The sequence below is a fragment of the Mesorhizobium salmacidum (SeqCode) genome, assembly GCF_037179605.1.
Taxonomy (GTDB): domain Bacteria; phylum Pseudomonadota; class Alphaproteobacteria; order Rhizobiales; family Rhizobiaceae; genus Mesorhizobium; species Mesorhizobium salmacidum.
The window spans coordinates 1-114,218 of record NZ_JAPYKS010000007.1; the positions used below are offsets into that span (position 1 = coordinate 1).

Genomic DNA, 114,218 nt, shown 5'->3' on the forward strand with positions numbered 1-114,218 from the left:
TGATCTGTTCGAACACCCGCCCCAGCAATGCCAGTTCCTCAGGCTCCAAAATTCCCGCTTCAGTTGCCTTTAGTCGAATTGGCATGATTCTCCTCGCGAAAATCCTGCAAGGAAGCGTGCCGCAAATCCTCTTCGCCGCGTAGGTGCTTCACCCTGCCAATCAGCCCCGGCTTGACCCATTGCGTCGTCGGCCGCTTCATGCCCTTTGGCGCCGGCCCCGCATGCTCTTGGACGCGCTTCCACAGTCGTTCTCGAATCGCTCGGCTGGAGTTGATGAAAGCCGACCCGACATATTGTCCTGTCTTGCGATCGGCCATCAAAGCGAAAGCTGGCTTTCCGGGCTCCCGTTCGACGCCAAGAAGCTCGTATTCCTCGACCGTATAGCATTTCGCCTTCAGCCAGTTCGTTGACGCACCAGACCGATATTTGCTGTCCCTGCGCTTCGACACCATGCCGGCTTGGTCGATCAGGTGGAAGATGGCGCTCGCCTCGCCCGGTAGCGCCTGGCTGAATTGGATGCGCTGCCCCTCGGGGATCATCTCGGAAAGGATCTCGCGCCGGTCCTCCAGCGGCATGTCGCGCAGATCGTGGCCGTTGACGTGCAGGAGATCAAAGGCAACTAAATAGAGGTCATGCTGCCGACTGGTGATGGCTTTGCGCAGCGCGCCGAAGTCCGACAGGCCGGCCTCGTTCAACACTATGATCTCGCCGTCGATGATGGCGCTTTCGACATCGAGTCCAGCGGCGGCTTTGGCGAGGTCTCGATATCTGTCCGTCCAGTCGAGCCCGCGACGCGTGAAGATCCGCACACCACCTTCGTCCTTGATGATCTGGGATCGGTAGCCGTCGAACTTCACCTCGTGAATCCAGCCTTCGCCCTCGGGAGGCTTCTCAACCAGGGTCGGCATCAGCGGCTCGATGAAGTTCAAACGCATACGCAGGACTCGCGAACCAATTAGTTTTAGCTAAAATAGTTCTAAAAATGCAAACTGGGTGTGCCATGTGCAAAAAGCTAGGTGCGCCACGTTGGCACCCATCGGATTGAGTTCGGCGATGACGAAGTATCAGGTCGAAGAGATCTACAGCGACACGGTCGTGTCATCTGGCACTGTCGTGGAGAACGATCCTATGAAAGCCGCCGAAGTCGCTGCCGGTCAAAAAGTGTTGCCAAGGGCATTGCAGGATCATTGGTTCCGCGTGGTCGATGAAGAGCAAGCCGCTGTGTATGAGTACAGCTTGCTCGGACCTGACGAGCGTACAGACCTCTTGGAATGGAATGAGCAATCCGACCTCGGTCCGCCGATCATGGGCAAGGTTTATGGACCTGAACTCGCCAACGAGGACAATCACTTCTACAACTGTCCCGCATGCGACCAGCCGGTCGATCAACGCGATTTCCGTCAAGTGTTCTGGCACGAAGTGCCCGGCCATGAACCGCTGGAGCCGAAGCCCGAGGCGAAGGTGATCGAGTTTCCTAAACGGAAATGAGACGCCGCCGGCCGGACCAGCCGGGAGCGCCAATCACCCGGCCGCCAATGAACCTTCGCGTACCCGCATCTTGCCCCAAAGCAATTGGCCCGCGCCCTGGCAGAAAGACGCGGGCCGGCCAAGCTACCCGCGTGGCCAGCAGCAAAGGGACTCGGCTGCGTTCGCCCGAACTTGTCGCGCGTCCGGCTGTTCCCATCCGGGAAAGATAAAAGCTTTCTGCAGCAGCCACGCGCATCATGCACGGCACGGGCGGGACCGAATTCTCTTCCTGTCGCGATTCGGCTCTAACTCCTATATGCTTCGCGGAAAGCATAGGAGATTTCATGCCTAAGCCGACAAATGCCGCCGACATGGCTCGGTCCGTTGGCGTCGATCCGAAAGCGTTTCGGCAAGCGCTGCGGGATCGGAACTTCTCTTGGCACAAGCACAACGATGACTGGATCGTTGAACTGGATAGCGACGAGCATTCGGCCATGCGGACTGTGCTGGTAACGCTCCTGAGACGAAAGAAAGCCTAATGCCCACCGGACCAAAGGCCAGAAGCGCCCCGCCGACGTGATCGGCAACGCCGTTCGCGTCATGCGCATTGCGACAGGCGAGGAAGACGACACAATCGTTGATGACGGCAAAGACCCTGCCGCCAGGGCTCTAGGAGCCAAGGGCGGTAAGAAGCGCGCCGAGAACATGACTCCAGAGCGGCGCGCCGAGATCGCCAAAAAAGGCGGCAGAAAAAAGTTGGAAATCAAGCAAGCATAATTGAAGCGGCCCTCCACTGGTCTGGCCGGTAAGGCTCGGCGTCCTTCAGGCAACTCTTGTTCCAGGGCGCCTAGCCGACGAGACTCTGCTTCGGTTGCCGGCAACTATCGTCTTCACGTGAATATTGGGAAGAGACGCGACTTCCACCCATAGGCCGTGAACGAGGTCGCCATTAACTACTTTGCAAGCTCTCCCTTGAAGCCCCGGCTTTGGCCGTCATATCCCGTATATGCCAGGCAAGCACAGCCAGCCCGTTTCCGTCTTCGATCTCGACGCGCTACGCGAGGCTTTCATGAAGTCCGTTCGCGACAACAACGTCTCGCCTGCAGAATGGGGCGAACATGCCCAATGGTTCATTCATCAGCTGGCGGACCACAAACTTTCCGAAGTGGCGGTTGGCCAGATCACCGGAGACCCAGACGCCAGCCAGCCATAGGCCAGCAAGGAAAAGCCCCGGAGCGTGGTCTCCTTGGTATCGAACCGTACGTTGAATCCCTTTGATGCTCGCTCCCCAAAGGCGTAATTACAACCTTAGCTATTGGGAGGTAGCGATGGTTGAGGGCCATACAGAGATGGCGCAGGCAGCTATTGAAGCTAGCTTTCTGCGACGGCAGGGCTCCTATGCTGGACGAGCCGCCTTCCGCCGCGACATGGACCAGTCCCGGCGTGCCATCGCAGCTTCACGCGAAATTCTAAAACGGCTTCGCCAGCGCAAGATAGACGAGGCGCTCACAGACGTTGAACAGCACCGCGTGTCCGCCTTCGAAGCCGACATTCTGCGCAAGGTCTTTCAGGACTTGGCCTTGGAAATGAAGGCACCAGAGGGTCAATGGCGCGATCTCGCTCAGAGCCTGGTCTACGAGTTTACCGGATGCGAGCGCGTTGATGCTGCCTTGGTGGACTGGATCATAAAGAAGTAAGGCGGCATTCGCCTTCTCCTGGACCGTGGTGTCAACGATCACCGCGCGAAAGTCGGCCGGTTTGACCGCGCCCAACCGCGTCGCTGCCGAAAGGCTCTCCTGGAGCAGCGCCATCAGCCGCTCCTCACCCATGCGCAGACGCCAGCGCGTCAGCGAGCTGCGGTCGAAGGGCAGGCCACGCTGGAAGAACGCATAACAGCTGGTAATAGGGGTTCTCGAGCCAGCGCTCGCACAGCGCCTCGTCGGACAGGTTGTGCATCGACTTGAGGATGGCCAGGCCCGCCATCAGCCGGGTCGGCAGCGGCGGCCGGCCGGGATCGTCGTCATAGACCCGCCAAGCCGTTGTTCGAGGAAACGCCAGTCGATCGACCGGGCTAGCTTCACCAGCGCATGGTCCATGTTGAGGATCTGGTCGAGCCGGGATCGCAACAGGTCGGCCTTTCCGCTTTCGCGCCGTTCCTTCGGCCGCATCGCTCGCTCCATCGCTGCTTCACAAGAACAGTCGAATCACGCGTATAGACACGCTTTCAATTTGCGGGAAATCGCCGCTCAAAGCCACGATTTTCGGCAAAATCAAACGCAAAGCTGGAGCAGAATCCTAAATCGAATCAAAGCCTTTCGAGTTCTTCACCGAGGACGAGCTAGCAAAGATAAGTCTGCGTCCGCCGAGCGCGCCAAGAGCCAGTTGCACCACCGGAACCAGCTGCCAAGCAGACACTACATAAGGGTCAATGTTCACTGCTGTGTCGCCGTCGGATGGCAGTGGTTGCTGGATTAAAATATGCCTATGTCTGAGGAGAGGAAAGAAGGAAGACCCGTGAACTGGGCAATTGCTATCGCGTCCTCTCCTGTCCCACCAGTCGCATCGAAGTAAAGCGTTCCAGCGCTGGCTCCATCATCATCGAAAATGAAATACCCATCTGTTTCGCCATTCGATGCAGAAGCCGCATCTGCTGCGGTGACGAGAGTGACTGCGCCACCCGCTACCAATCCGCCGTCAAACCCCGCCGCAGATACTCTCAACAAATCTATTCCGGGTGAGAAATCGGTGATTGTATGCGGACCATCTGTGAGGGCCGAAAAATTGAAGGTGTCGGCGCCGGCCCTAATCGGGCCGGTGTAGGTCGTAGCCTTGCCGGCGGTGCTGGTCTGGCTCACCGTGGTCGGACTCCAGGTCGAACCGCCATTGGTCGAGACTTCATGGCTTACCGTGCCGGCGTCATTGCCAGTCAGGCTCAGATCAAAGCTTTCATCGCTGGTGATCTCGTTACTATTGGAGGAACCGATGTCCGCTAAGTTGGCAAAGGCCAAGGTGCCCGACGAAGACGATGTGCTGCCGTGGATGGTGATGGTCAAAGCGGTGGTGGACGTTGCGCCCTGAGCGTCCGCCATCGTGTAGGTGAATATGTCGGTTGCGGCCTGGCCCTGGCCGAGCTGTTGTGTATCGGGATCACCATCGTCGCGCGCGTAGGTCCAGGTACCCTCCGCACCGAGGGTCAGCGAGCCATAGATACCGATAACAGCCGACCCGACGTTGCCCGAAACGTCTTCTGCCGACGTGCCTGCCGCAACCCCGATCACGGACATGCTGTCGCCGCTGTCAACGTCGGTATCATTGCTGAGCACATTGCCGATGGGCAAGGTTGATAAATCAGTATTGTAGATAGATTGAATTTCTTCAGCAGTCAGTGCGCGATCGTAGACCTGAACGCCGTCCACCTCGCCCTGCAATAAGCCGGGGATACTGCCCCCCGATGGACGGGCGCCAATCAGAAACTCGGTATCCGCAGGCGTATTGATAGGCAGCGAGCCCGTTTCGACGGCGACACCGTCCAAATACAAGGTCACCGAGTTGCCGACGTTGGTGACAGCAACATTATACCATTGTTCGGTTTGCAAAGACGGGCCGAACACCGCGCCGCCCCATTGCGAGAAGAAGAGCGTGTCGCCGGATGTGCCTAGCTGGTACGTTTGGCCAGATGATCCAAAGGTTCCATAGCCAGCCAGAAGCGATTCACCGGTCGTAAATGCGTCCGCCTTCACCCAAAGGGAAATCGTTCTGTCACTGTTTCCAGTCGGCAATCCCGTGCTGGGTGCCGCGAAGAGATCATCAACGCCGTCAAAGCTAAATGCTTGTCCGAACATGCCGGTCGCAAACGACGCACCGTTTTGGAGTACGCCATCATTGCTCCCCACAGCATCCTCGGTCGTCCCATCCGCCGACCAATAGGCAATAAGGCCGGAAGGCAACGATGCGGGATCGCCCACGCCGATATCGCTCTGAGCAACCGGCCCGTCATTGCTGCCGTGGATGGTGATATCAATCTGGGCAAGATCGGTCGCTCCGTGGGAGTCGGTCAGTTCATAAGTAAATTGATCGGCAGCGATTTGCCCGGCCGAAAGCGCCTCGGTGGCGCTTGAATTGTTGTCTAGATTATACGTGTAGGTTCCGTCAGGATCGATATGCAGCGTGCCATAGGTTCCAGCTATCGCCGTTGCGCCATTCACTGCTGTCAAGCTGCCGCCACTGGTTTCCGTGCCGGCTCGTGCGGCAACGACAGTCAGCATGTCGCCCATCGGATTGTCGGGATCGCTATCATTCGCGAGCACGTTGCCGGAGGCTACATCGTCTCCTGGCGTGCCGTTGGCGATTCCCCCGCCTTCGGTTACCGCATCCGAACTATTGGCATCGTTCGAGGCTACGGGTGGATCGTTGAGGATAGTGGAAGCCGCGAAGGTGCCATTCGCGAACTCGAACAACTCGACATTGCGCACAGTGTCGGCGCCATCTGGCGAACCCGGGCGAGTGTCGACTATGGTGTAGGAGCCGTCTCCATTGTCCGTGATCTCGTAGTTTTTCCAGGCGCCGCCATAAATCGCTGTGTCGCTGGTACCTGCCCCACCATCAATCGCATCACTTCCGCTGCCGCCTGTGATCGTGTCATTGCCTATGCCTGCATTGATCGTGTCGGCACCCGATCCACCAGTGATGGTGTCGGCCTGGCTGCTGCCAGTGACGGTGAAGCCTTCGCTCTGCCCACTAAGCATGATCGTGACGCCCGCTGCTGCGGTGGCCGCCGAGATCGCCTCCACCCCCTGGATCGAAGTATCCAGCGTTCCTCCCAGCGTGTTTAGATCGCTTGAGGTCGAGGTCAGGTTAATTGTGTCGCCAGCACCGGCACCAAGATTGATGGTACCTGCACCGATGATGATCGCATCGAGCTGTGCGCCACTGAGCGTGGTTGTATCGGAGCCAGCAGTACCGGTGAGATTGCCAGTTTCGACACCGCTGACCGTGGTGACCCCGCCCGCCGAGATACCCATCGTTCCGGCGGCTACCACATTCAGGGTGTCACTGCCATCATTCATGTTGATGGTTGTGAAGCTGTCCCATTGGGTCGCAGTGATGGTGAAAGTCTGATCGAAGCCGTTGCCGCTTCCTTGATTGACGGCCGTCAGGGTCTCGACCGAGCTGACCGAGCCTAGGGAGAAATCAACGCTCGTACCATCTCCCGTGGAGATGAAATTCAGGCTGTCGGTTCCAGCGCCACCGTCGATGGATTCACCTGCGACGAACTGGCCAGTGGCGACATTGATCGTGTCATTGCCTATGCCTGCATTGATCGTGTCGGCACCCGATCCACCAGTGATGGTGTCGTTGCCATTGAGATTAGTCCCATCGACGACGATGTGGTTCACGCCACTCAGACCGGACGCGTTGATAATCACACCATTGGACGAGCTCATAACGGTGCTTCTGATCATCAGGTCGCCACCCACTCCGTCACGATTGAAATCGGCGGTTGAAACCTGGCTATTAGCAACGATCAGGTTGAAGCCTGGCGCATCTTGGCCCAACACAATCTGATCGATGTTGCTGATGGTGGTGAAGCCTGACAAGTCATAGATGCCCGCCTCCGAAAGAAGCAAACGGTCCGTCGTCCCTGTTTCCCAGGTCCCATCAATCGTTTCACCCGCTGCAAGTTCGTATGCATGATCGATTTCAAACAGATCCGAACCGGTTCCGCCAATCAGATAATCTCTACCCACACTGCCAATGATCGTGTCGTTGCCATCGCCACCGAAGATATTATCGTCCCCAGCCGCCCCGTCGATCCAGTCATCTCCACCAAGAGCATTAACCCGGTCCGACAAATTCGTTGTGCCAGAATAACTCGTCAACACCCATTTGTTGCCGGTCCAAACGTAGATCCCGTTGACACTAATTGATTCGCGCCAGCCCGTGCCTATAATATCCGCCATTGGTTTGCTCCGTCATTGGGTAAAAAGCATGGGAATGAACACGATTTTGCTTAGGCGAGCGTGTACTGGTTGGAACTGCTCGACTGGACCGTCATCCAGGTTCCGTTCGTCAGCACCTGCCACGAATTGACTATCCCGGTCACCGGCACGCCGTCGGCGTCCGTGACCGCGGTCGTCAGGGTCTGTCCAGTAGCCGCGGTGCCGGTGATGGCGGCCGAGCCGGCCCGGTTCAGATCCTGAACGGAAAAGATTGCACTGCTTGTGCTGTCTGTAACGACGTTCTTGCCGCTGCCTTCCGGATAGCTCCCAACGGCCTTGTACTCGGCCGTTGTTGACGAGGTCGAGGCGGAATAGGGAATAGTGTAGCTGGTGCCGGTCGCCCCCGAGCACCTGCCAGGTCGCGCCACCATTATTGGAGACGTACCACTGGTAGCTTATCTTCTTTGGCGCGCCGTCAGGATCGGTGATGCCGGTCACCGTCAGCGTCTGCCCCTCGGATATCTGGCCTGTCTGGCCTGTCGTGTAGCTGGACCCGCCACTCTGAATCGTGAGTATGCCATTCCCGAGCATAGCCGCCTCCCAGCGTTGCGCGCCAATCTGCGCGCGGCGTCTCTACCGGTCTCCCGCAGACCAGTTTGCGCCTACCAAGGCCGCATCCTGCAATGACGATATGCCTGCTCGGACCGGCCCGCAGGACCCAAATGGGCTAAGCCGCGCTATTTGGATCAGTTCGAGCGCGTCAGATGCTTGAGCCAAAGTGACCCGCTTGAGGTCAGGGCGAAGGCTCCCAGCCAATTCTGTAGCATTTGCCAAACCGCAATCGACAAAAGATATTTCAGTTATAGGGCCGCCCATCTTGGTACTCCACGATACTTGGTTCGTGAGAAGCAGACCAAAATCTAAGGCCATTCAGAAGAGGGCGGACCTCCCATATGGGGGCTATTGGGAACTAAACCCTGGAGTTTTAGCATAGGGTGAGGTAAGTTCGTCGGCAAAAGTGGGGCTATTGTCTTCTGACCCCATGGTGCCGCAATTTGCCGTCAACCGCTCTGGCCTCGATTGCCTGGCTAGTGGGACACGCTTGGAGACTCTAGTGCATCGCGACCCTGCTCGACGGGGTCAAATCGTGCCCAGGCGGCGGCGCAGCGCGCAGTTATATTTGGGAGCTCCATGAGACCATTGTTTCCCCCTGGCATAAGTTTACCGAATTGTATTCTGGTCAGACGATCACGCTATGTCCGATAGACCTTACGAGGCTTTGTTGGATACGATTTACGAAGCGGTCGTATCGCCTCAGAAATGGATCGAAGTATGCGATGGCTTGGCCCGGCTGGAAAACGGGACCGGTGCATTGTTGATGCCAGATGTAACGGAGTTGCGAAGGCTCGGGCTGCCTCACTCGGATGCGCTAAACGAGTCTGTTGAGATCTATCAACGAGACGGTTGGTATTTCCAAGATGAACGTTACCGCGGAAGAGCCACCCACGGGCTTGCCCGCGTAGTGTTCGACCAGGACATTATGACCGCGGAGCAAATGGCAAGTTCGCCGTTCTATAATGACTTCCTTCGTCCCTGCGGCCTCAGGTGGTTTGCTGGCATCAGCATCACTGTCGGCGGCAAGCCGTGGACGGTATCAATCCAGCGCAGCAATAAGCAAGGGCCGTTCGAGGAGTCAGATCGTAGGCGGCTCGAACTCTTGGCAAGCCATCTGTCTCGCGCCGCAACCACTGCCGCTGCCCTCAACTACGCCCACGCTGAGGGCGCGGTGGATGCTTTCGAGCGCATGTCGATCGGCGCCATCGTTGTCGATGACGGTGGGCGAGCCATTCTCATCAACAAGATCGCGTACGCGCTAATGGGTGATGGTCTGCAAATTCGCCAAAATAGGCTGGAGGCCACGAACACCGTTGATGCAGCTGCACTAGATGCCATGTTGCACTCATGCACATTGCGCTCGAATGTTGCTCATGTATCGGCTACGAAAATAGTTGTGGTTCGGCGACCGTCGGGTAAACACGCTTATCAGATATCAGCCTGCCCCCTGAGCGCGAGGTCGGTCGATAATTTTGGCGACGCACGGGCCCTTATTCTAATTGCAGACCCCGCACAACAACGCAAACCGACCACGGAGGTTCTGCGTAGGCAGTTTGGCTTGTCATTATCTGAGGCTAAACTTGCCAAGATTCTTGCAGGGGGTCATTCGCTTCATGATGCGGCGAATCTGGTTCGTATCACTGAAGAAACCGCTCGATCCTATCTAAAGTCTATTCTTTCCAAAACGGAGACGCACAGACAAGGTCAACTGGTGGCGTTACTCGCCACCACGGCATTCCTCACAAACGACGAGAGTGTCGATGCCTTGTTGAAATGATTTAGGTGACCTGCCACCGATTTTTTATCCAGCGGCAACTAGAGCTTCGGCGTGATGGATGTCTCCTAGGCTCGGCGACTGAAGGCGCTGGAGGACGAGAACACGCGGCTGAAGCGGCGTCTGGCCGACGCCATGCTCGACAATGCCGCGCTGAAGGATCTCGTGTGGAAAGAAACGGTGACGCCCGTGGCCAAGCGGAAAGCTGTCGCTCGCCTGAAGGATGCCTTCGGGATGAGCGAACGGCGAGCGTGTAAAGCGTAACGCGCCGCCCGAAATACGCTTTCCAACGCTGCTCGGGCGCCGTCGTGCAGGCGCATGCGCCCGAGCATATCGTGCCTGGTGGCCTGCCGACAGAGGCGCTGATCGCCCAGGTCATCGTCGCCAAGTTCGGTGATCATTTGCCGTTCTACCAGCAGGCCGAGATCTACGCCCGCCAGGGCATCCAGCTGGATCGGGCGACACTGGGCAACTGGGCTGGCCGGGCCTGCTTCCATCTCAAGCCCGTCGCCGACCACATGCGCGGGCATCTGGCGGCGGCGGATCGCCTGTTCATGGACGAGACCACCGCGCCGGTGCTCGATCCCGAACGCGGGAAGGTCAAGAAGGCTTCTTCTGGGCGATCGCTTGCGATGACCGCGGCCATGGCGGCCAAGGCCCGCCCATCGTGCTGTTCCATTATGCGCCCGGGCGCGGCGGCGCGTATGCCGAACGCTTTCTTCAAGGCTTCGGCGGACAGTTCCTGCAGGTTGACGCCTATGACGGCCATGACCGGCTGACGCGCTTGGAGCGGCCGCAGGGACCATGGCTGCTCGTCCATTGCTGGAGCCACCTGCGCCGACGTTTTGTGAAGCTGGCGCGCAATACCAAGTCCCCGATCGCCGAAGCCGCCGTGCGCCAGTTCGCCACGCTCTACGCCGTCGAGGCGACGGTGCGCGGCATGACGCCACAAGCTCGGCTCGCCGCCCGACGGGAGCATTCCGCGCCCATCATCACTGCCCTGAAACCATGGTTCGAAAAGCAGCTATCGATAATCTCCTCCGGCTCTGGCCTGGCTGAAGACATCCGTTATGGGCTCGGCCACTGGCAAGGCCTGACCCGCCTCCTGGATGATGGCCGCCTGGAACTCGACACCAACCCGGTCGAAAACGCGATCAGGCCAGTATGCCTGACCAGAAAAAATGCCCTGTTTGCAGGTCACGAAGTCGGGGCGAAAATTGGGCGCTGCTCGCCTCCATCGTGGCCACCTGCAGGCTCAACGACGTCAACCACGTCGCCTACCTCGCCGAAACGCTCGACGCCATCATCAACTGCCATCCGCAGACCCAGATCGAGGAACTCATGCCTGGCTCGGAAAACGTTAAGCCCAAATCCATAGGCGATCCGCGAGGCGCTTACGCTGTGCCGCTCGCTACGGCGCTGTGGAGGGCGCGCTCGCGAGCGGCTTCATCATCGCCGAGCTACACCACCTGATAGGACACGATCCTTCAGTCGACAAACCCAAATTTTCTCAACCTCTGATCAGAACAGATCGGGATTGAAGCGCCATCAACTCCAAAGGAGTCCGACCCTGGATAGTTGCGTGCTGACGCTCCGTCGCAGAGATATCCTTTTTGGTCGGGCAGTGCGCAAACGGCGGGGCTGGCACGCAGCATTGACAATGTGCCGTCTAGGTATCGGAGACAGCCTCGGAACCGCTTGGCCAAATCCGCCGGTCCGTTGGCCTTGGTTGTCCAGAGCACTTCCGCATCGCAGATGACCATACTGTCGGCACCACGTTCGAGACTTGGCTTCGGATTCAGCCGCTGTTGAATATCCACCAAGATCCCGTTCGGGCATCTTCTTACGGCCTGAAAATCCAACTTAAGCGGGCTCGGCGGCCGCTCGATCATCAAGTAAAGTCCCCCAACAATGGCGACCAGTGCCACCCAAATCAAGTTTCCAACTATGCTCTCCCAAGCGATTTCGGGCAACCTTTTCAACCACTCTGTCATGGGGAGGCTTCGCGTGGCTGCGGGGCCAGCATGTACGCCAGCCAAAGGTCACGCACTCGGAACTCAATCCTAAGCCAACCGCTGGAAGCTCCGACGCCGCATCGGAAATCGCTTCCGCCTTCAAGAGGAACTCCTCCCTTGCCAAAAGTGGCGTCTCGAAACGCTGAAACGCATTCTTCGATGCGGCTTGCATTGTCGCGCAGCAAGGCCGGCACAACAGTTCTGGCCTCCTCCACATCGAATTTGAGCTGCCCTTGTTGTTCGGCAGTCTTGATAAAAGTCTGAAACTGTTGGCCGAAAATCGTGGCCAAGTTCGACCCGTTTTCACCGTTATTCATAAGGGTCGCCACCACGGCGGACTGTGCCGTATCTCCCTCTAGACTCTGAACTGTCATGTCACACCACTGGTCTTCCGGAGCTTCCGTTGACCAGCAAGCCGTGGCGTTCTTAATCCATGCGCCGTCTACGCCTTGCGGCGGTTGCGTGTCGCAGGTGCATTTTTCCTGCGACGGGTTTTCTGCTTTAGATACCGAGCACGCACCAAGAAAAACCAGAGCCGATATTAATGCTACCGACATTCTCATGACCCTACCGTCCTAGCCCAAAACAATAGATGAAAGTGGATTGTTTGCTAGTCTACACCTTTTGACAACGATCGCGCAGCATTTACCACCTACAACTCGCCGCCTCGCTCGCGTAGCCATCTGCGATGCTGCGGGTAGGTCGGCAAGATCCTGGCAACCTCTGCCCAAAACGCCGGTGAATGGTCCGGAACTTTCAGGTGAGTCAATTCATGCACGGCAACATAGTCGATCACTTGCGGCGGTAGCTGCATAATTCGCCAATGGAAATTCAGCGTGCCTTTGGAACTGCAAGAGGCCCATCTGAAACCCAAATCCATGACCTGCACGTATTTCGTGGGGCTTACTCCTACGATCCTCTTCCACCTGTTAACAGTGTCATTCAGGTAAGGGTGGGCCGCACGCGTATAATGCTCGGCTATACGCTTCTCGCCGACCGCCACCTGCTCTCGACGGAACAACAGCCGATCGCCGTCGAATCGAACCGTGGGAGTGGGCGGCCCGGCAGGATCGACATCTATCAGCTTCAGTCGATAATGCTTGCCGAGGAAGTAGAACCCCTCGCCATCGACGAACTCGGGGCGACGGAATACCGTCTCGCGACCGGTGTCCTTTTGGGTTGCGAGCTTCTGGTGAACCCAAACCAACTTTGTCCTGATCAGTGCGCTGACTTGGCCAATGTCGGCATCTTTCGGGAGGTGAGCCACAAGCGATGCATCGCGCTCCACTGTTAGACCGATGGTCTTCCTGCGCTCGCTGCGCTTTATGTGAAAGGTGAGGTCGTCGACACGGATGGTCTCATTCATGAGGCGAACGCCGCGCGATTTGCCCGCGCAACCCCCATACAATCAGCTGCAATTGCATCCAGCTCCGAGAATGGGAACAAGTTACTGCTATCGAGCTGACGGAAAACCCATCGCCTCGCTTCCTCTTGCCCGACTGAATTGTCCCAGAAGCCTGCTACAGCCGTCTCCTGCCGCAGATGCCGAACGATTTCCGAAGCCAATTCCACAAGATCGGTATCCCTGTCATTGCTCCCGTATCGCATTTGGAGGATCCCGAAGATCGGCCCCTCTGTGTGCGGGTCGAGCCCGTGATACACTGTCGAGGCGGATGACGCCGCCAAGGCTTCATCAATGAGCTTCTGAAGCTGCTTTGCGATCTCATTCCAGTCTTGTTGATGACTGGTCAGTATACCTTCGAGCCGCTCGCTCAGGCTCTTGAACTTGGCCGGGTCCTGCTCGAACGAAATCGAAATGTGGTGGCGAAGAGCGTTCTCCATCTCAGCCGCCTTCGCGCGGTTAGTCCTCTTGCGCGAGACCTCCGCAGCGAAGTTGGGATCCAGGATTTCGATAGGCGGAATCTTGGGATCAATGCCGTGCGCCTGTATGAAGGCATCGAGCATGGCTTGAACTTTGTGCGCCACCCCGCGAACATCGAGAGTGCCGTCGCGATAGAGGTTCGCGGCAGCCTTTGCGACGAAGGCGTAAATCTTTGCGTCTTTGGTGAATGGTCTTGCCTCGGGGCGGGGCATGAGCGTGTCGAACAGGCCGATGAGGCTCCTCACAAGAACGAGGAACTGGGCTCGAAACTTCTGGTCCTTGAGCTTCCCAACGCAAGCGTCGACGTATGCTTGCAGATCAGATCCAAGGATTATGCCCACATCGGCGAAATGCTTGACCACCGCGTCACGGGCTTGCCGGAGCTCAGGCAGGAGCTCGTCGGGCATGCCAATACCACCGGTTAGGTCGCTCTGATCCTCGGCGTCATAGAGCGCGAGCGCATCTGCCAGGTTCTTTCCGACGCCGTAGTAGTCCACAACAATGCCGAAGCGCTTGGCCTCGCCAGCCGTGCGGTTGGTGCGGGCAATGGCCTGGAGCAGCTCGGCACCAGACATGGCGCGGTCGAGATACATTGCCTGTTCTACCTTGGCGTCGAAGCCGGTGAGCAGCTTGCTCTTCACCACAAGAATCGCGAGGGCATCCCGGGAAAGTGGCTTCTTGAACCGTCCGATCCGCTGCTTCGTCTCCGCCACGCCGCCCCAGGCTTTCAGGTAAGGTAGGTCATTGTGGTCCACAGAGATGACGGCCGCGAACTCGAGGGTCTTGATCGTATCGAGGTATGGCAGCGCGGAGGCAAGGAACGCCACGTCGCCACCGGCGTCCTGAGCGTCTTCAGGGGTGATGTCCTTCAAGATGTCCGCAGCGCCTTCGATGGCGGCAACGATTTCGTCGCGGGCGTCGTTCAACGCATCGACATACTGGACCGCCAGTTCCCTGCTGGAGCCGACGAGCTGCGCCTTCAGGTCGTTCGGAAGGATGTTGACGATGTAGTGCCGAAGCACGTCGATGGCCTTGGCCTTCAGCGGATCGGCGGCATTGAGAACGCGGGCACGGGTCGCATAGCGGTTCTTGATCGCCTCCCGTTCTTCGGATGATTTCCCGGCGAAGGTGGCATCGAACAGCCCGTCCAGCGTGCCCGTGTCGGTGACATCGGCCTTGAGCTCCCGCCCTTCGTAAAGAATCTTCACAATGGCGCCGTCCGCCTCAGCATCACGGAGCAGGTAGCGGTCGATGTATGTGCCGAAAATCTCTCTCGTCTTCTTCTTGCTCTTCTCCTCGATGGGCGTTCCGGTAAACCCAATCCGCGCGGCATTTGGCAGTGCGTCCAGAAGGTTCTGGTGAAGCCCGCTGGTGTGCGAGCGGTGCGCCTCGTCGATCAGGACGAGGACGTCCTCGCTTTCGTTCAGGACAGGAAAGGCTTGTCGCTCGCCGATCTTTGCGACCAGCTTGCCCGAACGCAGCTCGTCGGTCTTCGCCGCAGGAAGGTCCTCGTTCTCGGCTGCGAATACGATTTCTTGCTCGTCACCGCCGCCGTTCCGTTCCTGCAGCTTCTGGATCATCACGAAAACAAGGTCGGGCTCCTGGCGACCCAGATGGGCTTTCGCGCCATCGGCATTTCGCGCGACCCGCATGACTTGCCCGGCCAGCTTGGCCGTCTTCGACAGTTGGTCCTCGAGGTCTGTGCGGTCTGTGACCACGACCACCTTGAACCGGCGAAGCTCGGGGATTGTGCGCAGCTTTTTGACCAGGAACACCATGGTCAGGCTCTTCCCCGAGCCCTGAGTGTGCCAGATGATGCCGCCCCGGCGATCCGTCATGCCATCCTGGCGGCGAGTCTTGCCCTCGCGTAGGCGCTGCAGAGCAACATGCACCGAACGGAACTGCTGATAGCGCGGCACGACCTTGATCCGCACTCCGTCGTCCGTCGTCATGTACACGATGAAGGAACGCAGCGCGTCGAGGAGGTACGCCGGCCGCAAGAGACCCGCGGCGAGAACTTCCTGCTGCACGAGTTCGTTGCCGGGAACCTTGCCGATCTCGCGGCAAACCTCATCGCTGGCGGCGCGGGCGTGCTCGATGCCGACCGGCTTAACCGAGCGCCACGGCAGGAAGTCGTCGGGCCGTGCGGTGACCGATCCGACGCGGGCGTCGTAGTAGTCGGTCGCGACGAGGAGGTGGTTCGTCCAGAACAGCCGCTCGGCACCCTCGTCCTTCTCTGGCACGCGGCGGTTGGCGTAGCGGCGCATCTGGTCGATCGCGGTGGCGATGGGATCGGTGACGGCGGGGCTCTTCGCCTCGACCACCACCAGCGGCAGGCCGTTCACAAACAGCACGACGTCCGGCACGATAAATCCGCGGTCGCCAACGGCGCCGGGCGGGTCCACGCGGAACTGGTTGACCGCGATGAACTCGTTCGGGTCGCCCGACTCGAAGCCGATGAAACGCACGCGACGCTCATGCTCACCGTCGGGGCCCGAGACGTTCACGCCGCGGACGATCTTGTCATGGAGCTCCTCGTTGATCGCGATGAAGTCCTTCGCGGCCGGCCGTTCAAGTTGCGAGATCGCCTGGTCGATGCGACGGTCGTCCAGCCATTCGGAGCCGTCTTCATTGCGGTTGAGGCGGCGCAGCGCGGCCTCGAGCCGGTCACGCAGCAGCGTCTGCTGAAAGTCGGCGCGGCCGAGCAGGTGATAGTCCTTGCGGCCGGTGCTCGGGTCCTCGTCGGCACCTTCGACATGGCTCCAGCCCATGGCACGCAACTGGCGCAGAAGGGGGCGCTCGACGACGTTCAGCTCGTCCAGTCGGTCCTGCTGGCTCATTCGGCAGCCTCCAGAATGGCCATTACGGGCTTACGCCCGGTCAGAAGGTCGTCACGCAACCCTTCGCGGAGCAACGCCAGCTTGGCGCGCTGGTGACGGTGGTCCTCGATGGCCGCTGCAACTCCATTCACGCGTTCGATGATGGCGCGCTGTTCGTCCAGAGTGTCTGGCACGGCGATCAGCGCGCGCCGAAGGTTCGTCGGATTGATGTTGACCTGCTGGACGCCCGGGGTGGCGAATTGCCGAATGGCGCGCTGGACCGGTGCCCAGTTCAGCCAGAGGTGAAGGAACTCTGCCAGGAGTGCATCACCGCAGTGAAGCCGTACAAGGTAAGATGCGAAGGCCGGACCGGGTTCGTCCGGTCGCCAGATGGCGGCCTTACCAACATGCTCCCAGCTGTTCGTGCGATTGAATAGGACATCGTTGCGCTGGACCCGGAAACGCTCGACGGCATGGGCGGGCGCATACTTCAGATCGGACAGATCGAACTCTCCGTCCTGAATGTTGTTCATCCGTAGGACCGGAATTCCCGTGCCGCTGTCGCCCAATGAATGGTTGGTGCCGTATTCGGCCCCGACGACGAAGTGCCCGAGGTTGGCGACCGTCCATTTCATGGGGCGCGGTCCGACCGCCGTCTCGGTAAGCGAAAATAGGTCTCGCGGCGAACCGTCGTCTGCCAAGCCGCGCGTGAGCAGATCGTCGATGATGCCACCGTGGATGGTGCGCAGTTTCTCTATCAGCGCGTCGGTTTCGAGTATCGCATCGTCGATTGCATCGACAATATCTGCGATCCGTTTCTGCTCACCCGAAGGAACGTCTGGAACCAGCCAGCTAAGCGTTTCGTTCGGCGTGACGCGTGTGTGGCTGTTGGTCGATCCAACTGCGACTCTCTCGAGGCGTCTCGAGAAAATTCCACTGCCGAAGTACGCAGCCCAGTAGCGGAGATCGTCGCTATCCCGCAGGCGGACGTAGCAGATGAATTCGGTCGAACAGCAGGTCTTGTCCTGCGGATCGAGAACGACAACGACACGTGGCTTCCGTGGATTGAGCTTCGACACCAAGACGGATGGTTCAGAGATACGTGTCTTGTTGCTCTCGATGGTCACGCCGAGTTCGTCGGCGGGTCCACCCAATTGATCGAACGCTGGAATGCTGTAGTGCGTGAAGCTCTCATTCGGCGACTGCACAGGAAATGCGGAAGCCGTGTTGATGCGAAAAACGGACGCAAGAGGTAGCTGGTCCCAACTCACGTAAGAAGTTTTTTCAGGCATACCTCAGCTCCTTCAGGTAGCCTTCGAGCAGCGTCGTCGCGTCGGCCCTCCGCCCTTCGATGTTTGTGAGACTGATCCGGTACTTGTCCCAGAGGCGCTCCAGGTCGGCCAGAAGCGCGCTAACACGGCGCACGCGGGCGCGCTCCAGTCGGTCGAGCAGTCGCTCGCGGTCGATATCGAGCACAAGCTCGCCGCAATCGTCGTCATCCAATTCAGCCTGTGCCGCGGTCAGCCGCTCGACGAATGCCGCCTTCAGGCGCCGCAACGTGGCGCGCGCGGCCTTCAGCTCCTCCTTCATCGCCTCAAAGGGGGCGAGCATGGCGTCGATGGTCTCCGCCTCCTCGACCAGCGGCGCGAGGCGGCGCTCGAGGTCGACCAGTTCGGCCACAAACTCCCGCACGTCGATGCCCTGTGCGCGCATCCAGTCGATGGAGCCCTTGGAAGGCTTGCCGGTGCCCGTAGTCTTGACCAGCTCCTTCCGGCGCTTGTCATCCTCGCCCATATCGGCACGCAATTCCTTGCGGCGCTTCTCCAGCACCTTGGAAAGGGTGGCGCCTTCTTCGGCCCCATCCAGCCAGTCCTCGGCGCCCTCGACACCGTCGCCGGACTCCCAGGCTTCCTTTTCCGCCTTAATCCGCTCCCCCTCGGCCTGCGCGGCGGACAGTTCGGTGACGTAGTCCGCCATGCAATGGCGCACAAATGGATGGGCGAGCAGCTCCTCCAGCGTCACCTTCACGGTCTTCTTGGCGTCGCTGTCCTCGTCGTCGTCAGCGTCTTCGTCCTCGAGCGCCGAGCGCAGCGTCTCCACCCAGCCGTCGACCAGTTCGGCGAAACCGTTCTCGATGATGACGCGCAACTCATAGCGGATTTCGTCCCACCAGCCCGCGATGGAGCCCATGAGCGCATAGCGGTCGAGGCAGCCGACCGGCAACATCGCGGGCTCGAAACTGTCGAGCAGATCGCGCCGCAGCGGCATGAGGCGCTTGCTCTCGGGCAAGTCCGCCAGCCCGGATCGCGCCGACGACCACCAGACATCGAAAGCAGCGACCATCTCGTCCCGCCGGGTCGCGACACCCGGATCGTCTTCGACGAGCTTGCGGATATCGGCCCGCTTCGCAATGACCTCAGCGAACTCGTCGTAGTCGGCATCGTGGCCGGCGAAAGGCTTGTCCACATCGAAGCCCTGCGCCAGCGCCTGCAAGCGGATAGTCTCGATCTCGCGCTTGGGCACGCCACCGTGAAGGTGGGCGCGCACATCGTGGGGCTCGGGCGGCGGGCTGCTGTCGGCATAGCGACGGATGTTCAGGTTGCCGGCCTCGTCCTCGATGATCGCCTTGTTGTCGACCACGGCGGCGAAGCCGGGCACGTCGGCGAACGCGTCATAGGCGCTGACGATCTTCTCGATGTGCTCGGGGTCGATGAAGTTCTGCGCGCGACCTTCGCGATACTCACGGTCCGCATTGATGAAGAGCACCTTGCCCTTGCGTTCGTCACGCTTGCCGCCTGGATGGCGCATCACGAGCACGCAAGCGGGGATGCCCGTTCCATAAAAGAGGTTCTGAGGCAGTCCGATGACCGCCTCGATGCAGTCCTCTTTGAGCAGCGCGAGCCTAATCTTCTTTTCTTCTCCACCGCGGAACAGGACGCCGTGCGGCATCACCACCGCCATCTTTCCGTTCTGCTTGAGGCTTGCCAGCATATGCTGGGCGAACATGAGATCGGCCTTCTTGCCCGTCGTCGGGCACCAGCCGAAGCGGAAGCGGTCGCCAAACTGAATGCCGCGCTTGGTGTAGTTCTGGCTGAACGGCGGATTGGCGATTACTCGGTCGAAGCGCATCAGGCGCCCGTCCTCGATGTGCTTCGGTTCGAGCAGCGTGTCGCCGTTCCCGATGTCGGCGTCGGGGATGCCATGCAGCAGCAGGTTCATCCGGCAGATCGCCCAAACGGCGCCATTGTCTTCCTGACCGTAGAGACGAAGGCGCGGCCCGCCGTGCTGCAGGGCATGCTCATTCCCCTGGTTCAGCATGCCACCACTGCCGCAAGTTGGGTCGTAAAGCGAAGTGCCGCCCTGCGGGTCGAGGATCCGCACCATAAGCTGCACGACACCTCTCGGGGTGTAGAACTCGCCGGCCTTCTTTCCGGCCGAATCGGCGAACTCGCTGATTAGATACTCGTAGGCAGCGCCCAGGAGGTCGGGAAACTCGAAGTCCTCATCCAAAAGGCGGTACTTGTTGAAGTGGCTGATGAGCCGCCGCAGCTTTTCGTCCGGGATTTCCGACTCGCCGACTTTACGGGCGAAATTGATGTGGCCCAGGACACCGGACAGCGCCTGATGGTTCGAGTTCTCTAGCCCCGCCAGGGCCTTGTTCAGCTCGTTGGCGACGTTTGAATGCACATCGTTTAGCAGCCGCTCCCATCGGGCGATGTGCGGGACAAAGAACGTCTTTTCGTATGAGGAAGGATGGTCGGCCCGCTGGAGTGCTTCTTGATCAGTCCGGCCCAGCGCTCCTTGGTCTTTGAGAATCTTGTCACGCTGCTGCTCGAAAACGTCCGAGCAGCGCTTCAGGAACAAGATACCGAAAATGTACTCCTTGAACTCCGAAGCGTCCATTTTGCCGCGCAGGATATCGGCTGCCGCGAATAGATGGCGCTCAAGTTTCTCCAATGTAAGTTTGGACACTGGGCCCCCCTCCCACAACTCAAGGAATCACGGTGGCACTCTCGGGCGGGACCGTTCCCAATGCAACTCAGCACTATATGAAATCAAAAACCTGCAGGCGCCAGTCAGTTCGCCGTCCACGCAACGCCCGCATTCACAATTTCCAGGGGATCTGTTTGTCACGCCTGTCGCTTTGGTCGAACCAGGCTGACGCGGAAGGCCATCTAATGCCCGGCTAGGCAAGGGCCGCTGTCTGCATCGCACGGTCAATCAGCCCCGCCTCATCGAGCGCAAGATGGCCTGCATATGCTCCTCCAGATCGAGTTCGCCACGCGCTTCGACGGCGAGCAGGTATTCCGCCTTGGCGCGACGCTCGTGTCGGCCAATTGCCGGATAGGAGCAAATGGCCAGCAGCGCCTCCTGCTCGGCCGTGTCGGCTCGCTCCCGATCCTCCCTGCCATTCGCTGCTCGACGAAAAACGTGATGGAGCGCCTCATAAGCCGCTTGATGCGTCGCAATTAGCACCTGCAGCTTCGGCGAAGTCTTTCCGGCAGCGGATACTGGGTTGAAGGCAACCCCAGCGCCAGTCAGCGCGAGAAGAGTACGGCGGGTGATGGCGGGCACGGATATGTCCTCCTTACTATCGATCATTCCGGGTTATCACAGGAGGTGTCCGGATGCTGTCAGTTGACAACGCTGTAAGTAGACGTTCGAGCGCCTGCATCTGGGGCCCCACATCGACCCCCCACCCCCGTCATCGATAGATGCCGGCGGATGGTTCTGGTGGTTGCCAGCCGGTGCCGGCGAACGGTCGGATTGGCTTAACTCAAGCGCTGCACAGCTCCTCCCTCGGGTAGAGCCGCGCGATTTCATCGGGGCGCAAGTCGTCGAGCGGCACGAGCACCGCGATATCGCGAAAGACCATCACCACCAGCTTGCCGTCGACGGTGCCCTTGAAGTCGGCATGCGTGCGCCGCCACACCGCCTTGAGCGCATCGTCGCGCTCAACGAAGCACGGCTTGAGGCCTGCGGCGCGCAGCGCTGCAATGCTGTCATCGGCCGAGTGAACCGGGATGCCCGTCATCTGCACGCCGTCGCGCGTGACAAGCACGGTGCCGAGCGCCATGGTGATGGCCTCGGCGTCCTTGCCGTAGGCTTCTAGAAAATCACCGTTGAGTTGCAGGATCACCTTCATCTCTTTGTGCTGTCCTACCAGCGCGAGCCGAGCGGGGTCCTCGATCCGGCGTCGCCATCGGTTGCCGTTTGCGGCTCATCTGCGCCAGGCGAGCGCGTATCGGCCTTCAAACGATCTTCTCGATTTTTGATGTCTTTCACCTGAACCGCAGTCCACGTCCCGCCGCGCGCCGAAGCGATACCGCGCGCATTGAGCGCAACCGCGATCTGCCGCAGTGATTGGACCCCACTCGCTTGGATGTCGCGGATGATCGGCAGGATGTTGGCGGCGAAAGCGTCAGCTTGCGCCATACGAACCTCCATCGATCTTCGCTGCGCTTCGACAAGCTTCGGGCCGCCAAGTTTGACACCACGCTCTTTGGCAGCGGTGAGCGCGGCGCGCGTGCGTTTAGAGATCACAGCTCTTTCGTGCTCGGCGACGGCTGCGAAGAGATGCAGCACAAAAGGATCGACGTTCGGCCCAAGCTCGGCGACTATGAACGGCACGCGCCTTGCCATCAAACCGGAAATGAAGGCGACATCACGCGAAAGCCGGTCAAGCTTGGCAACGACAATTGAGCAGCCGGTCTTCTTCGCGGAGGCAAGCGCTTTGGCGAGTTGCGGACGCCGTGAGAGGGCGTCCGCACCCTTGCCGGTCTCGACTTCGACGAACTCGGCGTTGATGTCGAACCCTTCGGCCTCGGAAAAGTGGGCGATGGCCTGACGTTGCGCCTCAAGGCCCAGACCACTTTTGCCCTGGCCGCTGGTCGACACGCGAAGATAGGAGATGATCGGCTGCATGAACCTTCCCCGGACTGTGTAAGGATTATATACGTTCGTTTGCTGATCTTACAATCTCGGTGTCCTGCAACGGTGAAGCCAATCAAACGCTCTACGATCACATAGCGGCACAACCACAGCCGAAACGCTCTTTTAGGCCAGATTTGCATTTGACGAGCCGGTACATTCGGAAGAGAAGGCGGTTGCACAAAAAAGTGGGGGGTGCAGTGTTCAAAAGAGTGACCGCAGCAGCATTGCTGGCCCTGGGGTTTTCTTGGAACACCTCGGCGGCAGATATGCCAGCAAACGCCCATTTAGACTTCACGGGAAAGTCGTGGGAATGCGACAGGGGGTTTCGGCAGAGCGGGAATAGGTGCGTTGAGGTGGACGTTCCGGCAAACGCCTCTCTCGACTACACCGGGCACTCTTGGACGTGCAATCGTGGCTATCGGCAACTCGGACAGCAATGCGCCGGCGTTGATATCCCACTGCATGCAGAGCTTGATTACACCGGGCATTACTGGAGCTGCAATCGAGGTTACCAGCAGAAGGGGCAGTCCTGCGTAGCTGTCCAAATTCCCCCAAATGCGACCCTCGACTATACCGGGCACTACTGGGCATGTGAGCGCGGCTATCGGCAGCAAAGTCAAACTTGCATTCCCGTAAAACTGCCAGAAAATGCAGAGCTGGATTACACTGGGCATTACTGGAAGTGCATGCAGGGCTTCCGCCTAAATGGAGATAGGTGCGAGCCTTTTTCGATCCCCGAGAACGGGCAGCTTGATGTCACGGGCAACAACTTCGCGTGCCGGCAAAATTTCAAGCGTCTCGGTGAAAAATGCATGCCGATGACACAGGCGGAAATTCAGTACCAAAACTACCTCATCATGCTCGCGATGCAGTGCGGAGGAAGCAAATCGGTGGAGGTTGAGGGAACGTGCGGTGGACAGAGTGTCAAGGGTGAAATTGATGTCTGCCAAAAGTCGAAGGAAGCCTCCGGAGAGTTGGAATACGACAATAGTCTGACCACGAAGTTCGACGGGACATGGACGTCGGCCAACGCATTCGAGGGCTCTGACGGCTTTGGAAATAGCTGCGATCTTGAGGTCGACTGAGCACCGGCATTTCGAAGGCTGGGTGCGCGGGCCAGCACGTAGCTCCTGTCGGGCCGTCCAGGCTACGAGGCAAATGCCTTGGGCCTGAACCTCTTTTCCCACTCCTCCAGGGACATACGCCTGTCGTTGGTCGGCTCGCGCGACGGTTTCCGAACCGTCGCCTCTATCTCGGTCCTGTCAACGACTAAGCCAAGTAGCTTCGCTTTGCCCATGACTGCCGCCACCCCTGCGGCTGGGTTCTTGCATGCCATGGCGAGCTTGCGCATGCTATCCAGTTCGGCGACCAAGTCGTCGACCGTGATCTCCGAGCGTCTCACTGCAGCAGCCTGTAGTTCGGCAATCCGGGATTGCACCTGAACGTTTCTGAACAGGCGCGCGGCTGCGACCTCGGCCGCGTTGCCGCGCGAAGTATAGCCAGCCGCGATGTATGCCCGGGACTGGGGGAGGCCCTCGGATAAGGCAAGGCAGAAACGCTCCTGCCTCATGTTCAGTTTGGCCTTTGACATAGCGGTATTATTATACCGTACGCGCGTGCGATTGCACCAGACGATTTCTATAGCCGCCAATGAAGGGGCTCGACCCGTTCAAAATCGGCAGCGCTCACGAATTTACCGTCCGGTGTCATTATCAGCCTGCCGCGCGCAAAAGCCTTCCGCATCTACTCGGCCAATCGACTCCAGATTCAGCAACACGTGCAACGCCATCATGGTGCATCTCCAGTCATCGCCATAGCGATTGTTGAGCGCCTGGGACAGGAAGAGGGAGCATAGCTCGTCCAGTTCTTCTTGGCCGAGCACCTGTATTGTGGCACGATATTTCTTAATTGCGCGGAGCAATGGCTCAATCTCCTGCGGCAGGTTTGGCAGAACATCTGGGGCCCTGCCATGCGCTGACTCGCTCCATACTGGCGGCATGGCTCGCATTTGGCGCATAAAGCTCCGCATTTCAGAAGTCCTGTTATCTAACGTCATTGCTGCCTCCGTGCTTGCCCGGATCCGCCGGGCGTCGGTTGTGATTGGCGGCCCGACCGCAAGGCGGGACAAGGGGACATCGCGGGACATTGCGGGACATGTCCCCGGGCGTCCCGATCGGCAGGGAGACGGGACAAAACGGGACATATACCTATAGGTATGTCCCGATGTCCCGGCCCGCGCCTAGCCGTGGCAGAGCCAGGCGTGATCATCGAAGAACTGAACATAGCCAGCCTCCCTCAGTGCATCGCGAGCGCGTTGGAATGCCTTCTTCTTGGCGGCATGGGTATCGTCGGCGGAATGCCGGTAGAAATGTTGGCGCCAATGGTCGATCAGCACGACGTCGCATGACGGCCAGTCAGAGCCGACCTTGCGAACGCCATTCGCCTGAAGAGCATCAGCGAGTGCGTTCAGCGCAGCGCGGTTCTTGGCCGAGAGCATGGGCTTCCTGGGGCCAGTCTTCACAGTAGCGTCCAGTTCGGGAACCAGGCTGTCGCCGGCCTTCACCAGCTTCAATCCCCAGGTTCCGCTGCTGTCCGCGTCCTTGTGCCTCTCGACCGTCAATGTTGCCGTCATTGCTTCCTTGTCGCCCCCGGCCTTCAGCCGCGTGTCGAAGCTGCCCCAGAAATGCGTGTGCATGCGGGCGCGGCTATCGTCTTGCCAGCCGGTATGCGCGACGGTCAGCACGGCGGCGCTGGTTTCACGCATGATCCGCTGAACGCCATGCACCCAGGCGCGCGCCGTCTTGTCCTCGATCTCCGAGCCGGCCATCGAGCCACCGAATATGTCGATGACGATCAAGGCGAACTTCAAGGACGGCCGGGCCTGTAATTCGATGTTGGTGATGGCGGCGATCAACGCGGAAACCTCCTCGGGTTGATCCAGCCTGATTTCTTGCGGATAGAGAAATGCTGTGCGTTCATTTTCGGGAATGCCGTGGTGGCCATACCAGGCTGGAATACGCAGGCGGCCGACGCTATTTCCGCCCTCGGTTGCAACAAACAGCACAGCTGGCAAAATATCTGGACTGGAGGAGCCGGGCATGACCGCGTGGCCGTGCCATGGACGTCGAGAAGCTATCGAAAGGCCGATGTCGATTGCGAGGAATGACTTGAACGAGTTCGATTTGCCGAACATCAGGCTGGCTGTGTTTTTCTGAATAACCCCCTCGATTAGCCACTCAGGTTCAGGCAACCCCTGCATTTCGGCATAGCAAAGAATGCGAAGCGCCTGTGGTTTGACCATCAGTAGCTTCTCCCGGCCGCACGCCGGAATATTTTGGCGGCCTCGACAATGTGCTCCGGCACATCGATGACGGGCTGGTCCCTGCCTACGCGGTCGGCCAGCAAAGTGTCGGCAAAACCCAGCACCTCACCGAGGAGGCTGCAATGGTAACCTTGGTTGTAGAGGGTCGCTTGTGCATCGATGAGGCATTTGCATGCCATCCGGGCCGATGCCTTCACCACGCCAGGCACTGACTCTTGCACCGGCCGCTCCCTTGTTGCACGGTACCGTTGCTGGCCACGGTATTTATTGGCCGTCACGGCAGGCTCCATGTAGGACGCCGCACCTCGATGCGAGGGAGGATCTTTGGTCCTCCGCGGTGACCGGTCGGGAAGAAATGCCATGCGCAATCGTCCTTCGCGCAGTCTTTCGTGTTTGGAATCCAGCGCAGCCGGCGAGTCGGCTGCACAAGCGCGCAGCGATCAACCAGTGCAGACGAGCGCCGGTTGAACAGCCATGGGGTGTCGCGCAAAATCCAGATTGGAAGCCCAAGCGTCAGTAGGTGCTCCAAAAGCGGTTGGAACAGCGACCACGACCACGGCAAGTTGCCGATGATTAGGTCTATGCCCAGGGTGTCGGCCGACGTCAGGGACAGCGCATCGCGACGGACGATTTGCGGGTCTGCGGGCTCTAAGTCGATTGCCAGTCGGCAGATATGACCGTGCTCGGCTAAGCCGCGGACTAAAGCACCGTTGCCCGCTGTTGGTTCAAGGTAGCGAACAGGACCAGGCAGATGAACCAACAATGGCGGAAGCGCCGTCGCTGGCGTGCTGTAGAGATCTTTGGCGATGCGCGGGAAGTCGGAGCGGCGTCCCATAGACAGAGTCCTTCCGGCGATCGGCTTTGCAGCTCGTCGGTTGTGCGAATTATTGGTTCGATCAGGTATGGATCAGGGGCCGCTTGGTGGCTTTGATCTATTGTCAGATATGCGAACGGCTACCCGGTGCCGTACTCGCGCTCCGCCGCCGCCTTCTCGAGGCAGGCGACCAGTTCCACGCGGCGCCAGCGATTTGTGTTCGGGCCGACCTTGAGCGGCTTCGGATATCGGCCTGCGCTGATGCCCCTCCATAGGGTCGACCGGTGGATCGGCGAGTTCTTGCCGCCGATGATGGAGCAGGCGCATGCCTCATCGGCCAGATCGTCATCGCCAGCCCCATGGGCTTCATTTTCCATAGCGTCGCTCCATGTTTCAGCAGACCGCACCGAAACCCATCTGCGCGCAGCTGTCCAAATGGACGCTTCAGATTTTTTTGGAAGGCAATTGTCCACTCGCGAAATAGTGCAACGTCACGAGCTGACTTGGGAGGAAGCGCCTGGCGAACTTGTCGACGTCGCCTCGATGTCTCTCAATGAATTTTCGAATGGCGCCTGGCGTTATAGCTGGTCCCTCCATTCTTTCCGACATGATCGTGACAAAGGCGACGAGGGGGCCACTGGCCCTGCCCAATCCGTTGTCAGATGCCTTGACGTCGCGCGAGAGCACGAATTGCCAAAACGCGATAAGGGACATCCAATAGAAATATCGGACTTTACCCGATTGCGGTCGAAGGCTGATGTACCTCATGTCACCAATTTGAACCAATTGCTGGCTGGTGCTTTGAGCTAAAACTTCCAACTCGTCGACGAGTTGCTCAATCTCCACACTGGATTCGATGGCTTCATAGTCGGAGTTCCAAACGTGGCGCCATCCATTGTCATGTTCGGCCCGCCTGAGGAGCGCGATCAGCTCTTTGGCGCGCACGACTATCTGGTTTTCGGCATCCAACATTTGCTTGCTGTCGCGAAAGTCCCACGATTGACCAACGCTCCCCAGGCAATCGAATAAAACCTGAAATTGGTCGACTTTAATGCGGCGATCAATCAGCAGCTGTAAAGCGTTTGGGGCAGCGAAGCCTTCGCACCACCCGGCCACCCGCATTTTTTCATCGAACTGGCGTTGCGTGCCTGGTTTCATGACGCTGTGCTCGGCAGCGGCTGGACATTCGGCTTATCGGAGATGATGGCGTTGAGCCGATCGGCCCAAATCGCAAGGGCCTCTCGTTTCTCCCGCATGTAGTCGTACCTGGCATAGACACGGCTTGTGATGGTCGCTTTCGTGGCACTGACGTGATTGAGAACGTGGCCGATTATGAAGGGAGAAATCCCCGCTTCCTCTATATGTGTGGCAGCGGTTCGCCGAAGATCGTGCGGCGTCCAAGGCGCAACGCCCAAGATGGTTGCGATACCGCGTTTGATCACTTCTTCGCGTTTAATCGCCTTCGGGATCGATCCAGCGGTGACCGATGCGCGATTTCCGGGGCCGGGGAAAATAAAAGAAGTCGGTGCCCTATCCTTGCGATCATCCAAAGCTGCTACCGCCGCGATCTGTTCGTGGATAATTGCGATCGCCGACTTAGAGAGCGGTATCGAATGCTCTCGCTTGTTCTTTGATCGTGCCGCAGGGATGGTCCAGAGACGTTGTTCAAGATCCAGTTCGTCTCGCCGCATGCCGACGATCTCTCCGACGCGCTGCGCGGTGATCAAACATAGACGGATGATCCTCCGAGTGCTTTCACGCATGTCGGCATCCGGCAGAGCGACCCACATGATCTTGATTTCCTCGGCCGAAAGGACGCGGTCTCGCTCGATTGTTTCGGTCGGCTTTGCCATGCCTTCAACCAGATTGTCGTCGAGGTCCCCTCGCCCCTTCGCCCAACGCACCATAGCCCGGACGTCCTCAAAAACGCGGTTCGCCTCAATGTGGGCGCCCCTGTCCTTCACCGCATCGATGCACCGCGTAATGTCTCGGCGATGAAGGGCTGCGAGTTTAACGTCGCCAATCACGTCGGTGACGTTCTTCCGAAGGCGGCGTGCGATTTCGTCGCTCGATCGTTTGTTCGAGGTACGGCGGCCGATGTAGTTCTCAACCAGGTCGGCAACCGTTTGCGATGCCGCCAACGCCTTCTTGTCGGCCACGGGATCGCCGCCATCACCAACCCGGGCTCGGGTATCTCTTGCTCGCTGGCGGGCTCCCTTGTCTGATCCGAGAGGGATTTCTGGATAAGTTCCAAGCTTAAGCCACTGCCGCTTTGAGGGAGGCCCGTACACGGCATACCAAGTCTTCTGGCCGCCCGATGACGAGCGGAGTACCAATCCCTTCACGGCAGTGTCGAAATAGTCAGTTTTCCGGCCAGACAGGCACTTGGCCGACTGTACGAATTTGTCAGTAAGCTCGACGGTCGGCATTATGTCCCCTGAGAAACCGGTTTGGTTGATCTACAAGATGATCTACACATATCGATGCGCTTTGTCGATATGTGATGCGACAACAGGGGACGTCATGCGTCAATCAATGCCTTGCAATGCAACGGTTTTCACACTTCAGCCCGTTGCGGGTCGACGCATGGAGACGCGAAAGCAAGCCTCTGTTAACCGGTTGGTCGCTGGTTCGAATCCGGCCCGGGGAGCCACTTAAGCCAGAAAAGCCTTGAAGCCTAAGCATTGCAAGGGTTTCCGCTTCCCCAAAGATACACCGCGCGATACACTGCGGGGTACACTCAGCATGAAGATTGACGTGAAGCACATACAGAAACGGGGCGTTGCCGGCTGGCGCTATCGGCGCAAAATTCCGAAAGAACTGCGGGCCGCAGCAGGCAAACTGGAGATACTGATCCCCCTCGGGAGCACCGAACAGGAAGCCCTCAAGGTGTATCCGAAGGTGCATGCCCAAGCGGAACAGCAGTTGCGCCTATGGTCACGCCCCCAGAGCCCAACCAGTACCAATGGCACCCCCTTGGCACAAGGGCAACGATGATTGGACCGTCGAGATTGATGGCGACGAACACTCGTCGATGCGGACTGTTTTGGTGACGCTACTGAAGCGGAAGAAGGCTTGATGCCCAGAGGCGCTTATTTCTAAACAGGCGCGGACCATCCAAGATGCGCTGTCTCGACAAAAAGGGGAACCGATGCGTGCCTTGGGCCTTTCGTTCTTGAACGGACAGAAAGGAGCCTCATCATGTATCGTGCTCAAAAATAGCGTATTGGAAGCCGGTTGGCTTCTGGCGGTCCCGCTCTCACTTGCGATTGCTGTGCTGTTTGCAGGCCTCTTGTTGAGTTAAATGATGGGACACAAAACTCGACCCAACACCCCAAATCTGACAATGCTCGCTGGCCGTCAAAGAAGCCAAAGCCGGGCGTGTGTGGCGGCACAGGATCAAGGTGGACGTTATCGGCGTGCTTTCCGGCATTCCGCTGACAGGGCGTCAGGTTCGCTCCAGAATCAGCGCTCGCCGCTGCCGGTCGAAATCGCTCTCCGGTCGTGAGGGTAGACTGCCTTCGGGGTAGACGATCCGGCGCGGTGCCGGCGAGATGCCGTCGCTGGACCGTCGCCGCAACCGTTGCCCGCGAATAGATCGTCTATCGGCCAGGTGCGGGGCTTGACCAAAAGATACACCGCTGCTACCTCTGGAGATACACCAAGGCGGCGAACGCTTTGGGGAAGCGACCCCTTCAAGCACTTGAAGTTAAATAGTTTTCTGGCGATTTTTTCCCCGGTTCGATTCATCAAACTTGTCCGGCCCGGGGAGCCACCGCCTCTTCTACGCCATGGCGCGATGCTGCGCGCCAGCGTGCAATTTCTCCCATACTCTTCGATCTCGATAGTCCTGCTTCCAGAGTGTCAGAACATCGAGGATCCTCGTCTAGGCTATCCGCCCGCGTAGTCGTTGCCACCATGGGCGGCGATGAACATGGCGACGGCCGATCGGCAATAGGATTCGATTTCGTTGTCGTCCTCTGCTCTCGCCTGATCGAAGCGTGCGATCATCAGGAGATCGGAGCCTTTGAAAAGCGCGGCAAACAAGCGGGCGGACCGGAGAGGATCGGGCACGTTCAGAACCGCCTTCGCGTGCAACTGACGCAGCAAGGCCTCGATTTTAGCGATGATGTGGGCGGGGCCGGCTTCGTAATGGAGCTTGCTCAACGCCTGTTGATTCGTCGTGTCGGTCATGACCATGGCTTCGACACTGCGGACGCCCGGGCGCAACAGCGTGCGAAGCAGGGATGATCCCACTGCCATGAGTTGATCTTCGGCCGAACCGTCGACGCTTTCAAAAAGGGCCTGTGTTATTAGCTGATGGCAGCGGGCCGCAAAGGCCGCGCTGAACAGGGCCTCCTTGTTCTCGAAGTGCCGGTAGATGCTGAGCTTGGATATCTTCGCCCGCTGAGCGACCATGTCCAATGTTGTCCCATGAAAACCCAGTTCGTCAAAAAGCTCGCACGCGGCGTCGACGATGGTTTGGCCAAGCGCCTCGTTGGCGGGCCGGCCGCGCCGGCCCTGGCTGGTTTCAGTCACAACAATTCCAGTCCTTGACAGTATCGTAATTCAGCATTACGATACCATGTAGTATCTGAAATGCAAGTCGTTGTGCCCTGGGCCCAGCGCTTCATCCACAACACGGAGCCCATTTCCATGGATGACGTCGTCATCATCGGCGGCAGCTTTGCCGGTCTCGCTGGCGCACTGCAACTCGGCCGTGCCCGCCGCAAGGTCACCGTTCTCGATACCGGCCTGCCGCGCAACCGCTTCGCCGGCCACTCGCATGGTCTGCTCGGCCACGATCACAAGCCACCGCTGGACATCCTGGCCGAGGCGCGGCAGCAGCTGGCCCGCTATCCCACCGTCAAGCTGGTCAATGCCCGGGCCGAAAGCGTCTCCGGCGCCATCGACGATTTCTCCGTCATCACTTCCGATGGCGAAACCCTTAGGGCGCGCCGCCTGATCCTGAGTTATGGCGTCATCGACCAGATGCCTGATGTTCCGGGCTTTGCCGAAGGCTGGGGCAAGTCCATCGTGCCCTGTCCCTATTGCGACGGCTTTGAAGTCGCCGGCCAGCATTGGGGCCTCGTCTGGTCCGGCCGGCAGTCGCACAATCAGGTCAGGCTGTTCCACGATTGGACCGACAGGTTGACGGTCTTCGCCGATGGTCATGACATTCCGCCCGATATCCGGGCCGATCTGACGCGCCGCAACACACCTGTCGTCGATGGCCGGATCATCGAGATCGCTCATCACGGGGGCCATAACGCCACCGTCAAGCTCGACACCGGCCCAAATGTCGCGGTCGACATCCTGTTCGCGCATCCGCGCAACAAGCCGGCGGCAAGCCTGCATGAATCACTGGGCCTCGCCACGGTCGATACGCCCCTCGGCATCATCCTCAAGGTCGACGAGCGCCGCGAAACCAGCATGCCCGGCATCTACGCCGCCGGCGACCTCGCCAACCCCCTTACGCCGCCATCGGTCACCCTGGCATCATCGCACGGCGCGATGGCAGGTATCTTCGCCCAGCAGTCGATGCTGGTTTGAGAGCAGAATTTGCGTTCTCCGGTCCCAATTAGCCAACCCGAGCGGCGGCGCTCCAATCTAAAGCAAGAAGGGAAGTGATCCTCATGAATACGACCAGTCCTGGCGTAATGAGCGTCAAACTTTATGGCACGGCAGGTAGTCCCAACGTGCGGGGGGCGATGCTTGGCCTCGCCGAGAAAGGTGTGGAATACGAGTTCGTCAGCTTGATGCCGCCGGCATGGAAAACGCCGGAGCATCTTGCGCGGAATCCGTTCGGCAAGGTTCCGGTGCTTGAGCATGATGGCTTCGAAGTCTTCGAAACCCAGGCCATCTTGCGCTATCTGGACCAGACGTTTCCTGGTCCGGCGCTCCAGCCGACGAACGCGCGCGAAGGGGCCTGGGCCCATCCTGGGGCGGCATTGGGTTCGAGCGAGTGGTCGCGCCAACCTTCCTCGGCCAGCCGACCAACATGGAACGGGTCAACGCGGCCGTGCCCATGGCACGTAGCTGCGCTGAGGCGCTTGAGCCTCTGATTGCGGCACCCTACCTCACCGGCGAAACCTTTAGTCTGGCCGACATCCGCCTCATGCCGCATTTCGACCGGCTGCGTATAACGCCAGAGGGCGAAGCGATCCTCGATGGCAAGAACAAGCTCGTCCAGTGGTTCGCCCATGTGAGCGGACGCCCGAGCGCCAAACAAGTCCTGCAGTAGTAATTCGAGGCGTTGATTCTGGGGCCGCCGTTTTGAAAGCACAGATTGGAGGATGATCATGGCCGTCGAACCGGACAGCGCGGGTGTGCGCTTCCCTCCGCCCTTCGTCTATCTGGGAGCGCTGCTGTTGGGGCTGGCGGCGGAGCGGTTCGTTACCCTGCGCTCTTTCGGCATCGACTGGCGATTGCTGGGCGCGTTGGGCGGGCTGCTGTTCGTTGCCGGCGCGGCGTTGATGCTTGCGGCGGCGGGCCTGTTCCGGCGCCTGGGCACCAACATTCCGCCGTCGCAGCAACGACCCTCATCGCAACGACCGGTCCCTATCGGTGGACCCGCAATCCCATGTATCTCGGCATGGCGCTTATATATGCCGGCCTTGCGATCGGCTTCGACGGGCCGATCGCCTTCGCCTTGCTCCCGTTGGTGCTGATCGCGATCCAGACGCAGGTGATCGCCCGCGAGGAGCGCTATCTCGAAGCGAAGTTCGGCGACGACTACCGCCGCTACAAGGCCGAGGTTCGCCGCTGGCTCTGACCGTCGCGAGATCACCGCACAAGACGGCGACGGGATACGCATCAAGCAGCATCACGTTTGGCGGCGCGATATACTCCATAACCGACTTTGATGAGCAAACCCTCATCGCACATCCGGGCTAGGTAGCAGCGGGGAATGCCGATTGCTGTCAGTTCAGCCGTTCGCACCTCGCCACGCTCGCGAGCGAGGGCCGCAGCTCGGTCTCTCAGCGTCGGCTTTGGCCCGCCAGCAAGGCGTAGGGCTTCTGCGGGGTCACGATCACGTTTGCGCATCTTCGTCACGGAGGGCGCATTCTGGCGTAGGGGGAATCGCGAATTCAAATTTCTCAGCTTCGTCGATCCCGGGGAGCCAAATTTCCAAAGACTCTACGCGGGCACCACACAGGGCGGCGTAGTGGGCTTGACTGGTCGGCTAACCCGTACGGAGCTGCGGCAGCGACACCTCTGGGAGTGCCGCTGCCGTGTCGCAGCTAGGCGGCTATCCCACCGCGGCCTGATTTGGTACCACTCATCCAGGGCAGTGGAGCAAGCGGCTCCTGCAGGATCTTGACGGATCTCGCGAAGCCAGCGACGGCATCGCGCGCGACCGACAGTGGTATCTGGCCATCATAAGCACGCTGGCAAGCCCGGAAAGCCGTTTCGAAAATTGGGCCCCGCCGCTCCCGCGGCCACTCATCCAGGAAATCGAAGGCATCCTCAAGACTTCCTATTTCTTGAATGAACTGGCCATCCTTGACCAACACCGGTCGATCGAACGTCCTGTCGTCCATGTAGTCCTCCATTCGGTTGAACGAATTGGTTTGCCGATTCAGCTTTTCACGCGACGGCATGCTCAGGCTCCGCGAACATGCCGCCATCCCCATATCTGGGCGGAACGCCGGCATACGCGGGAACCGGCGGCGGATCATCGTCATCGTCATCTCGCCAGGGGTACCGTATCCAACCGCGCCTGGCTTTGTTGCGACGCCGGTCTGAAGGCGGACCGCGGTCAACCGGTGGCCTGACCGGCGGCTTGCGCCCGATCTCGTCCAGGGTGTGGAGCGCACGAAGAATCTCGCTGAACTGCGCAATGGCACCGCTGTCCAATTGGCGTAGGCTGGGATTGTCCGGAACCGCATTGGCGTCCGAAGCCCAGAAGGCGAGCAAAGCCCTCTTTTCGTCGATCGTCATTTCTTCTTTCAGGACGTCCTCCGGCGTACGCACGGCAGCGAATCCCGCAACGTGGTCTGCCAGTTTGGATTCATGAAAACAGTAAGCTTGCCATCTCATCTCCGTTCTCCGCGATCTGTGCCTCCCGGCCGAGCCGGGAGGCGGACCACAGACTGAGGTTTCCGGTATCAGGCCACTTTGCGTTGCGGCTCTGAATCTATGGACTGCTTGTTGCCGCTGTCCTGAAGCGGAACCGCTCTGGCTTCGGAGCCGATCTCGATGCACCGAGGCTTGAGTTCATCGGGCACTTCGCGGACCAGGTCCACCGACAGCAGGCCATTATGGATATTGGCCGCCTTGACCTTGACGTGGTCCGCAAGTTTGAACACCTGCTTGAAGTTTCCTGTCGCAAGGCCGCGATGGAGGATTTCCCGATTTTGCTGATCGGGCTTCCTCTGTCCGGTCACGGACAATTCAGGGCCGTTCTGCACAAGCTCGACTTCGTCAAGACCGAAGCCGGCGACGGCCATCGTGATACGATAATCGTTCTCGCCATTCTTCTCGATATTGTAGGGAGGCCAGTCGGAGCGCACGCTGTTTTCGAGCATGTCGAACAGCCGGTCGAAGCCGACCGTGGTGCGGTAAAGAGGGGAATAATCAAAGCTTCTCATAGCCATATCCTCCGTGAACCAACATGGGTCGCGGCGCGCCGCCGCGACGAACTATGTCGAGCCGAAGCCTCGACGGAAAACGATCTGGGAATCGCGTTTTTTTGTTCAAGAGGTCGCCCGAATTTTTTTCGGAGCGGCACCACGGTCGTTCATGATCGGCATACGTCCGACTTTCGCGGCGAATTTTGCGGCGAAAGCGTTCGGTTCGAAGCGGGAATATGGTTTCTGTGATGGATCGCCTGCCCGTGCAAGTGCGCGCCAGGTTCGGCCTCTGGTCAGGAGCGGTCTTGCACACGCCCCGCCACCTCTCTCGTGATGAGAGGGTTCTCAGCAGCCGCGCGGCGTGCGGAGCGGATTTGCTCGGTGAAGACTGGCGCAACCTCACGGGCAACTCAACGTGCAATCCGGACGCCTTTCCGTCCACGCTCGCAAAGCGCCTGAGCTCGCTCTGCAGCCGCACGCCGGTGTGTACCAGTGAAAGACATTTCTTTGCGTCGAAACGAAACTATCGGGAACGCAGCGAGAAGCGCGGCGTTGGGATCGTGAAGGGACGGCCGTCCCTGCCACCGTAAGGCCGGCATCGGACAGGCAGTTATCGGAGTATCCGTCATGCGAACTCTCATCGTCATTGCGGCGTTTTCGCTGCTTGCCGGCCCCGCGTCGGCAGCCGATCACCTCTTCACCGCCACGTCGGCCGGGGGCCTGACGACCTCGAGCCAGCCGTTCATGAACGGCATAAACAACAGTGCGCCGACAGCCGATGCCGTGCCGGGCCAGGGCAGTCCGCTGTCGGGCGACGAGCATACCGTACCGGCCACTGATACACAGACCGGTGCCTCACTCAGGACCCCGCCGTCGGTGACTCAGGGTAAGACGGCACCATCGGCCAAAGCCCGGTAACAGCCCTGTCGCCTGACGGACGCGCAAGGCGGCACCCATCATCAGCGAGTGCCGCCTCGGGTCCTAAGCGGACTGCACCGCCCGGAGGTTGATCGTCACTCGCGACCGCTGACCGGAACCGGCCAGGCGCGCGGCACGTTTTTTCTGCCCGATGGACTGGCACCACTGGTATTGCTCTGCGGCGCGGGCTCTATGGCCTGGACCTCAATACGCTGTCGGCAGGTGGTGGCGGCGCCCGCAATGTAGAGCGCCGGAACAATCACCACTGCCTAGCTGAACGCGGCCATGAGCTCCCAACTGTGATCGATGTTGCGCCACCGTGCGGCTGCGTTTGAGATGGATACGGGCTCGGGCTGCTTCGCTCAGAGGGGTTGGCGCGCTCCCCTCGCCGCTCGGCCGCTGCGACCGGCTCCTGATAAGTGGTTCCGTAAGCAATTCCGGACGGAAAACCGCTCACACTTTTCCTGGAACTGCTCTTCCTGGAATTGCTCTGGTCCTTGCCACAAGGGCCAGTATCAGCACGGCCGGCATGGTCAGCATCGTCGTCTTGGCGCTTATGCCGACGCTGGTGGAGTTGATCAGCAATGCGAAAAAGAGCGGCAGGATCGCGCCACGGCCGCCGACCCGCAGCATCTCGATGAACCAGCTCAAGATGCCCAGCCACAGAACCGACGAGAAGACGAGACCATAGCGCAACAGGTGGCCAGCCCACGCGTTCTCGATACCCTCGCTGAGGCCGTTTATACGTACACTGGTCTCCAGCTCGTCCTGATTAAATCCGATGAGCAGTTCGCGCAGCCCGAAATTGTCGAACAGGCGAAACAACTGAATGCGAGTCGCCGCACTGCCGCTGTCATTGGTAAAACGCGCGAGGAAATTGTCGAAATAGCCGAATTGGTACATTGCCGCGACAGCGACTACGCCAAGCGGTGCAAGAACGAGAATGGCGAGCAATGCGCGCACTGAAATCGCGCCGCCGCGCATCAGCTTCAAAATGAAGATCAGGCCCATCACCGCCGCCACGCCATAGACAACAGCAAACGAGGTTCGGGCGCCGAGAAGCGGCATCGTCGCCATGCACAGGAGTATGATGGGCAGGCGCCAGCGCGGGCTCAGCCCGCGAACATCTTTCACAGTCATCAGGATCACCGCGTAGACGCCAGTGACCAGCGCCCCGCCAAGCGGGTGGCCAAGCAAAGCCGTGGCCCGATGATCCCAGGTCTGGACCCGATCCTCAATGAGGAAGGGAAACAGTCGCCACGATGTCAAGCCTTCGGTGATCGCAATCAGGCAATTGAGGACCATCAGCATGTGAAGGCAACGGGCAGCATAAAGCCGCAGCTTTTCGCCCGAGTCGCAAAACAGCATGGTAATAACGGCCGCGACCATCAGCGCGTCGATCAGGAAGGAGGCGGATTGATCGGGCTTGTAACGGGAGATGAAGTACCAGAGCAGCAGGCAAGCGGCGAGCAGGCCGGTCGATCCGGCGCAACGAACGAGAAGGGAGACCGCGTAGCCGACCGGGTTTCGATTGGCGAGCACCGCCAGGACCAGCGCCAAGCCAAATGTGTAGGTTGCCGGATGGATCTTGGTGACGATCGATCCGCTCGATGAATCATACGGGATGCCGAGAAAGTCGAGCGCATAGTTTGATAGGGAGAATAAAAGTACCGTGGCCAGCAGAATGAGCGGATCGACCAACTGCCGCCAGGACGCAGCGTCGCCTTGCACCTTTAGAGGGAAATCGACCACGTTCAGCCGATATTCTATTGATCCCATTGTCATTGACTTTCAGTGGCCGCGTCGGGCCGATGAATGCCTTTCGCCGCGACGCAATTTCTTGGCCAGGGGAACTTCATGCGGCCTGATCGATAGCCACGTCCTTCTCAACCGACACCACCGAAACATCCATGTCGCCATCGCCGGCCAACGCATTTAAAGCCTGGCGTTCGCGTGGACCAAACACACCGTCCCGCACCGCCAGCACCGACCGGCTGGAATATCCGGCAATCACATCGGCCATCGGACCGGGGCTGGCCTCGAGTGTCCCTCCATTGACAACGATGTGGTCATATTCCTGAATAATCGCGCCAAGGACGGCTTCCACTTTTCCGGGCGACAGGCGCGCGACAGTATCCTTGCGCCCGGCGTTGAGCATCTGAAGTCCCGATTTACGGCCGATCCGGATCGCTTTCGCGACCGGGGATTCACCAATTGCTAGTTCTGCAAGTCCGGCTATGTCGGAAGGTGCATCAGACGCGAGATCGATGAAAATGACTTTCTGGTCGGCCGCCATTGCGTCTCGCGCCAACTCGAACGCGGCTTGACGGGCAAGGGTGGGATCATGGATGGAGACGACTGTTACGAGCCCGCCGGTGGTGTCCGCCTTGGCAGGTTCCAACGGCTGAGCCTGAGGACGCGCGGCGAGCGCGCCGGCAGCCAGATCCCGCAATATCGCGGCAAAGACGCCTATGAACAATCCCAACAGTCCGGCGGCGATAAGCAGCGGCAACTTAGGTGGATACGAGGACGAACTTGGAACCGCCGCTTCAGCGATGATACGGGCATTGGGCGGCGAAATATTTTCCTGCTCGGCGGTTTCCTTGGCGCGGACCATAAACGCCTCGTAGACGACCTTACTGGACTGCGCCTTGCGCTCAAGTTCACGCAGCTTGATCAGATCCTGGTTGGTATCGAAGGAAGCTGTCTTGGCGGCATTAAGGTCTCCGGTGACCTTGTTCAGGGTGTCAACAGCTGCGCGATAGTCGTCTTGCGCGGCTTGCACCAGCCGCTCACTTTCCGCACGGATTGTCGCGCGAGCTTGCATAACCTGCCCTTCGGCAGCGGTGACGCGAGGATGACGCGGTCCGAGGATCTGCTGGAGCTCGGCCAGGTTTCGTTGCGCCTCGCCAAGCTGGGTGCGCAGGTCGACCATGGCGCTGTCGGTACCGGTGATGACCGTGCTGACATCTCCGCGTGTCTTCAGCGCGGCCTGCATAACCTCGAACCGGGCCCTTGTTTCGTTGACTCGCGCAGCACTAGCCGACTGGCGAGCCGAAAGGTCCGTCAGTTCGCGATCGCCGAGCAATCGTCCGTCCGATTCCGAAACATTGTGGTCGCGCTTGAAGGCTTCGACCTCTTCCTCCGAGCTATTCAACTCGCTTTGCAATTGTGCGAGGCGGTCACGGATCGACGTGCTGGCGTCGCGTGCGGTGCCGGAAGTTGTTTCGGCCTGATAGCCCAAATAAGCGGCAGCCACGGCGTTCGCGAGACGAGCCGACTTGATGGCTTCTTTGCTGGTGACGCTGATCTGAAGCACATAAGTGTTTTCGGGCCGCACGACCTTGGTCGCTTGCGCCAGCGCTTCAAGCGCAATGACAGAGGGATCTTGCCCGCTTTTGATGGCGGATATGAATTCGGGATCCGTGGCAAGGCCGCTGCTCTGGACAACCCGCTTGAGCACCGCTTCCGAGGTGATCACCTCGATCTGGCTTTCCACCAGCGCCATGTCGGAGCCGAAGCCTTGCTGCACCACCTCGTTCTGCATGACCCGCTGCTCACGCGGATCGATAAGGATGCGCGACGTCGCTGTATACCGCGGCGAAATCAGGAACAACGCCAACAGTCCCAATGCGACGAAGGTCAGCGTGAACGAAAGAACGATCCAGCCTCGGCGGATTAGCGTATCGGCAAGGCCGAGCAAATCCACCGAGGTATCGACCTGCGCTCGCCTGGCGGCAGATCGATCGCGTGAAATGCCGCCCATGGAGGTCGCCATAGTCTCGTCTCCACCGCACTAAAATCATCGTGCGCATATCGCCAATAATCCATGCGCGGATATGCTTAATATCGGGTTACAGGATATCCCTCAGCCGCGATGCCGGAGTCACCCTCATCGGGAAGACGCCGGTCAGGGCGAGGTCTCAGTCCGGGATCTGACTTACATCTGGTCAGCGACGGATATGCTCCCAAGGGGAGGCCGCATGCGGTTCCTCAATCGTGCCGTAGTCCGTGGAAGCACCCTTCGAAAATCCCCGTCCGGCATAGGCTGGGCTTGCAATTTTAGCTTGTCCGTTGCTTGAAGATTTCATCAGTTCGGCCACGCTGGCGTGCAGTTCGGCGAGCTCTGCATGAATGCTGTGGATTGTTTCAGCGGTATTCTCATCCTGGTCTTGGAATATCTCGTTGTCATGAGGAAAGTAGTCCAGTTCCAGTGGATCGAGGAGCCGTAGTCTAGCAGGCGAGCCGGCAAAATCGTCATCCCCGTAGATCACGCCGGTCTGTGAAGCCGCTAGATTGCCGCTCCTCTTGCGCAGCAAATTGGTGATCAAGGACAGCAATCTCAATTTTTTCTCGCTCGACGGTGGCAAATCTGAGTTTTCACCCGGCCTGGCGGCTGTGTTTCGCGCGTTGGACATTCCGCGATATCCATGAAGATAAAAAGCCTCTCCCAATTGGTATGCCAGTTTGGGAAATAAAGAATTAAGGTGCCGGCTGTCGATTGGTCGTCGAGCAGGCCCCAGGTCCCTACCGCCCATCGGCGGCGGGGCTTAACAACTCTGTGACATGCTCGACAAGCCGAGAGCGTGCATGGGCCGGCGTCAATGTATGATCGGCGGCATCCAGACGCACGAGAGTGATACCTTGCATGCGCCTCAAACGCTCGCCGTCCGGCCCGAAGTGACGGGCAATTTCATCCAGGCTTCGATCGTTTTCGGCACTTACCACTAAGACGCGCGTTCCGTGCGCGGTCAGATTTCTCATCCAGGTTTCCACCGACTGGCTTCCCGAACCGCGCCTGCGCCAAAAGTTGGACGTCGTGGATTTCGACAATTCCAGGCCGAAGCGCAGGGCGCGCCCGCCAAGTCTGGACAGGAGCGCTTTCAAGCGAGGTGATCTCAAGGCCGTTCCGTGTGAATGCGGCTCAGCCACATCCGCCTCGCCGGCGCCGTCCTCTGGTTTGAGTGAGCCACGCGCATTGTCCCTGACTTTCGACAGTTCCATGTCCAGGGCATATGAACTGTTCCATGCGAAGCACAAAGGATTGACCATGGTCAGCGAGGCAATACGGCGATCGAAACGCGCGGCATGGAACGCCTGATAGGCCCCGGCGCATGTGCCGATCGCGCTGACCTGATCAAATCCATACTGCTCGAGCCAGTTTACAATACGCAGCATGTCATCGCGGCCGCGCTCATCGTAGAGAAACAGCCGCTTCTCGTCCGGCGTCCCGCTCTGGCCGAGGCCCGGCAGATCGACCCTCAGCGAGGCTATGCCATCTCGGGCGAGTGAACGCGCCATGTCGACCGCGCCACGTGCCCAACCGATATGGGGTATCGCGCCGGCATTGAGGATGAGGGCGACCTGTCCCTGGGGCTTGGCCTGGGCAGGCATGCACAGCACGCCGCAAATCTCCGGCGCGGGCGCGAGCACCAGTGGCCATTCGTTATATCCACCCTCCGCCAGAAACACGGGCGCGGTAGCCACCGGCTCGTGGGAAGCCGCGCCGACGGGCTTTCGGCGCTCGACTGCCCACCTCACGACCATCTCAAGGGTGGATTGCGGGATGTCGTTGGCGGTCGGGTTGCTCATCAGCCGGGCAAAACCGGCAAATGTCTCGATCCGCGCGCTGCCACCGGCCGCGGCGACGCCTTCGGCGAGCGCCGAATGCGACGTGGCGGGTTGTGTCGTCACAAGCAGAATATCCTGACACAAGGAACCGACGAGTTCACGCCACTCAAGCGTCCGCAGATCCGCGATTGTCTCGGCGCTTATCCTGAAGCCGGCGGTTTCGATGCCGTCGAATGGCTCGACCTCAGTGCCGTATGGCGGCAGGGCTGCGTCGATCATTCTTGCCAGGCCTGCCATCTCGCGCACATAGGCCTTGCCCGATAATGGCGGCGCAAGCAGTGCCAGACCGGCAACGTCATCCCGTCCGACTATGGCCGATGGAGCAAGGAGAGCACCGAGACGGAAGCCGATCACCAGCACATCGGTCACGCCGGTTTCGGCTTTCAGCCGCCCTATCGCCGTCTCGATGCTCGACACCCAGGCAGCCACGCGATGGGGCTCGGTGTGATCGCCGGTGGCATCTCCACAGCCTGGATAGTCGAATTGCAGAACGGGTAGACCAGCTTGGGCCAACCGCCTTGCCATCAATGTGAGAAAACGCCGGCTGCAAAGGTCTTCGAAACCGTGCGCGCCCGCTATAACCACGCCCCGGCTGCCCCCTGCGGGATGAACCCAGCCGACAGTCCCTTCGAAGACGATCGGCCTCACGAAATGCCCCTGGCTGCACCCATTTTAGGGAACGGCTCGGTCAGGTCGAAAACAACAGGTCGCTGCGCATTGAGGGCTGTAACGGTCCCGGTAGACATCGGTGCGCCTGTCAACGCGACCAGCCGCACTGTTTTTTCGCGACCAGGCAACAGATGAAAATAATCCTCTTCGGCCCGATAATGGGGACCGCCGACATGGACATAATACACGGCCCTGTCGCAGGCGAGCCGAAGTCGCCAGCAATCGCTGCCAGGTTCGATCCTGGCGCGAAGGCCGACATCGCACCGTTTCGTCATGACATTGGGCAGAACATGGAAGGCTTCCGCCAACTGGGTTCCCTGCGAATCCGTAAACTGCCCCACGCTCAACTCATGCGCAACCGGACCGAAGCGGTAGGCGTAAGAGATATCGAAGAACGCACCGAACAGCTCGAAGGCCGAAACCGTCACGGCATCATGCGCCGCAACCGCGATCTCGCGTTTGCCTGTGACGACCGGTGTCAAACCATCGCGCAGGCAGGTCAGGGTGAGCCTGCCTTCAACCAAGTCCGGTCCATCGTTGATCACATGCACATGGAGGCCGTTCAAGCCTTCATCGCTAAGGATCAGGCGCAGCGGACGGAAGGCCCGCTTCATCGCATGCCAAACCGATTTTGGCCGGCCGGTCGCATCGATCGCACCCCAGCCGGCGCCGACGGCCAGATCTTTCCAGAACAAGGTCAGTGCACCCGCCGTCGGCGAGGCCGGTCGGCGCCATTCGTCAATCGTGCGCTCCACGATCTCGGCCGTCACGGCACGCGAGAGGTCGAGGTAGCGTGCACCGTCCTGCAGCCTCAACGCACGGGCGTCGACGCCGAAGACTTTTTCCAGATAGTGGTCGCGTACATCCTCGAAATCCCAAGACGCCCCAACGTCCCTCGGCGTCGCGGCTTTCCAGCGTGGGTCATGCACGGGCGCAACGGGCAGGAAGGCGTCCAGCGTCTCCTGATCCGGCACGTTGGCGAAGGCAAGGCACTCGCTGGCGAAGCGGACCTCGGCACGGCGCGCATCCTCCAGCGGCCGGCAATAAGCGCCCACGCCGTAATAATGCACCGGTCCGGCTTCAGCGGTGAAAGGCAGGCTGCCGCCATGCGGCGAGGAAGCAACCTGCACGAGATCAGGTCTAATGGCGCCCGCAAGCGGCCTCACCACCGTGTCGAACCATGGCGTCGGGTCCATGGACGCTGGAATTCCCATCATCGACGCCTGCTGGGCGATTTCGCTGCCGCCGCAAATCACAGCAAGCGAAGGCGAGTGCCGCAATCGTCGCAGCAATGCTTCTACCTCCGCCGCCAGCGCAGCGCACCATTCGTCATCCCGGGCGGGATAGTCGAAATTCGCCAGCATCAAATCCTGCCAGACGAGTATGCCGAGTTCGTCACACAGGGCATGAAAGGCGTTGGATTCATAGACGAAGGGGCCGGCGACACGCAGCATGTTGACACCGGCATCACTTGCCAGGCGCAAGGCGGCGTCCAACGGCGCCGCGCTCCCGTCCAAGGACACTATGTCCGACGGTGTCCAAACCGCGCCGCGACAAAAGACCGGGATGCCGTTGACGATCAGCCGAAAGTCGCGCCCGTCACGGCCGCGATCCAGCTCCAGGCGTCGAAAGCCGACACGTCCGAGGTTTACCTCGTTACTCCCGATGGTAGCGCTGACACCATGAAGATCCGGCGTTCCATGGCTGTGCGGCCACCAAGCCGCAACGTTGGCGATGTCAAGGCGCGCATTCAGCTTCTCGCCATCGCTGGTGAGCGTCGCGGTTTTTCCGGCACAGCTGATAAAGGCGGTTTCGCCGTCGACAAGCGGCGTGAAGAGCGTCAGCTCGACATCGAGCCTGCCTGTAGTCCCTTCGAGATCGGAACGCATGTCGACGCTAGCGACGCGCGAAGCCAAATTCTCGCGCACCAGCAGAACCGGCCGCCATGCGCCGACCACGTCGAAGGCCGGGCACCAGCCCGGCATGTGGCCAAGCAGGGTCGTGCGAACGAGCCGCAAGCGCTGATCGTCAATCATGCGCGCCTTCCAGCGGGCCCGCGGACCCTTGAGGCCGTCCATATAGGCGTCAAGACTGCGAAACGCGATGGCAAGCATTTCGCCGCCTTTCAGCGTCAGCGACGTCTGACACGGCGCGAACATGGAGGTGGAGACAAGGACCAATCGATCGTCGATGTAGATTTCGGCAATCGTCGCAAGGCCTTCGAAGACAAGCCGCACCGGCCCGCTGGCTTCAAGGCGACAGCGATACCAGATGTCCTTGTCGTGCAATGGCATCGGTGCTTGCCGATCCCAAAGGCCGCCCGCCTCGAGCGCCGCCGCCGCGGTACCAGGACATGTGGTGCGCAGCCATGTTGCCGAAGGGTCAGCATCGCTCGGCCCGCGCCATGCGCCAGCCGGCGTCAGGGCAAGCTGCCATCCTGCTTCCAGCAACTCAGCTGAATCGGCGACGGAGATCACTGTCGTCATGGATCTGATCCAGGCTACGGCAGGCGAATTCCGCTCGCCGTTCAGGCCGCCTCCGCCAGGGTTGCCATGCGCGCGTCAAGCACGTTGATGATAACATCATAAGCGCTGGCCATCGGTTCCAGCGTCGCCTCCATGCCATCGAAACGCCCGCGCGCCATGGCCCTGGCGAGTTTGAACTGCATGACCTTGGCGCCTTCGGCGATATCGCCGGCGGCCTTGGCCGCTTGCTCGAAATCCTCGCGGCGATTTTTCCCGAGCCATTCCAGATGGCTGCCGAGAAGCTCGAAATTCGCGCCTAGCTGCCGCAACGTGTTGAAGGAGTAGATATGAAAATACTCCGGCGGGCGGTGGACCAGCATCTCGACATGGCGGCCGAACGCAGCAGCATAGGATCGCAACGGATTGTGCTTCGGGCGGCGTGACAGGTGATGTGAGAGCAGTGTCGCGGCTGCTCGTGCCATATCTTCGGGCGGCTGCGTGACGCCGAATTTCACGAACTCAGCGTAAGGAAACAGTGGCAACGAGCCCGCGCTCGCAAGGTCCGCGCCGCCGAAGATGCCTTCATAATCCTCACCACCAAGCGCGAAGACACCATCATTGTGAAAATAGACCATCCGCTGCGTCCGCGGATCGACCTCATTGATACCGATGGTCGTCTTGGAATGGGCCGCGCGATAGGTGATTCCCCTTGTGTCGGGCAGGTAGAAAGCATCGACTTCCACCAGCGGCAGGCGTCCGAGATCGATCTGTGTCGCAACATGCGTTTCCAGCCGGTCGAAGATCGCCAGTTCCTGGATATCGAGACCCGCAAGCCGCTGCAGATCGGCGATCGGAAACTTGAAGAAGGTGAACTGATCGCCTTCGAAATCCTGGGCAAGGGTAAAGCCGAGCGCGGCCACCGGGTCATGGCCGGTTGCATGCATGACTTCAATCAGCAGGTCGACGTAGCAATTTGTCTGCGGCCAGCGTCGTTCGGCGCTGTGCAATTCATGCGGCCTGTAGCCCGCCGGGTCGAGACCGGGGATCACGGCGTTCATGTCAGGCATCCCAGAGAACCGCGCGGACAGCCGGCGGCCAGGCATTAACGTCGGGGCCATGATGACGAAACAGCGCCAGCGCCACACGTTCCAGGCCGAAGCCGACGCAGGCCGAATGGCAAAGGCTGCCATCGGCGAACTTCAATCCCCAGGTCTGGCCGAAATGATCCTGGTGATAGTTGAAACTCAGGCAGGCTGTCGGCTTTTCCTGGCTGCTCACCGGTATCAGCAGCTCGAATTTCAGCCCCTGGTCGCGCTGGTTGTTGGCCAGCATCTTGCCGCCGCGGCCGAAGAACGGGTCGTTGGCGAGATCCAGCTCACAAGGCAACTCCAGCGACTCGACCATCGCCTTGCCACGCTCAAGCCAGCTCTGGCGAAACGCATGCACATGATCGGCCGTACCGATGCAGACGAATTCCCGCATCCGGAAAAGCTGCATGCGGGCCGGGTCCTGCGATGGTTCATGCCGGAAACAATAGGATGAGAGTTCAAACAGAAGGCCGTCCATCGGAACCGGTCCGCGCGCGGCGACCGTCGGATAAAGCGGATAGCAGGCGGCAGGCGTCAGCGCCAACTCCGTTGGCTGCTGCAGTTCGGTCCAGTCCTGGCCGGCGTCCATCATGCCAAGCAGCTTGGCATGGTCGCGCTCGCCGCCCATGAAGGAGTGCACGCACCCGGCAAGCTGCGGAAAGCTTTTCATGTAGCCGCTTTTTTCCAGCGTCGCGCGGTTCATGCCTGGCGGAAAGTGGATACGGGTAGGCTTGTCGACCGCGCCGAGGCGCGTGACCAGGCGCTCGAAACGTTCGATGACTTCCTCGAACATGCCGGAGCGGCCATAGAGGCCGTCGACGCCGGTCTCAAACAGGATGCCGTTATCGAACAGCTTGTCGAGCAGGTCCTTTGAGGTGAATGTCCCGGTATCCATCTCAACCTTCCAGTCTGGCATCGAAGCGGCTCATCAGAAGCAGCGTCGATGTGTTCGCATGAATGCGGTCGTTCGAAATCATCACTGTAGCGGAGGTGATGTCGCGCAGATGCCGGCCGACGCTGAACGGCGTGCCGTTCTTATAGCCAAGGATGCCGCAGATCAGCATTGCGAGCCGCACGATTTCGCCCGCCTTTTCGCTCGCGGCCACCTTCAGCGCGTTGATTTCAGCGGCAAAGCCTATCGAGGAGAGATCGTCCTCATTGCGTTCGGCGATCTCGAAACGGCGGATGGCGGCAACGAGATGTCCCTTCATCTCCTGCAGCTTGGCGGCTGCCTCCGACAGGCGTAGCGCGCCTGGCGGCGTCAGGTTTGGCTGCTTGCGGGCGGCTTGCTTGACGAAGGCCTGGGCACGCGCGAAGGCATCGGCCGCGATGCCAAACCATGTCGCTGCCCAATAGATGTGCGAACTCGCCAGCATTGATTGGGCAGCGATCTCCGAAAACGGCTTGGTGAATATCTGCGCGGCATCGCCGGTTGCGGTCAGCAGAAAGCCGTCGGAACAGGTGCCGCGCATGCCGAGCGTGTCCCAAACGGACTTGCGCTCCAGCGTGCGGTTGGCGTCGGCGGGTATGACGATCATGGACTGGTCGGTGCCGGCTGCGTCCGGTGCCCGGCGCGCTGTGGCCAGGATGGCGTCGGCAAAGGCGCCGTAGGAAATCACGGTCGCGTCCTTGATCAACGAGAAGCGGCCATCGATGACGTTGAGCGCGCAGATAGAATTGCGAAGATCGCCACCAATGCCCGCCTCGGAGGTAGCGGATGCCATCAGCAGCTGCTCGCTGGCAATGCGACGCATGTAGGCACGATGCCATTCGCTGCCAGTCCCATGGCTGGCCAAGCTCGCAATCTGAATCTGGTGCATGCCATAGATCATCGCGCTGGAACCGCAGGCCTGCGCCAGCTGGACGATCAGGTCGGCAATAGCGGCATGGCCCATTCCCTGGCCGCCGAATTCAATCGGCACAGCCACGCCAAGAAGGCTTTCCTGCTTCAATGCATCGAAGACTTCGTGGGGGAAACGGGCGTCGCGATCTACGGAATCGGCCGCCTTGGCCGCAACCTCGGCAACACGGGCCATGCGCACCGTGGGGGCGTCACTGTGCATGCCGGCAGGGGCGACGCCAATTGCTTTCGCGACATTCATGGTCAGACTGCCTGCTTCGCAAGTTTGGAGACCGCCTCGGCGATGTTGGCAAGCGAGGCGAATGTGCGCCGTGTCAACATTTCCTCTGGAAATTCGGTGTCGAATTCCTCCTCGATCGCCAGCATGATCTGGACGGAGGCGAACGACGTCATCCCCGCATCATAAAGGTTGTCATGATCGGAGAGTGTTTCGATGTTGAATGAAAGCGCCTCGTTGCGGGCGAAAAGTGCACGAATACGATTGATCATCTGTCCAAGTCTCCCTGTCTGGAAGATACGCTTCAACTCTAGCGGCGCAGTTAATGCGAAATCGTATCCGCGATTATGCTTAACCAACGACTTCCGGATCCATTATAATGCCAATGTTTCACCCCGACGCCCCATCAGGCATCCAAGGATGCCGACTTGGCGGGCGCAGTGGAAAGGTCACGATCGCGAAGCAACGTGCCCTTTTCACCGCACGTCCGGCCAATGGCGAAGCGGGTGAACCCGATATAGACCACCGTCTGCAGTGACCAGGCGATGGCGCGGGCTATAACGATGCCGAGAGCGCCACGATCTTGCAGAAACCACGTTGCGATGATGAATGTCAGCGCCCATCCAGCCGTGATCGAAAGTCCGGTCCACATGTAACCGGAGGACACCGGGACCTGTCCGAGCGGCAGGGCAGCGGCGATGATGGCGGCCGCGAGCACCACGATCATGAAAATCGGCCAGTGCTGGGCGGGATCGAGCTTGAACAGCACAAGGAACCAGTTGCCGAACGTCATCATGACCACGACGAAGCCTATGGCTATGGCTATATTGGTGCCGATGCCCATGCCAAGCACGTTGATCACACGCCGGCGGTCGGCCTCGCCGAAGCCGGTCGACAGCATCGGGATAACCACTTGCACCACGATCTGCGGCACGAACAGCAGCAACGTCTCCAACTGCATGGCAATGAAGTACAGGCCGACCTGGGCAAGACCGTCGGGATTGTTGACCACCATCGCCGTGCAGATCCAGTTCACCGGCTCGTACAGCAGACTGGCAAGCAGCGCCGGCACCGCATAGCGTGTAACCAGCCGCCACTGCGAAAATGCCTCCCGGAACGCAATCTCAATACCGCGCCGCCGAAGCGCTGCCACTACGGCCGGATAGGCGATGAGGCATCCACCCAGATAAGCGCAGCCCAAGGCGATAAAGCTGCCCGAGAGGCCGTAAAAGTAAAGCCCGACAGGCACCAGCGTGATCATCAATCCACCAAAGATCACGTTGAGGCGAGCGATGGTCCTGAAGGCCTGGATACCGCTCAGGATGGCCGTCTGGACCGTGTTCATCGCGTTGACCACAATCACAGGCGCGATGATCTGGAGATAGAAAGCGAGTTCCGGTTGCTTCAGCAGCCGACCGGCGATCTCATGCGCGAACAGGAAGATCATCAGGCCGATCAATGCCGCGGCGCCACCGGTGAGGAGGAATGCCATGCCGGCCAGGCGGCCCGCCGTGGCGGGGTCGTTAATCGAGTAGGCGGCGATATTGCGCGTGGCCATCAGGCCCACACCGGCGGATGCCAGCAGGCTGCTCGACATCAGTGTGCCGTAGGTCACTCCGAATTTGCCGACGAATTCAATGCCGAACCAGTGTGAAATCAAAATGGTGGTGATCATCGGCGTCAGCCGAACGATCACCGTTCCAAAGGTCGACCAGAGCAGCCCGGCGCTGAATACCCGAATGTCTGCGGATCGACCGATCAATGTTCTGAGCGACGCAATCAATTCTCGTCCTGTCGATTGGATAATTCTCGCCGATCGCTAACAGGAATGTATGAGCTAAGCGATTACCGCCGAGGCGACCGGTTCGAAAGGTTAACGAACTCTCTGCGCTTGCCTCTCCGCCGCCCGAGAAAACGCGATCCATGGGGTATGAAGAACGTCTGTCTGAGGTATTATAGAGGATTGCTAGACCATTCCTTAAGTCGTGCGGGATAAAGTAGATTTGGAACCTGGCATGCATACCCAACAGTTTTCTCAACGCAGATTGCCAGCAGCCGGCGCCAAGGGTCGCGAGAATGAACTCACGGTTGAACACGGCAGCCGATGGAGAGGCACAGACTGTCTGGTCCGACAGACCTTGTGGTCGTTTCGAGGTCGCGGCTTTTACCAACCCTTCGGATATCGAGCGCGAATGGCGCCAACTCGAGTCGACCGGCGTGGCAACGATCTTTCAGCGCTATGATTGGGTCGATGCCTACGCCCGGCATGTGCTGCCAAAGGAGAAAGCCACGCCAGCCATAGTGTTGGGGCGGCTCGACGGCAATCCGGCCTTCATCCTCCCGCTGGCGACCTCGACGTTCGGACCCGTTCGCGTCGCGACCTGGATCGGCGGAAACCACTCCAGCTACAATTTCGGCCTGTGGAGCCACGAAGCCGCGGCGGTCATGGCCAGCATGAGGCGCACCCAGATTGAAGCCACGTTGCGCGCCGCGCTCGATGGAGTGGACTATGCGGTGCTCAGGAGAATGCCCAGGATCCATGACGACATGGCTCAGCCGCTCGCCGCGCTGTCGCGCAGCCCATCGCATACGGAAGGCTACTCCTTCGCTCTTGCCGGGGGATTTGCGGCTGTGCTGCAGAAAAGAAACGGCGGTTCGCGCCAACGCAAAATCCAATCGAAAGAGCGTAAAATGCGAGAGGCAGGCGTGCTGGAATATGGCACGGTTCGGTCTCTCGAGCGCGGCAATGCCGCTCTCGACTTCTTTTTCGAGCAGAAAGCCTTGCGCCTTGCCGAGCAAGGCCAGCTCAACAGCTTTGGTGCCCCAGGGGTGACGGATTTCTTCCGCGACCTTCTCGATCGCTCCCGGCACATGAGCGAGCCGTTGCTGGAAATGGCGGAGCTTCGGGTGGGCGGCAAGATCTGCGCCGTCATCGGTTCGGCGATACATCGCAAGCGGGTCAACGTATATTTCATGACCTTCGCCAGGGATGAATTGGCGCCACAAAGTCCGGGCCAAGTGCTGACTTTCAGGCAAATCGCGGAGTGCTGCGAACGCGGCATGGCCGCCTATGACCTGGGCGTCGGCTTCGAAGACTTCAAGACCCATTGGTGTGACGTCATCCATGAACTGGATGATGCCTATGTGCCGCTCACATCACGCGGCAAAGCCGCTATCGCGGCGATCCAGCTTGGTCGGGCAGCGACGGATCAACTGCGTCGAAACCCATTTCTGTGGCAGCGCCTTAAATGGTTGAGGGCATATTTGGCGCGCCATGCGGTCGCAGGGAACAGATGACAGTCTTGGCCTCGAAACAATCCATCGCGACCGCTGACGTGATATCGCCACATCAAAGTCCGCTGGCTGGAGTCCGCGTCCTGTTCGTGGCGCCAGACGACTACCCGGCATTCCGTGTCGATCTGGTGGAACTGTTTTCAAACCATCTGGTTGGCCGTGGGCTGAAGATTGACTGGAGCCTGCGGCCTTACACGGATGGTCCCAAACGCGTCGACGTGCGCGGCGCCGAGCGGTTCTATATCGCTCGTCGCCAGATGACGGAGAAATTCGGTTCGCTCCGTTATATGATGGCGGAAACCCGGCTTCGCCTGAAGCTGGCTTGGCGGGCAACGCGTGGCGAATACAACCTGATACAGATACGCGATCAGCCGCTGTGGGGCATCGTGTACGGCATCGCGGCCAGGATCTCCGGTACGCCCTTCGTGTTCTGGATGAGCTATCCCGTGCTGGAAGCGCGCATGCGTATCGCGCTTCACAATCTCGTGCCCATGAGTCTGCCGGCCCGATTTGTTCGACTTGCCTATGCCGTTATCGGCAGCGTCCTCTTCTACCGGGTCGTGCTGCCGCTGTCGGACCATGTCATTGTCCAATCGAAAAGGATGCTTGAGCGCGTTGCCGAACGAGGCATACCGACGAAGAAGATGACGCCGATACCGATGGGGGTCACGGTTGAGCGCTATAATCCCGCGTCGATCCCTGCCACCGACGACCCGCGGCTCATCGGCAAAAAGAGCATGGCTTATATGTGCGCCGATGTTCTGAACCTGACCACCCGCCTGACGTTCGAGGCATTGGCCCTGCTGGTAGCCAACGGTTATGACACGGTGCTGGTGATCATCGGGGCCGTTTCGGCGCACGAGCGTGAACAACTTGCCTCTCAACTCGACAGGCTCGGCCTGTCCGAGAGGGTGATCTTTACCGGACGTCTTCCCCTGGTCGAGGCGCTGGGCTGGGTAAAGCGTGTCGACGTCTGCCTGTCCCCGTTCGAGATGGATGCGGCCCAGCAGGTCGCCACGCCCACAAAGCTGGTTGAATATATGGCCATGGGACGGCCGATCGTTGCCACCGTCCACTACGATCAGAGCGAGGTGGTCAACCGCAGCGGCGCCGGTATCGTCACGGCATTTTCGGGCGAAGCAATCGCGGAAGGTGTCGCGCGATTGTTCGACGACCCGGTAAAGGCCCGGACGATGGCCGCCAAAGGGCCCGTGTGGGTCAAGGCCAACCGTGACTACGCCCGTCTGGCAGACGAAGTTGAGCGCGTCTATACCAGCCTGCTTGCCCGATAGTGGTCGCGGGAGTTGAGGCTCTAGCTCTTGTTTTTAACACAATCTTGGACGGACCCGAACTTCTCCTGGAATTGTGCTGGCAAGCATCGCTGCGGCGGTCTCAAGGCGGCGATTGCTTTCAGCATGTCGCGGCGAATAGGATTCGGTCGACCTGCCGTAAGCTTCTGATTTTATGCATGTCGTTATCCCGGACCCGAGGACACTTCCGGGCGACATGCATTAGCCTGGCATCCCCAATGCCTCGACGATCGAAGGATCGATCCGGTTGTCGTCGGCCCGCTGAATACCAAATTCCCGGCCGTTGATTTCCCAGAGCGCCCAGCCAAATCCCTGCGTCTGCGCAATGCCTGTCACATCCGAAAGCCAGGCCCGGCGATAGGTCGGCTCGGCTCCCGTGAAAATCCGATCGCGCCGCGTCACCCCGCACTCGCCCATCACGATGCGATTCCTCGCGATGCCATTACGATCTGCCCAGTTCGCCACACGCACGAAGTCTTTCTCGACGCGGGCGCGGTTCCAGCCGTCGGCCAAGAAACCATCGAGAATCCGACGCGCATCGGCCATGGCAGCCATCTTTGCAGCCTGGTCAAGCGCAGTGTTGGCGGCAATGCGAGCTTCTATTTTCGCCGATATCTCGTCGGGCGAGACAGCGTCGTAAGGATAAGGAAGATCGACGACGTAGGGCGAAGAGGGGGCGTCCGGCGTCCCAAAATCGATGCCTTGATGGGTGAAGCTGAGTGGCATGTAGTAGTGGTAGGAAAACAGCGTATTGCTATCGATGAATGGTGATGGATCCAGATCCGTAAGCCCACTGATGCCGCCATAGTCGGCGCCGGTCAGCAGGATCGGCAGATCGACCGCCGCCCGCCGCGCCGCATCGTGCAGAACCAGCTGCGCCGCGCCCCAGACTTGGACCTGGGTTCGATGACTCGCCTCCCCGACCACCGGCTCATTCATGAGTTCCAGCGCGACCCGCTCCGACCGCAGTTCACCCAGCAGAGCCGCCAGCCGGCTGATCATCGCGGTGTATTGAGCAAAAAGCGGCGCCTCCAGATCCGCCAGGATTGACTGAACCGAATAGGCCGGCACCTGCTCGACCGGATGGCAATCCACGATCACCGAAAGCCCGATCTCCTGGAAGAGTTGCAAATTGTCCATGAGCTTCCGCTCCAGCGCGTCCCTGTCGCTGCCCTGCAACTGAATGAACGGGCCAACGTCCAAGGTGAGTCGAATAAAGTCGAATCCGGCCTGCGCAAAATCGCGCACCAATTCGGCTGGGAAGGCGTTTCGGGCCGTTTCGAACGGGCGCGCCAGATAGTGTTGTGGATCGCCGTCGCGCAACGCTCCCCAATTCATCATTGTATGGATCGAACCGCCGCGTTGAAAACGGGAATTCGTTTTTGGCGCCGCGGCAGCACGCACCGACAGGGCCGTCAGCGCGGCAATCGAAGCTGACAGAAGCTGGCGTCGTGAGAATTCCATATAGCGGCGCTCCTTGCGAGGCCCTGCAAGCCCGCGCCTATAAAGATATGGTACCCGGCTGGTGCGCGCGAGGACAACGCGACAAAGATGCCGATTAAGGTTAGCGGGGCCGTCTGCCCGATAGCCTGCCGATGTTAATCTGAAGGCAATGGCAGTCCGTTAGAATCTGCTCCATGTTGAGACGTTTGACCTGGTATGCACGACGGCTTGCCGTGATGGAACATGGCGAGGTCCGTCATCGGTTTCGTGAGCAGTTGGAGCGCAGGCGCGCGCGGCGCGAGCGCCACGACTGGTCCGACTTTGCAATGGCCGGTGCGCGACCCAGCGTGTTGCCGCTGTTTGCGCCCCTGTTCGAAGCGGACTTGCCGCTGCCCGTCGCACAGCAACTGCAAACCGCCGCTGCCGCGTTTCGCGCCGGCCGGCTGAGACTGCTCAATCGCGATTGGCCTGTATCGATGCTGGACAGTAGCGGCCGTGTCGATCCGGTGATCTGGCGACTGGACCCGGTGAGTGGCGCAAGCTGGCCTGGCGCCGAGCGATCGACCTTCGACATCAATTTCCGCTTCGGTGAGGAGCATGGAGACGTCAAGTACGTGGCCGAGGCAAACCGGCTGCATTTTCTGGCGGCGCCGGCAATCCATGCCCGCCGGGAAAACGACGCAAGCCTTGCCGACACCATACTCGGCTCCGTCTTCTCGTGGATGGAAGCGAATGTTCCCGGCCGCGGCATCAATTGGTATTCAGGCATCGAGGCCGGCTATAGGCTGATCTCGCTGTCCATCATCATAGCGTCGCTCGATCCATGGATCGACCGGGCTGCCGGCGAGCGGCTGGCGTCCTTTGTCTGCGCCCACGGCCTGTGGCTTGCCAGGTTTCCCTCACTTCATTCCTCGGCCAACAATCACCTCGTCGCCGAGGCGATGGGCCTTGTGCTTGCCGCACGCATGCTGCCGAACCACTCCGACGCCTCGCGCTGGTTGACACACGGTCGGACGCATCTTGAAGACAGGGCGCTGGCCCTGTTCCATAAGGACGGCGTGGGCAAGGAGCAGTCGCCGGCCTACAGCGCTTTCACGCTCGAAATGCTGCTCATCGGCTTCAGCGTCTTGGGCGGCGCCACAGAAACCGCACGTAAGCGCATGGCGGAAGCCGCCCGCGCCTTGAATTTCTTTCTCGATGATGCGGGCCATACGCCGTTGATCGGCGATGACGACCAGAGCCGCGTCCTGTTGGCATTCGGCAGCGACGAGCCGCGTTATGTCGCGTCCATCGTCGGCGCGATTGCCGGTTTTCTGGATCAGCCCGAACTCGGACCGGCTATACGCGATCCGCATTGGCGCGATGCCGTATTCGCCACCCCATCGCTGACGCCACTGCCTGCCGACGGCGCGGTTACCCTTGAAGAGGGCGGCTATACCATCCGGCGCGGTGCCATAAAGGGCCGCCGTGTCCATTTTGTCTTCGATCACGGACCGCTTGGATTTGGCGCCTTGGCCGCACATGGCCACGCCGATGCGCTCGCGGTATGGCTCTCACTGGATGGCCTGCCGCTGCTGGTCGATGCGGGCACGCATCTTTATCATTCGGAAGGCGAAAGTCGCCGGCGCTTCCGGGTCAGCGCCGTACACAATACCCTTACCATGGACGGCGTCAGCCAAAGCGAGCCGTCAGGTGCTTTCAACTGGATGCCACGGCGTGCCCGAGCAAGATTGGACGCCAGGTCGCAAGCGTCCCGGCTGAAAGTATCCGCCTCGCATGATGGCTACATGAGGCGCTTCGGCGTCATTCACCATCGGGATATAGAAGAAACCGCCGAGGGTTTTCTGATCACGGACCGGCTGGTTGGCACGAAGCCGTCCGGGACGGTCGAGATCGCTTTCCTGATTTCGCCGGAACTCAGCGTGTCGGTCGAGGGCAATTGTGTGGTGGCACGCCGCAACGGCAGGTCGGAACTCAGCATCGTAGCGCCCGAAAGCGCCGAGATCGAGATTGTACGCGGCGACCAGGCATCCGGACGCGGTCTGCAGTCGGCTGGATTCGGGCTCCTCGATAAGGCGGCAACCGTTGTTTTCAAAGCGCCTGGCCACCGGATGCAGTGGCAAAGCAGATTGCTGATCGGTTTGCTAACCTGACCTTTACTTGTCTTTTTTATGTTCTTCGAAAATAAGCGTGAAGGTGGCTCGATCCGCCTTTCGAAAGAAAGAACAGGACGGGCGAGCTATGAAAGTTTCCATCTTCGGGTTGGGATATGTCGGTACTGTTTGTGCCGCGTGCCTGGCCGAGCGCGGGCATGACGTCATCGGCTGCGACGTCAGCGAGGCCAAGGTCGATCTCATAAACAGTGGCCGAAGCCCTATCATCGAGAAAGACGTCGGCGAACTTGTCGCTGCCAATGTCGCGTCGGGTCGTCTAAAGGCCTCATCCTCGACCGAGGAAGCCGTGATGAACAGCGACTTGTCGTTGCTTTGCGTCGGCACGCCCTCACGCCCCAACGGCTCACTGGATCTGTCGGCGGTTCAGGCGGTATCGCGCCAAATCGGATCGTCTCTTTCCAGAAAGGCGGACTATCATTCGGTCGTCGTTCGCTCGACCGTGCTGCCGGGGACATTGTCCGACATCGTCATTCCGGCGCTGCAGGCAACTGCATCAAGGAAACTGGGCGAAACGTTCGGCGTGGCCTCAAACCCCGAATTCATGCGCGAGGGGTCGGCGGTCGCCGATTTCAATAATCCAGCCAAGACCGTGATCGGCGTTGACGATGAGATAACCCGGGATCGGCTGTTGGAGCTCTACGCAGGCCTGCCTGGCCGCGTTGTCGTCACAGAGCCCCGGTTGGCTGAACTGGTCAAATACACAGACAACACCTGGCATGCGCTTAAGGTCGCCTTCGGCAACGAAATCGGCAATATCTGCAAGGCGGCGGGCGTTGACAGCCATGAGCTGATGGAGGTGTTCTTCGCCGACACCAAGCTGAATATCTCGAATGCCTATCTTCTGCCCGGCTTTGCGTTCGGCGGCTCCTGCTTGCCGAAGGACGTACGTGCGATCAACGCCTACGCGATCCAGAACGATGTGGAAGCACCGCTGCTTAAATCCCTGCTGCCGTCGAACAAGCAGCAGGTCGAGCGCGCACTGGACCGCTTGCTGAGCTATGGCAAGCGCAAAATCGGCTTCCTCGGCTTCTCCTTCAAGGCAGGCACCGACGATTTGCGCGAAAGCCCCTATCTGGAACTTATCGAGCGGCTTGTCGGGAAGGGCTGCGACATCCGCATTTTTGACCCGAACGTGTCGTTGGCAAAGCTGATGGGCGCCAACAAAACATACCTAATGAACGCGATCCCGCACGTTACGCAGCTGATGGTCCCCTCGCTCGACGAGATGGTGATGCATTCGGACGTTGTCGTGGCCACCAGTCGTTCGCCCGAATATGAAACTGTGGTTGACAAGATGAATGCAGACCAGACGCTTCTCGACATGGCCAGGCTGCCGAACACGAACCGGTTTGCGGGGACCTATGACGGCATCAACTGGTAAGCGCATCCTCATCATCGTCGAAAACCTGCCTGTCCCCTTCGACCGCCGCGTCTGGTCAGAGGCAACCACGCTGGTGAAAGCCGGCTATCAAGTGTCGGTGATCTGCCCGAAAGGCAAGGGCGCGACGGCGCCCTACGAGGTGATCGACGGCGTCCATATCTATCGCCACTCGCTGCCGCTCGACGCCGAGGGCTTCCTTGGCTACGTGCTGGAGTACAGCACCGCGTTGTTTTGGGAATTCCTGCTGTCACTCAAAGTGGCGCGGCAGCGCGGTTTCGACGCGATCCATGCCTGCAACCCACCAGATACGATTTTCCTCATCGGCGGGTTCTACAAGTTGTTCGGCAAGAAGTTCCTGTTCGACCACCACGACATCAATCCAGAGCTCTACGAGGCCAAGTTCGGCAAGCGCGGCATCGGCTGGAAATTCATGGTCTGGCTGGAGCGGCTTTCGTTCCGAACCGCCAATGTCTCGATCGCCACCAATGAAAGCTACCGCGACATCGCCATCAGACGGGGGGGCATGCTCCCCGAGAAGGTGCATATCGTGCGTTCTGGCCCGAATCTGGACCGGGTCAGAGAGGTTGCGCCCGATCCGAAATGGCGCAATGGTCGCCGCTTCGTCGTCGGCTATGTCGGCGTCATCGGCAAGCAGGAAGGGCTCGACCTTCTGCTCGACTCGGTCGACCACCTGGTGAATGCCAAAGGCCGCCAGGATATTCAGTTCGTGATCTGCGGCGGCGGTCCCGAGCTTGATGCCATCAAGGCGGATACAGTCGCGCGCGGGCTCGGCGAGTACGTCACCTATACCGGTCGCTGCCCGGACGAGATTCTGTTTTCCGCGCTCTCGACAGCCGATGTCTGCGTCAATCCCGACCGGCCCACGGCGATGAACGACAAATCGACCATGAACAAGATCATGGAATATATGGCGCTTGGCAAACCGATCGTGCAATACGACCTGCGGGAAGGCCGCTTTTCGGCGCAAGGCGCCTCGCTCTACGCAACCTGCACGGAGCCCACCGACTTCGGCGACAAAATCGCCGAACTCCTTGACGACAGCGAGCGCCGCGCGACCATGGGCGCGTTAGGCCGTGAGCGGGTACGCAAGGAACTCGCCTGGAGCCACGAGGGTCCGAAGTTGCTGGCCGCCTATGACGCCTTGTTCGGCACGCCTTCCAGGAGCCAAATCCAGAAGCCAAGTTCGGGGTCCGACCCGGCCATGTGCAGCGGTCAGGGCTAGCCGCGATGTGCGGAATTTTTGGGTTCCACGCCCGATCACGCTTGCCTCTCGCCCAAACGCTGGATGGGGCCACGGATCGGCTGGCCCATCGCGGTCCGGACGGGCGCGGAACATTGATCATGCGGAGCCCGGATGGCGAGTGGCAGGCCGGACTCGGTCATCGTCGGCTGTCGATCCTTGATATCGAAGGCAGCCCGCAGCCGATGCATTCGCATGACGGCCGATATGTCATCGTCTACAATGGCGAGGTCTACAATTATATCGAATTGCGCGCCGAACTCATGGAACGCGGACATCGCTTTGCCACGCAAGGCGACACCGAAGTCGTGATCGAGGCCTGGCGCGCCTGGGGCGACGACTGCCTGCCGCGCCTCAACGGCATGTTTGCCTTTCTGCTTTGGGACAGCGAAACCGGCCGCCTCTATGCCGCGCGCGATCCTTTCGGCAAGAAACCGCTCTTCCTGGCTTCCGGGGACGGCTTCCACGCCTTCGCCTCCGAAATCGATTCGCTGCGCCATTTTCCGGATGTCGACGACCGTCTGGATCAGGATTCGCTGCGGGAATTTCTCAGCTATCGCTATGTCCCTGGACCGGCCACCTTCTTTCGCGGCATCTCCAAGGTTCCGCCAGGAACCTTCGTGGTGGTCGATGGCGCCAACATCCGTGCGGAGCGCTATTTCACGACGCCTTTTTCGCGCACGTCGCCCACCGTCGAGAGCTTCGACGAGGCGGTGAAGCTTTTTGGCGAGAAGCTCGATGAGGCGGTACGGCTCAGATTGCGCTCGGATGCGCCGTTCGGCGCATATCTTTCCGGCGGGCTCGATTCCTCGATGATCGTTGCGCTGATGAGCCGTCACATGGGCAAGCCCGTGGCGACCTATTCAGTAGGGTTCGATGTGCCCGGCTCCTCCGAATTGCCCTATGCCAGGCAAGTCGCCGACACCTTCGGCAGCCGCCACAGTGAGCTCGTCGTGAACATGGATGCGTTCACGTCGGTGTGGGAGGAGGCGGTGCTGCGGCGGGGCGCGCCGGTATCCGAGCCGTCGGACCTGCCGGTTCTGCTTTTGTCACGGCTGGCGAGCCGCACCGTCAAGATGGTGCTTACCGGCGAAGGCGCCGACGAGCTCTTGGGAGGCTATCCCAAGCATCGCGCCGAGCCGTGGGTTTCCATGTACCAGAGTCTGGTGCCGGGCGGCTTGCACGAAGCCCTTGTGGGTCCTGGCGCACGCGCCCTGCCCTATGCGGCGCGGCGACTGAAGATCTTGGCCGGCGTCGCCGGCATTCGCGATGCACAGGCCCGTATGGTGGCCTGGTTCGGCGGAGCAGACGGCGGTCAAGCCGAAGCGCTCTATGCCGGTCCGCCCCAATCGCGCGATCTCGACCCGCTGCCGTTCACGACGGATGGCGAAATCAGCCCGCTCAAACGCATGCTTCATTTCGATCAGACGTCATGGCTGCCGGACAATCTTCTCGAGCGCGGCGATCGCATGATGATGGCGGGGTCGATCGAAGGGCGCATGCCATTCATGGATGTCGGCCTGGCCGAACTCGTCGCCCAATTTCCCGATGCTTTCCTGACCGGCGCGCCAAAGGGCAAGCGCGTGCTGCGATCGCTTGCAGCGCAATTGCTTCCCCGCCAGATCCTGGAGCGCAAGAAGGTCGGCTTCCGAGTACCTGTCGAGCAATGGTTCCGTACCGGCATGTCGGATCAGCTTCGAGATCTGCTGCAGAGTGACAGCGCCACGGTGCGCAATGTCTGCAATGCGCGCGAGATAGATCGACTGATGAGCGAGCACCTGGGTGGCGCTCACAATCACGAGAAGATACTGTGGGCGCTTGCCAATCTGGAGCAGTTCTTCCGGGTGTTCCGGCCGACGCTCGATGCTGAACAGCCGCAAGCCGCTCAGCGACGGGTCGCCAGCGCCTTCCGATAGGCTCCCTGAAGACCTTCGATCATGGTTTCGAGGCGGAAACGCGCGTTATAGATATCGCGCGACGCGGTTCGAAACGCTTCGCGGCGCGCGCCGTTTTCAATCAATTGCGCAAGGGCATGCGCAAGCTCTTCCGCATCGTCCGGCTTCACGCTTAGACCGTTCCGACCTTCCCTCAATACGTCGGGCACCGAGCCGACCGATGTCGCGACCAGGGCTGCGCCCGCACACGCACCCTCCAGCAGGCAAACCGGCAAGACCTCATTGCGTGACGGCAGGACGACGATATCGGCCTGCCGATAGAGCGGCAGGATCGTCTCGAGCGCCAGCCAGCCGGTGAATTCCACCTGGCCGAAAAGCCCTGAACTTATGGCGCGGTCGCGGAAGGCGGCGACATCGCCGGCACCCGCGAAGGTCGCGCGCCATTGCGGCAGATCCTTCGGCAGCAGCGCAAGTGCCTGAAGCAATACCCCGGCGCCTTTGGCCTCGGTGAGGTTCCCGGCAAACAACAGTCGAACGGGCGCATTCTCCTCGCGCGGTTGCGGTGCATCAAAAGCGAAGTCGGCGACGCCATTGGCCACGACGTCGAAGCGATCCGGCGGCATGTGATAAAAGTGGGCGACGAAGTCTCGCCAGTAATCGCCAAGCACGATGATGGCGTCGGCTCGCTCAAATACAAGGCGCAAGACACGGACCCAGCCGCGTTGCGCATCTCCGGGCTTGGGAAAGGCCGAGCCATGAAAGTGGACGACCGTGGCCGCGCCGGCCAATCGCGCCATGGACTGCATGACCCATTTCCTCCACGACGATGCATTCGTCGCGGTGTTGAGGTGGATGATGTCATACGGGCGGGTTGCCAGCAGCCAGCCATAGCGGATCAATGCGAACGGGAAATGTGCCAGCCAACCGACACCGGACGCGTCGCCTCGCGAGGCCAGGAAATCCATCTCGATCGCACTGCCGGCCGTCGAACGAAGCTGTTCATCAACGTGAGAAAACAGCGTCTCGATGCCGCCACGGCCTTTCAGGCCCCGCGGAACGACACAGAGGACCCGGATTGGATCCAAAAGGTCACACAACCCTTCGAAGCGCCGACCTGGGCGCGGGTGCTCGACAGTCGATGACTTCAAGATGATCGCTGCTGTTGAGAGTATGGATCATCGGATAAGGTCTCTTTGCCGAAGCAAGAATGGGCACTGGTAAGGTCAAACGCACCTTCGTCTCGTCCAACTCGACAAGGTCGGCAAGTCCGAGCCCGCCGCCATAATTGTCCGTGCCGTTCTGCAATGGCAATATGATGCGATCGCCCATACGCACAAAACAGCCTCCGGGCCGGGCTGCGGCGCGATCGATTCTCACCGGATTGCTCCGGTGCGGGAACCATGGTCCCTCCAGGGCCTGCGCATAATAGACCACGAGGGTGTCCGAGGCGCTGCCGTAGCCGTCGCGTTCGGTCGCGAACAGCCAAAGCTTGCCGCCATGCTCCAGCAAGGTCGCATCGAAAAGTTCGCGATCCGGAATCAGGACCGAATGCCGAACCCACCGGTCCGGGAACGACTCAGCCCGGTATAGAACCAGATCTCCACCCGAACCGCCCTCGGGAAGCATCCAGATCTGGCCGCCATGACTGAACACTTGCGGATAGGACAGATGATAGGGTTCCTCGATCACCACACGCGGCACGGTTGGAGCGCCGTCCCGGAAGACCTCGGTCACGGAAATCGCCGCTTTGGTACTGGCATGGCAAAAGTCTTCAATGAATATGAAATATCGCCCCTGCCATTCGAACGGAAACGGATCAGCATAGAAACGATCGCCATCATCGGGCAGATCGATCCAGGGTTCTCCGGCCAGGAGACCCGTGGCCGCGACGGTCTGGCCATTGTGAAACCGGTAGCTCACCCGCCAACGATTGAGGCGGAACCCCAAGCGCCTGGCCGCCCCTGCTGTTTGCCGGGGTATGGTTGAAAGAAGGTAGGTACCGATCAGCTGTCCATTGGTTGGACACTGACGCGCGCCCCCTGTCGGTTCGGATCGGGCCTTGTGGCCCTTGAGGAAATGATCCGTCGTATCCACCAGCAGTGTGCACATGCGCGCCAGAATGTCATTGAGCCCGCGAAGGATCGAAAGCCGGCTGTCGACCATGGGGGCCGCGCGCGCGATGCGTTCACCATCCAGAATGATTTCGATATCGGGAAGGCCGCCGGCCATCAACACCCGGGCTGCTTCGGCAATTGACGCGGAGCCCGCGAAGCCCGGGCGAAGGCCGGGAGAGGCAATAGGCAGCATGACGCCGGTCAGATCGATACGCAGTTCAGCGTCAGGCCGGGACCGGGACAGTTCCACGCCCTCGACAGGTTCAAGAAGGTCATGGCCCCGAATCTGCACTGCCTTGCGCTCAAGGCGCAGAATATAGCCAAGCGGCCATTGTACCCCGGGCGCCGCAACGCCGACCAGCGCAACGTCATGACCTTTCTCGGCCAGCCGCTTGGCGACAAGCATGTGCACCGAACACACGTTGTCATCAGGAACAAGTATATCAATTCTGCTCATCGGGATTCCGTCAGCGAAGGTCGAGAGACTATGAGAACCAGTTGCTAAGTTCGGCTTAATACCGCGGACTCTGTAAGGTGTGTTCGGCGGTGTGCCTTCCGCCGACCACCGAGACGTGCGACAGCATGGCTTTCCCACTCGGTGCCAGGTGGCAATGGGTCGAGCCATTCCGACGGTCTCACCGGCAGGCTTGCGCATGGGAAGCCTCCCGAGCAATGCTGCGGCAGTGGAGGAATCATGCGGAAAGTCCTGATAGCGGTACTGCTGGCCGCGGCTGCACTTTATGCAAATTGTGCCCTGGCATTGGACAGCAGCGGAACCCCCGTCGTCGTGACGCCACTCGCATCACGCACGACCACTGCATCAGGTCAGCCGATCACGCTGCCGCAGAAGAACGTGCAGGTGCTGGTCTCGACCTATGACATCAGGCCCGGCGCGACCTTGCCGGTCCATCGCCATCCCTTCCCGCGCTACGCTTATGTCGAGGCCGGAACATTGAAGGTCACCAACGTCGAGACCGGCAACAGCAACGTCTACAAGACAGGTGATTTCATCATCGAGATGATCGGCCAATGGCATCAGGCCACCAATATTGGTGACGGGCCGGTCAAGCTCCTGGTGATCGATCAGGTCGAGGAAGGCGCCAAGAACACGGAATTGCGCCAGTAGCCACCAAGACTATGCCCGCGCCCGAGGGCGGGAAGGCAATGCCCCGCCCGCCCTCGCCTCGCGGACCATTCGAACCAGGCGCCTAGCCCCAGGCGCCAACCGGCTGCCGGGTCGTTGCGTTCAGCCTATTGAAGGCGTTGATCAGGGCGATCTGGATGACCAGTGCGGCAAGCGCCTTCTCGTCATAATGCCGGGCCACTTCGTCCCAGACATCGTCCGGCACTGCGTCCGGCCGGTCGGCGAGCCTGGTGCCGGCTTCTGTCAGCGCCAATGCCGCGCGCTCGGCGTCGGTGAAATACGGCGTCTCCCGCCAGGCCGCCAGCGCAAAGATGCGCTCGTCCTTTTCTCCGGCCTTCTTCAATTCGCGCGCATGCATGTCGACGCAGACGCTGCAATTATTGATCTGGCTGGCGCGCAGATGAATGAGCTTGCGCGTCACATAGGGCACGTCGGCCGCCTCGGTCGACTTGTCCAGCGCCAGCAGCGCCTGCGCCGAACCGGGGATGAGCATCACCGGGTTCTTGATCCTTGCTTGCATGATCCTTCTCCTTTTGAATTGTTTCTCCGGGCGTGTTTTCCCGGCCCGGACGCCTCGCATCCAGGATTCGAACTTGATAAAACTGTTGACTGCCTGCCGCGTATCAGGCCTGCGTTGCGGTAACCTGTTCGAGCCGTTCGAGAATGCGCGGCCAGCCACTTCCCATGCCGATATAGCCACGCTCGTCGGCCGGTCGGAATCCCGACTGCTCCATTCGCACCCGGGTCGCCACACCCTCGGGCGTCAGTGACCAGGTCACCACGGTTTTCAACCCGCTGTCCGATTCCGTCCCATCGCCCCAACTGTAGGCCAGCAACCGCGGCGCCTCGACTTTCAGCACCACGCAGTTCGTCACGCCGGACCATCCGGGAACTGGTGTCGCACGCAGTGTGAAGCGATGCCCCTCTTGCGCAGCGAAGTCATTCTGCATGAGCCATTCGCCGACGAGCGCTGGCACGGTCAGTGCCCGCCATATCTTTTCCGCCGAATATGGAACCAGCCTTTCGACGACAATCGATTTGGTTTCCGTCACGCCTTGCTCCTCTCGTTGTTGTCGTCGTGCCACGCACGCGCAATCAATAACCCGTCAGCTATAGATTACTCATAACCATGCGGTTATGCGATTGTCAAGTAAGGAATCTGCCATCTGGTCCAAATGGCGGCATAGGGTTCACGCTTTCGCGTCAGCCGTCCTGGTGCTAGGCCTCTCCACGACATCATGAACTGGATTGCCCCGTGGAAACTCGCCCGCCGCTGATCGAAATCTGTGTCGAAGGCATCGATGGCCTGCTCGCCGCGCAGGCCGCCGGCGCCGACCGGATCGAACTCTGCGCCAGTCTGGTCGAGGGCGGCATCACGCCGAGCCTTGGCACTGTGCACGCCGCGCTCGATCAGGCGACCGTCCCGTTCCACGTCATGGTGCGGCCGCGCGGCGGCGATTTTCTCTACAGCGAGACTGAATACCGCTCGATGCTGGCCGACGTCACCGCGCTCCGCGAGCTCGGTGTGCCCGGGGTGGTGTTCGGCTGCCTGAACGCCGACGGCACCATCGATGAGAAGCGCATGGGCGAACTGACCGAGGCCGCATGGCCCTTGAACGTCACTTGCCACCGCGCCTTCGACATGACGCGCGATCCGGCCGAGGCACTGGAGGCGCTGATCCGCTGCAAGGTCGGCCGCGTGCTGACCAGCGGCCAGCGCGACACGGCGATCGAGGGCTTGCCGTTGCTGGAAGAGCTGGTGCGTCAGGCCGGTGACCGGATCATCATTCTCGGCTGCGGCGGGCTCGATCTCGGCAACATTGCCGAGGTGCGCGCAAGGACCGGCCTGGCCGAAATGCACTTCGCCGCCCTCAAGGACGTGCCGAGCGCCATGCGCTACCGCAATCCGAAGGTCGGCATGGGCGGCTCCGATCTCGACCGCGAGTATCGCAACACACTGACCGACACACCGCTGGTGGCGGCGACAATCGCGGCGGCCAAGGCATGACCTCTCCCATAGACCGCATAGCGCAGGACGACGAAGCCGCCATACTGGCGCTCAACAACGAGCACGCCGCCGAATTGTCGTGGCTCGAAGCCGAACGGCTGTCCTTCCTGCTCGGCGAGTCCTTCTATGCCCGCCGCATCGGCGATCTCGAAGCCTTCATCATGACCTTCGACCAGGATGCGAACTACGACAGTCCGAACTTCGTCTGGTTCCGCGAGCGCTACGAGCGCTTCATCTATGTCGACCGCGTCGTCGTGGCGGCGCACGCAAGAGGCCGCGGCCATGCTCGCCGGCTCTATCGGGACCTGTTCGACCAGGCGGAGAGCGCCGGCCACACACTGGTCACCTGCGAGGTCAACACCGATCCGCCCAACCCAGCCTCGGATGCCTTCCACGCCGCTCTCGGCTTCGCCGAAGTCGGCGACGCGGTGATCCATGGCGGCAAGAAGGCGGTGCGCTATTATATCAGGCAGATCGCCGCCTGATCCGATGGCGCTCGGCGCTCATTCACCAATTGCGGTTGAGCCATTCGCGCGCTGGGCGCTCGATGAGGTAGTAGCTGCAGAGCGCGCAGGCGAAAACCCCGGCCAGCATCGGCCATGGATTGCTGCCCTGCTCGTAGACGAATTTGTAGAAGGGCTGCTGCCACAGATAGAGCGAATACGACCACAGACCCAGTGTCGTCATCGGCAGGGATGACAGCCATCCGGACAAGAACCGCGTGCTGAAATCCAGCGCATTGATAGCAGTCGCCAGCAATGGCACCGCGACCAGGTAGTGGATCGGTGTCGGTACTGAATCCATGAACAGGAAAACCGCGCCAACGGTGGCCGCAACGGCGACATAGGGCCCCTTCAACAAGGCCGGCAGCTTGCCGTCGGCCTTGAGCAGACAGACCGCGGCCGACAGCAGGATCGAGGCGATGTGCACATCGGTGCGCCAGTACGTGGCTTCATAATCCATGTGCAGGAACCAGTAGGAAACCGCGCCATTGGCCATGGCCAGCAAGGCCAGGACCAGCAGCAGCGGGACGACACGGCTGCGGCTGGCAACGATTGCGCTGATCGCCGCCAGGATGATGTAGGCATGCTCTTCGATACAGAGCGACCAGATGTGGTCGAGTGCGCCGGCCCGGTTCAGGAGAATTCCGGCATAGTTGTAGGTGAATGTCAGCGCCGTCAGGGCCGCCTTCCATTTGAAGACGATGAACGTGCCTGAGAGCGCGATCATGGCGACGACGACAAAGACCAGAAGCGCCGGATAGATGCGCGAGAAGCGGCGCTTGAAGAATTTCTTCAGCGGATAGCGTTCGATGAACAGGATTTCGGCCATCAGCCGGCCGCTGAGCACGAAGAAGAATTCGACGCCCAGCACGCCCAGATTGATTCCGGGAACGGGAAAAAAATGCCCAATCAGCACCAGGGCGATCGACAGACCGCGCCAGCCGTCGAGATAGGCCAGCCTTGTCCTGGCCGATCGGTCGACGATCGTTTGGGACGGCACCAAATGGGTCGCGGAAATTTCGGACATGCCGATCCTTTCGCATTTATATGCGAAAGGGCACGGCTGTACGCATTCCGAACCCGGCTCGCATTCTCCGCCCGCCCCATACTGCAGTGCAATATAAGTTTGTGCAAGTGCGAGATTGGTGCCGGTGCATTCCCGGGCAGGCATGGGTCAGAATCGTTTCAAGCAAACATGGGATGCGGCGGCCGGAAACCGGGCAGCTACAGGCGCCAGGAACGAAAAAGGGCCGTGACAGCCCCTGTCCTTGTCCGCAATCGATCTTGCGTCAGGCGTTGGCTGCCGCCACCGCGCGCTTGGCCATGACCGCGATCAGGTTGGCGCGGTAGTCGGCGGAAGCGTGGATGTCGCTCATCAGGTTTTTCGCCGGCACTTTCACGCCATTGAGCGAAGTGGCATCGAAGCTCTTGGCAAGTGCCGCCTCGATCTCCTTCGAGCGGAAGACGCCGTCATCGCCGGCGCCGGTGACGGCAACGCTGACGCCATCCTTGCCCTTGGCCACGAACACGCCGACGATCGCGTAGCGCGAGGCCGGGTTGCGGAATTTTTCGTACGCAGCCTTTGCCGGCGCCGTGAAGGAGACCGCCGTGACGATCTCGCCATCCTTCAAGGCCGTCTCGAACAGCCCCTTGAAGAACTTGTCGGCCGATATTTCGCGCTTGTTGGTGATGATGGTGGCGCCCAGCGCCAGAAGTGCGGCCGGATAATCCGCCGCCGGATCGTTGTTGGCGATCGAACCGCCGATCGTGCCCTTGTGGCGTACCGCCGGATCGCCGATCAGCGACGCCAGATGGGCAAGCGCCGGGCAGGCCTTGCGCAGCTTCTCGTCATTGGCGACGTCGAAATGCGTGGCGGCGGCGCCGATCGTGACCGTCTTGCCTGACACCTTGACGCCCTGCAACTCCTTGATGCGTGACAGGTCGACCACGTCGGAAGGGGCCGCCAGCCGCGTCTTCATGGCGGGGATCAAGGTCATGCCGCCCGACAGCAGCTTGGCGTCGCCGCTCTTCACGAGCTTGGCGGCTTCAGTGACCGAGGCGGCACGGTGATAGTTGACTGCGTACATGGGATCCTCCCCTAAGTGGTCAGGCAGTGGTGAGCAGTGAGCAGTCAGTAGTCAGTAGTCAGTAGTGGGAACGCCGCCGCCGGAGCTGGACACGGTGCCCTATTCGCTACTCACTACTCCCTACTCACTCATTTCGCGGCGCGGATCGCGGCCCACACGGTCGACGGTGTGGCCGGCATGGCGATATCGGCGATGCCGATGGCGTCGGTGATGGCATTGATCACCGCCGGCGGCGAACCGATGGCGCCGGCCTCGCCGCAGCCTTTGATGCCGAGCGGATTGCTCGGACATGGCGTGTTCGACGTCGAGACCTTGAACGACGGCAGGTCGCCGGCACGCGGCATGGTATAGTCCATGTAGCTCGCCGTCAGCAGCTGCCCGCTGGCGTCGTAGTGAGCGCCTTCCAGCAGCGCCTGGCCAACGCCCTGGGCGATGCCGCCATGCACCTGGCCTTCGACGATCATCGGATTGATGATGTTGCCGAAATCGTCCGCCGCCACGAACTGGACGATCTCGGTCGTTCCGGTTTCCGGATCGATCTCGACCTCGCAGATGTAGCAGCCCGCCGGGAAGGTGAAGTTCGCCGGATCGTAGAACGCCGTTTCCTTCAGTCCTGGTTCCATGCCGGCCGGCAAATTGTGCGCGGTATAGGCGGCCAAAGCCACTTGGAACCACGGCAGGCTCTTGTCGGTACCGGCGACCTTGACTTCGCCATTCTCGATGACGATGTCGCCCTCGTCGGCTTCGAGCAGGTGCGCGGCGATCTTCTTGGCCTTGGCCTCGACCTTGTCGAGCGCCTTGGCGATCGCCGACATGCCGACCGCGCCCGAGCGCGAGCCGTAAGTGCCCATGCCCATCTGCACCTTGTCGGTGTCGCCGTGGACGATCGACACCGAATCGATCGGCACCCCAAAACGCTGGTTGACCAGTTGCGCGAAGGTCGTCTCGTGCCCCTGGCCATGGCTGTGCGACCCCGTCAGCACCTCGATGGTGCCGACGGCATTGACCCTTACCTCAGCCGATTCCCACAGGCCGACGCCGGCGCCAAGCGAGCCGACCGCGGCCGACGGGGCGAGGCCACAGGCCTCGATGTAACAGCTCATGCCGATGCCGCGCAGCTTGCCCTTTTTGGCCGCGTCCGCCTTGCGCTTGCCAAAGCCGGCATAATCGGCGGTCTTCATGGCCGCGTCGAGCGAGGTCGCATAGTCGCCGGCGTCATAGTTCATGATCACCGGTGTCTGGTGCGGGAAGGTCGTGATGAAGTTCAGGCGCCGCAGCTCGGCCGGAGACACGCCGAGTTCGCGTGCAGCGGCTTCCATGGTGCGCTCCAGAAGATAGGTGGCTTCTGGCCGCCCTGCCCCGCGATAGGCATCGACAGGTGCCGTGTTGGTGTAGACGGTGCGTACATTGGCGTGAATGGCCGGGATGTCGTACTGCCCTGACAGCAGTGTCGCGTAGAGATAGGTCGGCACACAGGACGAGAACAGCGACATGTAGGCGCCGAGATTGGCGATGGTGTCCACCTTCAGCCCGGTGATCCTGTTGTTCTTGTCGAAAGCCATTTCCACGGTCGAGACGTGGTCGCGGCCATGCGCGTCGGTGAGGAAGCTTTCGGTGCGATCGGCGACCCATTTGACCGGCACGCCGGTCTTCTTCGAGGCCCACAGGCAGACGATCTCTTCCGGGTAGATATAGATCTTGGAGCCGAAGCCGCCGCCGACATCCGGCGCGATCACGCGCAGCTTGTTTTCGGGTGCGACGTTGTAGAAGGCGCTCATCACCAGCCGCGCCACATGCGGGTTCTGCGATGTCGTCCAGCAGGTGTAATGATCCTCGGCCTTGTCGTAATGGCCAAGAGCCGCGCGCGGCTCCATCGCGTTCGGCACCAGCCGGTTGTTGACGATCTTCATGCGGGTGACATGCGCCGCCGCCTTGATGGCGGTATCGGTCGCCTTGGCATCGCCGATCTCCCAGTCGAAGATCAGGTTGTTCTCGGCCTCGGCATGGACCTGCGGCGCGCCCTTTTCGAGCGCCTTGGTCGCGTCGACGACGGCCTTCAGTTCCTTGTAGGTGATGTCGACCGCCTCGGCCGCATCGCGTGCCTGGCCCTTGGTTTCGGCCACCACCACCACGACCGCATCGCCGACATAACGGACCTTGTCGACGGCCAGCGGCGACCATGCGCCCATCTTCATGGGCGAACCGTCCTTGGAATGAATCATCCAGCCGCAGATGAGGTTGCCGATACCATCGGCCTTGAGCTCCTTGCCGGTCAGCACGCCAATAACGCCCGGCATGCCTTGAGCCGTTTTCACGTCGATCTTCTTGATCTGCGCATGCGCGTGCGGGCTGCGCACGAAGGCTGCATGCTTCATGCCGGGCACCACCATGTCGTCGACATAGCGGCCGGCGCCGGTGATGAACCTTTTGTCTTCCTTGCGCGCGACCCGAGCGCCAACACCTTCGATGCCCATGCAGAGATTCCTCCCGAAAAAGTGAATAGGAAGCAGTGAGCAGTAAGCATAGCCGCCGGTTCAGACCGACCACTGACTACTCACTACCCGCTCTTCTCTCACGCCGCCTGTTTCGCCTTGTCCTTGGACCCATTCGACATCGTCTTCGATGCGGCGAGGATCGCCTTCACGATGTTGTGGTAGCCGGTGCAGCGGCAGATATTGCCTTCGAGTTCTGCACGAACCGTGGCCTCGTCGAGGCCTTCGGGATGACGGTTGATCATGTCGATTGCGGCCATGATCATGCCTGGCGTGCAGAAGCCGCATTGCAGACCATGATGTTCCTTGAAGGCCGCCTGCACTGGATGCAGGTCGGCGCCGTCGGCGAGGCCTTCGATCGTAACCACGGTTGATCCGGACGCCTGGACCGCGAGCATGGTGCAGGACTTGACCGCCTTGCCGTCGACATGCACGACGCAGGCTCCGCACTGCGAGGTGTCGCAACCGACATGGGTGCCGGTCAGGCCGAGATTCTCCCGCAGGAAATGGACGAGCAGCGTTCGATCCTCGACGGCACCGCCGATCCGCTTGCCGTTCACCATCAACGAAACGTCCGACATAGCCCCTCCCCGGGTGTCAACCTTGGTCATCAGGTTGCCGACGCGCCGCTGGCACTTCGGCCATGCGTTAGTCGTACACCGCACAACGCACAAAAAACAACACGAGGGAAAAGTCGGATTATTGTACTTTCGGCCATGGCCAAGGAACCAAAGTGCATTTTTCCGGCCCCATTGCCAAAACGCCTCCTGGCGGCAAGAATGCCTTCGTCGCCCGCGCGCCACAAGCACTTGAAAAGCCGCGCACAAGAAGGCGTCGGAGGAAATGCGGGAGAACGCCGCTGACCAGTTCACTGACGCGCTACGCATGCGGGTTGTCGGCGCTGACCACGGACGAGCCCGACCCGGACGTCTTCGCACGCGCGGTAGCCGCCGAGGCCGCTGCCATCGATGCCGGCTTTGCCCTCGTGTTCTTTTCCCAAAGCCTAGTCGAGGCAAGCACCCTCTCGCAGGCGCTCACGACGTACGCGCCGGGGCTCCACCATGCCGGCTGCTCCACCGCCGGCGAGATCACGCCGCAGGGGCTCGAGGAAGGCCATATGCTGGCGATGCTGCTGCCCTCGGCGTCCTTCACGGCGGTCAGCACCATGGTCGACAATTTGTCGACATCGGGCATGGACAGGATCACCGAAGAGGTCGAGGCCCTGCGGCGCACCCTGCGCGCCCGGCCCGGCGGCGAGCAGACCAGGAACACCTTCGCGCTCTGCTTCATCGACGGGCTGTCCTATGCCGAGGAAGCGGTGAGTTCGGCCATTCACTGGGGTCTTGACGACATACCGCTGCTCGGCGGCTCGGCCGGTGACGATTTGAAATTCGAGACGACGCGTCTGATCTCGAACGGCGCCGTCACTTCGGACAGCGCCATCATCGTGCTGATCGCCACGGAAATTCCGTTCCACGTCTTCAAGACCGACAACTTCGTTCCCACCGACGAAAAGCTGGTGGTGACCGCGTCCGATCCGGATCATCGCATCGTGCGGGAGTTCAACGCCACCAATGCGGCGGAGGAATATGCCGCTTCCGTCGGCATCCTCCCGCAGACCCTGACGCCGCTGAGCTTCGCCTCGCATCCCGTGGTGGTGAAGGTGGGCGGAGAATATTACTGCCGCTCGATCCAGAAGATGCACGCGGATGGCTCGCTGTCGTTCTTCTGCGCCATCGACGACGGTGTCGTGCTGTCGATCGCCCAGCCCGAGGACATGGTGGAAGCGACACGAGCGGCATTGCGCGAGGTCAAGGAAAGGCTGGGCGGTATCGATATGATTCTTGGCTTCGACTGCGTGCTGCGCCGGCTGGATGCGCGCAACCGGCAGGTCTTTCGCGACATTTCGGAGCTCTACAGGGTCAACAATGTCATCGGCTTCGGCACCTATGGCGAGCAATATCGGTCGATGCACCTGAACCAGACTTTCACCGGCATCGCCTTCGGTGACCGGCAAGCGGCTGAATAGGCTCACAAAATGCCGCTCAGGGACATAAACGATCTCGACAGGCTGAAGAAGATCAACGCCGCCCTGGTCAGCCGCGTCGAGCGCTCGATGGACCAGCAAGGCAACGCCTTTTCGTTGTTCCAGACCGCGATCTCGCTGGAAAACCGGGTGCGCACGCGCACCGAGGAACTGCATTCGACCTTGCGCAGGCTGGAGCAGTCGAACATCGACCTCAGCGCCGCCAAGGAGAGTGCCGAGCTGGCGAACCTGTCCAAGACAAGGTTCCTCGCCGCCGCCAGCCACGACGTGCTGCAGCCGCTGAACGCCGCCCACCTCTCCGTCTCGGCGCTCGCCGAGGTGCAGACCAGCGAAGAGGGAAAAAAACTGGTTCGGCAGGTCGAGCGCTCGCTGGAGACGATGGAAGACCTGCTGCGCACCTTGCTCGACATTTCCAAGCTTGACGCCGGCGTGGTCCAGCCCGACATCGGCGATGTCAGCCTGGAGGCGTTGTTCTCGTCGCTGCGCTCGGATTTCCAGCCGGTGGCGGAGTTGAAGGCGCTGTCGCTGAAATTCCGGCCGGTCAATGCGGTGGTCCGCTCGGACAGGACCTTGCTGCGCCGCATCCTGCAGAACATCCTCTCCAACGCGCTGGGCTATACCCGTTCGGGTGGCGTGCTCGTCGGCACACGCCATCGCGGCGACACCATCCGCATCGATGTCGCCGACACGGGCTGCGGCATTCCCGAGGACCAGCGCGAAGCGGTGTTCGAGGAATTCCATCGCGGCACCTCGCCGGCCAACGCCGAACTCGATGGCGGCGGGCTTGGGCTCGGGCTCGCCATCGTGCGCCGCATGGCCGGCGCGCTCGGCCACCCCGTGACGTTTTCATCCAAGGTTGGCCGCGGCACCATCTTCCACATCGATGTCCCCGTCGGCCTCGGCGCGCCGGCCGATGCCATCGCCAGCGCCGCCAGCCTGGAACGACCGCGCGGCTACGGCCTGTTCGGCACCAAGGTGCTGCTGGTCGAGAACGATGCCGAGGTGCTGGAGGCCATGACCTTCCTGCTCGAACGCTGGCAATGCCTGGTGCGGGCCGCGACGTCGACCGACGATGCGCTGGACATGCTCGGCGATACCGACTGGGTGCCCGACATCATCATCGCCGACCAGCATCTCGACGGCGGTGACCTCGGCACCGCCACCATATCGGAGGTTCGCGACTATCTCGGCCGCGCCGTGCCGGCGCTGATCGTCACCGCCGACAGTTCCGAAGCCGTGGCCAAGGCAGCGCGTGCCGGCGGCATCGAACTGATGCGCAAGCCGTTGAAGCCGGCGCAACTGCGCGCGCTGCTGGCGCATTTGCTGGCTTAGAGTCCCCAGCGGAGGACTAATGGCTCAAAAACCGGCCTGATCGCGAAACAGCTCGGCATTATCCAGCTTCGACACCTCGATCACCGCTTGCGTGCGGCTGTAGACGTTGAGCTTGCGCAGGATCTCGGAGACATGCGCCTTCACCGTGGTCTCGCCGACCTGCAGCTCGTAGGCGATCTGCTTGTTGAGCAGGCCCTGGCGCAGCATCTGCAGCACGCGCAATTGCTGCGGCGTCAGCTTGGAGAGGCGCTGGAGCATGTCGGCGCGATCGGTACTGTCGGCGCCCTGCGGCAGGCCCTCATAGGTTTCCGGCACATAGATCGCGCCGTCCATCACCGAGCGGATTGCCGCGGCCAGATCGCTCTTGCGCGCTGATTTCGGAATGAAGCCGGCAGCGCCATAGGACAAGGCCTCGGAGATGATCCTCGGCTCCTCATAGCCCGACACGATCACCACCGGCAGGCGCGGATAGCGGGTCCTGAGCTGCAGCAGCCCGTCGAAGCCGTGCACGTCGGGCATGCTGAGGTCGAGGAGCGCCAGGTCGAAAGGCTTTGCATCGGCCAGCAGATCCAGCGCCTCGGTGATCGATCGCGCTTCGACCGTGTCGACCTCGGGATAAGCCATTTGGACGGCACTGTGCAGCGCCTCGCGAAACAGCGGATGGTCGTCGATGATAAGAAACCGGGCACGATCGGTGGGAGGGGTCATAGGGCTCGTTCCGGTTTACGGGGCACACCATAGTCTCCTGACCATGGCCGGATTATTGGCAAATAGTCTATCGCCTGTTGACGGGATTCATCGCTGCAAAAATGATCGGAAGCCTGAATTCCTCATCCAGCCGCGGCAAAGCCCATGCTTTATGAAAAGCGACGCCTTGCCCGACCCCCGAAATCGGCCGAATGTATCGCCATCATACGCAGAGATCGCCATGACCGCCTTTGTCCTTCCCGTCCCGCCAACGCCTTCTGTCGCCATTGCGGGTTCCGGCGAACGCTTTGCCGTGCGGCGCATCTTCTGCGTCGGCCGCAATTATGCGGCGCATGCGCGCGAATTCGGCAATGACGAGCGCGATCCGCCTTTCTTCTTCACCAAGCCGGCCGACGCGGTGGTCGATTCCGGCACTCATATCCCCTATCCACCGCTGACCGAAAATCTCCACTTCGAGATCGAGCTCGTGGTGGCGATCGGTACATCGGGCTTTCGCATTTCCCGCGACAAGGCGCTGGACCTTGTCTGGGGCTATGGCGTCGGCATCGACCTCACCCGCCGCGATCTGCAGGATGCCGCCAAGAAGGCGGCGCGGCCCTGGGACTGGTCGAAGGCGTTCGACCGTTCCGCGCCTTGCGGCCCGCTGGTTGCCGCGCGGAAATCCGGGCACCCGGCGAAGGGCCGTATCTGGCTCGCCATCGACGGCGCGGTGAAACAAGATGCGGACCTCGCCGAGCTGATTTGGCCGATCGCCGATATCGTCTCGATCTGCAGCGAAGGCGTGGAATTGCAGGCCGGGGACCTGATCTTCACCGGCACGCCGGCCGGCGTCGGCGCGGTCAGGCCGGGTGAGACGATGACCGGCGGGGTCGACGGCATCGGCACGATCGAAGTGACCATCGGCCAGCCGAAGTCATGAGCGACATTGTCCTGCACAACTACTTCCGCTCATCCACCTCGTATCGGGTGCGGATCGCCCTGGAGATGAAGGGGGTGGGCTATGACTACATCCCGCATCACCTGCGTCACGGCGAGCATCTGGAGGCGGCCTATCTCGCGGTCAATCCGCAGGGGCTGGTGCCGGCGCTGATCTGGAGCGACGGCATGCTCCTGACGCAATCGCTGGCGATCATCGAATTTCTCGACGAGACCATACCTGAACCTCCGCTATTGCCGAAAGACCCGCCCAGCCGGGCACGGGTGAGAATGCTGGCGCAGATCATCGCCTGCGACATCCACCCGGTGAACAATCTGCGGGTGCTGACCTCACTGCGCACGCTGTTCGGCGCCGGTGACCAGGATGTCGCCAACTGGTTCCGGCATTGGGTCAATGAAGGTTTTGCGCCGCTCGAGCAATTGCTGACGGCTTCGTCCGAAACCGGCGCGTTCTGTCACGGCGACACGCCGGGGCTGGCCGACATCTGCCTTGCCGCGCAAGTCACCAGCAATGCCCGCTTTGGCGTCGATATGATGCCCTATCCGACGATTTCGCGCATCAACACCGCCTGCATGGCGCTACCCGCCTTCCAGAAAGCCGCGCCGCAGAACCAGATCGATGCCGAGTAGAGAAGCCACCGATGCCGACGAGGCAAAGGCGCTGGCCGATATCGAGGCGTATGGCTGCCTCTACGTGCTGGAGGAAAATGGCGAACCGCCATTCGCCTACTCCGTTGGCATCGCGGGATCGATTTCCGCTTGACCGGTCAGGGAATCGGCTATCGTTTCCCACGTGCAGTCTCAAGGGTGGAGTGACCGATGAAAGCCGTCGTCTTCGAGAAATTCGGCGAAGCGCCGACCATCCAGACCGTGCCCGATCCGAAGCCGGCTGCCGATGGCGTCGTCATCAAGGTCGAGGCGACCGGGTTGTGCCGCAGCGACTGGCACGGCTGGATGGGCCATGACGCCGATATCCGCCTGCCGCACGTGCCGGGCCATGAACTGGCGGGAATCGTCGTCGCCGCCGGCAAGCACGTCACCCGCTGGAAGGCGGGCGAACGCGTCACCGTGCCGTTCGCCGTCGGTTGCGGCCACTGCTTCGAATGCACATCAGGCAATCATCAGGTCTGCGAACATCAGTCTCAGCCTGGCTTCAACGCCTGGGGCTCGTTCGCCGAATATGTCGCCATCGAACACGCCGACACCAATCTCGTGCGCCTGCCCGACGAAATGGAATTCGCCACCGCCGCCAGCCTCGGGTGCCGCTTCGTCACATCGTTCCGCGCCATCGTCGACCAAGGCCGGGTGACGCCGGGCGAATGGGTGGCGGTGCATGGCTGCGGCGGCGTCGGCCTGTCGGCGATCATGATCGCCAGTTCGATGGGCGCCAACGTCATCGCCATCGACCTCACCGAGGAGAAACTGAACTTCGCCAAAAAAATCGGTGCCGTGGCGACGATCAACGCCTCCACGACGCCGAACGTCGTCAAGGCGGTCAAGCAGATCACCAATGGCGGTGCCCACATGTCGATGGACGCGCTCGGCCACCCCACGACGTCCTTCAACTCGATCGCCAACCTGCGCCGGCGCGGCCGTCACGTGCAGGTCGGCCTGATGCTGGGCGAGCATGCCCGACCGCAAGTGCCGATGGACAAGGTGATCGCCTTCGAACTCGAAATCCTCGGCAGTCACGGCATGCAGGCCTATCGCTACCCCGCGATGATGGAGATGATCCGCCACGGCAAGCTCAAGCCCGAACTGCTGGTCGGCAAGAAGATCAGCCTCAACGAGGCGCCAGCAGCCTTGATGGCGATGGGCGGTTTCGAGGGCATCGGCATCGGCGTGGTGACGAAGTTCTAAGGTCGAGACTCAATCACAGCCAGAACGCTATTATGGTAGCGAGGGTGAGCCGATGCTCTTGGAGAGAGTGTATGATCGCGACAGACCGGTTGAAGCTCAGGGCCTGGCGAGAGGCGGATAAGCCCCTCTTGAGCGTTATCCACGCCGATCCGGAGGTGATGCAGTTCCTCGGCGGCATGAAGACGCCTCTGAGACCAGCGACATCGTCGAACAACTGATGCGGCTTTCCGAAGTCGGCGAGCCGATTTTCTGGGCCGCCGAGCCTATCGGCGACGGAGCGTTGCTCGGCGCGGTCGGCCTGCACCGCCTCGGGACCGATTTCCCTTTCGGCCCGGCCCTGGAGGTGGGCTGGCGGCTTGCTCGCGACCATTGGGGCAAGGGTTATGCGACCGAAGCCGCTCGCGCCGCCCTCGACTATGCATTCGGCAGCCTGGATGCGCCGCGCGTCTACGCATTCACCGCATTTGCGAACAAGCGGTCCGAAGCCGTCATGCAAAGGTTGGGGATGACGAAAATCGAGGGCGGCGAATTCGCTCACCCTGACCTGCTGCCGACCGATCCGAGCTCAATGCACATGCTGTATGTCGCCGAAAGGATGGTGCCGCAGTCGGGTACCTAAAGCTTAAACTCGTTCAGAGCCAAAAGGCGGTGAAAGGGAAGCAACAATCGGATGGCCGCTAGGCCATGCTCGACAAGAAGGCGCCGCTGGTACTTTCATTGGTAATGTCGCAATTGAGCGCCAGCTCGGCGCATCTCATGGCGACTCTCTCACTACGCCCGGTACAACTTAATGGGTCAGTGACTTAAGGAGAGTTTCCATGCGTGGTCATTGCTTATGCGGCGCTATTGCTTTTGAAGTCGATGGGCCGGCGCAAGCATGCGTGGTCTGTCATTGTGAAAGTTGTCGGCGGCAATGTTCCGCGCCGATGACCACCTATATTGGCGTCTTGGACGGCCACTGGCGATGGTTGGGCAAGCCACCGAAGGTATTCAACTCTTCTCCCGGTGTGGAAAGAACATTTTGCGATCACTGCGGCACGCCGCTGTCCTTCCGCTCAACGAACATGTCCGGTGTCATGCATTTTTTTGCAGCGGGGATGGAGGAGCCGGAAAAATTTGCACCCACGCTGCATGTCGCTTTTGAGGAGAAGCTCCCTTGGTTGAAACTAGCCGACGGCCTGCCGACACGGGTTGGGCCTGACTATACGAAAAACTAGTCAGGGATCGGCATCATCACTATGCAGTCGCACGCCGCGGCAAATCCCGCTTGGCGAATTTCTTTGCGCCGAACACGCAGGTCACCACGCCCAGCGTGACGACGATCATCATTGGGCTGACCTGCTCGTGCAGCAGCGTCGCCGCCAATGCGAGCCCGAAAAACGGCTGCAGAAGCTGCAACTGCCCCACCGCTGCAATACCGCCTTGCGCCAACCCGCGATACCAGAAGACGAAACCGATCAGCATGCTGAACAGCGAGACATAGCCAAGACCGATCCAGGCATTGGAGCCGACGCTGGCGAAGGATGGCGGCAGGGTCGCAAACGTCAGCACCAGCATGATCGGCAGGGACAGCACCAGCGCCCAGCAGATCACTTGCCAGCCGCCGAGCTTGCGCGACAGTGCGGCACCCTCGGCGTAGCCAAGGCCGCAGGCGATGATGGCCGCAAGCATCAGCCCATCGCCGACCGGCGAAGCCGTCACGCCTTGCGCAAGTGCAAAACCCGCCACCAGCGCACTGCCGAGGCATGAGAACAGCCAGAAGGCCGGCCGGGGCCGTTCACCGCCGCGCAACACACCGAAGATCGCGGTCGCCAGCGGCAGCAGGCCGACAAAGATGATGGAGTGGGCCGAGGTGACATGCTTCAGCGCCAATGCCGTCAGCAAGGGAAAGCCGACCACCACGCCAAGAGCAACAATGACGAGCGACAGCAAGTCATGACGCCCAGGGCGTTTCTCGCGGAATGCAAGTAGCAGCGCCAGACCAAGCAGGCCGGCTATGACCGCGCGAGCCGATGTCAGGAATATCGGATCGAGATCCATCACCGCCACGCGCGTCGCCGGCAACGAACCGCTGAAGATCAGCACGCCGATAAATCCGTTCACCCAGCCGCTCGCCGTCTTGTCCATCGCAGGCTCCATTGCTTTCACCCTCTATCGGGCGGACGCCCATGGTGCAGCCAGAGACAATGGGGTACAATTCGATGAAACTGTAATGGAGGATTGAGCAGTACGGATGACAGACCTTACTTTGGAACCCGACAGTGCGCGCACCCTTGTGGAAAGCGTCATGGCGACCATCCGACAGCGGATCGCAGCGCGCAGCCTGACACCGGGAACCCGATTGCCGTCGATCCGTGCCTTCGCGAAGTCCATGCAGGTGTCCAAATCCACCGTCGTCGAAGCCTATGAGCGGCTTGCCGCCGAAGGCGCGATCCGCTCCCGGCCGGGTTCCGGTTTTTATGCCGCCGGCTCGCTGGCGCCGCTGTCCCTGGCCGAGATCGGCCCCCGGCTCGATCGTGCCGTCGATCCGCTCTGGGTTTCGCGCCAGTCGCTGGAGGCTGGCGAGGAGGTCCTGAAACCCGGTTGCGGCTGGCTGCCGGCATCATGGATGCCCCAGACCGGGCTGCGCCGGGCACTGCGTACGGTCGCGCGTGCCGACGATGTCGCGCTTGCCGATTACGGCACGCCGCTCGGGCTGCCGCCGCTGCGGCAATTGCTGGCGCGGCGCATGGCCGGGCACGGCATCGAAGTCTCCCCCGAACAGATCATGCTGACGGAATCGGGCACCCAGGCCATCGACCTGCTCTGCCGGTTCCTGATCGAGCCCGGCGACACGGTGCTGGTCGACGACCCCTGCTATTTCAATTTCCACGCTTTGCTGCGTGCCCACCGCGCCAGGGTCGTCAGCATTCCCTACACACCATCGGGACCGGACATCGAACTGTTCGCCCAGGCGCTGGCCGAACACCGGCCGCGCCTCTACATCACCAACTCCGCCATCCACAATCCGACCGGCGCGATCCTGTCTCCGGTCACCGCGCACAGGTTGCTCAAGCTTGCCGACCAGTCGGACCTGACCATCGTCGAGGATGACATCTTCGCCGATTTCGAGCATACCCCTGCCCCCAGGCTGGCGGCGTTCGATGGCCTCAGTCGCGTCGTCCAGATCGGCAGTTTCTCCAAGACGCTCTCGGCGTCGGTCCGCTGTGGCTTCATCGCCGCGCCCCGAGACTGGATCGAGCGCCTGGCCGACCTCAAGATCGCCACGACTTTCGGCGGCGGACGGCTGGCGGCCGAACTGGTGCTGACGCTGCTGAAGGACGGCAGCTACCGCAAACATATGGATCTGCTGCGCGCCAAGCTTGCGCGCGCCATGGTTGAAACCAGCGCCCGGCTGAAAGCGATCGGCATCATGCCCTGGATCGAGCAGCCGGCCGGGCTGTTCCTGTGGTGCGGCCTGCCGGACGGAGTGGACGCGGCCGAAATCGCCCGCCGCGCCCTGGCCGACAACATCGTGCTGGCACCTGGCAATGCGTTCAGCCTGTCGCAGTCCGCCAGTCGCTTCCTACGCTTCAACGTCGCCCAGTGCGCGGACGAGCGGATTTTCAAGGCGCTCGAAACGGCGATGGCTCGCTGATTTGGCACGAAATCGTCAGTGCTTCGAACAAACCTCGCGCACGCACTCACGCAACCAGCGTTGTGCCGGATCGGCATCGAGGCGCGGATGCCAGAGCATGGAGATGGTGACGTCCAAGGTGGCGACCGGCAGGGGAAAACTGTGCATGCCGGCGCGCGCTCCTGTCGTATGCCGCTCCGGCACGCTGGCGATCAGGTCCGAGGCTCGGGCCATGGCAAGTGCCGCCGAAAAGCCCGAGACCATGCACACCACCGTCCGCCGCAAGCCAAACCCATTCAGCGCTTCGTCGATCGGCCCTTTCTCGCGGCCGCGCCGCGAAACGCTAATGTGCCGGCCGGCCGCATAGCGCTCGGGCGTCACCTTGCCCTCGCTCAGGGGATGGCCTGATCGAACAGCGCCGATGAAACGGTCGCGAAACAGCGCCTGGATGCGCACTTCGGGTCCGGTCTCGCCGGCAACGCCAATTTCCAGGTCAATCGCCGCTTCGCGCAGCGACATCGCATCCTTATCGGACTTCGGCGCAAAACGCAGCCGCACCCCTGGCGCATCGGCCTCGATGCGGGCGACGAGACGGGGCGCGAACTCCTCGACGAAGCTTTCGTTGGTGCGCAATGTGAAGATCCGGTCCAGACTCCGGGGGTCAAGCAACTCGGCAGGGCGCAGGAGCACTTCCGCGTCCTGGACGACACGGCCGACTTGTGACCGCAATTCCTCCGCACGCGGCGTCGCCACCAGGCCGCGCCCGGCGCGCACCAGCAGAGGATCGCCCGTTGCCTCGCGCAGCCGCGCCAGCGTTCGGCTCATCGCCGAGGGGCTGAGGCGCAGACGGCGCGCCGCGCGCGCCACGCTGCCCTCGGCCAGCAGGACATTGAGGGCAAACAGCAGATTGAGATCGGGTGATGTCATCGGTCTATCCTAGCATGATATGGCGTTTGACGCACGGATAAGATGCAAATGCTGCACCTTCCGCCATATCAATCACAAGACTAGATCTCCGACAGCTCCGCTTCGGGAGCAGACAGAAGGAGATCGCCTTGGGACTCGCTGAGCAAAATCGGGAACTGACATCGGCGCCGCAACAGGCCCGGTCCACTGGCCTGGCGCTGGCGAGCCTATCGCTCGCCACGCTGCTATCGTCCTTGGGAACCAGCATTGCCAGCGTCGGGCTGCCCTCGCTGATGCAGGCTTTCGATGCATCGTTCCAGTCCGTGCAATGGGTGGTTCTCGCCTATCTGCTCGCCATCACCACGCTGATCGTCGGCGCCGGGCGGCTGGCCGACATGTTCGGGCGCCGGCCGTTGCTGCTTGGCGGCATCGCGCTGTTCACGCTGGCATCGGTGCTCTGCGGCCTGGCACCGACGCTCTGGCTGCTGATCGCGGCGCGCGCCATGCAGGGGATTGGCGCCGCGCTGATGATGGCGCTGACACTGGCCTTCGTCGCGGAAACCGTGAGCAAGGAGCGAACCGGCAGCGCCATGGGCCTGCTCGGCGCCACGTCCGCGATCGGCACGACGCTCGGGCCTTCGCTTGGTGGCTTTTTGATCGCCGGCCTTGGCTGGCGGGCTATCTTTCTTGTCAATGTCCCGCTGGGCCTTCTGACCTTCGCTCTCGCCTGGCGTGCCCTGCCGGCGCGCAGCGGAACAATGGAGGTCGCTCGAGGCACGTTTGACGTCACGGGAACCGCCCTGCTGGCCCTAACCTTGGGCGCCTATGCCCTGGCATTGACGCTTGGCAGAGGCAATTTCGGCGTCCTCAATTTGGGCCTGCTGGTCGCGGCCGGCATCGGCGTCATCGTGTTCGCCATCGCGCAGGCGAAAGTGAAGGCGCCGCTTGTCCAACTCGCCCGCTTCCGCGACCCGCGGCTGAGCGCCGGCCTTACCATGAGCCTCATCGTCGCGACGGTGATGATGGCAACCCTCGTGGTTGCGCCGTTCTACCTGTCGCGCGGGCTCGGATTGGATGCCGCGATGGTCGGAATGGCGCTTTCGACCGGGCCGCTTGTCTCGACCCTGTCAGCGCTGTTGGCCGGCCGCCTGACCGACCGCTTCGGTGCCCACGCGATGACGGTCGCCGGCCTGGCCTGCCTCGCCACGGGGACGTTCCTCCTGTCGCTTGCCCTGACCAAGCTCGGCATTGCCAGCTATGTCGTTCCAATCACCGTCACCTGCTTCGGCTACGCCCTGTTCCAGACCTCCAACAACGCGGCCGTGATGAGCGGTGTAAGCGCAGACGAGCGTGGCGTCGTTTCCGGTTTGCTCAACCTGTCGCGAAATCTCGGCCTCATCACCGGCGCATCGCTGATGGGCGCCATATTCGCGATTGCTTCGGCCGGTACGCGGCAAGGAACAGGTCAGGACGTCCTGAGTTCCGCTTCGGCCGCCCGGGGCATGCAGGTCACCTTTCAGACGGCAACGGCCCTGGCGCTGGTTGCGCTGTTGCTCGCGCTGATCTCACTTCGCTTTGCCGGCCGTACCCGGCCCGGGATTGCGTGACCTGTTTGGCGGCTGCCGGCGGCGGGCGTCCCAAAGGACCGCCCCTCAGGCCCCTGCCCGTCTGCGGCGCTCATAGAGCATGACCAGCGTTTCAGCCATCAACGCCGGCTTTTCCTCGCCTTCGATCTCGACCGTGTTGGCTGCCTTCATCAGATACTGGCCCGGGCCCCGGTTTTCCATGGAAAGCAGCGTCGTGCGCAGGCGAATGCGTGCGCCGACCTTGACCGGCGCCAGGAAACGCACCTTGTCGAAACCGTAATTGAAGGCGGCCTGCGTATTCTCGGGAACGATCCCCATGTCGAGGGCCAGCGCGCCGATGATCGACAACGTCAGATAGCCATGCGCGATCGTGGTGCGGAACGGGCTTTGCCGCCGCGCCCGTTCAGGATCGACGTGGATCCATTGATGGTCGCCGGTACAGTCGGCGAACTGGTTGATACGGTTCTGGTCGACCGTGGTCCATTCCGAGACGCCGAGCTCCTGTCCGGACATCGTTCTCAGCTGCTCGTAGCTAGGCGGCGTTTTAGGCCGTACTTCCGTCATTCCTGCGTTCCCGATCGCTTCCAAAGCTTCCGGACCACGAACCGGCGGCCTCTGTCAATTCATCCTGCGCAAAACCGTTCCGGCGGAGTCGAGCTCACTCGTGCCATGCATTGCCACGCGATGGCAGGCCGAATTCGGATTTTCCAACCTTCCAGGCTGCCGGGAGCTTATGCTGTGGCGCTAATACAACTATGCGCAAGGTTGCGGAATCGCGAACCGGCGTGCTTGGCCGAGGACGGAACGACAGCCGATGAGAACCTACTTCTGCCCGTAACCGGCGCGGACCTCCTCCATCGCTTCCTTGATACGCGCGCGCAGGATATCGATCGATTCGGTGCCTGATTTCCTCGCCAGTTCAGCCACTTCACCGGCGTTCTTGAGCGCCGCCTCGAAGGATTTTCTGGCAAACTCCGTCTGCTTGGCCATGAGCTCCTGCGGATTGCCCGGTGCGCGGTAGCTCTGCGCCATGTCGGCGACTTCCCGCAGCGTGTCCTGCAGCATTTCGCGCTGCCTCGACAACAGCGAGGATGCCCCGGCCGCACTGGTCCGTGCCGCCTTCTCCAGCGCTTCCAGATTCTTGCGATGGTGCGCAAGAATCGCCTCGACATCGACGTTGGGCACCTTGAGGTCACGGCCGAATCTGCCGAACATCTCCATGAAGGAATCGGATTCCGGTTGCCTGGCCATGATTGTCTTCTCCCCTGTTGCCGCGGGTGCGGACGCCCTCGACTGGAGAATAGCACTCGAACGCCGTGTGTCCATTTCGAACGCACGCCTGGCGGTCGATACGGATCAATTGACCGGGAGCAGCAACTCGATCGTATAGAGCACGATGCCGGCCAGCCCGCCGATGATCATGCCGTTGAAGCGGATATATTGCAGGTCGCTGCCGATGTTCATCTCGATCAGGCGCGTCAGTTGCGCCAGATCCCAGCGCTTGACCTGGTCGGCGATGAATTTCGATACGCCGCTCTTCTGGCTTTCGACGAAAGAGGCCAGCGCCACCACGAATCCTCCGTTCATGTCGGCCCGGATCTGCGCATCGCCGGCAAGATGGCGGCCGACCTCGACGAACATGCTGGCGAGTTGCTCCCGGATCAGCGAATTCGGCGCCTTGGCATCCTGCTCGATGAACAGGCTGAGGCTCTCCCACATGTCGCCGGCCAGCGCCCTGACTTCGGGTCTGGCGAGGAAATCGCGCTTCATTTTCTCCGCTCGCTTGGCGTATTGCTTGGATGTGCGCAGCCGCTCGACGAAGCCTAGCGCGAAACGGTCGAATTCGGCGCGCATCGGGTGGTCGGGATCGGCACGCACCTCGTCCAGCAGGGAGCCCGCCGAGGCGACGATCTTCTTCAGGAGATAGGCGTCGGCGCGAAACAGATTGAACAGCGACGGCAATTCCTCACGGATCTTGTCGCGCATCGTCGCCAGCGCCTGTTCGTCGTTGAGAAACCGGCCGATTACCTTGATGAACTCGTCGAACAGCTTCTGGTGGCGGCGATCGTCGGTGAGTGCCGACAAGAGTTCGGCCGCCAGCGGCGCCAGCGGCACCTTTTCGATCTGTTCGAGCATGCGGCTGGTGACGAAACCGCGCAGGCCGGATTGTTCGACGGCGGCAAGCGTCTGCGGCACAAGCCGCACGAGGAAGCGCGACAGGTCGGCGGCGCGCTCGGCATCGGCCAGCCAGTCGGCGACGAGTGCCGAAAAATCGACCTCGGCGAGTTTTTCACGCACCGGCTCCGGCGCCAGGAAATTGACCTCGATGAAACGGCCGAGATTGTCGGCAATGCGGTCCTGGTTTTCCGGGATGATGGCGGTGTGGGGGATGGGCAGCCCGAGCGGCCGTTTGAACAGCGCCACCACCGCGTACCAGTCGGCAAGGCCGCCGACGGTTGCCGCCTCGGCGAAGGCGGCGACGAAGCCGAGCCACGGATAGCTGCTCTGGAAGGACTTGGCCAAGGCAAAGACCAGCACGCAGAGCGCCAGTGCCGCCGTGGCGACGAACTTTGTCCGCCGCAGCGCGGAAAGCTTGGCGCCCGCGTCGGCATCGAACCGCACTGGCGCCAGGGACTGGTCCGATTGAGCCATGGATGGGCCGCTCCTCGTCGATCTCAGCCTATTTAGTGTTTCGACCGCCAGAATGCCCGTGACAGCGATTACCCGCGGGGTTTCACCCGGTCACGCACATAAAGTTGACGAGAATATTCAGCTATAACGCGAAGCTAGTCTGGAATTATTCCAAGGTATAGGCCATATTCCGTCGAGGCCAGTGTGGAGACTCCGAAAATCCGGATGAAGCCGCGCCGGCAAGTCTACACTCTGGCATGGTTGCACCGTGCCAGCGCTTTGTGAGGATGAAATGCGGCTTACCCGCCAAACCAACTACGCCATGCGCATCCTGATGTATTGTGCCGCCAACAATGAACGGTTGAGCCGCATCCCGGAGATCGCGGCCGCCTATTCGGTGTCGGAACTGTTCCTGTTCAAGATCCTGCAGCCTTTGGTCGAGAACGGCCTGGTCAAGACTGTCCGCGGCCGGAACGGAGGGGTACGGCTCGGCCGTGCCGCCGAAGCGATAAGCCTGTTCGACGTTGTGCGCGTGACCGAGGAAAGCTTTGCCATGGCGGAGTGCTTCGAGAACGACGCGGCCGAATGCCCACTCGTCGACAGCTGCGCGTTGAATTCGGCGCTGCGCGAGGCGCTCAACGCCTTCTTCGCCGTGCTTGCCCGCTACACGATCGCCGACCTGGTGGCGGCGCGGCCGAACGTGCGCAACCTGCTCGGCATCGACCTATTGATGGAGCGCCGCGCGCCGGCAGCTTGATCCCTGTCGTGTCGTGCGAGGTCGGCTGAATATCAGCTGACCGACGATTGGGGGAGCACGAACGGCATGTCGCTAGCCGGCAGCACGCCGACCTTGAGCCGGCAATCGAACACCCTTTCGATCAGCTCATCGCTTAGCACCTCCCGCGGCGAGCCGGTCGCGGCCAGCCGGCCGCGATGCATCACGAAGATGCGGTCGGCATACATGGCCGTCAGATTGAGGTCGTGCAGGATCGCGACCACGCCCCCGCCTCTTCTGGCGAAATCGCGGGCGATGTTCATGATGATCAGCTGATGCTTGATGTCGAGGCTGGAAACCGGTTCGTCGAGGAAGAGATAGCGCGGCCCGCCGTCGAGCACTGGCGCCCAGACCTGGCACAGCACGCGCGCAAGCTGGACGCGCTGCTGCTCACCACCCGAAAGTTCCTGGTAGAAACGCCCGGAAAAGCCATCGAGATCGACCCGCGCCAGCGCCCGCTCCGGCAGGCGTTCGTTCTCGCCGGGCAGCACCCCCGCGCGGCCACCGACGAGGCCAAGCCTGACGATCTCGCGCACCGTGAAGGGAAAGGACAAGGTCGTTGCCTGAGGCAGCACCGCTCGCACCGTCGCGGCCTCGACCGGCTTCATCGTCGACAGTTCGCGACCGTTGATGACGATCCGTCCGGTATGGGCGAGATCCCCCGACATCGCCTTGAGAAAGGTCGTCTTGCCCGAGCCGTTGGGACCGACGATGGCCGAGATTTCACCCGGCCCGACTTCGAAATCGACATCAACGACAATACGCTTCTTGCCGATCGCCACAGAAACATCGCGCGCTTCGATCATGAAACACTCCAACTGGGTCCCAAACTCACAGGTCGATCACGCCGCGCTTGCGCAACAGGATCCACAGGAAGAGCGGCGCGCCAGCGACGGCGGTGACGATGCCGATCGGCAATTCGGCCGGCGCCACGATGGTGCGGGCGACGGCATCGGCGAGCAGCAACAGCGAGGCGCCGAGCAGCGCCGAGGCCGGCAGCAGGTAACGATTGTCCGGGCCGATCAGCAGGCGCAGCAGATGCGGCACCACGATGCCGACGAAACCGATGCCCCCGCTGACGGCGACGGACGCCCCGACCGCCGCCGAGACACCAATGATGGCTGTGTATTTCAGCCGCTGCACCGGTATGCCGAGATGGCCGGCGGTGGCCTCGCCGAGCGCCAGCGCATTGAGGCCGCGGGCCAGGAACGGCATCGCCGCCAGCGCCAAGCTGATGATGGGCCCCACGGAAGCGATCTTGGCCCATGTCGCACCACCGAGCGATCCCAGGGACCAGAAGGTCAGGTCGCGCAACTGGCGATCGTCGGCCATGAATATGAGGATTCCGGTCAGCGCCATGGCAAGTGCCGCCAAGGCTATGCCGGCGAGCAGCATGGTGGCGACCGAGGTTTGCCCGCGTCGCGTGGCGACCTCATAAAGCACCAGTGTGGTGGCGAGGCCGCCGAAAAACGCCGCAAACGGCAGCGCGAGCGTTCCGAGCAATGCGGTCGCCGGTGCCAGCACGGTCCCGCCGAGCACGATGACGGCCACCGCGCCAAGGCTGGAGCCGGCTGAAACCCCGATCAGGCCGGGATCGGCGAGCGGATTGCGGAACAGCCCTTGCATGACGGCGCCGCAAACCGCGAGCGCCGCGCCCACCAACATGCCGAGGATGACGCGCGGCAGGCGGATTTCGTAGACGATCAGGCTGTCACGCGCGCTGAGGGCCGCATCGCCGGGGACCGTGCCAAAGAGCCAATCCCTGATGACGTTCACGGCGGATGCGTCCGACGCCCCGGATGTGAGCGAAAGCAAGACGGCGATCGCCAGGCCCAGGCACAGCAAGAGGATGACGGCACGGGCGCGACCGGAACGATCGTCTTCGGATGCACCCATCGCCTTCACTGGACCGGCGATCGACTGGTCGGCCATGATCTCAGTCCGTGACCTGTGCGCCATAAAGCGACACGGCGAGGTCGTGGATGGCGTCGGCCGTGCGCGGCCCGAAGCCGAGCAGATAGGCGCCATCGATGCGGATCAGCTTGCGCGCGGTGCCGGCCGGCGTCGAGGCTATGGATGGATTGCCGAACACTTCGTCGTCCGACACAGGAGGCCCGGCATTGCTCATCATCAGGATCACGTCCGGCCTGGCGGTGACGATCGCTTCGTCGGACATCTGCTTGTAACCGGAAAAGCCTTCCACCGCATTGACCCCGCCCGCCAGCTTGACCATGCCGTTGGCTGCGGTGTCGCTGCCGGCCGCCATGATCTTGCCGCCCTGCATCGAGAGCACGAACAGGACGCGCTTGCGCTCTTTGATCGATTCTGTCTGCTTTTTAGCGGCCGTGAGTTTGGCATCGAGCGCCTTGGCCAGCACCTCCGCCTTGGCCTCGACCCCGAGCGCCTTGCCGACAATGCGGACCTTCTGAAGGATGCCTTCACGGTTGTACTGCTCGGGCACTTCGATGAAGGGAATGCTCGTCTTCTTCAGCACGTCGACGGCTTCCTTGGGGCCGCTGCCGTGCAATGCCAGTATGGCTGTCGGATTGACCGACAAGACGCCTTCCGGCGACAGCTGGCGCATGTAGCCGACATCGGGCAATTCGAGTGCCGCTTTCGGATAGAGGCTGCTGGAATCGCGCGCTACGAGGCGCTTTTCCTCGCCAAGCGCATAGACGATTTCGGTGATGGAACCGCCAATGGCGGCGATCTTCGAAGGGTCGGCGAAGACCGAAACGCCTTCGGTGGCGCCGGCTGGTTGCATTGCGGCAAAAGCCAGGGAAAGACCGATCGCGGAACCGATGATCGATCCGCGCAGGGCGGACAGTCTCGAAACAGAACGCATTACACTTTCCTCAGGCTGCCGTCGGGCTTGAATGCGCGGCAGGTGCTCGGCCAGGAAACGCCAGTCGTCGCGTTCGCCCTCGCCTTCATGGCGCTTGCCGAAGAACTGGATGATCATGTCACCATTGGCGGCATAGATCTCGAGCGAGGTGACATGGCCGTCCTTGGTCGGCTTGCGCACCGCCCAGACCTCATGGATGTGGTCGATTCGCAGGTGCAGATGAAAGGTCTCGTCCAGCACATTGATCCACGGTCCCGTCGTCTTGATCGACTTGACCGGGCCGGAATGGATCTGGATGCAGCCGCGGTTGCCCACGAAGCACATGATCGGCATCTCGCCTTCGGCGGCGTGATGGAACATGGCCCGGACCGCGTCATTGTCGAGCAGCCAGGCATAGTCCTGGCCGACCATGCGCACCGCCTGGCGGCGGCTGAGCTTCAACGTCTTCAGCATGCCGAAGAACTGGTGCACGTCCGTCAGCCGGCTCCAGCGGTCACGCAGATCGTCCAGGCTTGCGGTCCCGGCCTCGCTTTCCTCATCGAGAACGGGCCGTGAAATGTCGATCGTCGGCTCCTGGTTCGACGATTCCAGTGAGGCGACCAGCTTCTGGTAGGCATAGAGGCTGGAGGCCGGGCGCAGATGCACCTTGTGCACCGCCTCGCCGGCCGCATCGAAGAACTGCAGGCTGCGGCGGATGTCGTCGCCATCCCGCTTCTCCACGGCGAAGCCATGCGCCCAGACTTTCGGGAAGATGCGCAGGTCGATGTTCTCGCCAAGCATCATGGCGTTGTGGTTGCCGGTGACGGGCTTGTCATAGACCCCGATCTTCTCGTGCACCGCACTTTCGTTGCGGGTCAGCGCCATGACCTCGCCAACGGCCTCGAGACCGGTCAGAAGGTCGTTGACGCGCGGTTCGATGCGGACGGCGCCGTCGCCGCAATGCGCGGCGGCCAGCTCGGCCTCCGAAATGCCGAGCTGGCCGGCCAGGTCACGCTCGCGCGCTTTCGGATTCTCGGTCCGTGCCCGCCGGATTTCATGCGGAGCGGGTTTTACGCGCTGGTCCATGTCTTTACCCCTGATGCCTTGCCTTACTTGTTGAGAATGAGCTTGCCCTGGCGGGTGATCTTCAGCCGGTAGAGCGCCCCATGATGTTCGATGCCGATCTCGTGCTCGCCCTGGAACAGCGTGTTGCTGGACAGCGTTCGCACCGCCAGCGGAATCCGATCGAAACGGGCGGAGGCATCGTCCGAACGGCGGACGCGATAGCGAAAATCGTTGGGATTGTGCGTGTTCATCTGGGTCGATCCCTTTCCTGTGCCGGGCATCTGGCTAGGCGTTGCGAAATTGCCGATTCATTTCTTGACTCGAATAATCATGTTTACTAGTCAGTGCAATACCGGACTAAATGAGTCAACATTTAAGATGCCGGATACGATCAAAAATGCCAGCAAGCCCCGGGCCAGCCAGCATGGAACCTGGAATTTGGAGTTGGGGCATGGGGTTGATGAATTGGGAATGGCGCGGCCGGTCGAAGGCGAACCGTGCAATGGCTTTGCTTGCAAGCGTGGCGGCGGTCGCCCTATCCGCGCCATCGGCGTACGCGCAACAGGCGACGCAGCCGGCGAGCGAGCAGACGGGTCAATCGAAAAAGACTGACCAGGAAAAAGCAGCTCCCTCGGGCGCGACGCTGCTCGACAAGATCCTGGTGCTCAGCCGCACCGGCGAAACGGCGATCGAATCGCTGGCCTCGGCCAGCCACGTCGACCAGGAGCAACTCGACCGCCGCATGGCGACGACGCCAAACGAAATGCTGCTCGGCGTACCAGGCGTCGCCGCGCAGGCAGACGCCAGGCGCGTCAGCACCAGCATCAACATCCGAGGCCTGCAGGATTTCGGCCGCGTCGCCGTCATCGTCGATGGCGCGCGCCAGAATTTCCAGCGTTCCGACCACGGCACCCAGTCGACCTTCTACATCGATCCCGAACTGGTCAAATCCCTCGACGTGATCCGCGGTCCGGTCGCCAACACCTATGGTTCTGGCGCCATTGGCGGCGTCGTCTTCTTCGATACCAAGGATGCGCTGGATTTCCTCAAGCCTGACGAAACCTGGGCAGGCTCCGTTACTGGACGCTACGAAAGCAACGGCAAGGGCTGGACATCAAGCGCATCCGGCGCCTATCGGATCAATCAGAACTGGGACGTGCTGGGCAACATCGTCTACCGCGACTACGACAACTACAAGGACGGCGACGGCGACACCGTCAACGGCACTGGTTTCGACGTGCTGAGCGGCCTGCTCAAGACCACCATCCGGCCGACCGAGAACAGTGAACTGAAGCTTGGCTGGGTCGGCTCTAGCGATGGCTGGAACGAGACCAGCGGCGGCCTGTCTGTGAATGATGTCGACCTGAAGTCGAACACCTTCACGGCCCGCTACAACATCACGGACGAAGACAAGAGCTGGCTCGATCTCCACATCAACACCTCCTACAACAAGACCAATCTCGACCTGACCAGTCTTGTGCCGCAGAACCGCTTCGATCCGGTGACCGGTTTTCCCGTGGTGCTGCCGGCAGGATCGCAGTCGACATTCGATGTCGGCACGACCGGCATCGATATCTGGAACACGTCACGGTTCGAGACGAGCGGCATCGCGCATGAACTGACCTATGGCGGTGACTGGGTCGGCGACAGCGTCAAGACGGGCGGCGCTGCCGGCGGCGACAGTTTCTACACCCCTTCTGGCAAGCGGAATGTGTCGGGCGCCTACGTCCAAGACAAGCTCAGCTGGGACTGGCTCGAAGTCATCGCCGGCCTACGCTACGACAGCTATAGCCTGAAGGATGACACGCACGATATTTCCGGAGACAGGCTATCGCCGCGCGTCACGGTCGGTGTCTCGCCGTTCGCCGGGCTTGCCGGCCTGCAATTCTACGGCACCTATGCGGAAGGCTATCGCTCGCCGTCGATCACGGAAACGCTGATCAGCGGCAACCATCCGGCTGGCGTCAGCTTCCCGTTCCTGCCCAATCCAAATCTGCGGCCTGAAACCGGCAAGACGACCGAGTTCGGCGTCAACTACAAGCAGAACGACATCTTCGAGGCTGGCGACGCATTCCGTATCAAGGCGGCCTATTTCAACAACGATGTCGACGACTATATCGACGGCGTAACGCTGTCGCCGTTCGCTCCAGGCAGCGGCTGCCCCTTCGGCCCCGGCATCCCGATCTGCTTCCAGTATCAGAATTTCGCCAAGGCCAAGATCGACGGCTTCGAGCTGGAAGGTGTCTACGATGCGGCATGGGGCTATGCCGGCCTCTCGGCTTCGATCACGGATGGCCACACGGTTTCCTACAAGGGTGTGGAAGCCGACCTAGCCACCATTCCTTCCTCTCAGGTCACCGCTCAGCTCGGCTTGCGCTTCCTCGAGGACAAGCTGACCGTCGGCGGCGAGGTGCAGTATAACGGCAAGCCGAAGGGCAATACGTTGGCCACGGACTACACACTGGTCAACGCCTTCGCCAGCTATCAGGCGACCGACAATCTGAAAGTCGATTTCCGTGCCGACAACCTTTTCGACGTCAAATACGCCAACCCGCTGAATGGCGGCACGACGGTCGCTGTCTATGAACCGGGCATCACGCTGAAGCTGGCCGCAACCATGCGATTTGGAGGCTGAGCATGACGAGCTTGACGACATCCCTTCGTCTGCTGACCTCGACGCTGGCGATGTCGCTTGCGACGGTTCCGGCGCGGGCTGAACAGTCCGAGCCGGTCCTGACCCTCGAACTCAATGCCGCGCAGCCTTCTGACAAAGGCTGCCGGCTGACCTTCCTGGTCAACAACAATCTCGGCGCCGATCTCACCAAGGCGGCGTTCGAGATCGCCCTGTTCAACGAGGCCGGGGTGGTCGACCGGCTGACGGTGCTCGACTTCAAGGATTTGCCAACGGGCAAGACAAAACAAAGGTGACGCGCTTTGACCTGGCCGGTACCGACTGCACCAAGGTCAGCCGTGTGCTGATCAACAGCGCGACGGAGTGCGTCGGCACGGGCCTCGAGCCGGCCGCCTGCTTGCGCAAGCTGAAGACGGACACCAGGGCCGGCATCGCTTTCGGCGTCTGATGTGGGACCAGAACCCGCCTTGGCGCGACATATCCAGGCACGGCCCCTGGCCGGCGTTTTGCTGTTCGAGCCAGCCTATCTTGATTTGACAATGGCGCCTGGGCCGCTGCATTTTCCGCCGCGCGACATGCAGGAAATCAGTTCCCTCCCCACTGCCGGCGACGAGTTGGCCATCGTGCCGGCCGAGCCGCTTGCCCAGACGCGGCCGCCTGCCGGTGAGGGCAAATGGCCGGCTGCGATCGTCGTCTCCTGTCTGCTCCATGCAGGCGTGGCGGCGGCCTTTTTTATATCGCCAACGGGAACGTTCGATCTCCAGGGCGGGGTGCAGTCGGAAGGCAGCGATCACTCAGGAGACAAGGTGGTCGGTAGCGCCCTGGACAAGGACCAGGCGGCGATGAATGTCACGCTGGTGCCGAATCCGCAGCCGGCCAAGCAGCAACCGGCAAAGGCAGCGGGGACAATGCCACCGACACAACCTCCACGTCCCGCGCAGGAAGGCACGAAGCCACCTCCCGAGCCTCTGCCGGAACCTGTCAAGCTGCCGGCGGTCACGCCGGACATACTGATGGCGGGGACGCCACGTTCCGATGACCAGAGCGTGGCGCCTCCCAGAACTGAAATGCCGGCGCAACCGACCGTGCAGACCGAGGACACCGAAACGCCTGCCTCTGTTCCAGAGCAGCCGCCGATTCCCATCGCAAGGCCGAGCCCGGAAAGTGCTCCAGCAACCGCCGGCGAACCATACGAGAAGCGCGGCTCGGCTGACGGCCATGAAATCAAGGCGGCCATTGCCAGCAAAGGGAGAAAGCAAAGCGAGGCCGGCAACGCGGCGGCTTCCCGCTATAGCGGCGAAGTGGCCAGCAAGTTGGCTCGCGCCAATCGCCGTGTATCGAAATCCGCGCAAACGACAGCCCGCAACAACGCGATGGTGGCATTTGTCGTGCTTGCCGATGGCAACATTGCCGACTTGCAACTTGCCAAGAGCTCCGGCTCGCCGGAGCTTGATCAATTCGCCTTGGAGCTGGTGCGAAAACAGGCACCATTCCCGCCAATCCCGCCCGAGACCGGGATATCGAGCTGGCGCTTCAAGGCGCCAATCGGTCCGTTCTGAGCCGTGGCCATTCACTCAAGCCTCAATCATCAACGTTCGAGACCTGCTGAAAGGAACCCCATGTATATCGCCATGAACCGCTTCAAGGTGCAGACCGGCTCCGAGGCCGACTTCGAAGCCGTGTGGAAGAACCGCGATTCCAGCCTTGCCGAGATGAAAGGCTTCCGCGAGTTCCATCTGCTGCGCGGTCCGGTCAACGAGGCCGAAGGCTACACGCTTTTTGCCTCGCATACGGTCTGGGCCAGCCATGACGATTTCGTCGCCTGGACCAAGTCGGAGAATTTTCGCGCCGCCCACCGCAATGTCGGCACGACAAAGGTCCACTATCTCGGCCACCCGCAATTCGAGGGCTTTTCCGTTGTCGAAGGCGCGTAAGTATCGACCAGTCTATGCAGCGGCCAACAGGCTGGCATTGCCGCCCGCTGCCGTCGTGTCGACGCAGACCGCCCGCTCATGCGCATAAGCCGCCGGATTGAGCACCTCGCTGACCAGCGGCACGATCGGCCCGCTGCGCTCGGCGATGACCTTGCGCACGATGCGCGCCGCCTCGGGCGTGCCTGAAAAAGCAACGACATCGACGCGCAGCGAGCGCGCCTCGACCGGATCGGGGCGGCCATCGATGGCCGCCAGCGGCAGGCCCTTCCCGGTCAATGCGGAGAGGGTAGCCGGGGCACCTGGCGCCACCGCCAGCACCGCATTGCCGGCGGCGAGCGCCTGGATGGTCTGGGCTAGCAGCGTGTCGGCGTCCGGCCCCAGGCACAGCACCCGGCCGCGCGGCGACAGCGACAGCGTGTTGGCCTCGCCGGTCGGGCCAGGCAAATCGACCTGGCCGAAATCGATGCTGGCGGCGGCACCGATCGCGGCCGCGCCCTTGCCACGCAGATGCTTCCTCAGGATGGCGATCCGGTCCGGCCGCGTCGACCAGCCGCCAAGCGCCGGATCGGGCAGATTGTCGGCAAGCTCGGTCGCCGTAACCTTGTGGCCTTCGCCAACTTCCGTGCCTGCTTCCGGCCCCTTGCGGAAGCGCCTGACATAGTACGGGCCGCCTGCCTTCGGCCCGGTGCCGGAGAGGCCCTCGCCGCCAAATGGCTGCGAACCGACGACGGCGCCGATCTGGTTGCGGTTGACATAGATGTTGCCGGCATGGATGCCGTCGACGAAATGCTGCACACGCCCCTCGATGCGGGTGTGCAGACCGAAGGTTAGGCCATAACCCTTACGGTTGATGGCGGCGATGACGCTGTCGATCTGGTCGGCGTCGAAACTGGCGACGTGCAGCACTGGCCCGAACACCTCGCGCTCCATCTCCTCGATGCCCTTGACCCGGAAGACATGCGGCGCGACGAAGCGGCCGTCCTTGGGGGCTTCCAGTTTGGCGATCAGCCGCCCTTGCAGCCCCATCGTCTTGCAATAATCGCGGATCGAGGCCTGCGCCTCGTCGTCGATGACCGGCCCAATGTCGGTCGAGATCAGCCAGGGATCGCCGACATTGAGCGCCTCCATGGCGCCCTTCAGCATCTCCAGCATCTTCTTCTCGACGTCTTTCTGCACATAGAGCACGCGCAGCGCCGAGCAGCGCTGGCCGGCACTCTGGAAGGCCGACGCCAGGATATCGCGCACCGCCTGTTCGGGCAGCGCGGTGGAATCGACGATCATGGCATTGAGACCACCGGTCTCGGCGATCAGCATGGCGTCCGGCGCCGCGGTCTCGGCCAGTTGTTTTTCGATCAGCTTGGCAACCTCGGTCGACCCGGTGAAGCAGACGCCGGCAATACGCGGATCCGCAGTCAGCGGGCCACCGACCGATGGGCCGTCGCCGGGCAGGAGTTGGATGACGTCCTCCGGCACACCGGCCTCGCGCAGCATCTCGACGGCGCGGAAGGCGATCAGCGGCGTCTGCTCAGCCGGTTTGGCGATCACCGAATTGCCGGTGACGAGTGCTGCCGCGACTTGGCCGGTGAAGATGGCGAGCGGGAAATTCCATGGCGAAATGCAGACAATGGCGCCGCGCGCTTGCGTGCCCGCCTCGGCATTCGCCGCCTCGGTGGCGTAATAGCGCAGGAAGTCCACGGCCTCGCGCACCTCGGCGACGCCGTCGGCCAACGATTTGCCGGCTTCGCGCGTAGCGAGCGCAAAGAACTCGACGGCATTGGCCTCGTAAAGGTCAGCCGCGCGGTTGAGGATGCCGGCACGCTCGGCGACCGGCCGTTTTGCCCAGGCCGGCTGCGCCTCCACCGCGATGCGCACGGCGGTCGCGACTTGCTTGGCGGCGGCCTCGTGAACCATGCCGACGACCTCGGAAGGTTTTGCCGGATTGACGATCGGGCGCTGCTTGCCGTAGCCGGCGGCGCGCGTGATCGGCTTGGCGTGCCAGCGATCCGGACCCGCGAATGCCGCTTTGGCCTGGTCGATAGCAGCCAGCGTCACCGCATCGGTAATGTCGAACCCTTTCGAGTTGCGACGGCCCGCGCCAAATATCTGGGAAGGCCGGGCAATCGCCGGATTGGCGGCGGGACCCTGGCGTTCGACCGTTTCCAATGGATCGCGCGCGATGTCCTCCGGCTCGACGTCCTCATCGGTCAGTTGATGCACGAAGGAGGAATTGGCGCCGTTCTCCAGCAGTCGGCGGACCAGATAGGCAAGCAGGTCCGAATGCGCGCCGACCGGCGCGTAAATGCGGCAACGCGTGCCCTCCGACCGGCGCACGGTTTCGTGCAAGGCCTCGCCCATACCGTGCAGGCGCTGGAATTCGAAGGTGTCGCGGTTGTCCGCCATCGACAGAATGGCGGCGACGGTGTGGGCATTGTGGGTGGCGAATTGCGGATAGATTCGGTCGGTCATCCCAAGCAGTTTTTTCGCGCATGCGATGTAGGAAACGTCGGTGTTGGCCTTGCGCGTGAACACGGGATAGCCTGACAGTCCGAGCGTCTGCGCCCGCTTGATCTCGGTGTCCCAATAAGCACCCTTGACCAGCCGAACCATGATGTTGCGATTGTTTTTTTTGGCCAGCGCATAGAGCCAGTCGATGGTGAAAGCCGCGCGCGGGCCATAGGCCTGCACGACGACGCCAAAACCGTTCCAGCCGGCGAGTTCCGGCTCTGCCAGCACCCGCTCGATGACGTCGAGCGACAGATCCAGACGATCCGCTTCCTCGGCATCGATGTTGATGCCCATCCGCGAATGCCGTGCGGCCAGAGCCAGCGACAACAGCCGCTCGGCCATCACAGGCAGCATCTCTTCCTTCTGCGCCACCTCGTAGCGCGGATGCAGCGCCGAGAGCTTGACCGAAATGCCGTGGTTGTACCGGATATCTGGCCCGTTCGAGCCGGCATCGAGCGAGGAAATGGCGTCGGCATAGGCCTTGTGGTAGCGCAAGGCGTCGGCCTCGGTGCGAGCCGCTTCGCCCAGCATGTCGAAGGAATAGAGATAACCCCTCTGGGTCATCGGCCGGCCGCGCTTGACGGCTTCCGCGATCGTGCGGCCAAGCACGAATTGTTCGCCCATCTCGCGCATGGCGGCGGCCACCGCCTTGCGGATGACGGGTTCGCCCAGCCTTCGCACCATCGAGCGCAGCGTGCCTTCGATGCCGCCCTCGCCTTCGTCGAGCACGCGCCCGGTCAGCATCAATGCCCAGGTCGAGGCATTGACGAAAATGGAACTCGAACCACCGGAATGCGCAGACCAATCGTGCGGTGCGATCTTGTCGGCGATGAGATCGTCCATCGTCTCGGTGTCGGGCACGCGCAACAGCGCCTCGGCCAGGCACATCAGCGCCACGCCTTCCTTGGTGGAGAGACCGTAGGCGGAGAGGAAGACCTCCATCAGCCGGGGATCGGTGGAGCCCCGCACCGCCCGCACCAGGTCGGCCGCGCGGGCCGAGATCGCCTTGCGGTGTCCGGCAGAAAGCCCGGTCGCCTCGGCCAATCGCTTAACCGCTGCGTCTTCGTCGGGCAAATAATTGGCACGGATCTGCTGGCGGATGGCGTCGAGCGGCATGGCGGTCCTATGAGCAAGCATAAGGGAGCGGCCGGCGGTCACCGGACCTAATGGCGCAAGCTAGCACAAGTGCCAGATTTCAGGCGGTCTGAAAAAATCGACAGGGCAGCTCAATTGACCTATCATGTTGCAGAAAATTGTTGATTCAGGCTGCGGTTTCGATGACAGAAGACCAATTAGACCGCATCGACAGGAACATCCTGTCGGCATTGGCCGGCAACGGCCGGCTTTCCATGTCGGAACTGGCCGCCAAGGTCGGCTTGTCGAAGACACCGGTGCAGGCGCGGGTGAAGCGGCTGGAGAAGGACGGCTATATCAGGGGATACCAGGCGATCATCGACCGCGAACGCATGGGCGAAGGCCATGTCGCCTTCGTCCAGGTGAAATTGTCGGACACCCGATCCGCCGTGCTCGATGCCTTCAACCGGTCGGTACAGGCCGTGCCGGAGATCGAGCAGTGCCACATGATGGCGTCGAGCTTCGACTATCTCCTGAAGGTCCGCACCCGCGACATCGCCGCCTACCGCCGCGTGCTCGGCGAGCGCATCTCGGCCCTGCCCCACGTCGCCCAGACCTCGACCTTCGTGGCGATGGAAACGGTGAAGGATAGGTAGACGCTTAATGGCCGGCGCGTGACTTCGGCTTGCCCGGCTCGAAGCTGATGCGCAATTTCGATCCGGTCGCCTTTGCGAAGCGCTGCAAGGTTCGGGTCGAGGGCATGTTTCGGCCGCTCTCCAGGCGAGCGATCACGGCTTGTGTGGTTCCCATGGCCGCAGCGACCTGTTCCTGAGTCATATCGGCGTCGCCTCGTGCCCTGATCAAGGCTTCGGCTATGGCGAATTCTTCCTCCAAGGCATCGTATTCGACAACGAATTGCGGGTCCTTGAACCACTCCTTAGCGGCGTCCTCGACGGAAATTGCTTTTCGGCTCATGGAACCTCCTTCGCTCGCTTTAGGGCGAGCTCGATCTCGTTTCGCGGCGTCTTCTGGGTCTTCTTGGCAAACACCCGCACCACAACCACGCGGCGTTCGAAGGCAGTGACATAGACCGCGCGAGCAATGCCATCCCGGCCCTTCATCCGCATTTCCCAGAGCGGGCCTTCCAGATGCTTCACATATGGCTCATGGACTTTCTGCAGCCCATGCACCTCGATCAGCCGCGATATCCGCAGAAAGCTCGCGAGAATATCTTTTGGCTGGGCCTCCAGCTCCCGTCTCACCTCGACATTGAGAAACTCGACTGACCAGCTCATCGGGTTAGAATATATCTTTTTTGCAATATTTTTTCAACTGCTCATCCCTTGGCGTCATTCCGACAACGTCTTCAGGAACGCCACCAGTGCGGCGCGCTCGCGGTCGGACAGCTCAAGCGGGTGAATTTCAGAGGTGCCCTCAACGCTTCCTGCCGCTTTGGCGTAGTGCGCCACAACCTCGTCGAGCGATGAAAACTGCCCGGCATGCATGTAAGGCGGACGCGTCGCCGCACCGCGCAGCGACGGCGTCTTGTAGGCGCGCACAAGTTCCGGCGCATCCTTGACCATGAAGCGCAGTTCGCCGCAGGCACTGGCGTCGCCATCGCGATAGGCGCCGAAGCAGTCGAACGGGTCGGCCTCGACCTGGGCCACCGCATCGACCCGCCCACGGTCCGCCGGCAGGCCGGCGACAGGCGGCACGCCCGTGTTGTGAAAACCGTTGTCGCTGAAGCGCGGGCCGTTGTGGCAGGTCACGCAATTGGCCTTGCCGATGAACAGTTTCAGTCCAAGGATTTCTTCTTGCGAAAAGGCCGCATCGCCTTTCGGCTCGGCGCCTGTGGCAAGGTCCAGCGCAAAGCGGTCGAAGCGCGTCGGCGACGGCTCGATCGAGCGTTCGAAAGCGGCGATCGCCTTGCCGATATTGGCGTAGACGCGGTTGACCGCATCACGCTGCGCGCCGCTCATCGCGTTCCAGGCTGCCCTTTCGGCATCGCTTCCGAGCGGGCTGGCATTCGGCGGAATGGCGGACAAATCAGGCAATGGCCCGAAGATCCGCTCATAGCGTTCGCCGAAGCGTGTCTTCATGTAATGCGCATAGCCGGTGCGGTTTCCAGCCTGTTCCAACGGGTTTTCGAGGGGGGTCAGCGCCTGCGCCCACAAGCTGTCGCGACGGCCGTCCCAGAAGAACCAGGGGTCGCGCGCCACACCGGCCAGTGGCATGGTGCGCCGGTTGGTGCGCCCAACGCCGACCGCCTGCGGCAGGTCGTCCTGGAACTGGCGGTCTATCTTGTGGCAGGTCGAGCAGGACACAGTGCCATCGCGACTCATCCCGACGTCGAAGAACAGCGTCGAGCCGAGTGCGGCAGCGGCTGGCACGTCCGCAAAGCGATTGGTGGTGTCCGGCTTCAGCGCTGGCAGTGTGTTCAATGCCAGTGAAGCAATCATTTTCTTCTCGGCATCGGAAAAATCCGGCTTGCCGCAACCGGCAAGGATGGCCGCCACCGTCAGCGCAAAAAAGCAGAAAAAGCGCCTCATCGACCGCTCACAGCACCACGTTGAACAGCACAGTGTCGGAGCCCGCGCCGGACGATATGGCGAAACGCAGTTGCCACCAGCCGCTCATGGTGAATTTCACCCCTTCGATCCGGTAGCGTCCCTCGCCCAGATAATCGGTCGCCTGCGGGCTGGTCGGCAGACCGTGATTGTGTTGCGGCATGCCGCCGGAGATGGTGATCGCGGCTCGCTCCACTGAAGCCCCTGTCTTTGTCTTCAGCGTCAGCAGCCAGGATTCCAGCTCGCCCTGCCGCACCACGCCGTGTTCCGGCACGAAACTCGCTACGTACAATCCGTTGTCGGTTTTCTTGGTCCGCGAGACATCCGGGCCGACGGGCTGTGCCGAATGCGGCGCCGTCAGATAGACGGCCGCGAGAACGCCGACCAGCAAAGCAGCCAGACCAAGACCTGCCAGGAAATAACGCCATAACGATGCCAAACCGGTTCCTCTTCTGCGGATAACGTTCTGCCGGGCGGATCGCGTCCCGCCAGCCTGTGGGAAAACGCTGTGGCGGAAAAAAGCCTGCTTGCCAAGCATGGCGCTGCGTCCGGCAAAAAGCTACAGCACCGAAATCACTGGAGGATTGCAGATGGTGGGAAACGGCGTCGCCTCGATCGGCGAATGCATGCTCGAACTGTCGGGACAGACCGGCCCGAACTGGCGCATGGGCTTTGCCGGCGACACGTTCAACACGCTGTGGGCGCTGCATGCGCTCAGCCCTGACCGGCCGGCAACCTATGTCTCGGCCTTCGGCGACGACCCCTTCTCACAGGGCCAGATCGCCTTCTTCGCCGAAAACGGCATCGGCATCGGCTCCAGTCCGGTGATACCGGGCGCCCGCCCCGGCCTCTATGCGATCACGCTGACCGGCGCCGAGCGCTCCTTCACCTACTGGCGTAGCGACGCCGCCGCCAGGCAGCTTGCGTCGGATCCAGCGGCATTGTCGAAAAACCTAGAAAATCAGGAGCTTGTGTATTTTTCCGGAATCACTTTGGCAATTCTCGACGAGGCCCCGCGCAAGGCACTGCTGGCGGCTGTGGCTAAGGCACGCTCGGCGGGCTCGCTGATCGCCTTTGATCCGAATTATCGGCCACGGCTCTGGCGCCGCCGCGAGGACGCGCGGGCAGCGATCGTCGAAGCGCTTGCCGTCACCGACATCGCATTGCCGACTTTCCCGGACGAACAGACGCTGTTCGGCGACGACACACCGCAGGCGACCGCTGATCGCCTCGGTCAATTGGTCAGGGAGGTCGTGGTCAAGAACGGCGAAGCGCCGGCGTTGATTGCCGAGGGTGGAGCGCTGCGGGAGGTCGCCGCAATCCATGTCGCGGTGCCCGTGGACACGACAGGTGCCGGGGATTCCTTCAATGGCGGCTATCTCGCCGCTCGTCTTGCCGGCCACAGCCCACAGGAAGCCGCCCGGCGAGCCCATCGCGTTGCCGCTGCCGTGGTGCAGGTCCGCGGCGCACTGGCGCCGTTCGAGACGCTACGAGCGGCGTTCGACAAGCTCTGAAAAAGCTAATTCTGCCGGAAGCGATATTCGGTCACGTGGTGGTAGATCGCGCCCGGCCATAGCGTCGCCTGCGGAAAATAGGGCCGGTTCGGCGCGTCGGGCCATATCTGCGGCTCCAGGCAGAAGCCGCTGAAGGCCTTATAGTTCCGTCCTTCCAGACCGATGCGTGGCGTCACATATTGCCCGGTGTAGAGCTGGACACCGGGTTCCGTGGTCCAGACTTCCATTTCGACGCCGGAATTCGCCCCTTGCACCCACGCTGCCTGTTTGAGCGGCCCGCGCGCCGCGGCCAGGCAGAAATTCTGGTCGTAGGGCAGCTGCTCGCCCTCGGTCTCCATGCGCAGCGGCCGCGCCTGACGAAAATCGAAGGGCGTGCCGTCGACCGGCTTGACCACGCCGGTCGGGATCATGTCGCCGTCGACAGGCAGATAGGCGCCGGCGTTCAGCATCATCCTGTGGTCGAGAATGTCGCCCGTGCCGCCATCATTGAGGTTGAAGTAGGAATGCTGGGTGAGATTGCACGGCGTCGGCTCCTCGCAGGTCGCCGTCAGTTCGACGCTGAGCGTGCCGGGAATTTTCAGCCGGTAGGTGCAGGTAACGTCGAGCGCCCCGGGAAAGCCCATCGCGCCATCGGGATCGTGCAATGTCAGCGTGACGAAGTCCCTGCCATGCAGCGAAACCGCCCATGGGCGGTGGGAGTAGCCTTGCGAGCCGCCATGCAGCGTATGCTTGTCCAGGAAGTTGCGCTCGGTCTGGTAGCGGTTGCCGCCAATTGTGAAGCGGCCGTCGCCGATGCGGTTGGCGTAGCGCCCAACAACGGCCCCGAAGAAGCCAGTGTCGGTCTCATAGGCCTCCAGATTGTTGTAGCCGAGGACCAGCGGCGCGTCGTGCCCGATCAGGCGCAGGTCCTGGACGATGGCGCCAAGCCCGATGACGTTGGCCGTGAGGCCGCCGCCCCTGATCGTAAAGCGGCGGATCGGTTCGCCTGCCTGCGTCGTGCCGAAAACCTCGCCGTCCTTCATCATCATGCCCGCAAATGCCAGTGGATCCAAAGGACTTCGGCTGGTTGTTCAGCCTGGGCAGGTTTACCAGCCTGCCCCAGCACCAGCCTATCAGAGGCCGAGGCCGCCGATGCACACATATTTGGTATCGAGGTAATCCTCGATGCCCTGATGTCCGCCTTCCTTGCCAAGTCCGGATTCCTTGACGCCGCCGAACGGCGCTTCCGGAGTGGTGATCAGGCCTTCATTGACGCCGACCATACCGTATTTCAGGCGTTCCATGACCCGGAAGGCGCGGCCAAGATCGCCGGTGTAGAAATAACAGGCAAGGCCGAACTCGGTGTCGTTGGCGAGCGCGACGGCCTCTTCCTCGGTTTCGAACTTGAACACGGGTGCGACCGGGCCAAAGATCTCTTCCTTCATGAAGCGCATTTTCGGCGTCGCGTTGGCGATGACCGTCGGCTGAAAGAACGAGCCGCCCAGCGCATGGCGATGACCGCCGGCGACGACCTTGCCGCCCTTCGAGGTGGCATCGGCGATCAGCTCCTCGACCTTCTCGACCGCCTTCTCGTCGATCAGCGGCCCCTGCTGGACGCCCTCTTCGAGGCCGGAACCGACCTTCAGTCCGTTGCTGGCCGCGGCGAGCTTCTCCACGAACCTGTCGTAAACACCGGCCTGGACGAGGAAGCGGTTGGTGCAGACGCAGGTCTGGCCGGAATTGCGATATTTGGCGGTGATCGCGCCGGCCACGGCACGCTCGACATCGGCGTCGTCGAAGACGATGAACGGCGCGTTGCCGCCGAGCTCCATCGACACCTTCTTGACGGTGACCGACGATTTCTGGATCAGGATCTTGCCGACCTCGGTCGAGCCGGTGAAGGTGATCTTCTTGACCAGCGGATTGGCGCAGATTTCGTCGCCGATCTCGCCAGCGGCGCCGGTCAGGATGTTGACGACGCCCTTGGGAAAGCCGACTTCTTCGGCCAGCGCTCCCCAGGCGAGACCCGAATACGGCGTCTGCGAGGCCGGCTTGACCACGGCGGTGCAGCCTGCGGCAAGTGCGGGACCGAGTTTGCGGGCCAGCATCGAGGACGGGAAATTCCACGGTGTGATGACGGCAATGACGCCGACCGGTTCCTTGGTCACCAGGATGCGACGGTCCGCCCATGGCGAGGGCACGACGTCGCCATAAGTACGGCGGCCTTCCTCGGCGAACCACAGGATGTAGGCGGCAGCCGAACCGATCTCGCCCTTGGACTCGAACAGCGACTTGCCCTGCTCGATGGTGAGCAGTTCAGCCAGTACGTCCTGATTGTCCATCATCGCATCATGCAGCTTGCGCAGCAGCTTGGAGCGTTCGAGCGCGGTCGTCTTGCGCCAGGTCTTGAAAGCTTCGTCGGCCGCCTCGATGGCGCGGCGTGTCTCGGCCTTGCCCGACTTCGGCACCGTGCCGATCTTGAGGCCGGTGGCTGGATTGTTCACATCGACCGTCTGGCCGCTGTCGGCCTGCACCCATTCGCCGTTGATGAGATTGGCCTGGCGCATGAAATGGCTGGTTTTCTGAAGCATGGTCTAGCCTCCGTTCGGCGCTCACGGGCCGCTATCTGGATGTCTTCGGTAAAGCGCAGGCAGGGCCGCACGCTGGAGCCATTGCTCTTAACCTAGGGAAAGCCCCGCAAGCAATCGCAAGATGGCATATAGGGGTTGGACCAGCGCAAGACGAGGGCGGGTTGGCATGCGCCGTCGTCAATCTCACCCGAAGACATGCAGGACCACCGTCAGCCAGAAGGCGGTGGTGAGGACCGCGCAAGCCGTGGCGATGGTCATCTGGTTCGATGCCAGCGCCTGGCCGGTGTTGAACTGGACGGCGATGAGATAGGAATTGATGCCGGACGGCAGCGCCGCCACCACGACCGCCACCTTGGCAGTCAAAGGCGGCAGGCCGAGCAGCCAGACGAAGACAAGGACCAGCGCCGGCATCAGGAACAGCTTGAGCACCGAAAGCGCCAAGGCCGGGCGGACATTGCCTGATATGCCGAAGCGGCGCAGGCTGAGCCCCATGGCAAACAGCGCCACCGGCCCGGCCGTATTCGCCAGCGCATCGACCAGCCGCATGACGAGACCGGGCAACGGCACGCCGCTGAGCCGCCATGCCAGCCCCAAGAGAATGCCGATGATCAGCGGATTTATGAACAGCCGTCTCAGGAAGCTGCGGATGACGCGCAACGGATGCACATGGTCGCCGCTGCCCCGGCCGAACATCTCGAACAGCACGATCGAAGCCATCATCATGATCGGCAGATGCACCGAGACCAGCAGCGACAGCACTTCGAAGCCGCTCGGACCAAATATGCCAAGGATGAAGGGGGCACCGAGCAGCACCACATTGGAATAGGCCGATGACACCCCGCCGACGACCCCGGCTCGCGCATCGCGACCAAAGATTCGCGTGGTGACGACATGGCCCGCCGCCCAGGTGATCGCCACGGCGGTGAAATAGGCACCCCATAGCGGCCATGGCGCCACGCCATGGAAATCGGCCTTGACCATGGTCTGGAACAGAAGCAGCGGCATTGCCACGGAGACCGCGAAGTCGGATATCCCCTCGCCGCTCGCCGGTCTCAGATAGCCTGTGTACCCGGCGAGATAGCCGAGCGCGACAAGACTGAAGACGAACAGGACGGTTTCGGTGAGCGGAGACATTTTTCAGGGATAGGCGAGCCACGGTCGCGGCGCAATCGCGCCCGAATTTGATCATCGTCGGCTGCCAGGGTTATAGAGGGTTTGGATCATCAGGGCGGAACGACAAATGACCTTTGTCGAAACCTCGAAACTGCGTCTTTTCGGGCGTGCGTGGCTGACATTGTTTGTCGCCATGCTTGTCTCCGTGGCCGCGTCGATGCTTCAGGCTGCCGAGGCAAAAGACCTCAAGGGCGTGGCGCTGATCGTCGGTCAGTCCAGATACGAACACATCGCTGCCTTGCCCAACCCGGCCAATGATGCCCGCGACATGGCCAAGATGTTGACCGATCTCGGTTTCGACGCCCGCAACGTCACCGACCGCGATGCCAGCAAGCTAAAGCGCGACCTCGAACGCTTCGTCGAGGATGCCGAGGGCGCCGACGTCGCTCTCATCTACTACTCGGGTCACGGCATCGAGGCCGGTGGCGAGAATTATCTGGTTCCGGTCGACGCCGATGTCTCGTCGCTCAAGGATGCCGATCAGGCACTGGTGCCGATTTCCGCCGTCATAGACGAATTGAAGAAGACGGTGCCGGTGACGATCGTGCTGCTCGATGCCTGCCGCACCAATCCGTTTCCATCAAGTGCCGTGGTGCGGCGTGCGCCGACCGCTTCGGCCGAGCCGATCGGCGCGGGGGGACTGGAACCGGTGCGCGGCGCCAGGGCCCTCGGCAACGAGCCGGCGGCCGATGCGAGCCTCGGCACGGTGATCGGCTTCGCCGCGGAACCCGGCCGTCCGGCGCTCGATGGCGCCGCTGGCGAAAACAGCCCCTATGCGGCCGCCCTGCTGCGCCACCTCGCGGCGATGAAAGGCACCGAATTCGGCTCGGTCATGCGCATGGTCACAGAAGAGGTCTATCTCGACACCAAGGCGAAGCAGCGCCCCTGGGTCAACGAAAGCCTGCGCCGCCTGCTCTATTTCGGCGTGGCTCCGCTGGAGCCGACCGGCGATGACGGGCTGATCACCGGTGAGCGGCGGCAGTTGCTGCTGACCATTTCCGAGCTGCCGGACCCCAAGCGGGCACAGGTGGAACTGGCATCGCTGCAGCAGGGCGTGCCGCTAGATGCACTCTATGGCGTGCTGCGGGCACTCGGCACCGAGAAAATCCCCGAAGATCCGACCGACCTGCGGAAAGTGCTCGATGCGCAGGCCGAGCGCCTGAAGAAGATGATGTCCGAGCGCGCCGCGTTGCGCACCGACGACCCGGAGATTAAGCGTCTGGTCGCTTCCGCCGACAAGGCCATCGGCCAGGGCGCGATCGCCACGGCGCGAAAATTCCTCGATGATGCCGTGGGGCGGGTCGAGGCGACCAACGACACGGTCGATCAGGCCGAGGAATTGATCAAGCAGAAGCGCATCGCCGATGCCGAGATCTACGCCAAGCGGGCCGACGCGTCGGCGCTGGTCTTCGACTACGGCCGTGGTGCTGCAGAACATCGGCGAGCGCGAGACCGAGACCGCGCATCTCGAAGAGGCCGCGCAGATCTTTCGCGATTCGCTGGCTGTGTTCGAACGTGTGAAAGACGATCTCAACTGGGCCGCCGCCCAGAACAATCTCGGCAACGTGCTGTTGAAGATCGGCGAACGCGAGAGCGACCCGAAGCGCTTGAACGAGGCGGTGGCGGCGATGCGTGCCACGCTGGAAAAGCGCCCGCGCGACAAGGTTCCCCTCGACTGGGCTTCCTCGCAGAACAATCTTGGCCTCGCGCTCTATGCGCTCTCCGAACGTGAACCCGGCGGCGAGCATCTGGCCCGGGCGGAAGCGGCCTACCGGCTGGCGCTCGAGGAATACACGCGCCAGAAGACGCCGGTCGAATGGGCGATGGTCGAGAACAATCTTGGCAACACACTTGTGACCCTCGGCATCCAGCTCAACGACAAGGCCAGGATCAACGAGGCCGTCGACGCCTTTCGCGCCGCGCTCGAAGTGCGAACCCGCGACACATTCCCCGTCTCCTGGGCCACCAGCCGGCTCAACCTCGGCAATGCGCTGAGTGGTGTCGCCCGTTTCGACATGGGCACCGGCACGCTTGAAGAGGCGGCGGCAGCCTATGACGATGCATTGACGGTGTTCACCAAGCAGCGCTTCCCGATGGATTGGGCGTCGGCGCAGAACAATCTCGGCTCGATCTACCAGACGCTTGGCCAGCGCACCCGCGACGCATCCAGGCTGGAGCAGTCGGCCGCGGCATTCCAGGCGGCCCGCCAGGTCTATGTCAGACGGAAATTTCCCCTTGATTGGGCGATGAGCTACTACAATCTCGGCAACACGCTCCAGCTTCTTGGCGGCGTGACGGACAAGCCCGAACACTACAGCGAGGCGATTGCCGCCTACCGCGAAGCTTTGCGCGAGTACAAACGCGAGACCAACCCGCGGCAATGGGCGCTGACCCAGGCTGGCCTCGGCTCGACGCTGCACTGGTTGAGCATGAGCAATGCCGACCCCAGGACCTTGCAGGATTCGATCGCCGCGCGGCGTGCGGCGCTTGAAGTGTTGACCATCGAGACGGCACCCGTCGACTGGGCCAACGCCCAGAACGGTATCGGTATGAGCCTCCTCAACCTCGGCAACATCGAACGGACCGGCAAATATCTCGATAACGCCGAGGCGGCTTTCACGGCGACGCTGAAAGTGTTCACCAGGGAAAGTCAGCCCATGCAGTGGGCCTTCGAACAGAACAACCTTGGCGACATCCACTGGAACCGCGCCAGCTATGGCGGCGGCAAGCCGGAATACCTCAAGGCGATCGCGTTCTTCGAGAACGCCAAACAGGGCTTTACCGAAGCCGGCTACACAATCCCCATCCCGCTCACCGACCAGAAGATCGATCTGGTGAAGCAGCAGCTCGCCAAAAAGTGAGGCTTGAGACGCGGCCGACGCCCGGCTTGTCTTTGTGCCCGCGTTCCAATCTCTATATGCGAATGGTTGGAGCCCGATACGGACTCATGGAAGGGTGGCGATGATCCGGTTAGCCTTGGCGTTGTTCCTGCTTGTCGTCCCCGCCGCCGCGCACGCGACGGACGCCGGCTGGGCGCTGCTGCGCGACGGCGGCCATGTCGTGCTGCTGCGCCACGCTATGGTCACCGGCACCACCGACCCGGCCAATTTCGAGATCGGCAATTGCGCCACCCAGGTCAATCTGTCGGCGCGCGGCAAGCAGCAGGCAAGCAAGATCGGCGCCCTGTTTGCCGCCCGCGCGGCTCCCATCGAGCGCATTTTGTCCAGCCGCTATTGCCGCTGCCTCGACACGGCGCGCACCGCCTTCGAGGCCGAGCCGGAGCTTTTTGCCCCCCTCGACCTTTTGAAGAGCGATGCGGCGGACAAGGCGGCGCAGATCGCGGCGGTTATGAAGGAAATCCGCGCCTATACCGGTTCCGACAATATGGTCATGGTCACCCATCTCGAAAACATCGTGGCGCTGACCGGCGTTTCGCCGCGCGAAGGCGAAGCGGTGGTGGTCGAGCCGCAAGGCGACGGCTTGCGCGTACTCGGCCGCGTCACCTTCTGAGACCGCAGCTCCCGATCGCAGGCGCGGCAACCAGTGTTGCCGAAATGCCACCGCCGCAAGAAGCCGCGATTTGGCCGCGACAATGCCGCTTGCGACAACCCGTCGCAGGGGCTATAGGCGCGCTCCCGGTCACGAAAACCGAAGCGAGCACAACGGTTGGAGCTTTCGTCTCCGCCCGTGCAGGCGGCTTTGCCGCCCTGTATACGGCGCCGCTTTGGGGATTGGGATCGTGGATGTAGCTCAATTGGGAGAGCGCCGGACTTAATCCGGAGGTTGTGGGTTCGAGTCCCGTCGTCTGCACCACGGATAGCTCAGTTTGGTTAGAGCATCAGACTCATAATCTGATTGTCGAAGGTTCGATTCCTTCTCCATTGGCCTGATAAGCCAGCACCCTGCCAGGTGTTATCTGAAAACGGTCCGGGGACTGGAATGCTGAAGACCTGACGGACGGCCGAAGCCTTCGGGCCAAAGCCGTATCGAAAGGTCCGATGCCATCGGCTCGCGGCCAGGCTCGCGGTGATGGTCAAGGCGCAGCGTCGCCGGCAAGGGAGGTTTTGGCCTCCGGCGCCCGCTTCGCTGCCCCGCGATCCGCTCCCGGGGGCCCGCCACGGATTGATGCCACCAGTCCCTGGATCATTCGTGCCGGAATTCGAAGTGAAACGAGAAACGAAGGGAAGATCGACGCATGACGTGACGCCTCGCATGGGGCCATGCCCGACAGGAGTAAGACAATGACGACTATTCTCGACAAGGTTCTTGGGCGCGAGCGCGTCCTCGTAAGAGAAAACGAACGTGCCCTCACCCTCCACAAGGGGGAGATCAAGGCTGTCCTGCTGCCGGGTGAGCACTGGCTCGCCAACCGGAACCAGAGCCTTGAGGTGTCCCGGCACGATCTGAAGAACCCGGAATTCGTTTCGGTGTACGAGAAGGCGTTGTTCGACAAGCTCCCGGACGTGGCCGCGCGTCATTTTACCGTCATCCGCACCGGACGCACGGAAGTCGCCGTCATCGAGCGTGACGGCAACCTCCATTCCGTGCTGGCGCCGGACCGCAAGCTGGTGCTGTGGACCGATGCCGGACCGTGGAAGGTGACGGTGATCGACACCTCGGCCGATCTTGCCATCGATCCGCCGGTCATGCGCCGGCTCGGCCAGGCTCGGAAGGCGGAAATGATGTCCGTTCACCCGGTTGTCGACGGCCAGGCCGGGCTGCTGTTCATCGACGGTGTCCTTGTGCGGACGCTTGCCGCTGGCGTGCACGGCTTCTGGAACGTCGGACGGATGGTGCAGATCAAGGTCGTCGACCTCAAGCGCCAGTCGCTCGACGTCGCCGGGCAGGAAGTGCTGACCAAGGATCGCGTCACGATCCGCGTCAACATCGCCGCCGAATACCGGGTCGTCGATCCGGTCAAGGCGGTGAGCGCGGTGAAGGACTTCTCCGAGGCCCTCTACCGCGCCCTGCAGTACGCCTTCCGCAAGACGTTGGGCGCGCTCACCCTCGACCAGATCCTTGAAAAGAAGGTGACGGTCGACGAAGAGGCGGCGGCCAAGGTCCGGGCCGACATGGCCGAGATCGGGGTCGAGGTCAGCGATATCGCGCTCAAGGATGTCATCCTGCCGGGCGAGATGCGCGAGATCCTCAACCAGGTGGTTTCGGCCGAAAAGCAGGCCGAGGCCAACGTCATCCGCCGGCGCGAGGAGACGAACGCCACGCGTTCCCTGCTCAACACTGCCAGGGTGATGGCGGAAAACCCGGTGATGCTGCGGTTGAAGGAGCTCGAGGCTCTGGAAACCATCGCCGGCAAGGTCGAGCGGCTGACCGTCCACAACGGAACGGGCGGGCTGCTGAACGACCTGGTCAAGCTCCGCGACAGCTGAGCTTACGTTGCGTCAATGGAAGGGCCGCCGGGTCAACCGGCGGCCCTTCTTGCGTTTCCTGGGCGCCCTGCCCATCTGCGCCCGGCTTATCAGGCCTTTTCCTGTCGGAAAAAACCGATTAGACAGCGCCCAAACGAATGCGGACAGATTCCGCCCGCAAAGAAGGAAGAGCCCTTGTCCACCACGAACTCCACCACGTTCGACAAAGTCGCCAAGATCATTGCCGATACCAGCGAGATCGATATCGACACGATCACGCCCGAGAGCCACACCATTGACGACCTCGGTATCGACAGCCTCGACTTCCTCGACATCGTCTTCGCCATCGACAAGGAATTCGGCATCAAGGTGCCGCTGGAAAAGTGGACCCAGGAAGTCAATGACGGCAAGGCTTCGACCGACGATTACTTCGTCATGAAGAACCTGTGCGCCAAGATCGACGCGCTGGTTGCCGCCAAGACCGCCTGAGGTCATCAGGGCGCGTGACTTGACGCGCTCCGCCGCCTGACCCACAAAGCCGCCCATGAGCAGCCCCCACGACGTCGTCATCACAGGTATCGGCCTTGTTTCCTCGCTGGGGGAAGGTCCTGACGCCCATTGGCAGAAGCTGGCGCAACCCGGCCGGGAGCCGGTGCTCGAAGCCGGGCGCTTTGCACCCTACACCGTCCATCCGCTGCCCGAGATCGACTGGAACCTTCAGATCGCCAAGCGCGGCGACCAGCGGCAGATGGAGACATGGCAGAGGCTCGGCACCTATGCCGCGGGCCTCGCCCTGGACGATGCCGGCATCAAGGGCCATGACGAGCTGTGCACCACCATGGACATGGTCGTGGCAGCCGGCGGCGGCGAGCGCGACGAAGCGGTCGACGCAGACATTCTCGCCGCTTCGGAAAACCGCAACGACCGCGACGTGCTGCTCAACGAGAAGCTGACCACCGAGCTGCGCCCAACTCTGTTCCTGGCGCAGCTTTCCAATCTGCTCGCAGGCAACATCTCCATCGTCCACAAGGTGACGGGCTCGTCGCGCACCTTCATGGGCGAGGAAGGCGCTGGCGTCGCCGCCGTCGAGACCGCGGCCGCGCGCATCCGCTCCGGCCAGTCGACGCACATCCTGGTCGGCGGCGCCTTCCAGACTGAACATTCCGACATGCTGCTCGGCTATGAACTGGCCGGTTATCTGCATCGCGGCCCGTGGAAGCCTGTCTGGCAAAGGCAGGGCGCCGAGGGCGGCGGCGTGGTGTCAGGTTCCGGCGGGGCCTTCCTGGTGCTTGAGCAGCGCGAACACGCGGCAAGCCGCGGGCGCAAGATTTACGCGGAGCTCGGACAAATCGTGTCCGGCCGCGCCAGGCGGTCGCGCGGAGAACTCGATGCCGAGATCGCTCTCCTGCTCAAACAGGCGGCGCCGCCGAACGGCAAGCTGCTCGCCATGTCCGGCGCATCCGGCGCACATGCGGCAACCATTGC

General features: G+C 61.4%; 106 protein-coding genes, 1 tRNA gene and 7 pseudogenes (1 of these 114 running past the window's edge). 49 read left to right on the forward strand and 65 right to left on the reverse strand.

Annotated elements, in window-relative coordinates:
• Nucleotides 1–59: 59 nt before the first annotated feature.
• Nucleotides 60–935, reverse strand: coding sequence for an ATP-dependent DNA ligase (locus tag O7A60_RS11130; RefSeq protein ID WP_337106284.1), 876 nt, complete (start codon nt 933–935; stop codon nt 60–62).
• 118 nt (nt 936–1,053) lie between these two features.
• On the opposite strand from O7A60_RS11130, the gene O7A60_RS11135 reads away from it, so the two are divergent.
• The 4 genes from O7A60_RS11135 to O7A60_RS11150 all read left to right on the forward strand — a co-directional run bounded on the left by O7A60_RS11135 (nt 1,054) and on the right by O7A60_RS11150 (nt 2,680).
• A complete protein-coding gene (locus tag O7A60_RS11135; protein ID WP_337106285.1) occupies nt 1,054–1,488 on the forward strand; it encodes a hypothetical protein in 435 nt (144 codons plus the stop codon).
• A 323-nt stretch (nt 1,489–1,811) separates the two neighbouring features.
• Nucleotides 1,812–2,006, forward strand: a complete 195-nt coding sequence (locus O7A60_RS11140; protein ID WP_337106286.1) for a hypothetical protein — start codon at nt 1,812–1,814, stop codon at nt 2,004–2,006.
• A gap of 37 nt (nt 2,007–2,043) precedes the next feature.
• The gene (locus tag O7A60_RS11145) at nt 2,044–2,244 is read left to right on the forward strand and encodes a KGG domain-containing protein (protein ID WP_337106287.1); all 201 of its coding nucleotides are present in this window, start codon (nt 2,044–2,046) and stop codon (nt 2,242–2,244) included.
• 229 nt (nt 2,245–2,473) lie between these two features.
• On the forward strand, nt 2,474–2,680 hold the full coding sequence (locus tag O7A60_RS11150) for a hypothetical protein (protein WP_337106288.1): 207 nt from the start codon (nt 2,474–2,476) through the stop codon (nt 2,678–2,680).
• A 487-nt stretch (nt 2,681–3,167) separates the two neighbouring features.
• Here O7A60_RS11150 and O7A60_RS11155 read toward each other — a convergent pair.
• The 3 genes and pseudogenes from O7A60_RS11155 to O7A60_RS11165 form a co-directional block, all read right to left on the reverse strand.
• A pseudogene (locus O7A60_RS11155) lies at nt 3,168–3,635 on the reverse strand (transposase); the annotation flags it as partial.
• A gap of 303 nt (nt 3,636–3,938) precedes the next feature.
• On the reverse strand, nt 3,939–7,427 hold the full coding sequence (locus O7A60_RS11160) for a beta strand repeat-containing protein (protein WP_337106289.1): 3,489 nt from the start codon (nt 7,425–7,427) through the stop codon (nt 3,939–3,941).
• Between the two features lie 50 nt (nt 7,428–7,477).
• Nucleotides 7,478–7,837, reverse strand: coding sequence for a hypothetical protein (locus O7A60_RS11165; protein WP_337106290.1), 360 nt, complete (start codon nt 7,835–7,837; stop codon nt 7,478–7,480).
• A gap of 851 nt (nt 7,838–8,688) precedes the next feature.
• Here O7A60_RS11165 and O7A60_RS11170 point away from each other — a divergent pair.
• The 4 genes and pseudogenes from O7A60_RS11170 to O7A60_RS11185 all read left to right on the forward strand — a co-directional run bounded on the left by O7A60_RS11170 (nt 8,689) and on the right by O7A60_RS11185 (nt 11,268).
• Nucleotides 8,689–9,798 carry a helix-turn-helix transcriptional regulator gene (locus tag O7A60_RS11170; protein ID WP_337106291.1) on the forward strand — a complete coding sequence of 370 codons (1,110 nt, stop codon included), beginning with the start codon at nt 8,689–8,691 and terminating at the stop codon, nt 9,796–9,798.
• Between the two features lie 45 nt (nt 9,799–9,843).
• A pseudogene (locus O7A60_RS11175) lies at nt 9,844–10,053 on the forward strand (IS3 family transposase); the annotation flags it as partial.
• 77 nt (nt 10,054–10,130) lie between these two features.
• Nucleotides 10,131–10,951: pseudogene (gene tnpC, locus O7A60_RS11180) on the forward strand (IS66 family transposase); the annotation flags it as partial.
• Nucleotides 10,952–10,959: 8 nt separating this feature from the next.
• Nucleotides 10,960–11,268, forward strand: coding sequence for a transposase domain-containing protein (locus O7A60_RS11185; RefSeq protein WP_337106292.1), 309 nt, complete (start codon nt 10,960–10,962; stop codon nt 11,266–11,268).
• A gap of 14 nt (nt 11,269–11,282) precedes the next feature.
• On the opposite strand, the gene O7A60_RS11190 is transcribed toward O7A60_RS11185, so the two are convergent.
• The 9 genes from O7A60_RS11190 to O7A60_RS11230 form a co-directional block, all read right to left on the reverse strand.
• Complete coding sequence (locus O7A60_RS11190) at nt 11,283–11,789, reverse strand: hypothetical protein (protein ID WP_337106293.1); 507 nt, start codon at nt 11,787–11,789, stop codon at nt 11,283–11,285.
• Entirely contained in the window at nt 11,786–12,373 is a 588-nt protein-coding gene (locus O7A60_RS11195) for a hypothetical protein (RefSeq protein WP_337106294.1), read from the reverse strand. Before O7A60_RS11195 ends, O7A60_RS11190 begins: the two co-directional genes overlap by 4 nt.
• An 89-nt stretch (nt 12,374–12,462) precedes the next feature.
• Nucleotides 12,463–13,176, reverse strand: a complete 714-nt coding sequence (locus O7A60_RS11200; protein WP_337106295.1) for a M48 family metallopeptidase — start codon at nt 13,174–13,176, stop codon at nt 12,463–12,465.
• Nucleotides 13,173–16,532: a type I restriction endonuclease subunit R gene (locus O7A60_RS11205; RefSeq protein WP_337106296.1), complete on the reverse strand. Its 3,360-nt coding sequence runs from the start codon at nt 16,530–16,532 to the stop codon at nt 13,173–13,175. The genes O7A60_RS11200 and O7A60_RS11205 overlap by 4 nt, the downstream gene beginning before the upstream one ends.
• Complete coding sequence (locus tag O7A60_RS11210; protein WP_337106297.1) at nt 16,529–17,803, reverse strand: restriction endonuclease subunit S; 1,275 nt, start codon at nt 17,801–17,803, stop codon at nt 16,529–16,531. Before O7A60_RS11210 ends, O7A60_RS11205 begins: the two co-directional genes overlap by 4 nt.
• Nucleotides 17,796–20,483 carry an N-6 DNA methylase gene (locus tag O7A60_RS11215; RefSeq protein WP_337106298.1) on the reverse strand — a complete coding sequence of 896 codons (2,688 nt, stop codon included), beginning with the start codon at nt 20,481–20,483 and terminating at the stop codon, nt 17,796–17,798. Before O7A60_RS11215 ends, O7A60_RS11210 begins: the two co-directional genes overlap by 8 nt.
• A 249-nt stretch (nt 20,484–20,732) precedes the next feature.
• A complete protein-coding gene (locus O7A60_RS11220; RefSeq protein ID WP_337106299.1) occupies nt 20,733–21,086 on the reverse strand; it encodes a hypothetical protein in 354 nt (117 codons plus the stop codon).
• A gap of 202 nt (nt 21,087–21,288) precedes the next feature.
• Nucleotides 21,289–21,657, reverse strand: coding sequence for a MutS N-terminal domain-containing protein (locus tag O7A60_RS11225; RefSeq protein ID WP_337106300.1), 369 nt, complete (start codon nt 21,655–21,657; stop codon nt 21,289–21,291).
• Nucleotides 21,658–21,671: 14 nt separating this feature from the next.
• On the reverse strand, nt 21,672–22,436 hold the full coding sequence (locus O7A60_RS11230; RefSeq protein WP_337106301.1) for a recombinase family protein: 765 nt from the start codon (nt 22,434–22,436) through the stop codon (nt 21,672–21,674).
• Between the two features lie 182 nt (nt 22,437–22,618).
• Here O7A60_RS11230 and O7A60_RS11235 point away from each other — a divergent pair, with 182 nt between their 5' ends.
• Complete coding sequence (locus O7A60_RS11235; protein WP_337106302.1) at nt 22,619–23,530, forward strand: hypothetical protein; 912 nt, start codon at nt 22,619–22,621, stop codon at nt 23,528–23,530.
• A 62-nt stretch (nt 23,531–23,592) separates the two neighbouring features.
• Here the strand turns inward: O7A60_RS11235 and O7A60_RS11240 are convergent, their stop codons facing one another.
• The 8 genes from O7A60_RS11240 to O7A60_RS11275 all read right to left on the reverse strand — a co-directional run bounded on the left by O7A60_RS11240 (nt 23,593) and on the right by O7A60_RS11275 (nt 29,010).
• A complete protein-coding gene (locus tag O7A60_RS11240; RefSeq protein ID WP_337106304.1) occupies nt 23,593–24,036 on the reverse strand; it encodes a terminase small subunit in 444 nt (147 codons plus the stop codon).
• A gap of 102 nt (nt 24,037–24,138) precedes the next feature.
• Nucleotides 24,139–24,501: a hypothetical protein gene (locus O7A60_RS11245; RefSeq protein ID WP_337106305.1), complete on the reverse strand. Its 363-nt coding sequence runs from the start codon at nt 24,499–24,501 to the stop codon at nt 24,139–24,141.
• 183 nt (nt 24,502–24,684) lie between these two features.
• Entirely contained in the window at nt 24,685–25,746 is a 1,062-nt protein-coding gene (locus O7A60_RS11250) for an AAA family ATPase (protein WP_337106306.1), read from the reverse strand.
• Nucleotides 25,746–26,045 carry a hypothetical protein gene (locus tag O7A60_RS11255; RefSeq protein ID WP_337106307.1) on the reverse strand — a complete coding sequence of 100 codons (300 nt, stop codon included), beginning with the start codon at nt 26,043–26,045 and terminating at the stop codon, nt 25,746–25,748. The genes O7A60_RS11250 and O7A60_RS11255 overlap by 1 nt, the downstream gene beginning before the upstream one ends.
• Nucleotides 26,042–26,602 (reverse strand): hypothetical protein, encoded by a 561-nt coding sequence (locus O7A60_RS11260; protein WP_337106308.1) that lies wholly within the window; start codon nt 26,600–26,602, stop codon nt 26,042–26,044. The genes O7A60_RS11255 and O7A60_RS11260 overlap by 4 nt, the downstream gene beginning before the upstream one ends.
• A 119-nt stretch (nt 26,603–26,721) precedes the next feature.
• Nucleotides 26,722–26,958 carry a helix-turn-helix transcriptional regulator gene (locus tag O7A60_RS11265; protein WP_337106309.1) on the reverse strand — a complete coding sequence of 79 codons (237 nt, stop codon included), beginning with the start codon at nt 26,956–26,958 and terminating at the stop codon, nt 26,722–26,724.
• 67 nt (nt 26,959–27,025) lie between these two features.
• Nucleotides 27,026–27,739, reverse strand: a complete 714-nt coding sequence (locus O7A60_RS11270) for a hypothetical protein (protein ID WP_337106310.1) — start codon at nt 27,737–27,739, stop codon at nt 27,026–27,028.
• Nucleotides 27,736–29,010: a tyrosine-type recombinase/integrase gene (locus tag O7A60_RS11275; RefSeq protein ID WP_337106311.1), complete on the reverse strand. Its 1,275-nt coding sequence runs from the start codon at nt 29,008–29,010 to the stop codon at nt 27,736–27,738. The genes O7A60_RS11270 and O7A60_RS11275 overlap by 4 nt, the downstream gene beginning before the upstream one ends.
• Before the next feature lie 316 nt (nt 29,011–29,326).
• Here O7A60_RS11275 and O7A60_RS11280 point away from each other — a divergent pair, with 316 nt between their 5' ends.
• A complete protein-coding gene (locus O7A60_RS11280) occupies nt 29,327–29,578 on the forward strand; it encodes a hypothetical protein (protein WP_337106313.1) in 252 nt (83 codons plus the stop codon).
• Between the two features lie 894 nt (nt 29,579–30,472).
• On the opposite strand, the gene O7A60_RS11285 is transcribed toward O7A60_RS11280, so the two are convergent.
• The gene (locus tag O7A60_RS11285; protein ID WP_337106314.1) at nt 30,473–31,120 is read right to left on the reverse strand and encodes a TetR/AcrR family transcriptional regulator; all 648 of its coding nucleotides are present in this window, start codon (nt 31,118–31,120) and stop codon (nt 30,473–30,475) included.
• Nucleotides 31,121–31,237: 117 nt separating this feature from the next.
• On the opposite strand from O7A60_RS11285, the gene O7A60_RS11290 reads away from it, so the two are divergent.
• From O7A60_RS11290 to O7A60_RS11300, 4 genes and pseudogenes are all read left to right on the forward strand, one after another.
• Nucleotides 31,238–32,134, forward strand: a complete 897-nt coding sequence (locus O7A60_RS11290; protein WP_337106315.1) for an NAD(P)/FAD-dependent oxidoreductase — start codon at nt 31,238–31,240, stop codon at nt 32,132–32,134.
• 107 nt (nt 32,135–32,241) lie between these two features.
• Nucleotides 32,242–32,646 (forward strand): glutathione S-transferase family protein, encoded by a 405-nt coding sequence (locus O7A60_RS31940; RefSeq protein ID WP_415926820.1) that lies wholly within the window; start codon nt 32,242–32,244, stop codon nt 32,644–32,646.
• Entirely contained in the window at nt 32,547–32,825 is a 279-nt protein-coding gene (locus tag O7A60_RS11295; RefSeq protein WP_337106316.1) for a glutathione S-transferase family protein, read from the forward strand. The genes O7A60_RS31940 and O7A60_RS11295 overlap by 100 nt, the downstream gene beginning before the upstream one ends.
• 58 nt (nt 32,826–32,883) lie before the next feature.
• A pseudogene (locus O7A60_RS11300) lies at nt 32,884–33,356 on the forward strand (methyltransferase family protein).
• Nucleotides 33,357–33,397: 41 nt separating this feature from the next.
• On the opposite strand, the gene O7A60_RS11305 reads toward O7A60_RS11300, so the two are convergent.
• The 4 genes from O7A60_RS11305 to O7A60_RS11320 form a co-directional block, all read right to left on the reverse strand.
• Nucleotides 33,398–33,628, reverse strand: coding sequence for a type IV toxin-antitoxin system AbiEi family antitoxin domain-containing protein (locus tag O7A60_RS11305; RefSeq protein WP_337106537.1), 231 nt, complete (start codon nt 33,626–33,628; stop codon nt 33,398–33,400).
• Nucleotides 33,629–33,825: 197 nt separating this feature from the next.
• Complete coding sequence (locus O7A60_RS11310; protein ID WP_027144010.1) at nt 33,826–34,125, reverse strand: DUF982 domain-containing protein; 300 nt, start codon at nt 34,123–34,125, stop codon at nt 33,826–33,828.
• A 46-nt stretch (nt 34,126–34,171) separates the two neighbouring features.
• Nucleotides 34,172–34,624, reverse strand: a complete 453-nt coding sequence (locus O7A60_RS11315; RefSeq protein WP_337106317.1) for a hypothetical protein — start codon at nt 34,622–34,624, stop codon at nt 34,172–34,174.
• Between the two features lie 68 nt (nt 34,625–34,692).
• Nucleotides 34,693–35,175, reverse strand: coding sequence for an Hsp20 family protein (locus tag O7A60_RS11320; RefSeq protein ID WP_337106538.1), 483 nt, complete (start codon nt 35,173–35,175; stop codon nt 34,693–34,695).
• A gap of 609 nt (nt 35,176–35,784) precedes the next feature.
• On the opposite strand from O7A60_RS11320, the gene O7A60_RS11325 reads away from it, so the two are divergent.
• Complete coding sequence (locus O7A60_RS11325) at nt 35,785–36,075, forward strand: hypothetical protein (protein ID WP_140502754.1); 291 nt, start codon at nt 35,785–35,787, stop codon at nt 36,073–36,075.
• Nucleotides 36,076–36,528: 453 nt separating this feature from the next.
• Here O7A60_RS11325 and O7A60_RS11330 read toward each other — a convergent pair whose 3' ends face one another.
• The 10 genes from O7A60_RS11330 to O7A60_RS11375 all read right to left on the reverse strand — a co-directional run bounded on the left by O7A60_RS11330 (nt 36,529) and on the right by O7A60_RS11375 (nt 49,789).
• Complete coding sequence (locus O7A60_RS11330) at nt 36,529–37,776, reverse strand: VpsF family polysaccharide biosynthesis protein (protein WP_337106322.1); 1,248 nt, start codon at nt 37,774–37,776, stop codon at nt 36,529–36,531.
• Between the two features lie 154 nt (nt 37,777–37,930).
• Nucleotides 37,931–39,853, reverse strand: coding sequence for a GumC family protein (locus O7A60_RS11335; protein ID WP_337106323.1), 1,923 nt, complete (start codon nt 39,851–39,853; stop codon nt 37,931–37,933).
• 172 nt (nt 39,854–40,025) lie between these two features.
• Complete coding sequence (locus O7A60_RS11340; protein ID WP_337106324.1) at nt 40,026–40,493, reverse strand: hypothetical protein; 468 nt, start codon at nt 40,491–40,493, stop codon at nt 40,026–40,028.
• 109 nt (nt 40,494–40,602) lie between these two features.
• Complete coding sequence (locus O7A60_RS11345; RefSeq protein WP_337106325.1) at nt 40,603–42,354, reverse strand: alpha/beta fold hydrolase; 1,752 nt, start codon at nt 42,352–42,354, stop codon at nt 40,603–40,605.
• Nucleotides 42,351–44,861 carry a glycosyl hydrolase 2 galactose-binding domain-containing protein gene (locus O7A60_RS11350; protein WP_337106326.1) on the reverse strand — a complete coding sequence of 837 codons (2,511 nt, stop codon included), beginning with the start codon at nt 44,859–44,861 and terminating at the stop codon, nt 42,351–42,353. The genes O7A60_RS11345 and O7A60_RS11350 overlap by 4 nt, the downstream gene beginning before the upstream one ends.
• Nucleotides 44,862–44,902: 41 nt before the next feature.
• Nucleotides 44,903–45,898 (reverse strand): DUF1839 family protein, encoded by a 996-nt coding sequence (locus tag O7A60_RS11355; RefSeq protein WP_337106327.1) that lies wholly within the window; start codon nt 45,896–45,898, stop codon nt 44,903–44,905.
• Between the two features lies 1 nt (nt 45,899).
• Nucleotides 45,900–46,823 (reverse strand): amino acid--[acyl-carrier-protein] ligase, encoded by a 924-nt coding sequence (locus O7A60_RS11360; RefSeq protein ID WP_337106328.1) that lies wholly within the window; start codon nt 46,821–46,823, stop codon nt 45,900–45,902.
• A 1-nt stretch (nt 46,824) separates the two neighbouring features.
• The gene (locus O7A60_RS11365; protein ID WP_415926817.1) at nt 46,825–48,030 is read right to left on the reverse strand and encodes an acyl-CoA dehydrogenase family protein; all 1,206 of its coding nucleotides are present in this window, start codon (nt 48,028–48,030) and stop codon (nt 46,825–46,827) included.
• A 2-nt stretch (nt 48,031–48,032) separates the two neighbouring features.
• On the reverse strand, nt 48,033–48,365 hold the full coding sequence (locus tag O7A60_RS11370) for an acyl carrier protein (RefSeq protein ID WP_337106329.1): 333 nt from the start codon (nt 48,363–48,365) through the stop codon (nt 48,033–48,035).
• A 47-nt stretch (nt 48,366–48,412) separates the two neighbouring features.
• A complete protein-coding gene (locus tag O7A60_RS11375) occupies nt 48,413–49,789 on the reverse strand; it encodes an oligosaccharide flippase family protein (RefSeq protein WP_337106330.1) in 1,377 nt (458 codons plus the stop codon).
• A 764-nt stretch (nt 49,790–50,553) separates the two neighbouring features.
• Between O7A60_RS11375 and O7A60_RS11380 the strand changes: the two genes are divergently transcribed.
• A complete protein-coding gene (locus O7A60_RS11380; RefSeq protein WP_337106331.1) occupies nt 50,554–51,303 on the forward strand; it encodes a GNAT family N-acetyltransferase in 750 nt (249 codons plus the stop codon).
• A gap of 5 nt (nt 51,304–51,308) precedes the next feature.
• Nucleotides 51,309–52,592, forward strand: a complete 1,284-nt coding sequence (locus O7A60_RS11385) for a glycosyltransferase (protein ID WP_337106332.1) — start codon at nt 51,309–51,311, stop codon at nt 52,590–52,592.
• A 219-nt stretch (nt 52,593–52,811) separates the two neighbouring features.
• On the opposite strand, the gene O7A60_RS11390 is transcribed toward O7A60_RS11385, so the two are convergent.
• Nucleotides 52,812–54,074, reverse strand: a complete 1,263-nt coding sequence (locus tag O7A60_RS11390) for a glycoside hydrolase family 5 protein (protein WP_337106333.1) — start codon at nt 54,072–54,074, stop codon at nt 52,812–52,814.
• 173 nt (nt 54,075–54,247) lie between these two features.
• Here O7A60_RS11390 and O7A60_RS11395 point away from each other — a divergent pair, with 173 nt between their 5' ends.
• From O7A60_RS11395 to asnB, 4 genes are all read left to right on the forward strand, one after another.
• On the forward strand, nt 54,248–56,206 hold the full coding sequence (locus tag O7A60_RS11395) for a heparinase II/III family protein (RefSeq protein WP_337106334.1): 1,959 nt from the start codon (nt 54,248–54,250) through the stop codon (nt 56,204–56,206).
• An 88-nt stretch (nt 56,207–56,294) separates the two neighbouring features.
• The gene (locus tag O7A60_RS11400; protein ID WP_027144026.1) at nt 56,295–57,608 is read left to right on the forward strand and encodes a nucleotide sugar dehydrogenase; all 1,314 of its coding nucleotides are present in this window, start codon (nt 56,295–56,297) and stop codon (nt 57,606–57,608) included.
• Nucleotides 57,589–58,851, forward strand: a complete 1,263-nt coding sequence (locus O7A60_RS11405) for a glycosyltransferase family 4 protein (RefSeq protein WP_337106335.1) — start codon at nt 57,589–57,591, stop codon at nt 58,849–58,851. Before O7A60_RS11400 ends, O7A60_RS11405 begins: the two co-directional genes overlap by 20 nt.
• Before the next feature lie 5 nt (nt 58,852–58,856).
• A complete protein-coding gene (gene asnB, locus O7A60_RS11410) occupies nt 58,857–60,785 on the forward strand; it encodes an asparagine synthase (glutamine-hydrolyzing) (RefSeq protein ID WP_337106336.1) in 1,929 nt (642 codons plus the stop codon).
• Here asnB and O7A60_RS11415 read toward each other — a convergent pair.
• From O7A60_RS11415 to O7A60_RS11425, 3 genes and pseudogenes are all read right to left on the reverse strand, one after another.
• A complete protein-coding gene (locus O7A60_RS11415; protein WP_337106337.1) occupies nt 60,755–61,363 on the reverse strand; it encodes a glycosyltransferase family 4 protein in 609 nt (202 codons plus the stop codon). The two genes, asnB and O7A60_RS11415, sit on opposite strands and share 31 nt — an antisense overlap.
• A gap of 45 nt (nt 61,364–61,408) precedes the next feature.
• Nucleotides 61,409–61,729: pseudogene (locus tag O7A60_RS31945) on the reverse strand (glycosyltransferase); the annotation flags it as partial.
• A gap of 124 nt (nt 61,730–61,853) precedes the next feature.
• The gene (locus O7A60_RS11425) at nt 61,854–63,335 is read right to left on the reverse strand and encodes a glucosamine inositolphosphorylceramide transferase family protein (protein ID WP_337106339.1); all 1,482 of its coding nucleotides are present in this window, start codon (nt 63,333–63,335) and stop codon (nt 61,854–61,856) included.
• Nucleotides 63,336–63,572: 237 nt separating this feature from the next.
• On the opposite strand from O7A60_RS11425, the gene O7A60_RS11430 reads away from it, so the two are divergent.
• Entirely contained in the window at nt 63,573–64,004 is a 432-nt protein-coding gene (locus O7A60_RS11430; protein ID WP_337106340.1) for a cupin domain-containing protein, read from the forward strand.
• An 82-nt stretch (nt 64,005–64,086) separates the two neighbouring features.
• Here the strand turns inward: O7A60_RS11430 and O7A60_RS11435 are convergent, their stop codons facing one another.
• Both O7A60_RS11435 and O7A60_RS11440 read right to left on the reverse strand, forming a co-directional pair.
• Nucleotides 64,087–64,542, reverse strand: a complete 456-nt coding sequence (locus tag O7A60_RS11435) for a carboxymuconolactone decarboxylase family protein (RefSeq protein WP_337106341.1) — start codon at nt 64,540–64,542, stop codon at nt 64,087–64,089.
• 103 nt (nt 64,543–64,645) lie between these two features.
• Nucleotides 64,646–65,074 (reverse strand): SRPBCC family protein, encoded by a 429-nt coding sequence (locus O7A60_RS11440; RefSeq protein WP_337106342.1) that lies wholly within the window; start codon nt 65,072–65,074, stop codon nt 64,646–64,648.
• Between the two features lie 203 nt (nt 65,075–65,277).
• Between O7A60_RS11440 and O7A60_RS11445 the strand changes: the two genes are divergently transcribed.
• A complete protein-coding gene (locus O7A60_RS11445; RefSeq protein ID WP_337106343.1) occupies nt 65,278–66,030 on the forward strand; it encodes a copper homeostasis protein CutC in 753 nt (250 codons plus the stop codon).
• Nucleotides 66,027–66,515, forward strand: a complete 489-nt coding sequence (locus O7A60_RS11450) for a GNAT family N-acetyltransferase (protein ID WP_027144033.1) — start codon at nt 66,027–66,029, stop codon at nt 66,513–66,515. Before O7A60_RS11445 ends, O7A60_RS11450 begins: the two co-directional genes overlap by 4 nt.
• 22 nt (nt 66,516–66,537) lie before the next feature.
• Here the strand turns inward: O7A60_RS11450 and O7A60_RS11455 are convergent, their stop codons facing one another.
• The 4 genes from O7A60_RS11455 to O7A60_RS11470 form a co-directional block, all read right to left on the reverse strand.
• Nucleotides 66,538–67,560: an acyltransferase family protein gene (locus O7A60_RS11455; RefSeq protein WP_337106344.1), complete on the reverse strand. Its 1,023-nt coding sequence runs from the start codon at nt 67,558–67,560 to the stop codon at nt 66,538–66,540.
• Between the two features lie 262 nt (nt 67,561–67,822).
• Nucleotides 67,823–68,620: an FAD binding domain-containing protein gene (locus O7A60_RS11460; protein WP_337106345.1), complete on the reverse strand. Its 798-nt coding sequence runs from the start codon at nt 68,618–68,620 to the stop codon at nt 67,823–67,825.
• A 128-nt stretch (nt 68,621–68,748) separates the two neighbouring features.
• Nucleotides 68,749–71,094 (reverse strand): xanthine dehydrogenase family protein molybdopterin-binding subunit, encoded by a 2,346-nt coding sequence (locus O7A60_RS11465; protein ID WP_337106346.1) that lies wholly within the window; start codon nt 71,092–71,094, stop codon nt 68,749–68,751.
• 98 nt (nt 71,095–71,192) lie between these two features.
• Nucleotides 71,193–71,693: a (2Fe-2S)-binding protein gene (locus tag O7A60_RS11470; protein ID WP_027144037.1), complete on the reverse strand. Its 501-nt coding sequence runs from the start codon at nt 71,691–71,693 to the stop codon at nt 71,193–71,195.
• Between the two features lie 311 nt (nt 71,694–72,004).
• On the opposite strand from O7A60_RS11470, the gene O7A60_RS11475 reads away from it, so the two are divergent.
• Entirely contained in the window at nt 72,005–73,141 is a 1,137-nt protein-coding gene (locus tag O7A60_RS11475) for an FIST signal transduction protein (protein ID WP_337106541.1), read from the forward strand.
• Nucleotides 73,142–73,150: 9 nt separating this feature from the next.
• On the forward strand, nt 73,151–74,491 hold the full coding sequence (locus O7A60_RS11480; RefSeq protein ID WP_337106347.1) for a hybrid sensor histidine kinase/response regulator: 1,341 nt from the start codon (nt 73,151–73,153) through the stop codon (nt 74,489–74,491).
• A gap of 24 nt (nt 74,492–74,515) precedes the next feature.
• Here O7A60_RS11480 and O7A60_RS11485 read toward each other — a convergent pair whose 3' ends face one another.
• On the reverse strand, nt 74,516–75,199 hold the full coding sequence (locus O7A60_RS11485) for a response regulator transcription factor (protein ID WP_337106348.1): 684 nt from the start codon (nt 75,197–75,199) through the stop codon (nt 74,516–74,518).
• Between the two features lie 220 nt (nt 75,200–75,419).
• Here O7A60_RS11485 and O7A60_RS11490 point away from each other — a divergent pair, with 220 nt between their 5' ends.
• From O7A60_RS11490 to O7A60_RS11520, 7 genes are all read left to right on the forward strand, one after another.
• On the forward strand, nt 75,420–76,118 hold the full coding sequence (locus tag O7A60_RS11490) for a fumarylacetoacetate hydrolase family protein (RefSeq protein WP_337106349.1): 699 nt from the start codon (nt 75,420–75,422) through the stop codon (nt 76,116–76,118).
• A complete protein-coding gene (gene maiA / locus O7A60_RS11495) occupies nt 76,115–76,765 on the forward strand; it encodes a maleylacetoacetate isomerase (protein ID WP_337106350.1) in 651 nt (216 codons plus the stop codon). The genes O7A60_RS11490 and maiA overlap by 4 nt, the downstream gene beginning before the upstream one ends.
• The gene (locus O7A60_RS11500) at nt 76,755–76,898 is read left to right on the forward strand and encodes a hypothetical protein (protein ID WP_337106351.1); all 144 of its coding nucleotides are present in this window, start codon (nt 76,755–76,757) and stop codon (nt 76,896–76,898) included. The genes maiA and O7A60_RS11500 overlap by 11 nt, the downstream gene beginning before the upstream one ends.
• 56 nt (nt 76,899–76,954) lie before the next feature.
• Complete coding sequence (locus O7A60_RS11505; protein ID WP_337106352.1) at nt 76,955–77,995, forward strand: zinc-dependent alcohol dehydrogenase family protein; 1,041 nt, start codon at nt 76,955–76,957, stop codon at nt 77,993–77,995.
• Nucleotides 77,996–78,066: 71 nt separating this feature from the next.
• Nucleotides 78,067–78,213, forward strand: a complete 147-nt coding sequence (locus O7A60_RS11510) for a GNAT family N-acetyltransferase (protein WP_337106353.1) — start codon at nt 78,067–78,069, stop codon at nt 78,211–78,213.
• Nucleotides 78,213–78,614 (forward strand): GNAT family N-acetyltransferase, encoded by a 402-nt coding sequence (locus O7A60_RS11515; protein WP_337106355.1) that lies wholly within the window; start codon nt 78,213–78,215, stop codon nt 78,612–78,614. Before O7A60_RS11510 ends, O7A60_RS11515 begins: the two co-directional genes overlap by 1 nt.
• Nucleotides 78,615–78,813: 199 nt before the next feature.
• On the forward strand, nt 78,814–79,212 hold the full coding sequence (locus O7A60_RS11520; RefSeq protein ID WP_337106356.1) for a GFA family protein: 399 nt from the start codon (nt 78,814–78,816) through the stop codon (nt 79,210–79,212).
• Between the two features lie 19 nt (nt 79,213–79,231).
• Here the strand turns inward: O7A60_RS11520 and O7A60_RS11525 are convergent, their stop codons facing one another.
• A complete protein-coding gene (locus tag O7A60_RS11525) occupies nt 79,232–80,122 on the reverse strand; it encodes a DMT family transporter (protein ID WP_337106357.1) in 891 nt (296 codons plus the stop codon).
• Between the two features lie 106 nt (nt 80,123–80,228).
• Here O7A60_RS11525 and O7A60_RS11530 point away from each other — a divergent pair, with 106 nt between their 5' ends.
• Nucleotides 80,229–81,632 (forward strand): aminotransferase-like domain-containing protein, encoded by a 1,404-nt coding sequence (locus O7A60_RS11530; RefSeq protein ID WP_337106358.1) that lies wholly within the window; start codon nt 80,229–80,231, stop codon nt 81,630–81,632.
• Nucleotides 81,633–81,647: 15 nt separating this feature from the next.
• Here the strand turns inward: O7A60_RS11530 and O7A60_RS11535 are convergent, their stop codons facing one another.
• Nucleotides 81,648–82,538: a LysR family transcriptional regulator gene (locus O7A60_RS11535; protein WP_337106360.1), complete on the reverse strand. Its 891-nt coding sequence runs from the start codon at nt 82,536–82,538 to the stop codon at nt 81,648–81,650.
• Between the two features lie 128 nt (nt 82,539–82,666).
• Here O7A60_RS11535 and O7A60_RS11540 point away from each other — a divergent pair, with 128 nt between their 5' ends.
• The gene (locus O7A60_RS11540; protein WP_337106361.1) at nt 82,667–84,124 is read left to right on the forward strand and encodes an MFS transporter; all 1,458 of its coding nucleotides are present in this window, start codon (nt 82,667–82,669) and stop codon (nt 84,122–84,124) included.
• Nucleotides 84,125–84,169: 45 nt separating this feature from the next.
• On the opposite strand, the gene O7A60_RS11545 is transcribed toward O7A60_RS11540, so the two are convergent.
• The 3 genes from O7A60_RS11545 to O7A60_RS11555 form a co-directional block, all read right to left on the reverse strand.
• Nucleotides 84,170–84,667 (reverse strand): MaoC family dehydratase, encoded by a 498-nt coding sequence (locus tag O7A60_RS11545; protein ID WP_337106362.1) that lies wholly within the window; start codon nt 84,665–84,667, stop codon nt 84,170–84,172.
• 258 nt (nt 84,668–84,925) lie between these two features.
• On the reverse strand, nt 84,926–85,354 hold the full coding sequence (locus tag O7A60_RS11550; RefSeq protein ID WP_140711389.1) for a phasin family protein: 429 nt from the start codon (nt 85,352–85,354) through the stop codon (nt 84,926–84,928).
• A 105-nt stretch (nt 85,355–85,459) separates the two neighbouring features.
• Nucleotides 85,460–86,755, reverse strand: a complete 1,296-nt coding sequence (locus tag O7A60_RS11555) for a DUF445 domain-containing protein (RefSeq protein WP_337106363.1) — start codon at nt 86,753–86,755, stop codon at nt 85,460–85,462.
• A 271-nt stretch (nt 86,756–87,026) separates the two neighbouring features.
• On the opposite strand from O7A60_RS11555, the gene rirA reads away from it, so the two are divergent.
• Nucleotides 87,027–87,491 (forward strand): iron-responsive transcriptional regulator RirA, encoded by a 465-nt coding sequence (gene rirA / locus O7A60_RS11560; protein ID WP_337106364.1) that lies wholly within the window; start codon nt 87,027–87,029, stop codon nt 87,489–87,491.
• Between the two features lie 32 nt (nt 87,492–87,523).
• On the opposite strand, the gene O7A60_RS11565 is transcribed toward rirA, so the two are convergent.
• The 5 genes and pseudogenes from O7A60_RS11565 to hemP all read right to left on the reverse strand — a co-directional run bounded on the left by O7A60_RS11565 (nt 87,524) and on the right by hemP (nt 91,649).
• On the reverse strand, nt 87,524–88,315 hold the full coding sequence (locus tag O7A60_RS11565) for a heme ABC transporter ATP-binding protein (RefSeq protein WP_337106365.1): 792 nt from the start codon (nt 88,313–88,315) through the stop codon (nt 87,524–87,526).
• 25 nt (nt 88,316–88,340) lie between these two features.
• A complete protein-coding gene (locus O7A60_RS11570; protein WP_337106366.1) occupies nt 88,341–89,441 on the reverse strand; it encodes a FecCD family ABC transporter permease in 1,101 nt (366 codons plus the stop codon).
• 4 nt (nt 89,442–89,445) lie between these two features.
• A complete protein-coding gene (locus O7A60_RS11575) occupies nt 89,446–90,354 on the reverse strand; it encodes a heme/hemin ABC transporter substrate-binding protein (RefSeq protein ID WP_337106543.1) in 909 nt (302 codons plus the stop codon).
• Between the two features lie 10 nt (nt 90,355–90,364).
• Nucleotides 90,365–91,419: pseudogene (locus O7A60_RS11580) on the reverse strand (hemin-degrading factor).
• 23 nt (nt 91,420–91,442) lie between these two features.
• Nucleotides 91,443–91,649 carry a hemin uptake protein HemP gene (gene hemP, locus O7A60_RS11585; RefSeq protein WP_027051401.1) on the reverse strand — a complete coding sequence of 69 codons (207 nt, stop codon included), beginning with the start codon at nt 91,647–91,649 and terminating at the stop codon, nt 91,443–91,445.
• Between the two features lie 200 nt (nt 91,650–91,849).
• Here hemP and O7A60_RS11590 point away from each other — a divergent pair, with 200 nt between their 5' ends.
• The 4 genes and pseudogenes from O7A60_RS11590 (at nt 91,850) to O7A60_RS11605 (ending at nt 95,964) form a co-directional block, all read left to right on the forward strand.
• A complete protein-coding gene (locus O7A60_RS11590; RefSeq protein ID WP_337106367.1) occupies nt 91,850–94,033 on the forward strand; it encodes a TonB-dependent hemoglobin/transferrin/lactoferrin family receptor in 2,184 nt (727 codons plus the stop codon).
• Between the two features lie 2 nt (nt 94,034–94,035).
• Nucleotides 94,036–94,478 (forward strand): annotated as a pseudogene (locus O7A60_RS11595) (hypothetical protein).
• Between the two features lie 19 nt (nt 94,479–94,497).
• Nucleotides 94,498–95,589 carry an energy transducer TonB family protein gene (locus tag O7A60_RS11600; protein ID WP_337106369.1) on the forward strand — a complete coding sequence of 364 codons (1,092 nt, stop codon included), beginning with the start codon at nt 94,498–94,500 and terminating at the stop codon, nt 95,587–95,589.
• A gap of 60 nt (nt 95,590–95,649) precedes the next feature.
• Entirely contained in the window at nt 95,650–95,964 is a 315-nt protein-coding gene (locus O7A60_RS11605) for an antibiotic biosynthesis monooxygenase family protein (protein ID WP_027144060.1), read from the forward strand.
• Nucleotides 95,965–95,976: 12 nt separating this feature from the next.
• Here the strand turns inward: O7A60_RS11605 and putA are convergent, their stop codons facing one another.
• Entirely contained in the window at nt 95,977–99,585 is a 3,609-nt protein-coding gene (putA, locus tag O7A60_RS11610; protein ID WP_337106545.1) for a bifunctional proline dehydrogenase/L-glutamate gamma-semialdehyde dehydrogenase PutA, read from the reverse strand.
• Nucleotides 99,586–99,746: 161 nt separating this feature from the next.
• On the opposite strand from putA, the gene O7A60_RS11615 reads away from it, so the two are divergent.
• Nucleotides 99,747–100,199: an Lrp/AsnC family transcriptional regulator gene (locus tag O7A60_RS11615; protein WP_337106370.1), complete on the forward strand. Its 453-nt coding sequence runs from the start codon at nt 99,747–99,749 to the stop codon at nt 100,197–100,199.
• Between the two features lie 4 nt (nt 100,200–100,203).
• On the opposite strand, the gene O7A60_RS11620 is transcribed toward O7A60_RS11615, so the two are convergent.
• The 4 genes from O7A60_RS11620 to O7A60_RS11635 form a co-directional block, all read right to left on the reverse strand.
• Nucleotides 100,204–100,518, reverse strand: coding sequence for a helix-turn-helix domain-containing protein (locus tag O7A60_RS11620; protein WP_140758293.1), 315 nt, complete (start codon nt 100,516–100,518; stop codon nt 100,204–100,206).
• Complete coding sequence (locus tag O7A60_RS11625; protein ID WP_337106372.1) at nt 100,515–100,805, reverse strand: type II toxin-antitoxin system RelE/ParE family toxin; 291 nt, start codon at nt 100,803–100,805, stop codon at nt 100,515–100,517. Before O7A60_RS11625 ends, O7A60_RS11620 begins: the two co-directional genes overlap by 4 nt.
• An 87-nt stretch (nt 100,806–100,892) precedes the next feature.
• Entirely contained in the window at nt 100,893–102,092 is a 1,200-nt protein-coding gene (locus O7A60_RS11630; protein ID WP_337106373.1) for a cytochrome-c peroxidase, read from the reverse strand.
• Between the two features lie 7 nt (nt 102,093–102,099).
• Nucleotides 102,100–102,549: a FixH family protein gene (locus tag O7A60_RS11635; RefSeq protein WP_027144063.1), complete on the reverse strand. Its 450-nt coding sequence runs from the start codon at nt 102,547–102,549 to the stop codon at nt 102,100–102,102.
• A 151-nt stretch (nt 102,550–102,700) separates the two neighbouring features.
• On the opposite strand from O7A60_RS11635, the gene O7A60_RS11640 reads away from it, so the two are divergent.
• Entirely contained in the window at nt 102,701–103,624 is a 924-nt protein-coding gene (locus tag O7A60_RS11640) for a sugar kinase (protein WP_337106375.1), read from the forward strand.
• Nucleotides 103,625–103,629: 5 nt separating this feature from the next.
• Here the strand turns inward: O7A60_RS11640 and O7A60_RS11645 are convergent, their stop codons facing one another.
• The 3 genes from O7A60_RS11645 to O7A60_RS11655 form a co-directional block, all read right to left on the reverse strand.
• Nucleotides 103,630–104,652 carry an aldose epimerase family protein gene (locus O7A60_RS11645; RefSeq protein WP_337106377.1) on the reverse strand — a complete coding sequence of 341 codons (1,023 nt, stop codon included), beginning with the start codon at nt 104,650–104,652 and terminating at the stop codon, nt 103,630–103,632.
• An 84-nt stretch (nt 104,653–104,736) separates the two neighbouring features.
• Nucleotides 104,737–106,194, reverse strand: a complete 1,458-nt coding sequence (locus tag O7A60_RS11650; protein ID WP_337106378.1) for an NAD-dependent succinate-semialdehyde dehydrogenase — start codon at nt 106,192–106,194, stop codon at nt 104,737–104,739.
• A gap of 183 nt (nt 106,195–106,377) precedes the next feature.
• Nucleotides 106,378–107,328, reverse strand: a complete 951-nt coding sequence (locus O7A60_RS11655; RefSeq protein ID WP_337106380.1) for an AEC family transporter — start codon at nt 107,326–107,328, stop codon at nt 106,378–106,380.
• A 106-nt stretch (nt 107,329–107,434) separates the two neighbouring features.
• On the opposite strand from O7A60_RS11655, the gene O7A60_RS11660 reads away from it, so the two are divergent.
• From O7A60_RS11660 to O7A60_RS11690, 7 genes are all read left to right on the forward strand, one after another.
• Nucleotides 107,435–109,099, forward strand: a complete 1,665-nt coding sequence (locus O7A60_RS11660; RefSeq protein WP_337106382.1) for a caspase family protein — start codon at nt 107,435–107,437, stop codon at nt 109,097–109,099.
• Nucleotides 108,996–110,228 carry a tetratricopeptide repeat protein gene (locus O7A60_RS11665; RefSeq protein ID WP_337106383.1) on the forward strand — a complete coding sequence of 411 codons (1,233 nt, stop codon included), beginning with the start codon at nt 108,996–108,998 and terminating at the stop codon, nt 110,226–110,228. The genes O7A60_RS11660 and O7A60_RS11665 overlap by 104 nt, the downstream gene beginning before the upstream one ends.
• A 100-nt stretch (nt 110,229–110,328) precedes the next feature.
• Nucleotides 110,329–110,877 (forward strand): histidine phosphatase family protein, encoded by a 549-nt coding sequence (locus tag O7A60_RS11670; RefSeq protein WP_140502685.1) that lies wholly within the window; start codon nt 110,329–110,331, stop codon nt 110,875–110,877.
• Nucleotides 110,878–111,182: 305 nt separating this feature from the next.
• Nucleotides 111,183–111,252, forward strand: a tRNA-Met gene (locus tag O7A60_RS11675).
• Nucleotides 111,253–111,608: 356 nt separating this feature from the next.
• The gene (locus tag O7A60_RS11680; protein ID WP_337106384.1) at nt 111,609–112,754 is read left to right on the forward strand and encodes a slipin family protein; all 1,146 of its coding nucleotides are present in this window, start codon (nt 111,609–111,611) and stop codon (nt 112,752–112,754) included.
• A 174-nt stretch (nt 112,755–112,928) separates the two neighbouring features.
• Nucleotides 112,929–113,222, forward strand: coding sequence for an acyl carrier protein (locus tag O7A60_RS11685; protein WP_027029416.1), 294 nt, complete (start codon nt 112,929–112,931; stop codon nt 113,220–113,222).
• A gap of 55 nt (nt 113,223–113,277) precedes the next feature.
• Nucleotides 113,278–114,218, forward strand: the 5' portion of a protein-coding gene (locus tag O7A60_RS11690; protein ID WP_337106387.1) for a beta-ketoacyl-ACP synthase. It continues 250 nt past the right edge of the window; the window shows 941 of its 1,191 coding nt (coding positions 1–941); its start codon is at nt 113,278–113,280; its stop codon lies off the right edge, out of view.

Excerpts from the sequence above, each read along its gene's own strand:
- O7A60_RS11645 (WP_337106377.1), bottom strand. The coding sequence starts at position 104,652 with ATGATGATGAAGGACGGCGAGGTTTTCGGCACGACGCAGGCAGGCGAA.
- O7A60_RS11605 (WP_027144060.1), top strand. The coding sequence starts at position 95,650 with ATGTATATCGCCATGAACCGCTTCAAGGTGCAGACCGGCTCCGAGGCC.
- O7A60_RS11545 (WP_337106362.1), bottom strand. The coding sequence starts at position 84,667 with ATGACGGAAGTACGGCCTAAAACGCCGCCTAGCTACGAGCAGCTGAGA.
- O7A60_RS11450 (WP_027144033.1), top strand. The coding sequence starts at position 66,027 with ATGACCTCTCCCATAGACCGCATAGCGCAGGACGACGAAGCCGCCATA.
- O7A60_RS11470 (WP_027144037.1), bottom strand. The coding sequence starts at position 71,693 with ATGTCGGACGTTTCGTTGATGGTGAACGGCAAGCGGATCGGCGGTGCC.
- O7A60_RS11520 (WP_337106356.1), top strand. The coding sequence starts at position 78,814 with ATGCGTGGTCATTGCTTATGCGGCGCTATTGCTTTTGAAGTCGATGGG.
- O7A60_RS11535 (WP_337106360.1), bottom strand. The coding sequence starts at position 82,538 with ATGACATCACCCGATCTCAATCTGCTGTTTGCCCTCAATGTCCTGCTG.
- O7A60_RS11500 (WP_337106351.1), top strand. The coding sequence starts at position 76,755 with ATGCCGAGTAGAGAAGCCACCGATGCCGACGAGGCAAAGGCGCTGGCC.
- O7A60_RS11230 (WP_337106301.1), bottom strand. The coding sequence starts at position 22,436 with ATGCAGCCGATCATCTCCTATCTTCGCGTGTCGACCAGCGGCCAGGGC.
- O7A60_RS11620 (WP_140758293.1), bottom strand. The coding sequence starts at position 100,518 with ATGAGCCGAAAAGCAATTTCCGTCGAGGACGCCGCTAAGGAGTGGTTC.
- O7A60_RS11290 (WP_337106315.1), top strand. The coding sequence starts at position 31,238 with ATGGATGACGTCGTCATCATCGGCGGCAGCTTTGCCGGTCTCGCTGGC.
- O7A60_RS11510 (WP_337106353.1), top strand. The coding sequence starts at position 78,067 with ATGATCGCGACAGACCGGTTGAAGCTCAGGGCCTGGCGAGAGGCGGAT.
- O7A60_RS11530 (WP_337106358.1), top strand. The coding sequence starts at position 80,229 with ATGACAGACCTTACTTTGGAACCCGACAGTGCGCGCACCCTTGTGGAA.
- O7A60_RS11190 (WP_337106293.1), bottom strand. The coding sequence starts at position 11,789 with ATGACAGAGTGGTTGAAAAGGTTGCCCGAAATCGCTTGGGAGAGCATA.
- O7A60_RS11670 (WP_140502685.1), top strand. The coding sequence starts at position 110,329 with ATGATCCGGTTAGCCTTGGCGTTGTTCCTGCTTGTCGTCCCCGCCGCC.
- O7A60_RS11280 (WP_337106313.1), top strand. The coding sequence starts at position 29,327 with ATGAAGATTGACGTGAAGCACATACAGAAACGGGGCGTTGCCGGCTGG.
- O7A60_RS11225 (WP_337106300.1), bottom strand. The coding sequence starts at position 21,657 with ATGAAGGTGATCCTGCAACTCAACGGTGATTTTCTAGAAGCCTACGGC.
- O7A60_RS11390 (WP_337106333.1), bottom strand. The coding sequence starts at position 54,074 with ATGGAATTCTCACGACGCCAGCTTCTGTCAGCTTCGATTGCCGCGCTG.
- O7A60_RS11350 (WP_337106326.1), bottom strand. The coding sequence starts at position 44,861 with ATGACGACAGTGATCTCCGTCGCCGATTCAGCTGAGTTGCTGGAAGCA.
- O7A60_RS11480 (WP_337106347.1), top strand. The coding sequence starts at position 73,151 with ATGCCGCTCAGGGACATAAACGATCTCGACAGGCTGAAGAAGATCAAC.
- O7A60_RS11245 (WP_337106305.1), bottom strand. The coding sequence starts at position 24,501 with ATGACGTTAGATAACAGGACTTCTGAAATGCGGAGCTTTATGCGCCAA.
- O7A60_RS11680 (WP_337106384.1), top strand. The coding sequence starts at position 111,609 with ATGACGACTATTCTCGACAAGGTTCTTGGGCGCGAGCGCGTCCTCGTA.
- O7A60_RS11165 (WP_337106290.1), bottom strand. The coding sequence starts at position 7,837 with ATGGTGGCGCGACCTGGCAGGTGCTCGGGGGCGACCGGCACCAGCTAC.
- O7A60_RS11130 (WP_337106284.1), bottom strand. The coding sequence starts at position 935 with ATGCGTTTGAACTTCATCGAGCCGCTGATGCCGACCCTGGTTGAGAAG.
- O7A60_RS11590 (WP_337106367.1), top strand. The coding sequence starts at position 91,850 with ATGGGGTTGATGAATTGGGAATGGCGCGGCCGGTCGAAGGCGAACCGT.
- O7A60_RS11485 (WP_337106348.1), bottom strand. The coding sequence starts at position 75,199 with ATGACCCCTCCCACCGATCGTGCCCGGTTTCTTATCATCGACGACCAT.
- O7A60_RS11355 (WP_337106327.1), bottom strand. The coding sequence starts at position 45,898 with ATGAACGCCGTGATCCCCGGTCTCGACCCGGCGGGCTACAGGCCGCAT.
- O7A60_RS11640 (WP_337106375.1), top strand. The coding sequence starts at position 102,701 with ATGGTGGGAAACGGCGTCGCCTCGATCGGCGAATGCATGCTCGAACTG.
- O7A60_RS11320 (WP_337106538.1), bottom strand. The coding sequence starts at position 35,175 with ATGAGAAGCTTTGATTATTCCCCTCTTTACCGCACCACGGTCGGCTTC.
- O7A60_RS11365 (WP_415926817.1), bottom strand. The coding sequence starts at position 48,030 with ATGAATGTCGCGAAAGCAATTGGCGTCGCCCCTGCCGGCATGCACAGT.
- O7A60_RS11405 (WP_337106335.1), top strand. The coding sequence starts at position 57,589 with ATGACGGCATCAACTGGTAAGCGCATCCTCATCATCGTCGAAAACCTG.
- O7A60_RS11565 (WP_337106365.1), bottom strand. The coding sequence starts at position 88,315 with ATGATCGAAGCGCGCGATGTTTCTGTGGCGATCGGCAAGAAGCGTATT.
- O7A60_RS11525 (WP_337106357.1), bottom strand. The coding sequence starts at position 80,122 with ATGGACAAGACGGCGAGCGGCTGGGTGAACGGATTTATCGGCGTGCTG.
- O7A60_RS11195 (WP_337106294.1), bottom strand. The coding sequence starts at position 12,373 with ATGAGAATGTCGGTAGCATTAATATCGGCTCTGGTTTTTCTTGGTGCG.
- O7A60_RS11515 (WP_337106355.1), top strand. The coding sequence starts at position 78,213 with ATGCGGCTTTCCGAAGTCGGCGAGCCGATTTTCTGGGCCGCCGAGCCT.
- O7A60_RS11185 (WP_337106292.1), top strand. The coding sequence starts at position 10,960 with ATGCCTGACCAGAAAAAATGCCCTGTTTGCAGGTCACGAAGTCGGGGC.
- O7A60_RS11260 (WP_337106308.1), bottom strand. The coding sequence starts at position 26,602 with ATGGGACGCCGCTCCGACTTCCCGCGCATCGCCAAAGATCTCTACAGC.
- O7A60_RS11240 (WP_337106304.1), bottom strand. The coding sequence starts at position 24,036 with ATGTCAAAGGCCAAACTGAACATGAGGCAGGAGCGTTTCTGCCTTGCC.
- O7A60_RS11210 (WP_337106297.1), bottom strand. The coding sequence starts at position 17,803 with ATGCCTGAAAAAACTTCTTACGTGAGTTGGGACCAGCTACCTCTTGCG.
- O7A60_RS11650 (WP_337106378.1), bottom strand. The coding sequence starts at position 106,194 with ATGCTTCAGAAAACCAGCCATTTCATGCGCCAGGCCAATCTCATCAAC.
- O7A60_RS11340 (WP_337106324.1), bottom strand. The coding sequence starts at position 40,493 with ATGTCCAACGCGCGAAACACAGCCGCCAGGCCGGGTGAAAACTCAGAT.
- O7A60_RS11200 (WP_337106295.1), bottom strand. The coding sequence starts at position 13,176 with ATGAATGAGACCATCCGTGTCGACGACCTCACCTTTCACATAAAGCGC.
- O7A60_RS11455 (WP_337106344.1), bottom strand. The coding sequence starts at position 67,560 with ATGTCCGAAATTTCCGCGACCCATTTGGTGCCGTCCCAAACGATCGTC.
- O7A60_RS11555 (WP_337106363.1), bottom strand. The coding sequence starts at position 86,755 with ATGGCTCAATCGGACCAGTCCCTGGCGCCAGTGCGGTTCGATGCCGAC.
- O7A60_RS11275 (WP_337106311.1), bottom strand. The coding sequence starts at position 29,010 with ATGCCGACCGTCGAGCTTACTGACAAATTCGTACAGTCGGCCAAGTGC.
- O7A60_RS11430 (WP_337106340.1), top strand. The coding sequence starts at position 63,573 with ATGCGGAAAGTCCTGATAGCGGTACTGCTGGCCGCGGCTGCACTTTAT.
- O7A60_RS11135 (WP_337106285.1), top strand. The coding sequence starts at position 1,054 with ATGACGAAGTATCAGGTCGAAGAGATCTACAGCGACACGGTCGTGTCA.
- O7A60_RS31940 (WP_415926820.1), top strand. The coding sequence starts at position 32,242 with ATGAGCGTCAAACTTTATGGCACGGCAGGTAGTCCCAACGTGCGGGGG.
- O7A60_RS11660 (WP_337106382.1), top strand. The coding sequence starts at position 107,435 with ATGACCTTTGTCGAAACCTCGAAACTGCGTCTTTTCGGGCGTGCGTGG.
- O7A60_RS11615 (WP_337106370.1), top strand. The coding sequence starts at position 99,747 with ATGACAGAAGACCAATTAGACCGCATCGACAGGAACATCCTGTCGGCA.
- hemP (WP_027051401.1), bottom strand. The coding sequence starts at position 91,649 with ATGAACACGCACAATCCCAACGATTTTCGCTATCGCGTCCGCCGTTCG.
- O7A60_RS11305 (WP_337106537.1), bottom strand. The coding sequence starts at position 33,628 with ATGCGCAAACGTGATCGTGACCCCGCAGAAGCCCTACGCCTTGCTGGC.
- O7A60_RS11490 (WP_337106349.1), top strand. The coding sequence starts at position 75,420 with ATGACCGCCTTTGTCCTTCCCGTCCCGCCAACGCCTTCTGTCGCCATT.
- O7A60_RS11380 (WP_337106331.1), top strand. The coding sequence starts at position 50,554 with ATGGCTCAGCCGCTCGCCGCGCTGTCGCGCAGCCCATCGCATACGGAA.
- O7A60_RS11435 (WP_337106341.1), bottom strand. The coding sequence starts at position 64,542 with ATGCAAGCAAGGATCAAGAACCCGGTGATGCTCATCCCCGGTTCGGCG.
- O7A60_RS11570 (WP_337106366.1), bottom strand. The coding sequence starts at position 89,441 with ATGGCCGACCAGTCGATCGCCGGTCCAGTGAAGGCGATGGGTGCATCC.
- O7A60_RS11575 (WP_337106543.1), bottom strand. The coding sequence starts at position 90,354 with ATGCGTTCTGTTTCGAGACTGTCCGCCCTGCGCGGATCGATCATCGGT.
- asnB (WP_337106336.1), top strand. The coding sequence starts at position 58,857 with ATGTGCGGAATTTTTGGGTTCCACGCCCGATCACGCTTGCCTCTCGCC.
- O7A60_RS11325 (WP_140502754.1), top strand. The coding sequence starts at position 35,785 with ATGCGAACTCTCATCGTCATTGCGGCGTTTTCGCTGCTTGCCGGCCCC.
- O7A60_RS11250 (WP_337106306.1), bottom strand. The coding sequence starts at position 25,746 with ATGGTCAAACCACAGGCGCTTCGCATTCTTTGCTATGCCGAAATGCAG.
- O7A60_RS11395 (WP_337106334.1), top strand. The coding sequence starts at position 54,248 with ATGTTGAGACGTTTGACCTGGTATGCACGACGGCTTGCCGTGATGGAA.
- O7A60_RS11360 (WP_337106328.1), bottom strand. The coding sequence starts at position 46,823 with ATGGATACCGGGACATTCACCTCAAAGGACCTGCTCGACAAGCTGTTC.
- O7A60_RS11310 (WP_027144010.1), bottom strand. The coding sequence starts at position 34,125 with ATGGACGACAGGACGTTCGATCGACCGGTGTTGGTCAAGGATGGCCAG.
- rirA (WP_337106364.1), top strand. The coding sequence starts at position 87,027 with ATGCGGCTTACCCGCCAAACCAACTACGCCATGCGCATCCTGATGTAT.
- O7A60_RS11460 (WP_337106345.1), bottom strand. The coding sequence starts at position 68,620 with ATGTACGCAGTCAACTATCACCGTGCCGCCTCGGTCACTGAAGCCGCC.
- O7A60_RS11335 (WP_337106323.1), bottom strand. The coding sequence starts at position 39,853 with ATGGCGACCTCCATGGGCGGCATTTCACGCGATCGATCTGCCGCCAGG.
- O7A60_RS11315 (WP_337106317.1), bottom strand. The coding sequence starts at position 34,624 with ATGAGATGGCAAGCTTACTGTTTTCATGAATCCAAACTGGCAGACCAC.
- O7A60_RS11505 (WP_337106352.1), top strand. The coding sequence starts at position 76,955 with ATGAAAGCCGTCGTCTTCGAGAAATTCGGCGAAGCGCCGACCATCCAG.
- O7A60_RS11550 (WP_140711389.1), bottom strand. The coding sequence starts at position 85,354 with ATGGCCAGGCAACCGGAATCCGATTCCTTCATGGAGATGTTCGGCAGA.
- O7A60_RS11265 (WP_337106309.1), bottom strand. The coding sequence starts at position 26,958 with ATGGAAAATGAAGCCCATGGGGCTGGCGATGACGATCTGGCCGATGAG.
- O7A60_RS11140 (WP_337106286.1), top strand. The coding sequence starts at position 1,812 with ATGCCTAAGCCGACAAATGCCGCCGACATGGCTCGGTCCGTTGGCGTC.
- maiA (WP_337106350.1), top strand. The coding sequence starts at position 76,115 with ATGAGCGACATTGTCCTGCACAACTACTTCCGCTCATCCACCTCGTAT.
- O7A60_RS11630 (WP_337106373.1), bottom strand. The coding sequence starts at position 102,092 with ATGAGGCGCTTTTTCTGCTTTTTTGCGCTGACGGTGGCGGCCATCCTT.
- O7A60_RS11400 (WP_027144026.1), top strand. The coding sequence starts at position 56,295 with ATGAAAGTTTCCATCTTCGGGTTGGGATATGTCGGTACTGTTTGTGCC.
- putA (WP_337106545.1), bottom strand. The coding sequence starts at position 99,585 with ATGCCGCTCGACGCCATCCGCCAGCAGATCCGTGCCAATTATTTGCCC.
- O7A60_RS11465 (WP_337106346.1), bottom strand. The coding sequence starts at position 71,094 with ATGGGCATCGAAGGTGTTGGCGCTCGGGTCGCGCGCAAGGAAGACAAA.
- O7A60_RS11270 (WP_337106310.1), bottom strand. The coding sequence starts at position 27,739 with ATGAAACCAGGCACGCAACGCCAGTTCGATGAAAAAATGCGGGTGGCC.
- O7A60_RS11150 (WP_337106288.1), top strand. The coding sequence starts at position 2,474 with ATGCCAGGCAAGCACAGCCAGCCCGTTTCCGTCTTCGATCTCGACGCG.
- O7A60_RS11425 (WP_337106339.1), bottom strand. The coding sequence starts at position 63,335 with ATGAGCAGAATTGATATACTTGTTCCTGATGACAACGTGTGTTCGGTG.
- O7A60_RS11655 (WP_337106380.1), bottom strand. The coding sequence starts at position 107,328 with ATGTCTCCGCTCACCGAAACCGTCCTGTTCGTCTTCAGTCTTGTCGCG.
- O7A60_RS11665 (WP_337106383.1), top strand. The coding sequence starts at position 108,996 with ATGCGTGCCACGCTGGAAAAGCGCCCGCGCGACAAGGTTCCCCTCGAC.
- O7A60_RS11160 (WP_337106289.1), bottom strand. The coding sequence starts at position 7,427 with ATGGCGGATATTATAGGCACGGGCTGGCGCGAATCAATTAGTGTCAAC.
- O7A60_RS11205 (WP_337106296.1), bottom strand. The coding sequence starts at position 16,532 with ATGAGCCAGCAGGACCGACTGGACGAGCTGAACGTCGTCGAGCGCCCC.